This is a genomic window from Rubinisphaera italica (genome assembly GCF_007859715.1).
GTDB classification, from domain to species: Bacteria; Planctomycetota; Planctomycetia; order Planctomycetales; family Planctomycetaceae; genus Rubinisphaera; species Rubinisphaera italica.
The window spans coordinates 1,326,443-1,441,785 of record NZ_SJPG01000001.1 but is presented as its reverse complement, the minus strand read 5'-3'; the positions used below and the strand labels follow the sequence as shown (position 1 = coordinate 1,441,785).

The following is a 115,343-nucleotide window of genomic DNA, read 5'->3' as shown; positions in this document are numbered from 1 at the left end:
CGTTCGATTCGGGACCAGGAAATTCTTCGAGTAAGGAATCCAGTACTTCTTCTGAAAAATAATTGTCAATCACAATATGTGGAAAAGGCTTGTTATGCGTATATATCTCTTTATTTTTTGCCGCATAATTCTGAAAGTCTTGCCCCTGCTTTTGATAATATTGAATCATGTATTCACTCATAATTAATTTTATGTACTTCACTTGATAAACATAAATAGGAACTGATTTCAATCCTTAATCAGTGTATCTATTAATAGCATTCATTACCCATATTCAACAAACGACCCTGGTTTTCCAGTCTAACCTTGGCCGAATGATTCCAGCCCACTCACCTAAGAACTCTTTCCGCATGGAACCGGAATCAGTGACTTTGAATGAAATTGGGGGAGTTTCTGCAATGACATTTGAAATGTCCTGATAAATCCTGGCAATTGCATAATACTGATTTGCATTGAGCAAGTTAGCTGGAATGTTACAGGTCGCTTTATAGTCCCCTGTTTCCAATGGAATATTGAAGTACTTATCCTCTGCAATTGATGCGGAATGTCTATTTGCAGACGTAAGTACAATTTCTCCATTCATATTGCTTAAGACGATCCCACTAGACAAACGCATCCCCGAATGGTTCAGTCGATAGTTGATGCTGAATTGAACAGGGAAGTCGATTGAAATCTGATTGCTGCTCATTCCCGTATTTGAGATTCCAAATTTAGTAATTTGAACATCATCATTCCCTGGATAATTACCTCCTTTATCCCATATCAATTCATTAGACGATGCCTCTTCATTGACATTCAGGTAACACTTGATCGCGTTCTCGGTGGTATCACTTAGTACCATGTCCCCTTCTTCAATCAAAATTGCCTTATTGCATAATCGACTGATCGCTGCCATATTGTGGCTAACGAATAAAATAGTTCGTCCCCCATGGGCCACATCGCTCATTTTTCCCATACATTTTCTCTGGAATTCGATGTCACCAACAGCCAACACTTCGTCGATAATTAAAATTTCCGATTTCAAATGAGCAGCAACTGCAAAGCCGAGCCGAACTTGCATGCCGCTGGAGTAGCGTTTGACCGGCGTGTCCAGAAATTTTTCGACGCCGGAGAAATCGACGATTTCGTCGAAATGGCTTTTGATTTCCGAGCGGGTCATTCCAAGTACCGAACCACTCAGATAGATGTTTTCACGACCTGTTAATTCGGGATGGAAGCCTGTGCCAACTTCGAGCAGGGATGAGATTCGTCCTCGGACTCCAAATCGGCCTTCGGTTGGCTCGGTGATTCGCGAGAGGATCTTCAGCAGAGTGCTTTTGCCGGCTCCGTTTCGTCCAATAATGCCGACGACATCGCCTTCCTTGACTTCGAAATTGATGTCTCTTAAGGCCCAGAATTCATTCTCGGACGAAGCTGCATTTTGAGGAATTGGCTTAGATTTATTGATCATCTTTTGTGGCAAGCTAATTATAGATTTCCCCAATCCCGTTATTGCCTCCGAAAGGCGATTGTACGGTTGGTGAGTTCCGATTCGATATTTTTTTCCGAGCCCTTCGACTCGCAATGCCACGTTACTCATCTAATTTCTAATTAAGTAATTGAGTTTCAAATCTTGAACGTTCAGTTTTTTATACGCGATCGGCAAAAATTCGTTCCGTTTTTCCGAAATATATGACTCCTCCAACAAATATCCCCCCCATAAGCAAGAATGAAGCCAGCATCGGAAGGATGTCCGGAAATGGTGTTCCCAGTATCGCCCAGCGGGTCGCCATCAGCAGGTTAGCAAACGGATTCAAACAATAGATGAATTTTATCGCAGGAGACATTCTTTCGGCAACAGCTGGCAATTCATAAGTCACAGGACTGATCAAAAGTCCAATGCTAATTATGAATGGAACAACGTATTGTACGTCCCGATAGATTGCATTGATGGAAGAAAGCCAAAAAGAACATGCGAGCGTTGTCAAAAAGAGAGCCAGCAGAATTATTGGCATCGTAATGACCGCCAGGCTAGGGATGACACTGAACCAAAACATCAGACAGACCAGTACGCAGGAAGCAATTCCCATGTCGACCAGCGGTGGGAGTAGAGCTGACAGAGGAAGCAAAATTTTGGGGAAATAGACTTTTTGTACAAGCTGTGCATTGCTGGAGATCGATTGCGTGGCTGCGATCACGGATGCACCAAAGAACTGCCAGGGGATTAAGCCGGATAAGCTGGTTATCGCATAGGGCACTCCACTGCGTGTCGGTTTCCCATCCAATGAGGAAAATAACAAACCAAAGACAAGCATTGTGACAACAGGCTGGATAATTGCCCACAAGGCTCCAATTACGGTTTGCCGATACCGAACTTTTAAATCTCTGAGAGCAAATTGCCAGATGAGATTTCGATACCGCCAAATTTCTCGTGGATTAATACTTTGCCAGACTGAACGACGACCAAAGTAAGTCATCTCAGAGGGATCATCCAGAGTTGATGATCCATTCAATGGCAACTCCATTGAAATGGAGTCATGCTCTCTCTCTGCTGGTGATGACACAGGAATTTCGTCAGACATAGGGTTTCAGCAACTACTCTGAGATGAACGCACTAACATGTTAATTAAAGAAATCTGTGTCTGGATGCCTTATGATGTAACGTTCAGCCAAATGCGTAGACAACCTTCCTTCGTCAAATCGTACCAACTCCTCTTTCAGGTTTCCATGTCGCTTTATGCTGCCTGAGTGGATTTTGAATTTACCCAACCCGCTTCCATCCCTGCCTCAAAGCTACCTTCCCCTGGAAAACAGTTCTCCGGGATGGACGTGTTAAGCGATAAGGTTAAATCTCATATAAGAATCATTTGAATACTCATCTATGCGAACAAGCATTTGCAACAGACTTGAGATTATTGTCAGTCAAGGATTGATCGACGAACAATAAACTTACAAACAAGTTATCACGCCCCATTTTACTCCATCAACGTTGTCAGCCACTGCAGCGATTGCATTTGCCAGGCATCCCACATTGGTCCCTGATAGCCATTCAAACCGTGCCCCCCGGAAGGCAACTCCAAAAACTCAGTTGGCACATCATGCGATTGCAGAGCCTTGTAGAATGCCTGACTGTTGGATGAAGTGACGACTGTGTCGTCTAATGCATGAGCCAGAAAGGTAGGAGAAGACTGTTTAGTCACTTGTTTTTCATTGGAAAACAGATTGATCAATTCGTCAGTCGGGTTTTCTCCAAGTAAATTTCTCCTTGAACCACCGTGGGTCGATTGATCCATCGTGATCACGGGATAAACCAAAATTGCGAAATCGGGTCGAGATGTTTGACGTTCGATAGGATTTTTCGATTCCTGACGTCCGTGATCGAAGTGTGTTACAGCAGTCGATGCCAGGTGGCCACCCGCAGAAAAACCCATGATTCCGATCTTCTCCGGATTGATCTTCCACTGTTTCCCATTGGCTCGCGCCGTTTGAATGGCGCGCTGTGCATCCAGAAGTGGTACATAGGGACGCCCCTTGGGCAAGCGATACTCCAGGACAAGTCCAGTAATTCCATGTTGATTCAACCACTTGGCAATACCATGACCTTCAGGCCCGGTGACCAGCCCACCATAACCGCCACCGGGGCAGATAACGACTGCGATCCCATTGGGTTTCTCAGGACGATGCAACGTCAACCAGGCATCATCCTTCTCAAATGTGCCATCGCCATTTGGAGCATTCCCATTCCATAGTGAGATTCGCTCCGGTGAGAGCTGTGTCACTTCTGCAATACATTGAGTCGTTGAAAGCACTAATGCAAGAACGATTACGAAACGAATCATTGCTATCCCTGTCTCTAAGAATTCTCGAATTGTTCAATGGTTGAAGGCAAATTCGGTGGAATTCAGCAGCCCCCAAAAAATGTCTTCATAGATGTCAGAATCCTTATTGGAATCCTCAATAAGAGCCTGCAGAGAACTGATTTCTTCCGCAGTCGGTTGACGGCACAATGCCAGGACAAAGAGATCCTTGATGATGGTCTCTGGAGACTCTTTCGCCTCTAACAATTGCTTAATTCGTCCCCCGGCTCCCAGTCGTGCCCGGAGTGTATCGCCAACAGCCATGTGCAGCGATTGCGATAACGTCGGCTCCGATTTTGTTTCACAGGCACAAATTGTTGCTCGACTCGAACGACCAAACGTTTCAAAGAACTGATCACCATACTGCGGCCCACTGGTATCGCCAGCGACGCGTGGATAAACATCTATCGCTCGTGTTCCTGCCGGAAATCCACTGAAATTGCGAGGAACATTCGTCACGGTAACAACCGAATCCATTAACACATCAGCTCGCAAACGTCGCAACCGGGCATGAGAAAACTGACGTGTATCACCCCGATTGGAATTATTCGGTTCAGAACTCAATTGATAGACGCGCGAGTTGCAGATATCGCGTACCAGACTTCTAAGATTAAAACCGGAATCGACCAGATGATCGGACAAGGCACGGAGTAGAGGCTCGTTGGTTGGAGGATTACTGATACGAACATCATCGACGGGTTCCACCACACCCCTGCCAATCAGTTGAGCCCAGATTCGATTGGCCAGATTTCGGCTGAACATTTCATTGTCTGCCGAAGTGAGCCAGTCTGCCAGTTGTTGACGTGGATCTCCATTGTGTTCAACAGGTTCGGTTGCCCCGAGTGTGCGGGCAGGCATGGGACGCCCATCGACAAGATGTTGAGCGGGTGCAACTGAAGCATCGTAGTAAATTCTCTGCTCACGTGGCTCGACCCCAGGTTTACGTTTGATACCGGAAAAGAAACTGACAAAGCTGTAGTAATCGTCCATCGTCCAGCGATCGAATGGGTGGTTATGACATTCCGCACACTGAATCTGCACTCCAAGAAACACCTGGGAAAAATCAGCCGCGTAGGCTTTCGGTTGAAATCTTGGTCCGTGAACCAGCATCGTATACATGTTGGACGGCCCATTGATCAGATTGCTCCCGGAAGCCGACACCATTTCCGAAACAAATTCATTCAAAGGTCTATCATTCCGCAATTGTGTGCGAATCCATTCGTAAAACGCATCAGCCGCCTTAATGTGGGTGCCGACCGGAGCATAATTGCCCCCCATGACTCGCAATTTTTCTGCCCACAGAGTTGTCCAGAGGTCAGCGAAGGCATCGTCTGTCAGTAATGCTTCAATCTTCTGTTCCCGCTTATTAGCTGCTGTATCAGCCATAAATGATTCATACTCGGAAACTGTCGGCGCTCGACCAGCCAAATCTAGCGTGATCCGTCGGAGAAACGTTTCATCATCACACAGCTCCGATGGCACGATGCGAAGTTTCTGCAAACGATCGAAGACAAGCTGGTCGATATAATTGACGACAGGAGGATCAGGCCAGTTGAAATTCTCTGCAGAAGGCAAGACGATGATTTCGACGCCGACAGTAAAACGATTGAAACGCGCGAACACATGACTATCGCCTGAGCCCTTGGCAGTGATATGACCATCGGAATCAATATCGACCACGCTGGCATTATTGCTGTGATAACGTGCCAGATTCGTGACATCACGCCGGGAACCATCACTTGCCAAAGCAGTCACCTGAATGCTCTCCTGCATCCCCGGTCGATCGAATACAATGCTTTCCGTCGAGAGTTCAAGCCCGACGACTTCCGGAACAGGTCCAGCATCATCCTTTGCGCCTTCTTCAATCCATTTTATGAGAGTCGCATAATACGCGCTGTCATTATCAAATAGTTTTCCACCCGTGTGAGGAACACTGCCTGTTGCTTTTCGTAGCAATAAACTTTGTTCCGGGAGAGCAACATTGACGCGACGACCGATCATCTCTTCGCTGATTCGATAATAGTCTCCTTTGGGATCGTATCCAAAAAGCGAAAGATGAAATCCATCCTTACCGCGGGCAGCACCATGGCACGTTCCCGAGTTACAACCAGCCCGGAACAGAACGGGCATAACATCCCGTCGAAAGCTGACTTCTTCAGCATTCGACGTTGATGCTAAGGTTGTTAAACACAACACAAGACAAATGGCAATCAAGCGCTGAAGTCCACTTGCAGACAATAAATACTGATTCACGGTGTTACCTTTGCAGGGTCAATTCTCAAAATGCCTTTGCCGGTGCGTTGGACAATCTCCTGCTGCCCGATAGGGATTTTTACTTCGCAGATCAATCCTTCCGCCTGCCCCAAAAGTGCTTCCTCGGTCGCCATAAGCTGAAAAGTCGCTTCGGCAGAATCTTTGTTGATCACAGGAGTTGGTTGCATCACCGTTACTCCCTTGGGTAATCCCAGCAGTGTGATTTCAGCCTGCCCCTCGAATGGAGTGAGTTGTCGCACAGTCCACACAAAAGGCTTAATTTCACCTCGTCGGATACTCTCCGGCTGGGCAATCAATTCCAGGTAAGGCTGAGCCACTTCGAGCGAAACCATTTTGGAGGAGACGCGGATGTGTCCTGAGCCCAGGAAATCATCGATATCGTCTCGGACGGTACTGCCAATGATGTACAGCGGTAGTGACTCCAAAGGTGCACTCGACTGTGCGGCCAGTTGCAGCACACACTCATTTTGCCCGGCTGGCACGAGAATGGGTGGTGGCACAGAAATTAAACGGGGAAGATTCCCACAACGAATAGAAACCGTTCCGGTGAAATCGCCATGCCGGATAATCCGTACCGGAATCGCTAATTCACCACCACGAACAATCGGAACCGAAGGCTGGTCAACTTCAATCGTAAACGGAGCGGGCTCGGTCACTCCGATGATGTATTGATTCGTTCTGACTGTACGCCAGGCGTTTCCACCGGAATGATTAATGAATGGGACATTCTGCTGACACCGAGTTTCTACAACTTGCGAATTCTCAACTGGTCGAGCTTCCAGCGTAATGACAGCCCCCTCGACCTTGGCGGATTCGTCTGCTTCAAACTGAACAGGCCATTTGGTTGCCTTCGATGGAACGCGTGGAGAGATCAGACGAACACCTTTGGGGAGTCCCTGGGCAACCAGATAATAATCGCCCGGGATGGAATTCCATTGCCCGTTCGGCAAACTGAAATCGACAGTCCAGCGATTCCCACGAGGAACTGCTAAACCTGAAACGCGTGTCGACTCAGTCCAGTCAAATGTCGCACTCGCCAGTGATGTCTGCACGACTGTTCGGGGCGGTTCAATCTCGATTCGGTATACGCCGGTTGGACCACCCGCACCACTGGGGTCATGTATTTCCAGCAAGTATTGTCCATCCTGTTTTGCCTCCCAGATCAATGAGGGATCGATTGCCTCCTGCAATCCTCCACCACCACGAAAACTCGTGCCGAAGATGTCATGATCCTGCAACGGAGAATCATCCAGTTCCATTTCAACTTTACCAAGATTTCCGTTTTCATCGAGAGCAATAATTTTAATGGAGGCATCGATAGGCGATCCAATTGAGGCTGCGAAAACCCGTATATGCAACCGCTGCCCCTTTATTGCTGAAAAAGCATAGGAGTCGGCATCAGATGGTGTCTCAATGATTCCGTTGAGTGCGACAGGAAAGGACTCAACTTGAGTGACTTTTGAGTTGTTATCCTCCAGCAGATTCGGAAACGGACTGTTCCGGAATTTCATTGGTGATGGAAATTCGCCGCAATAATTTATTGTCTTAGAAGCACTATCCAAAGAATTCAGAGTGATAGAATCCTCGGAGTTGCCGAGTGGATCGCCTATCAATTGAATCGTCTGCACAGTTCCCGATTGACCACCCGGAGGAAATAGAGCTTTGGGACGTGGAAAATCTCCAATATGAACACAATACAAGGTATCTCGCGGTGCGAAGATCGACCGTTTCACTTCTACAAAGACAGGTCCATCCTGACTGAGCTTAACGCTTACAAACGGATCCTGAAGATGCAGAGAATTGTCATCATTGGCAGCCAGAACTCGACCGTTTGCATCGAGTATTCTCAGGGCTAAGTCAAATTCGGAATCCCCGTAATGTCTGTCGGAAAGGCGTGCCGAGTCGACTTCTGCGGAAACTCGTTGACCTGCTTTCCCTTCCACCCGATAGTAATCGAGGTCCGTCCTGCTGCCGTTGCCCAATTGACCTCGAACCGTAACATTACCTTCCACTTCGAGCGCAGTTTCCGGACTGTCATTACTGTAACCATTATTGTCTTCATTCTCGTCAATTACCGGAAATGGTGAGACATGAAAGGTGCCGATGCATGTCAATTCGGTTCCGGTAAGCAACCGAAACGGATATTCGCCGGGCTGGCAATCCGGTGCGATTTCAAATCGACAACGAACTTCCTCATTGATTGTTCCACCGTGAGCGAAACCCCTTCGAGGCACGCTTTCGGCTGGCTGAATGTCAATTGCCTTAATCCCAGGATGATAGAAGACAACCTGACGCGGATCGGCCAGAGAAATTCCCTGAATACTGACATCGACAGTTGTTCCACTCTGCCCAATCCGGGGACGTACCGCTTCAATATTTTTGACCATCCCGGCATCGAGAGATGAGCCAGAAATCAACAAGAGCAGAATAAATAATTTGATGGCGTTTCTGTTCAACTCAATAGCCCTTCCACAAGTTTACCATCCTTAATGATCTCAATTGGTCGAGTTCCAAAGGCGAGAAGCTCTTTGTTGGCGTCGATTCCCAACTGGTGATAGATCGTAAACAACAGATCTTCGAGTAGCAGGGCATCGCGCCCCGGTTCGGCACCTGTCGCATCACTGGAACCGTAAAACTGGCCGCGAGTAAATCCACCACCGGCAATCAGGTTCGAGTAACACCGTGCATGATGATCACGACCACCATCTCGATTCACTTTCGGTGTACGACCAAATTCTGAGGTCACCCAGAAGATCGTGGAATCAAGCATTCCACGCTGATCAAGATCCGACACCAACCCCGCAATGGCATGATCCAGTGCTGGCATCTGATCGAGTGTGTTTTTCTGCACATCGACATGGCAATCCCAAGAGCCATAGTTCACCGTAACGAACCGCACGCCAGATTCCACCAGACGTCTGGCAACAATCAAGCGTTCTGCCAGTCCCTTAGGATGATATCTATTGTCCGGCCCTTTCAGCCCTACAACATCTCGCCCATACAACTGGAACGTCGCTTCGGATTCCTCATCCAGTTTAAAGGCAGCCTGAGCTTGCGAGGAAGTCAATAATGTTTGTGCCTGTTTGTAGAAATCATCCATGGTTTCCAGAGTATTCGGATCGACCTGCTGTTCGCGTAGCCGTTGTTCGATAATTTCCCGTGCCGATAAACGTCGCTGAAAACGATCTGTCGTCACATTATTGGGAATCGAAAAATCGCGAACCTGATAGCCTCTTGCTCCCGGATCGGAACCGAGTTCAAAGGGGCCAAAAGCACTGCTGATAAACCCTGTTCCTCCCGAAAACGAATGCTTATTGGGAATCGCAACATAAGGCGGGAGTTCACCACGTTTTCCCAATTCGTGCGAGACAATCGATGCCATTTGTGGATAATCGATTACTGCGGTTTTGGGATAACCCGTGAAGAGGTGATAGGTCGCTAAACCATGATCCGGCACACGCCCCACCAGACTTCGCAGAATGGTGACTTTATCAGCAATTTTGGCTGTCTCAGGGAAGTTATCGCTCAGAACATCCCCTGTTTTCGTTTTCGTCACTCCGAACGAACCCCGAATCTCCACAGGAGCCTCCGGCTTGGGATCGAACGCTTCCTGCTGTTGAAATCCACCTGGCAAATGCAGTTGAATCACACTGAGTGCTTTGGCCTCTTTCTTCGTGCCCGAAGCCTGCGTAAATGCATCCGATCCGGCAGCTTCCAACCGAAGCATGTCACCCAGAGATAAGCCCATCGCCCCGAATACGCCTGCCTGCAGCGCATCTCTTCGAGACATTTTGCGAAAGCCGGTGCAACCTTTGCGAGTATTCTGCTGTTGTTTCATAGGTTTGTTTCCAAAGATCTATTCTGAATTCACGCCATACATCTGTACTGGTATATTATCAGTTATTCCAACCAATAAGAATGGTAATTTTGAATCGAAATGAACTCTCACTGTTCACAGTTTATTAAATAGTAGATTTCCCGCAGAATCGCCGATGATGACAGCCTTCCCCTGATTCGTGATAACATTACTTAAGGGAATTCCAGTCTCCATCTTAATCTTTTTGATCTCATTCCCGTCGACATCCCAAACTCTCACCGTTTGATCGCGACCTGATGTGACAAGTCGCCCCTCGGAGTCAAATCTTACAGCCAGCACCCCATTGGGAATTGTTCCGTAGGTTCCAGGAGGACGCTGAGGCGGATGAGCATTCACCTTATTGATCGCTGGAAAACCATCTACAGTATCCCACCAGATGAGCCGACCGTCTTCACCAGCTGAAGCCAGCAGACGACTGTCACCCCGCCAATCAAGAGCACGTACTGCATCTTTATGTTCCCCCAGATTTAACAGAATGCCTCCGCTGTTCGCATCCCACAAGTGAATCCCCCCTGCCCGATCAGCCGTCGCAAGTTTCTGACCATCAGGACTGAAAGCAATTGCGGTAATCCAGTCAGTATGTTTTGTCAGTTTATACTTCAACTCCCCATCGATTGTGGAATAAACCTTGACGACTCGCCCCGATCCCCCCAGAGCGACAAACCGTTGATCCGGACTCAAGTCGGCTGCCAGCACCGCATCAATTTCATCTCCTACTTCCGCCAGTCGTTTTCCCGAAGCAACATCAAACAGCACAACACGACCAGATTCTACGGGACGCCCACCAGCCACCATCAGAACGGCACCATTGCGACTGAAACGAATCACATGAGGCTCACCTTCAGGAAACTCCAACCGTCCCAGTTCCTGCTCCGTTTCACTCTGTAATAATCGGACCTGATTCTGATCCGCCACTGCCACGAGTGGTGCAAAAGGACTGACATCCATCGCCAGAACCGGAAAAGGCCGAGACAATTTCGGAATTTGAACCGCTGGTAAATCGGCTGGCATTGCAGGTTCTCCTGCAGGTTTTCCAGACACATTTGCATCTGGTTTGAAAGCCAGATCTCGCGTTTTCACCATCGACTTACTTGCAGAAGTTTCCAGTAATCCCCCATCGATCCACTTACGTATCAATTCGATCTTTGCCTTTTCAATTGGAGGGCTGTTCGGCGGCATACGAAGATCATCATCTGGCTCTGTAATTGCCTGAAACAGCACACTCTGACTGGAACGTCCCGCCTCTACAACTTTCCCGCTACTCCCTCCCCGCAACATGGCCCCATAACCTTGCAGATTCAAATCCCCTTCCTGCTTATCGTCTCCATGGCATTTCAGGCAATATTGCTTGAAAATTGGCTTAATATGCTCTTCATAATTCGGGGACTGGGCTGCTACATCTTGAGCAAATACGACCGTCGGCATCCCCAGTAGAAATAAATGACAAATAATTTGACTGATGCCTCGATACATTTCCCACTTCCTCCAGAACAATTTCGGTCCGTATGCAACATTTGAATTATCTTACTGACTTCTAATTAAACAGACGAGTATCTGGACCATACCGACTCCTGACTTGTCACAGTCAATCTACTCACTTATTCCTTTGTGATTTGACCTGAGAGATCGGAATTCAGACAATAGCATCTCAATCAATGTCTGGTTCTTGACATTCACGACATAACCACCTGCACTGTTCCGTGTCACCTTCCGATTTTTCTGACGAGATGACGACCATTACTCAACTCTGCATGTTACTTCCGTAGAGAGATGAATTCATCATGACCTCATTCCCAGCTTTCCTCATTTCATTTTTTAAGTGGCTGCGGTCATCATATTTTTTTGATCGAAATGCAAAAGTAATGTTATTGACTGCAATTGCATTCGGTCTTCAAATCTCCATTGCATTTACATCTGTTTCTGGAGAACGGAAACAGCCCAATATCATTCTCATCCTGGCAGACGATCTGGGTTATTCAGATCTCGGCTGTTATGGTGGAGAAATCAGCACACCGCATATCGACTCGCTCGCTGCTGGAGGAGTTCGGTTCACTCAGCTTTACAACTCGGCCCGTTGCTGTCCGAGTCGTGCATCATTGATGACTGGCCTGTATCCCTCGCAAGCTGGCATTGGAGATTTCACAACGAAGAAACCAAATCCGAAACGCGGTCCCGGATATCTCGGACGGTTCAACAACGAGTGTGCAACTCTTGCGGAAGTCTTGAAACCAGTCGGCTACGGTTGTTACTACGTTGGTAAGTGGCACATGCACCCAGAAACCGGGCCGATCAAGCGTGGTTTCGACGAATTCTATGGCTATACCAACGACCATTCTCACGATCAGTACGATGCCGACTATTACTTTCGCCTTCCCGATGACCGTAAGAAGGAAATCGATCCCCCTGCCAAAGACTTCTACGCAACCGATGTCTTTAACGAATACGCTCTGGAATTTATCCGCCAGGGCCAGGCCTCTCTCAAGCCCTGGTTTTTGTTCCTGGGACACTCCTCTCCTCACTTCCCGATTCAGGCTCCGGCGGAACGAGCAGATAAGTATGAAACGACTTACAGACGTGGCTGGGATGTCCTTCGCGAAGAACGCTATGCACGAATGCAGGAACTTGGACTCGTTAATGGTGACCACTGGCAATTGACTCCCCGTTCCATCGTTCCCGTCGATCGTGACGATATCGCCAATGGTTATCCCGGCGAACAAAACCCGGCCTGGGATGAACTCGATCAGGATCGTCAATACGATTTAGCACGACGCATGGCCGTCTTTGCCGCTATGGTCGAAGGGGTCGATCATGGTATCGGGCAAATTATCGATCATCTGAAAAGCACAAACGATTTTGAAAATACTTTGATACTCTTTCTGAGCGACAACGGAGCGTGCTACGAATGGGGACCATTCGGCTTTGATGGGAAATCCCGTCTCGGCACAACGACTTTACGAACGGGAGATCAGCTGAGAGAAATTGGTGGTCGAGGAACGCATCAATCCTATGGCAGCGCCTGGGCAAATCTGGGGAATACTCCGTTTCGACTCTACAAACACTTCACACATGAAGGGGGCATCAGCACTCCGATGATTGCCCATTGGCCAGCAGGAATCGAAAAGAATTCCAATTGGGTTCGGGAACCTGCCCATGTGATGGACATTATGCCAACTCTGATGGAAGTTGCCGGAGCGACTTATCCGGAAACATTGAATGACAACTCCATCACACCTGTCGAAGGGACGAGCCTGTTACCGGCAATGCGAGGAGAACATCTTCCAGAACGAGCAATCGGTTTTGACCATCAGGCCGCCCACGCCTATCGCAAAGGCGATTGGAAAGCGGTTTATGCAAAACGGATGCCGCATGAATTGAAGTGGGAACTCTACAATCTGGCCGACGACCGCTGTGAAATGAATGACCTGGCAGAAGTCTATCCTGAACGCCTTCAGGAAATGGTTGCTGAATGGGAAGATTGGGCACGGCATGTCGGCGTCATCTGGAAACCGTCTGCATCAACGAATTAATTTTTGATATCAGAAAAGCAGAGCATCATTTGTCCTAATATTCGATATATGATTTTGAGAGTCTTAGCTCCTCTGCTTGATAATAATCACGCGTTTCCTTATTTTCAGAGTACATTCCCGTCAGTTGGTTCTCAATTGCTCGTTGAGGCTCGACATTGCTTGAAAACTCCGCCATGGCTCAAGGGCTGACCGCGTCCGATCCGTTCCGGAAAATTGTGACTGGGATCCTGCTGTTTCTGACAGTTTGCGTGCTCGCAACCATCGGCTATGTTCTCAACGGTTGGTCACTCGACGATGCGACCTATATGACAATCATCACCATATTCGGTGTCGGCTACGGAGAGGTTCAACCGATCGAATCTCCCAGCTTACGAATTCTCACCATCGCTGTTATTGTCGCGGGGTATGGAGCTGTCATATACACGGTGGGCGGTTTTATGCAAATGTTGGTTGACGGGGAAATTAATAAAGCCATTGGAGCCAGACGGATGACCAGAGACATTGAAAAATTGAATCAGCACACCATCGTATGTGGCTTTGGACGCATGGGAACCATCCTCGCCAAAGAACTCGCTGCGGCTGGGCAGCAGTTTATCATCATCGATAATAACGAGCAGCGGCTGCAACTTGCCAAAGATCTTGGCTATCTGATTTTACAGGGAGATGCCTCCGACGAACATATGCTCAGCCAGGCGAAAATCAATCTTGCCTCCGTACTGGCAACCGTCCTCTCCGATGATGCCACCAATGTCTTCGTAACCATCACGGCTCGCGAAATGAATCCTCAAGTCATGATCATCGCCCGAGGGGAAAACCCACGGACGGAAAAGAAACTGCTCGGCTGCGGAGCGAATCAGGTTGTCTTGCCGACAGCCATTGGAGCTTCACGTGTTGCCCATTTGATTCTTCGTCCGACAGCCGAAAACCTGCTCGGAGATATCACCCAGCAGCGAAACATGAACGATGAAATCGGAGAAATCGGGCTGCAATTCGATGAGCTCAAAGTGACTGCTTCTTCGCCATTGAAAGGCAAGAAGCTGAGCGAGATTGAAGTCCGGGGAAACTTTGGCTTTCTGATTGTCGGAATACGTTCACTGACTGGCCAGTCGACTTTAAACCCTTCTTCAGACACCATCCTCAACGAAGGCGACGTCGTTGTCATCCTCGGCCATCGAGATGATATTCCCCAAGTCGCCAAACGATTCTCAAAACCGGTGGAAACAATGAAATACCGGGGGGCGTCGCATTGAAGTTTGGTTGAGTGTTTAATGTTGAGGGTAACCTGCATATCACCATACAGTTGAAATCAATCTTTAATTTCACAGAGATGCAGTTTTGAACATCCGTGCTAATCCATGTCCATCCGTGGTTCATTTCTTAAATTCATCCTACGGTCGCTATTCAATTCTTATCCCGGACTGCATCGTACTCCAGATTGACGCACTTCTCTCCCCAACGTTTGAGTACACAACGCAATCCTATTTCTGATTCCGTGTCCTGTCCCTGATCTCCCGTTTCTTCAATCCATTGCTGTAACGCTGCCCGATGTTGCTCCAACTGCTTCTGGAACTTCGGATCATTAGCCAGATTGTGAATTTCATGAGGATCGTTCTTCAGATCATAAAACTCCTCAGCCGGTTTTGAATCATCGAAGAATACCAACTGGGCTTCGTTCATCTTTCCCTCAGCCATCATTTCCCGGAATTTCTGAGAGACTTCCCAACTGTCCTTATAACTCGGCTGCATGTAAGGTCGATCGTTCAGATAGTTTCTCAGGTATTTGAATCGAGGAGACACAACCGCGCGAATTTTCTCGATCGTATAATCACATCGATCCCTCGCAGCGAACACATACTGCCTTTCCTGATGCCGCTTTCCAAGAAAGTTTTTGCCTTCCATCTTCTCTGGGATTGCAATTCCAGCTGCCGCCAAACTAGCCGCGGAGATATCGATTCCACTCACCAACTCATCCGTCACTTTACCAGCCTCAACACCAGGACCGGCAACAATGAGAGGCATGTGAATTCCGCCTTCGAACAGGAATTGTTTATGCCGATGCAGTTTCATTCCGTGATCGCTGAACAGGAAAATAAGCGTATTCTCATACAAACCATCCCGCTTGAGAGCAGCAATCACTTCGCCGACTTCTGCATCGGTTTTCAGTAAACAATCGTAATGATGAGCGATCTCTTCTCGAACGATGGGGACATCGGGATAATACGGCGGCACTGGAACAATAGCCGGGTCAATCACCTGAGGAGCCTTGTTCCCAAGTTTGCCACCACCGAGTTGAATCTGTCCAAAGAAAGGCCGATCCTCTGGTTTTCCCTTCCAGCAATTCCCGGCTACAAAATTATCCGTTCTCCACCCCCCGCGACTCCGTTCATAATCGTAAAACGCTTCCTTGCTCCATTCGAAGTTGTAATCGTCCTTACCACCATCATTGAAAGTCCAGTACCCCGCTTCACGGAACCGGATAGGAAGCGGAGTTGCATAATCCGGCAAGACGTTTTTGTCATACTCACCCATCGACTGCCCCCGGAACTCAGCCCGACAACTGCGATGATTGTGTGCCCCAATCGAGGTTTGCATATACCCCGTAATTATGGCCGAGCGAGTTGCCGAACAGACGCCAGCAGGTGTGTAGAAACGATTGTATCTCACTCCTGATTTTGCCAGGGCATCGATGTTCGGTGTCTCGATAATCTGATCGCCATAACAGCTGAACCAGCCACTGACATCTTCCAGATAAATCCAAAGAATATTCGGACGCTCTGCGGCTTGAACAAAACTAGTACTCAACATAACGATCAGAATGGCAATCATTTGAAGTCGCATCGTGGGTTCCTATTCGTTGTGAGTCAGTCTTTATGTGTAGTCAGGTTGAGAAGAAATTACTCGTTGGACAAAAGCCGATTGCCTATCATTCATAACGCCATTTCAATTCCCATGGATCTTTCGTCTGCTTCTGAAACGCCTGCAACTTCTCCTGCAAGTGTTTCAGTTTTTCCTGATGCTCTGGATCAAACGAAAGATTCTTCCCCTCGTAAGGATCTTCAGCGATATTGTACAACTCGAAGCGGGGGCGATTTTCATAATCGTAAATCGTCTTCTGGCCGAAGGTTTTCTCGTCTCGCTTCAAAGCACTTTGCCAGGTCGGAGATGCAAATAAATCCGAAGCATTCGGATAGGGCAACTGGTGAGCGATGTTGAAGATCAGTTTGTAATCCCCTTCAATCACAACCCGCATCGGATAGTACATCGTAATTTCATGAAACGTGTGCGACATGAAGGTGTTGTCCCAATTCTCAGGATGTTCCTGAGTCAGCACGGGCAGAAACGAACGTCCATGAAATTTGTAGGGAACCTCTTTCCCTTTTGGAGTCGGTGCCCCGACTTCCGTCGTTCTTAAAGGTGGATATTTCTTGGGTGTGACATCGCAGTATTCGAGAATCGAGGGTGTGATATCGGTCCAGTTGATCACGGCATCTGTCGTCAGACCTTTAGTTTTCTGATCAGGATCTCTCACAATAAATGGCAAGTTTGCACCGGGTTGATAGAGGTTCGTCTTTGCTCCCGGAAATGGAGGACCGTTGTCGCTGGTGAAAATAAACAGCGTATCATCGAGATGTCCCGTCTCTTCAAGAATTTCAAAGAGTTTTTGCACTCCCTGATCAACTCGATTACAGGCCTGATAATACTCGGCTAACTCCTCCTTAACTTCCTGCGTCTCCGGCAGCCAGGGGGGGACGATCATGTCGTCCGCTTTGAACTGATTTCGCTCAGTTTCCGGATACGGGTTGTCACGATTATTAAAATTCGCAAAGTTTCCGGGCCCTCCGCCACGATGGGGATCGGACGTGCAGAAATAGAGGAAGAAAGGACGATCATCCTCTTTTTTAATCCATTCTCCTGCATTATTGGCCATGGCAACTGGATTACGGGATCCTCCTTTTATCCCTTTGTTTTCATAGCTTTCGAAGTAATAAACATCTGAAGGAGCCAGATGATATTTGCCAATTGAACAGGTGCGATAACCAGCCGCATCGAGATGTTTCGTTAACGGGACTACCGACTGATAGGTCCCGAAATGATTATATCCGTGAGCATGGCCATAATGGCCTGTCGCATGATTGTAGAGCCCCGTCATAATCACCGAACGACTGGCAGAGCAACTAGCGGTTGTACAATAAGCATTCGTGAACTTCGTCCCTTCTGCTGCCAGTCGGTCCAACCCGGGCGACTTGGCGACTTCATCACCATAAGCACCGATTTGAAAACCATGATCATCGGCAATGAAGAGCACAACATTCTTTCTTGCAGCTTCAGTCAACGGTGGTGCAGTCCACATCGCGAATAAACACAACAGGAGCGTTACCTTATTTTTCATAGTTTTCATTTTCTGTCTGATGAAATGATTTCATTCTTATCGTTTGAGGTCGATGTTTTCCAGACAGGCTCGTGCCTGTCCTACTGGTGTAGTTTTCAATCAACGATCCGTTTGAGGATGATGGTTTTGATCTCTGGAAACTGTTTTCCCGGCTTGGAAAGACCTTTCAATTTCAGATCGAATGTTCCAGTCTGATCCACATTCAGCATGCCGACTTTCAATCGCTTCCAATCCTTAGCATAAACTTCTTTACGGGGAATGCGATCTGGAGAAGGGATGACTGGTGGATTATGAACTTGATTAACGGTCACGGAAGCTTTCTGAGCAGCCACTTCCGCCTGCAACTCGGATCCCACCGCCTCTTCATCGGCGATGTAATCAATTGAAACTTCATACTGACCAGAATTGACCACTTCAACCGGCCACCTGGCATAGGCGTCTGCACTCGTCCAGTTGGTCACATAGTCGTTCGCCCAGCCATTCGCCCCCTGATAACTGATCCCCTGCCCTTGAGCAGGTTCGAGATAAGAATAATGTGCGGAGAGAGAAGTTTCTGGTCGATCGGAATGTCCAACGACAGTTGGAATTGGATCGAATCCCTCCTGACTGACATCCGCCCACCATTGTTCGTACTGCATTGCAAGTTCTCTTATGACTTGCGGATATTTTTCAGCGACATTGTTGGTTTCGCCGGGATCGTCTTGCATATCGAATAACATCCAGCCAGATTTCCCTCCCATAACTGCTCGCCACTTCTGAGTTCGGGCAGCTCCTTTACCTTTCCAGACAGTAAACAAAGTCCGCTCAGGCCAGATCTTATCGACGGTCTCGGCTTGCTCATGAATCAATGGAACAAGACTTTTGCCATCGAGTGGTTTTGTCGGAATTGACTTGCTTCCAGTCAACTCGACCAGCGTCGGCAGGATGTCAATGTGAGCGGTGATCTCTTCAACCTTCAGGCCTGCAGGAATCACATTCGGATACCGAATAAATAATGGCACCCGTGTTCCTCCTTCATGATTCGAGCCTTTTCGGCCGCGCATACCAGCATTGTATCGATTGGTATTGGCTCCGTTATCGGTCATAAAAATGACGATGGTATTTTCACGCTGCTGTAAATCATCTACACATTCCAGCAGACGTCCCATATTGAAATCAATATTCTCAACCATTGCATAGGCACAGGCGGTTGCTGGCTCCAGCCCCTTGCCCTGATATTTTTTCCAAAACTTCTCAGGCACCTGCCAGGGAGTGTGCGGCGTATTGTAAGGGACATAACAGAACCAAGGCTGATTCGCTTCGTTTTGCTTCTTCATCCAGTCGATGGCGTAATCCGTCAGGGTATCGATGATGAACCCTTCCGACTGAAAGACTTCGCCGTTTCGCTCGAGTGGCGTGTCAAAATAATTGTTCCAGTGCCCTGCACAAAAGCCGATGAACTCATCGAAGCCCTGCCCGTTGGGATGATGCGGATAACTTTCCCCATTGTGCCATTTGCCAAAGGCTCCCGTAGAATAACCATTCGCCTTGAGGACCTCCGCGATGGTCACCTCATCCTCCCGCATCACTTCATGCCCGCGCGTCACCCCATGCACACCGGTTCGCGGATGATATCGCCCCGTCAGCAAGGCGGCTCTCGTCGGAGCACAGACCGGGGAGACATAATAGCGATCAAACCGCACCCCTTCCGAAGCCAGTTGATCATGCACAGGCGTGTGAATATCAGGATTGCCATGGGAAGTAACATCTCCATAGCCCTGATCATCAGTGATAATCAGCAAGACGTTGGGAGATTTCGCAAAGACTGCATTCCCGATGAACAGACTCCCTGCTATCAGAGTCAAACAGGCGCTCACGAATTTAAGTTTTTTGAGAATTGAAGGAGCATACTTCATTATTTTGAGTCTACCTTAATGGAAGCTGACGAGCGACTGTGATAGATATATGTCGATTTGTTACATTAATCTTCTCAGGCAAGAATTACTCGACTCACACGCCATTTTCAAGACTGTCAGGATTTTCATGCGAAGCGAGGCGCAGCGTTGGTTGTTAAATATGCTCTCAGCAATTGGCCCTCTGATTGCTTTGGGAGTTGTCGTTCTCCTGTTTGGTGTCGCTGATCAGTATCAGGAAAATGGCGGGAATTTTCTGACAGTCAGTAACTTCCAGAGCGTTTCCCGAAACACGGCGACAGTAGCCGTGGCTGCTTTGGGAATGACATTCATTATCATCTCCGGCGGAATTGATCTTTCTGCAGGAACCGGGATGGCTCTGTGTGCAACCGTGCTGGCGTTTGCCTTGAAAGCCGACTACTCAGCTGTTGTGAGTATTGGTCTCTGTCTGCTGACTGGATGCCTCTGCGGGTTGATCAATGGATTGCTGATCAGCTTTCTCAGAATGATTCCCTTCATTGTCACCCTGGGCACAATGTCAATTTATCTCGGCATCGCCAAGTTGATCGCAAAAGAAACAACAGTGCGACCAAATCGACTCGAACAGGTTCCCGAGTGGTTACGGCAATTCACAAGTACTCGCGATGACGCGCTGCTACTGGGTTTGCCGGTCGGTGTCTGGGTCGCTTTAGGACTGGCCATTCTTGTCGCTGGAGTCCTGAGATACACCGTATTCAGTCGCCACGTGTTTGCGATGGGCTCTAATGAAAGCACCGCTCGACTCTGTGGCGTGCACATCGCGCGCACCAAAATCCTGGTGTATGTGATTGGTGGACTGTTTGTCGGAATAGCCGGGTTATTCCTCTTTTCCCGGCTCACGGTCGGAAATCCGACCTCAGGAACAGGGATGGAATTGCAGATTATTGCAGCCGTTGTGATTGGTGGAGGCAGTTTGAACGGAGGCAGCGGAACCGTTCTTGGGACTCTGGCCGGCGCAGGCATCATGGCTGTGATTCAGAGCGGATGCACTCAATTGAGTATCAGTAACCCCATGCAGGAGATGATCTTAGGTGCGATTATTATCACGGCTGTCTTTATTGATCAGATCCGCCATCGACGTTCGGAATAGGGTTGAATTCTGGCAATTATTGAAAATCTGACGCTTTTTTCTCAATTTCTGAGTAATCCCAAAATAATCAGTCCGGGCTGCGCATTAACTGTGTACCCCGGAAGAAAAACAGGACTGACCGGTGAAGTTATGAAGGAAATTGAGGACGATTTACCAGCGGAAGAAATTCCGCCTCTGGTTGATCTTGCCTCATCACTTTATCAACTTCATGCGGCTGGGTTGCGGGCCTATTTGATTAAAAACCTGAGAGACTCCTCCCTCGCTGATGACATCCTGCAGCAAACGTTCAGTAAACTACAGGAACAGATCAAAAGGAAAGAGGCGGAAGATCAGGAGCTGACAATAAGTGCGGGTTGGCTGTATCGAGTTGCTTTTAACGAAGTGGCTCGAATCAAGCGAAATGAAACTCGCCAGAAAAACCATTACACCGGATTGGCAAGTTTCTTTTCGCAGCTTCGGGGAGAACAGAACGATCATTTGATTCAGGCAGAAGAAGCAGAGCGAGTTCGCAAAGCTTTTGAACGCCTCCCTGATTCGCTGAAAGTGATTGTGGAACTGCGAATTTTTGAAGAAATGAAGTTTGCAGAAATCGCCCAAGTGCTGCAAATTCCAATTGGAACGGTCCTCACACGCATGACCCGAGCCCTGAAAGTTTTGCGACAGGCATTGCAGCAATTTGAGTAAGGCAGATCGTTAATCGATCTTTTATAATTACAATTTCGTATTTGGCAGGTGGACTGAGATGTCCGATTTTGATTTGAAATCATTCCAGTATCTGGCGGATGAACTTTCGCCTGAAGAAGTGATTGCCTTTGAGCAGGAACTGCTGGATAATCCTGAATTGCAGATTGCTCTTTCCGAGTCGTCAAAAGTTCTGGCTGCACTGCAACCCGTTTCTTCGCATGAAATCGCTCCTGTCATCTCGGCTTCATCACCAGCCTCACATCAGCAAAACAAAAGAACGTCCAGAACCTTCCAGCTCCTTTTCATGGGAATCGTTCCTGCATTTCTTATCGGCTTATCACTCGGCTACTTCAGTTCAGAATGGAAGACATCGCCTGCAACGGAAGTGACGATGACGAATCCTCAGCCTGTGACCTTACCACAGAATCAAAATGCGATCATCGCTTCGGCTTGGTATGACCTGCAAACAGAAGCTGATGACGATGTCATCCACGCATCGGTCTCTGATGAAGAGTTGCTCGCCTATGAAGAATCCTTTCCTGCAAACGCAGATCAGGACGATTCACTTTCAATTCCAAACTGGATGATTGCAGCTGTACAAACTCGCAAAGAGGAACTGCTCCCCGCCTCGCCTTCAATCAAACTTGACGCAGAGGCCCTTTAATCATGCGGATCAAATCCCTCTTCAACATAACGATTGCGATTGTTGCCGTTGTCTCGTTGAGTAACCTGGGCGAGGCGATGAAACCGGAACGTAACAGTTCCAGTGTTTCCGTCTCTAAAAACACGAACTCAAATAACACTAACTCCAATAATGCCGATCAATGGGAAATTACCCCCGAGCGTGAAGCTGCGGCTTTAAAGTTTGCGGAACTTCATCACCCGGAGTTGGTTCAATTACTAGAGGCACTCCGCGAGATCGATCAAAAACAGTTTCGCAAAGCCATTGAAGAGATTTTTCGAGTCAGTGAAAAACTCGCCAGATCCAAAAGTCGCAATCCCGAACGTTACGACCTCGAACTCAAAGCCTGGAAATTGACCTCCCGGCTCAATCTGCTGGTCGCCTCTTTGCCTATGGCTTCGGATTACGATGCGGCCATGCAGAACATCAAAAAAGCTTATACGCGGAAACTGGAGATTCAGATCAAACTGCTGGAAATGGAAGAAGTCGCTGCCAGAAAACGACTCGAACGAATTCAGGAATCAATCGCCAGCAGCCAATCGGATCAAGAAGAAAATATCAACAAACAGCTACAGCGCATTCGCAAAATGTATCCGCCTGATAAAACTGAAAAGCAGGCAAAACAATAAGACTTTGATTCAATTATAAGTCGTCGACAACAATTTGAGACGGCTTCAACTCACACAGCACAGTTTTCATTGAGGGAGCTGAGATGAAATCCTACCTGGTTATCCTGATCGCAGGACTATCACTTCCGTTGACTCAACTGGCTGAACTTCGTGGCGAAGTCATCCCACCAATCAATGAGCGTTTCAGTCAGGAAACTGAAGAAACTCCAGACTTCCAGCGTCATCTTCTGCCAATGTTCAGCAAAATCGGCTGTAATGGTCGATCATGCCATGGATCGTTTCAGGGGCGTGGCGGGTTTCAACTCTCGCTTTTCGGCTACGATTTCAAAATGGATCATGACGGTTTGTCCGAGCGAATCGATACCGACGATCCCCTCGAAAGTTATGCTCTGCACAAAGCAACAAATGTGGAAGAGCACGAAGGTGGCGAGCGGATCAAAACAGGCAACTGGGAGTATCAGGTCTTTCTGAACTGGATCGAAGCGGGCGCAAAACCGGTTGAAAAACCTTATAAACTGGAACGCCTGGAAGTCACCCCCAATGAAATCGTATTTCAGTCTGCTCAGGATTCACAGTCGTTAAATGTCGTCGCAGTCTGGGAAAATGGTACCCGGGAAGATGTCACTCCACTATGCCGATTCCAATCCAACGACACTTCCATCGCGGAAGTGAGTGAAAACGGAGAAGTCACTGCCCAGACAGCTGGCGATTCCCACATCGTTGTCTTCTACGACAACGGCATCACCGCTGTTCCCGTCATTCAGCCTGTCAGTGATCGCACCGGCAAAAACTATCCTCAGGTCGCCACACCAACTCGAGTGGATGAACTGGTAGTCCAGAAATTACGCAAGCTGGGAATCGTTCCCTCTGAAAAGTCTCGCGACGAAGATTTCCTCCGCCGCGTCACACTCGATATCACAGGAACCTTGCCGACACCACAACAGGTTCAGGACTTTCTCGCTGATAATTCTTCCGACAAGCGTGCTCGTAAAATCGATGAACTGCTGGAAACTCCTGCTTATGCAGCCTGGTGGGCTACTCGCTTTAATGACATCACCGGAAACAACATTAATCAGCTCAACAATGTTTCTTACAATAACAATAAAGTTTCTGAGGAATGGTACGAGTGGGTTCGTCATCGCTTCGAACAGAATATGCCCTACGACAAAATTGTCGAAGGAATTGTGTTAGCTGAAAGCCAGAGGAGCGATGAAACTTACGAAGAATACTGCAAACGGATGACAGAGATTTATAATGATAAATCCTGTGAAAGCTTTGCGGATCAGGAATCACTCCCTTACTTCTGGGCTCGTCGAAACTTCCAGAAACCAGAAGACCGCTCTATCGGCTTCGCCTACACGTTCCTCGGAATTCGCATTCAATGTGCTCAATGCCACAAACATCCGTTTGATCAGTGGACACAGGAAGATTTCGTACAATTCCAGCCAATTTTCTCCCGCACCCGCTATTCCCCAAACGGCACCGATCGCGATGAATATCAGGCAATGCTCGACAAAATCGATGTCGATGGAAAATTGCGTGGCAACGAATTGCGTCGTGAACTGGCTAGAAAGCTCGGCAAGGGCGAAGTGGTTCCCTTCCCGGCTCTGGTCGATCAGGCTCCACGAGTCAATCGCAAAAAGAAGAACTCAAAAAACAGTAACACCATCGGTCAGACTGCCCGTGTGCTGGGTGGGGAACCGTTCGATCTAAATGAATTTCAAAATCCTCGTGAACCGCTCATGAAATGGTTACGGGGTGATGCGCAGGAATTGTTTGCAAAGTCATTCGTAAATCGAGTCTGGGCAAATTATTTCAATCGAGGCATCGTGGAACCGACCGATGATCTGAGTCTGGCCAATCCTCCAGCCAATGAAGCTCTCTTGAATCATCTTGCTCAGGGCTTCATCGATCACAAGTTTGATATCAAATGGCTGCATCGGGAAATCTGTAACAGCAATACGTATCAGTTGAGCTGGCAGCCGAATGAGACCAATATCCAGGATGACCGCAACTTCAGCCGAGCCGTGCCTCGCCGAATTCATGCAGAAGTTGCCATGGATGTGATTGCTCAAGCGACTTCAAGTTCTGATGAAAACGCGGTGTATTTGAGCGATCTGAAAGATCGTGCGATTGCCATTCCCGGCACTGCTCAGGGTCGTGGAGGCAATAACTATGCATTAACCATCTTCGGAAAATCCTCTCGCGATAACAATTGCGACTGCGATCGTTCTTCAGAGCCTACCTTGCTGCAAACACTTTATCTGAATAACGACAACGAATTCCTTTCGGAAATCGATTCACGAAAAGGCTGGCTGGCGGAACTCGCCAAAGAGTGGAAGGCTCCATTTAATGCAAAAACCGAGCAGGTTCCCCCCAAACCAAAAAATTACTCAGAAGTTGTCGAACGGTTTGAGGCTTATCTCCAAAAACTTAAAAAGCAGAAAGATGTCGAGAAAATCAAAACCGTTAAAGCCAAAATGAAAGCCTATAAAGCCAGGTACGGACAGGCCGAGGAAAACACCGAAGTTGTTGATGCAATACTCGACTCGAATATCGATTACACACCTGCCATCAATACAGCATATCTGAGAACACTCAGTCGCTATCCAACTCAAGTCGAATTGCAGCGTTCACTATCTGCAATCGAATCGGCTAATAATCCGGTGGATGGCATGCGGGATATCATGTGGGCCTTGCTGAACACTAAAGAGTTCATCATCAACCATTAAACGGAGACTGATCACAAAGCTGTAGGTCAGGCACTGCCTGACGAGATCAATCATTGACGTCATATTTAATTCAACACTTCCATTCAATTCATACTGGAGAAGTAATCATGGCCATGCACAAAACTTGCGACGGAGCCAAGCGACGCGATTTCCTGAAAGTGGGCGCACTGGGTTTTGCGGGATTGTCACTGAGTCAGTATCTCAACATCGCCCAAGCGGGTGCTGTGAAATCGACCGCCAAGGCGAAGTCGGCTATTTTCATCAACCTGCCCGGTGGCCCAAGTCATATGGACACCTTTGACCTGAAGCCCGATGCACCCGCTGAGTATCGAGGTGAGTTCAATCCTATTGACACCAACGTCCCCGGCATCCAGATTTGCGAACACCTGCCGGAACTTGCCAAAGTGATGGATAAGTTCGTCATTCTCAAAGGTGTGTCTCACACATTAGCCGCTCATCAACTCGGTTCCGAATATGTAAATACTGGAAACCGCCCCCTGCCATCTCTGGAATTCCCAGGTTATGGAGCGGTTATTTCCAAGGAACGGCCAACCATTCCAGAATTGCCACCTTTCGTTTCGATCCCGAACACGAATCAGCGTCCTGGATATCTCGGCGTTCAATACGCTCCGCTGCATACAGGCTCCACTCCACGAGTCGGTCAGCCTTATAGCGTAAGGGGACTGGACCTGCGAAATGGAATTACCGTTTCCGATATCGAACGTCGTAAAAATTTGCGAGGGGATCTTGATACCGCGTTCTCAAGTTTTGAACAGCAGAACGACCTTCTACGCGGGCTCGATCGCTTCTCTCAGCAAGCTTACGACATGGTCACATCGCCACAGGCGCGCAATGCGTTTGATGTCAGTAAGGAATCACCCGAATATTCGCAAATGTTCGGCGAGTCTCCCTTCGGACAAAGCTGCCTGCTGGCAACACGGTTGATTGATTCCGGAGTCCGCTTTGTCTCTGTCTCAACTGGTGGCTGGGATACTCACCGCGACGGCTGGAATAACTTGAAAACACGTCTACTACCACCTCTTGATCAGGGACTGGCTGCCTTGTTCAAAGGTCTGGAAATGAAAGGCTTGCTGGAAGAAACTGCCGTGCTGGTCACAGGAGAATTTGGACGCACCCCAAAAATTAATAACGAGCGAGTCGGACGCGATCACTATCCTCGCGCGATGTTCATGCTGATGGCTGGTGGTGGAATCTCCGGTGGTCGAGTCATTGGAGCCAGCGATGACAAAGCCCTCGGCCCCTTGAACGAAGCGATTACACCCGATGATGTCGCCGCTTCCTATTACCATGCTCTGGGTATTAATCACGAACAGGAATATCACACTTCAACCGGGCGCCCCGTGATGATTGTGCGTGATGGTCATGTCATCAACGAACTGTTTACTTAATCAATATTGCTGCGACTTGAAGCCACTGTCGGTCAAGCTGGCAGTGGCATTTTTTACGGCGACTACTTTCTAACGCTCACTATTCTAGTGAGGTTTATCTGTTGTTTTGAATGTGCTTGACTCTGGTCTACATGTTCATTGATATGAAAAGGGGTGAGGGGAATGCTGATTCGAATGATGAGTGCTGTGATGATGCTGAGCATGGTCTGCTGTATTGCTCAGGCTGAAAAGCCAGCCAATAAAGTTAAAAAGGGCAAAAAAGGAAATCAGGAGAGAGTTCCGCAAGCACTGGCTCTGCCTGATAGCATCGAGTTGACAGCCGACCAGGAAGCTCAAGTTAAAAAGATACGCGCCAAATTTTCCGACAAAGCCAAGGATCTTAAAAAGCAGACTCAGGAAGTGATTCCAGCCGAATTGCGGAAACAACAGGCTGCAGCTGTCAAAGCCGCAAAAGAAGCGGGCAAATCTCAGGAAGAAATTCGTCAAATCATGAAATCATCTCAGGATGAACTTTCAGCAGTTGATCGCGAAAAGCTGGCTGTGATCCGCAAACAGTCTCAAGCCTTAAAAACAGAATTCCTCAAGGAAGTCCGCGAAGTACTGACCGAAGAACAACAGTCCAAACTGCCAACTGCAAGAGAAGGCAAAGGAAAAGGAAAAAAGCCTAAAAAGTCTGATTCCTAAACCGTGAATTGATCATAGTCTTCAATGTCAAACGCCAGATTCTATTGGGATCTGGCGTTTTTTGTTGATTAAACCGGCATTACCAGCCTGATTCTCCTGTTGCTGGATTTCAGATTCTCAGATAGAATCCAGATCTGAATTCCAAGGGGGGAATTCCGGATAATATTAGAATTCGGTCATTTCAGCTGCAGAATTGTGCTGTAAGACCAAAGACATATTTAAGGAAGAATCAGATGCAGGGACGCATTGCTGGTTTTTTGATGACCATATTCATGGCATTGCCACTGGCAGCCATTCCGCTGATGTCTATCTTCGGCATCCCGCAATTTGGATCACTCGCGGCCACCATTGATGAAACTGGTTTTCTGGCTGAGGATCCGATCGCAGATACCTCCGCTCCTTCCTGGTCCGATTCCCCTGCTCCAGTATTTGGAGACTCTGCACAGGACTCCACACCAGTCAACCTTTCGAAGAACTCCACAAATACCCCTCCGGTTCAGACAACATCACTGGGAAATTCACAGGATTTTTCAACGCCGTCTGCTTTTGGGACTCAGGAAAATCCCTCCGGGACTCTAACCTGGGATCAGGGAATTGCCCGCCTGGCTCAGATGGGAATTACCGACTACCGCATTCAACCGGGAATTGTCCCCGGCACATCTCACTTTGCCTGCTACGCACGACCTGCGAGCAAAGCGACAGTGCTGCGATTCGAAGCCGAGGCAAACGATCCTCTACAAGCCTTATTGAAAACACTCAAGCAAGTCGAACCCTGGCATTCCGCCAGAAGTCAAAGCAGCAATACAGAAATTTTCTAGAGCATTCCCTGATCGACATGAGAAACTCCCCGTTCACGAGACAGACCGACTGGTCATCGATGACTCCTGCTGCGATCTGGCAGCAAGGTTCTCGAGAACGGGAACGCATTGCTCGACTTTACTCTCGTACCACTGAGACCACTGACTCAACCAGTGGACTTCGTACGCCACAGATAGCCCGACTGGAAGCCGTCTTATTTGTAGCGGACAGTCCACTTTCTGCTCGGAAACTCGTCGATGCCGCCAAACTGGTCGATGCGAATCAGTGTCATGATTTGGTCGAACAACTCAATGAATTGTACGATGCCGATCTGTCTCCGTTTCGCATCGAACAAATCTCCAGCGGCTATCAACTACTGACACGTCCTGAGTATTCTCAATGGCTCGATCGGATTCATCAACGCCATGTCGAAATGAAACTGACGCCACCGGCTCTGGAAACATTGACGATCATCGCTTACCGCCAACCAATCACCCGAGCTGATGTCGAAGCGATTCGAGGGGTTCAGTCTTCGGAAGTCATCAAGCAACTGATGGAACGGCAACTCATTCGCATCGGCGGCGAAGACGATTCGCTCGGCCGCCCGTTTCTCTACGAAACAACCAAAGCATTCCTGCAATACATGGGAATCCGCCGTGTCGATCAACTCCCCAACTTTGCCGAACTTCGCAAAGGGGGCGAGCTGGATCCTACTGTCACAGATCAAAAAGAAGACGAAGTCCCGGAAGATGAAAGTTCTTCCCAGGCCGCGTAATTACTCCGACAATGTCCCCTTGGACGATGGTACTCCCGTTTGTCGTGGATCGACGGTCGTGGCAATTCTCAATGCACGAGCAGTCGCTTTGAAAATCGCTTCAGAAATGTGATGGCTGTTTGATCCGTGATGCAGAACGACATGCAGATTCATCAGGCTGTTTGCCGCGAACGCCTGAAAGAATTCTGCGACGAGTTGCGTATCGAACTCACCAATCTTTTCGGTCGGAAATGCGAACCGATTTTCAAACCAGACCCGCCCACTCAAATCGAGTGCGACAGTCACAAGCGTTTCGTCCATCGGTAAGGTCATCGAACCATATCGGGTGATACCTTGCTTATCGCCAATGGCCTGATGAATCGCCTTGCCGAGACAAATCCCGATATCTTCGACTGTATGATGATGGTCGACATGCAAATCACCGACGGCTTTCACCGACAATTCGAACAGCCCATGTTTTGCGAACAGCGTCAACATGTGATCAAGAAAACCGACGCCGGTCTCAATCTCCACATTCCCAGTCCCATCGATGTCGAGTGTGAGTTCGATCTCAGTTTCGCCAGTTTTACGCTGAATAGTGGCCTTTCGAGCCATTCGACTGCTCCTGTCAATTTCATTTACACATGGATTGTTATTGGAAGTTTAGAATGTCCAGCCTTTGTGTTCGACTCTCCAGACTAAATCTCCCAAGGTTTTAGCCTAAGACGTCCTTGTTTTGACGGTTTTGAGGCAAAACTGTTCGCATTCCATCTTACAATCGAATAAAATATACTTGATCCGTCCCACTACAATCCCTCCAATTGATTGTGCTCCCCATGCCTGCTCAATTTATCACAATAATAACGATTCTGATTCTCACTTTTTGTAATGTGATTCAGGCGGCCCCTCTCGACTTCAATCGCGATATCCGGCCCATCCTTTCCGATAAATGCATTGGATGCCACGGCCCGGAAGAAAAATCTCGCGAAGCCTATTTGCGTTTTGATCAACTCGAAACCGCTCTGGAAGACCGCGGCGGCTATGCCGTCATTAAGCCGGGCGAACCGGAAAATAGTGAGATGATGGCCCGCATCCTCAGTGACGATGAAGATCTGCAGATGCCGCCCCATCATGCTCAAAAGGAACTGACTGAGCAGGATATCTCAAAGCTCAAACAATGGATTGAAGAAGGCGCCAACTGGGAGCCTCACTGGGCGTATGTTGCTCCGAAAGCTGTCTCCATTCCAAAAGTTTCGAATCCAGAATGGTGCGAGAATCTGATCGATTCGTTTGTGATGCAGGAACTGGATCAACAGAAGTTGACTCCTGCTGCTGATGCCGACTCGATCACCCTGCTCCGTCGTCTCTGTTTTGATTTGACAGGTTTGCCCCCAACAACAGAAATGGCAAAACAGTTTCTCAACGATTCTTCCGAATCTGCTCGCAGCAAGTTAATTGATCAACTACTCGCTTCACCTCATTTCGGCGAGCGAATGGCGATGTACTGGCTCGACCTGGTTCGCTATGCCGACACCGTCGGCTATCACGGCGATCAGGATCATAGCATTTCGCCTTATCGGGATTGGGTGATCAATGCTTTCAATCAGAATCTACCGTTCGATCAATTCACCCGTGAACAACTGGCTGGCGATCTGCTGGACAACCGGAATGTCGACAACCTAATTGCTTCAGGCTACAACCGCCTGCTACAAACGACTCACGAGGGAGGTCTGCAGCAGAAAGAGTATCTTGCTATCTATGCAGCTGACCGCGTTCGCAATGTTTCAGAAGTCTGGATGGGAGCAACCATGGGCTGTGCTCAATGCCATTCCCACAAATACGATCCGTACACAATCACGGATTTCTACTCCATGGCGGCATTCTTTGCCGATCTCGATGAAGCGAAACATTTCACAAATGGCGGAAATTCGCTACCCACCCGACGGGAGCCCGAATTGGCCGTATTATCTCCCAAGCAACGCGAAGAACGTCAAGAGATCGAACAGCACATTCAGGAACTCGGTAGGGAGATTTTGCCTGCATTGATTTCCGGTGACGAAAAAGTATCTCAACTACTCAAGCAATATTCATCAGCCGAGTCCCAACTGAAATCGATCGATAAATCAAAACGACTCACGATGATCTCCGCCTCGATCAAACCTCGTGAAATGCGAGTTCTTCCCCGTGGCAACTGGCAGGATGATTCTGGACCGATCGTCCAACCGGCTATTCCCGAGTTTCTAGGAACATTGAAAACTTCTGATCGATCATCACGTCTCGATCTGGCAAACTGGCTGGTCGATGCCGAGAATGGTTCCGGCCTGTTGACTGCTCGCGTGTTTGTGAATCGTCTCTGGAGCTTGATGTTTGGTCATGGACTGGCCGACCTGAATGATTTCGGCGGTCAGGGGAGCCCGCCGACGCATCCAAAACTACTTGATCAGTTGGCGATTGAATTCGTCGATTCTGGATGGGATATCAAGCATATGCTCAAACTGATGGCGAGCAGCCATACTTATCGTCAGGAGTCGTTAAGCAATTCTCAACTTGAGGAAATCGATCCTGAAAACAGACTCTACGCCCGTCAGTCCCGTTATCGTCTACCTGCCGAAATGATTCGCGATAATGCGTTAGCCGTGAGCGGACTGCTGGTCAGCGAATATGGCGGACCAAGTATCAAGCCCTATCAACCAGCAGGTTATTATCGACACTTGAATTTTCCGACTCGCAAATATACAGCCGACACGAATCAACAGCAGTGGAGACGCGGCGTCTACATGCACTGGCAGCGTCAGTTTCTTCATCCAATGCTCAAAGCCTTCGATGCCCCAAGCCGGGAAGAGTGCACTGCCGAGCGACCACGTTCCAATACTCCCATAGCAGCTTTAACATTATTAAACGACCCAACATTCCTCGAATCGGCTCGATGTCTGGCTGAGCGAATATTGCTTGAGGGGGGAGATGAGGAACAATTGCAATTGAACTACGCGTATCAATTAGCCTTGTCCCGTCAGCCCGATGTACTCGAACAGGAGATGTTACTCGGATTGCTGGATGATCAATTCCAATACTATCAGACAAATCCTCAAGATGCAGAGAAACTGCTGAATGTCGGATTGAAGAAAGCAAATGCGACTCTTCCTCAGAATCAACTGGCAGCCTGGACACAAGTCGCTCGTGTCCTCTTAAACCTGAGCGAAGTGACAACACGCAACTGACCAACAAAAGGATTTTGGCGAGCCGAGTCAGTAATGACTCGGGTGGGTCTGAGTCATTCTCGACGATCATTCGCTACTTCATTTTAATCATCATGAGAATACCCCTGCCATAACTGGCAGGGCTCGCCTGCATGATTTATTACTTTTTGTGAGAAACATTATGTCTTTTGATTATCAATTAGCCACTCACTTAAACCGTCGCACATTCCTTTCCCAAGCAGGGGTTGGCCTTGGAGCTGCTGCGTTTTCGAATTTATTGAACAATGAGACTCAAGCGAGTCCTGCTCATAAGCAATCTCAAAAGCCTCATTTTCCACCGCGAGTCAAGCGGGTCATCTTCCTGTGCATGGCTGGTGGACCATCGCATCTGGAAACTTTCGATTACAAACCAGAACTAGAGCGACTCAGCGGGCAGCCGATGCCAGCCTCCGTCACAGCCGGGCAGCCGATTGCCCAATTGCAGGGAAAAGAACTGATCGCTCAGGGGCCACTTACGAAGTTTCAGAAATATGGAGAAGGTGGCCTCGAAGTCAGCGATTATCTTCCCTGGCATGCGAAAATGGCCGATGACATTTGCGTTCTCAAATCGATGCATACCGAGCAGATCAATCACGACCCAGCTCACACTTTCATGAATACCGGCACCGTCATCTCGGGGCGGCCTTCGATGGGTTCTTGGATCACCTACGGCCTCGGCTCCGAAACTCAGGAGTTGCCCGGTTTTGTGGTGATGTCGAGTGTCGGCGGCCGAAATCCTCAGCCAATCGCTTCACGACAATGGGGAGCTGGCTTTCTCCCGAGTCGTTTTCAAGGAGTCGAATTCAACTCCAGTGGAGATCCTGTCTATTATGTAAAGCCCCCCGGCGGAATTTCCAACTCTCAACAAGGCCGAATCGTCGAGACGATTCGGCAACTCGATCAGCATCGTCAGAAAACAGTACAGAACCCGGAACTCGAAACCCGACTCTCTGCATATGAAATGGCCTTTCGGATGCAGACCTCCGTCCCTGATTTAGTCGATATGTCGAACGAGCCGAAGCATGTTCTCGATATGTACGGAGCCAAACCGGGCGATGGTTCTTTTGCCTCCAACTGCCTTTTAGCCCGTCGGCTTGCAGAGCGCGGAGTCCGGTTTATCCATTTGTATCATCGCGGTTGGGATCATCATGGCGGGCTCGATAAGTACATGAAGGTCTGCTGTGGCCTGACCGATCAGCCGACTTATGCCCTGATACAGGACCTCAAACAACGCGGTATGCTAGAGGAAACGCTGGTCATCTGGGGAGGCGAATTCGGCCGCACACCGATGTTCCAGGGCAAAGGAGGAGTCGGGCGCGATCATCACATCAAAGGCTTTTCGATGTGGATGGCTGGAGGTGGAATCAAAGGAGGAACTTCCCACGGCAACACCGATGAATTCGGCTACCACGCGGTCGAAAAACCAACCCACGTCCGCGACATGCACGCCACCATGCTCCACATGCTCGGCCTCGACCACCGCCAACTCTACTACCAACACCAAGGGCTTGATATGCGCCTGACCGGAGTTGAAGAACCGCATGTGATTGAGGATATACTGGGTTAAGTTTTTTTGAACCGCAGATAAACGCGGATGAACGCAGATGTTTTTCAAACACGTTAACCTCTGTTCATCCGCGGTTCAATTTTATTATGAGATTTATTAATGACAGTTTTATTTAAAGATGAAACCGAGAGTATCTTAAGCGCAGCTTTCGAAGTCAGTAATAAGCTTGGTCTTGGTTTACTTGAAAAGCCTTATGAAAATGCACTGGTTGTAGAATTGAGATTGAGAGGAATTCCCGTCATCCAACAGCGAAAATATGATGTGCTTTACAAAAACATTCTTGTTGGAGAGTATATTCCTGATTTGATCGTTTACGATTCCGTGATCGTTGAAACAAAGACGATTGATCGAATAGGTGACACAGAACTTGGACAAATGTTGAATTATTTAAAGCTTACAAGATTACAAGTTGGCCTAATTCTCAATTTCAAGTATTCAAAACTTTCATGGAAACGAGTTGCCAATACAAGAACCACAGATGGTCGGCATTAAACCCAATTTGATATTAGACCCATCTGCGTATATCTGCGTTCATCCGCGGTTCAAATTTTATTAATCAAATGCGGGTACTTTTCATGGCATGGGAAAAATTGAAACATGCTTTTGCGGTTGGTCCACGAAGCGATCAACCTTTATCTGAGGTCCAGGAACGGATAGTCGACCGGCTTTGTCAAAAAATCCGTGAGCGGAAAATGGTGCCGGCTGCGGCTGCGTTTCTGGAGTTGTCCCGGCCGTTGAATTACATCGGTGCTCAGGGAATGCACTTTCTCGAACCGTTTGCGACGGCTTTGTTTTCAGCCGAAGAGTATCGTGAGTTTGCACTGTTTCTTGAACGTCGGGATGCGATCGATATCCTGCAGGACAGGCTCAACCCCGATTTGAGTGGTAAAACTGAATCGGATTCACTAGGCTCTGACAAGACTTCAACCCAGCCCGCGGGTGAAGATTCGTCCCCATAAATTGACAACTCCGGTATGGAAACCGATGCCTGTGATTTCTCCTGACGAGATTAATGTCATCCTGGCGACCGACTGTGGCAGTACGACCACTAAGGCCATCATGATCGAGAAGATCGATGGGCATTATCGTCAAACCTACCGCGGTGAAGCTCCAACCACTGTTGAAGAACCCGCTGCCAATGTGACAATTGGTGTGGCGAATGCAATCGCCGAAATCGGCGAACTGGCTGGTCGCAAACTGCTCGACGAGAATAACGAAATCATCCGCCCTGCTCGGGGCAATGAAGGCTGCGATATTTACATCTCCACTTCGAGTGCCGGTGGAGGCTTGCAGATGCTGGTCTCAGGTGTTGTCCGCGAGATGACCGCTGCTTCGGCCAAACGAGCCGCGCTGGGAGCAGGTGCAATTGTGCTCGACATGATTGCCTCCAACGACAAACGCAAACCCTTTGAACAAATCCAGCGAATCCGCGAACTGCGTCCCGACATGATTCTGATGGCTGGCGGAACCGATGGCGGAACCGAAAAGCATGTCGTGCAGCTGGCTGAGTTAATCGCCCCGGCCAAACCGCAACCTCGCTTCGGCAGCGAATACCGAATGCCCGTCATCTTTGCAGGAAACAAAGAAGCCTGGCCGATGGTGCGGGAGACCTTTGACGATTCCGTCGAACTCTCTCAAGTCGAAAATGTTCGCCCGATTCTCGACCGTGAAAATCTGGGCCCTGCTCGGGATATGATTCACGATCTGTTTCTCGAACATGTGATGGCTCATGCTCCTGGCTACGACAAGCTGATCGCCTGGACCGATGCCCCCATCATGCCGACGCCGGGAGCGGTGGGAAATATCCTGAAAACGATTGCCGATACGGCGGGCATTAATGCGGTTGGTGTCGACATCGGCGGCGCGACGACCGATGTTTTCAGTGTGTTTCACGGCGAATTCAATCGAACCGTCAGTGCCAATCTGGGGATGAGCTATTCGATTTCGAATGTGTGCGCCGAAGCGACAATGCCTAATATTTTGCGGTGGGTGCATGTCGACATGGACGAACGAGAACTGCGAAATCGCGTAAAAAACAAGATGATTCGCCCGACAACGATTCCGCAATCCCTGGAAGCGTTGATCTTTGAGCAAGCCGTTTCACGCGAAGCATTGCGGCTGGCTTATTTGCAACACAAAGAGTTCGCGACAACTCTCAAAGGTGTTCAGCAACAACGAACCGTGGGCGATTTATTCACTCAGGATTCCGGTGGTAATTCGATTGTGGACAACATGCAACTCGATTTGCTGGTCGCATCTGGCGGCGTCCTCTCACATGCACCCCGCATGGAACAGACGGCTGCCATGCTGATTGATGCCTTCGAGCCGGAAGGATTCACTCGGCTGGCCAAAGACAGCATCTTCATGATGCCGCATCTGGGAGTGCTCGCTCAGGTTCATCCGCAAGCGGCTCTAGAAGTCTTTGAACGGGATTGTCTGATTTATCTGGGTACCTGCATCGCGACTGCTGGTAAACCGGTGCCGAATAAAGTGGCGTTCGAATACCGGATCACAGGAGACGTGACGGCTCAGGGAGAAATACTGGCGGGTGAACTCAAACGAATTCCGCTGGCTGCCGACCAGGAAGCTCGCGTCAGTATTACACCGCATCGCAAATTGGATGTCGGAAACGGCAAAGGACAGACTATCGAAAAAACCGTTCACGGCGGAACGGTTGGCATCATTCTGGACGGTCGGGGACGTCCTTTACTTGTTGGTAGTGAAACAGGTTACTCACGGCAGGATGTTTCTCAGTGGGTGGAAGCCTTGAATCTTTATGATAACGAACCATTAATTAGCTCAAAGTAATTGCACTGATGGCACACGCATACACACCAGGACTGAAAGTGACCGAATGCACGAACCTGCGGGTCCGTCGCATCCTGCCGATTTCCGGGTCCGTGCATGTCCAAAAAGGTCAGGACGTTCAAGCCGAAGATGTCGTTGCAGAAGCCCAGATTCCGGGTAACATTTTCCCGATCAATCTCGCGAATCTACTCGCGACCGCGCCAGCTGAGCTTCAGAATTGCATGAAAAAGGAGGTTGGCGATCGCGTAGAGATCGGCGATCTGCTCGCAGAATCCAAGGGGATTTTCGGCTTCTTCAAAACGCAATACAATTCCAAATCGGCGGGAGTCCTCGAAGCGGTTTCAAAGATTACCGGACAAGTCATTCTGCGTGGCGAACCGATTCCTGTGCAGGTGAAGGCTTACGTTACGGGCAAGGTTGTTGACATCATGCCCGAACATGGTGTCGTGATTGAATCGACGGTCGCATTCATTCAGGGAATTTTCGGAATTGGGAGTGAAGCTTACGGCCCAATTGCGGTCGCCTGTCAAACTCCTGACGAAATTCTCAGAGCAGAGCATATAAAGCCGGAAATGTCTGGATGCGTCATCATTGGTGGAGCCCGGATGACGAACGAGGCGATTGCCAAAGCGGTTGAGATCGGAGCCGCCGCGGTGATTTCTGGTGGGATCGATGACCAGGACCTCAAGAATATTCTGGGATACGATCTTGGCGTAGCCATTACCGGAACGGAAAAAATTGGACCATCACTTATCATTACAGAAGGCTTTGGCGATATCGCGATGGCGGAGCGTACGCATCGATTGCTTTGCTCTCATGCCGGTGACCAGGCTTCGGTGAATGGTGCCACGCAAATTCGAGCCGGTGTGATGCGTCCAGAAATTGTGATTCCCCTCGATCAAACTCATTCCAGTGAGACGATTGACGAGGGTGTTGTTGAAGGGATTCTCGAGCCCGGCGTTACGGTACGACTGATTCGCGATCCCTATTTTGGACGGATTGGACAGGTGGCGACATTACCTTCCGAGCCTCAGGTTCTGGGCTCTGGCTCGAAAGCGAGAGTCCTCACGGTCACCTGCGAAGATGGTGAAGAAATCCTCGTTCCACGAGCCAACGTCGAAATTATCGCAGACTGAATTGAAATCTCTATGCAGACATCATTCCTTAAAATTCTGAAAGCATTCGCCTGCAGTCTTTCGATTGTGCTGCTCTCGGCGATCGTAACTTCTGCACAAGAGACTGAGACTGATCAGCCATCGAATATCAAAGAGTTATTCATTAACGATCGTGACTGGGATAACGGAGATTCCTTAATCATCACAGTTCCCTTGACCGATTCCTACTATGAAAAACTTCAGGACCTGGAACAGGTCGAAGGCCATTTGTTGATCGGCATGTCGGAAGAGTATGGTGGGGCCTATCGACCAGTCAGTCAGTTTCCGCCCAACGATGGCACCTGGAATTTTGATGAAGAAACGAAAACTCTTACCGGTCGAGTCTCAGGATTAACGCGGCACTCTCATTACTTCTTTCGAGCTTCGTGGGAACCGGAAGTGGGCGAATTAATTTTACTGGCCGAATCGACAGAGCCGATGCAGACGAGACGACAATGGTTTATTGGTGAAAAATGGAATCTGGCGTTTGTCGGTTTCGTGATTTGCGGGTCTGTCATATTCTTTATCGAAATTGCCAAACGCGGACATCCATTAAAGGTGCGAAAAATTGCTGGCTTGAATGCCGTCGACGAAGCCGTTGGACGAGCGACGGAAATGGGACGCTCGGTTCTGTTTGTTCCCGGCATTCAGGATTTGAATGACATTCAGACCATTGCCGGTTTGAACATTCTTTCGCACGTCGCCAAAACCGCTGCTGAGTTTGATGCCGATGTCGAAGTTCCCACCTCACGCGCACTCGTCATGACGGCTGCCCGGGAAACACTGCAAGGTTCTTATCTCTCAGCTGGACGTCCAGACGCTTACAATCCTGACTTAGCCTATTACGTGACCGACGAACAATTTGGTTACGTAGCAGCCGTTTCCGGAACGATGGTCCGCGAACAACCAGCGGCTTGTTTTTATATGGGTGCGTTTTATGCAGAATCTCTAATTCTCGCAGAAACCGGTAATTCCATTGGTGCAATTCAGGTTGCGGGAACCGCGGAGCCTTCACAGCTACCGTTCTTCGTAGCCGCTTGTGATTACACGTTAATTGGCGAAGAACTGTTCGCCGCATCGGCTTATCTGTCCGGCGCTCCTGAAGAACTGGGAAGTTTGAAGGGACAGGATGTCGGGAAAATCATTGTGGCGATTGGGATCATTACGGGATGTATTGCTGCGACGATTAACGTACCATTTTTCTCAGTCCTGATCTTCGTTCTGATTGCCTGCGCCATTCCGTTGGCAATCTGGTGGATTCTCTCACGCGAGAATTCGCAACCGACCCTGCATACACCTGGCTAAAGAATTCGAATCCTCATGATCAAAATTAAATTAACAAACAGTTTATCAGGAGCCTGAACGAGTGAGACGTACGGTTCCATTATTGATAGCCGCGATTTGTGGCATCGTTCTGATTGTCACCGCCTTCATTCCCGCAACAGTTAGCTGGGGTGAGACGGCTGCGGTCTGGTTCGATATCCTCGCTGCGATTGCATTCATTCTTGGCGGAGGAAATCTGCTCAAAATTCATCTGCGACGTGTCAGCGATCAATCCGAAGGCTGGGCTTATTCGCTAATTACCGTCGTCACCTTTCTGCTGACGCTCGGTGTCGGATTATTCAAACTGGGCATCAGCCCTGGGAGTGATCAGGAGTTTTATGGTGAGACATTCGCGCATTTAACTGTCGAACAAATGCCGGAGGAACTGACCTTTGAATTGCCGGTCGATTTGTCTGCTGAATTATTAGACGAAGAAATACCGGCTTCCGTCCGCCAGCAATTTTCTGCGCAAACGGATAACGAAACGATCACCCAACTTCGTTTTCGTGGCTGGATGAACGGCGGGCAGAGACAGGACTTATTGAATCTGCATCAGAAACTCGACTGGCAATGTTCGATAGAACAACTGGCTGATCTCGCGGCGATTTCCGATCAACTGGCAGGAGAGGTCCGCTATCTGGCAGACCATCGCGCCCTTTCCGTTTCCGGCTCTCTCAATGAAGAGGAGGAAACGTATCTGCGAAGCATCTCCGATTCCCAAACCTGGCAACAGGCGACCGACCGGCTTGTCGAACGCAGTCGAGCAGTCACGAGTTATCCGATCTCGACTCCTCCCGCGAATTTTCAGATCCCAGAGAACTATCAGGATCGGATTACCCTCACGGATAATACAATGGATGTCATGGGACCGGTTGGCCCGGAAATGAAATCCGCCCTTGCCGATGTGTTTCCACGAACCCGACCATTCACTGAAGATCAGATCCAACAATACGTCGATGAACTAGCCGCTCTGCCGGGTGGTTTGACGGACGTGCAGAAGAACACAACGACTGGATTACTCAAAAGCGACTGGACTGCCGATCAGCTGATCGCCGTCCTCAACGATGCAGGCGTCCGGCAGGAACGCACAAAATCAGCCTGTGAATTATTAGCCGAAATGCAGGCTGGCGAAAAGAATCTGCAGTTGACCGTCCAACCGACAAAACCTGATGTCACTTTGAATGCTGCCCAGGAAGATTTCATCAAGCAATCAACTTCCAATCCTGCAACCAATTTGGCCGCAATGGGTGAAACACTCTCAACACTTGGAGACTGGTTGCCTGCGCAGGAAGCCGCTTTGCAGTCATTTCTTCAGAAAACTCCCACAATTCCCATGCGAAACCGAATGATCGCCTCCGCGTTGATCACCGGCGGAGAAACTCTTTCCGAAGAACAGTTTGAATTCCTACTGGCCGGGTATCGCGAGCAGCACAACTGGCAGGAGCAGATGTACGGACTGATGGTCAAATCCCATCGCGTTAAATATCCGTGGTCAGGAGAATACATCGCGGTCGGCTCACCGTTCTGGTGGTCGTACGAGTATGCGTTTAAACCGCTGACAGCAACGATGTTTTCGCTGCTGGCATTTTATGTAGCCTCGGCTGCCTTCCGAGCCTTCCGTGCCAAAAACTTCGAAGCGTTGCTTCTGCTCGGTACTGCATTCATCATTCTACTTGGACGAACCTTTGCTGGCGTCATGCTGACCAGTTGGCTTCCAGAATCCCTTTCTGCATTTCGTATTGAGAACATTACGATGTTTATTATGTCTGTTATCAATACAGCAGGAAATCGAGCGATCATGATTGGGATCTCACTTGGGATCGTTTCAACATCTCTAAAAATCCTGCTGGGAGTCGATCGCTCCTATCTGGGTTCAGGAGATGAATAAAAGGTGAGAGACGAGTGATTAGAGGTGAGAGTAAACACGAAACCCGTTCAAACAGCTGAGAAAGTTCCTTGAAACAATCCATCATTAACAAACTGGCCAATCTGGATCGTCGCTGGGTCTTCCTTTCGATGTTACTCGCGGTCGCGATTCCTATTCTGCTCGGTCTGGAATTTCCGGAAACCCCCACGCAGCAGGCAATCAATGTCTTTGATGAAGTCGAACGACTCAAAGAGGGAGACCGTGTTCTGCTGGCGCTCGATTACGATCCGAGTTCCGAAGGCGAGCTGAGCCCGATGGCAACATCTTTCGTGCTCCATTGTGCGAAAAAGAAAGTCAAAATGTACTTTCTGACACTCTACCCCGGTGGACCACCGATGATTCAACAGGCGATTCAACGAGTCATCCTGACGGACTTTCCAAACCTCGTATATGGAGAAGATTACGTCGACCTGGGCTTCAAACCTGGATATGAGGGAGTGATTAAAGTCATTATCACCAACCTGCGTGAACTTTATTCGACTGATGCACGTGGTACGAATATCGATCAAATCCCGATGTGTCAGGGAGTGGAAAGCATTCAGGATATGGATTTGCTCATCAATGTCTCGGCAGGTTATCCCGGCTGTAAAGAGTGGGTGCAATATGCCAAAACCCCCTTCCCCGACAAAATTAACCTCGTCGCCGGTGTTACCGGTGTGCAGGCTCCTTACCTATATCCCTATGTCCCGAAACAATTGATCGGATTGCTCGGCGCTATCAAGGGAGCGGCTGAATATGAGACGCTCGTGGTGGGCAAATATATCAAAGGCGAACCAAAAGCCGTATATCAGGAAGGCAGGCGGAGGATGGGACCTCAACTTGTGGCTCACCTGTTAATGATTTTCCTGATCCTCGCAGGGAATACCTTATATTTTCTGCAATCTTCTCGTACTAAATCCTGAGTGTTGGAAAGTCGTAGTGCAATGACAGAACGGACTGTCTGGACAATTCTGATTCTGGCGATGATCGCCATGGCGGTTTCGAGAACTTTTCTCGATCCTTCGCAAAGTGCGGGCCGTGAATATGTGAAACAGGTTGATGGCAAATGGGTCAAAGCCGACATGATCGACCGCAAAGCGGGAATCGCTCAAGTCAGCTACGACCGCACCGCAGGTTTATGGATCGCTGCTGTTTTTACGCTTTGTATTTTCTCGTTCATGTATCGAGATAATCCATTTTACAAGGTTGCGGAATCGACCGTCGTGGGTGTTTCAGCAGCTTATTACATGGTTGTTGGACTTTGGACGACACTTGTGCCCAATCTATTTGCCAAACTCATGCCGGGACTCATTCAACAATGGGCCATGCCTGGTTTGTCTCCCGAACTGGAAGCAACTGGCATTTATTATATCGTCCCGCTCATTCTGGGTATCATGCTCCTGATGCGACTTGTCCCAAGCATGAGTTGGATCTCACTCTGGCCTCTGGCATTCATTATTGGAACAACCGCCGGCCTGCGAATGATTGCGTATCTGGAAGCGGACTTCTTGAGTCAGATCGAAAACAGTTTCATTCCATTAATTGTCTTCACGGACAGCGGTATTGATTACTGGCAATCATTTCAGAATACCTTCATGATTGTCAGCATCCTCTCCTGTCTGGTCTACTTCTTCTTCTCGATCGAACATAAAGGAGCAGTCGCCGGGGTTTCGAAATTCGGAATCTGGATACTGATGATGACCTTCGGTGCGATGTTCGGCATGACCGTCATGGGCCGCATCGCTCTGCTGGCTATTCGGCTCGAATTCTTGTTCCGCGAGTGGATGAACATTCGACCTTATTAATAAACGGTTTTGGCAATCATAAGATTGATTGGATGCTTCATGTCACGATTATTGCTCCTCTTGAGTTGCCTGATCACGCTGTTTGCATTAACGGCTTGTTCGCAACAATCGCCCGCTCAGGAAATTACGATTGGTTTCTGGAATGTTCAGAACCTGCTCGATCAGCATGACGATCCTCTTCTTCCTTATGATGAAAAACATTCCCCAAGTTCAGTTCAGGAACGACTTGGCAAAGATGCAGAAGTCATTCGTAGCCTCGATGCAGATATCATTGGACTCGCAGAAGTCGAAAATGCTTCCATTCTGAAGCGACTGGTCACCGGTTATCTTTCCAAGAACGGATACGACTATTACGCCCTGCTCGAAGGAGACGACCCTCGTGGTATTGATTGTGCGATTATCAGCCGGTTTCCATTTCTGGTCCGCAGTGTCGATATTCCAGATCTTCCCCGCGATTTACTCGTCGCAAGATTTGCCTCGAAGGGAACTCCGTTTTACGTTGTCGTCTGTCACTGGAAGAGCCGTAGAGATGGCAGTCATGAAGATGTTCGTATGACTTGTGCAAAGGCCTCCGCCATTTGTGTGAAAGAGATTATCACAAAATACGAAGGTCGGGCGGTTCCTGTCGTCCTGGTCGGTGATTTTAACGATACGCCACAGAATCAGTCCCTGAAATATCTCGAACAACAGGGTCTGACAAATACAATGCTCAGCATTCCTGAAAATGCTCGCTGGACAATCGGATATTTCAACCGCGATGAAAACAATATGGACCTGGACTGTTTCGATCAGGTGCTCATCAATTCCTCTGCCAAACAGGGCGATATCCTCCGTTGGAAAAGTACGAAAGTGCACCGGCCGAAGTTCATGATTAATGACCGCCGGGCCTTCAACGGCGTGAAAATCCCACTCCCCATCGACGACTACAAAGAACGCATCGGCTACTCCGATCACTTCCCGGTTATCGCAACATTTGAACTTGTTCAGCCAGAGTAGTTTCAGGCCATGGGACCAGATTTATGTGATTTAAATTGATTTGTCCGCTGGATGATTCGTTTCAGTAACAATGTTGCCGCTAAAGGCAAAAATAGTGAGGCAAGTACGATGGATCCAAAATATTCATTCTGACCAAACCATTCTCCAATCGCCGCATAGACAATGCAGATAAGCAGATTGCTGATCGTCATCAAGCTGTAAAAGATACTTCGCTGCAGTTTCCCGCAACCTGCGATCAATACGGAAGCTTCTGCCAGAATTGGCAGTGGACGCGTCACGAGGATTACCAGGCCTCCCCAGCGACCGATAAATACATCCACAACATCTCTGTCGACTTGTGAGGTCAAGCGTTTTAGAACCCAAGGGCCGACACAACGGGAAAACTCATAACCTATCGCACAACCAACATTCAGCCCCAGTGTCGCCCAGAGAACTGTCGAAAGTAATCCAATCTGCGAACCGGCATAGGTTAATACACCACTCGAAGGAACGGGCAAAAAGATATCGACTGCGAGCAAAGCAAACAGAACGAGACCTGCATAGCCAGATTCAGTGGTCGCTTTCAGTCCTGCCAGCAAACTCGACTCAAAAGCATCTCCCAACAGTACAAATGGGAGGATGGGAATCAGAAGCATCACAATCACAAAGAAAATGATTTTCCTGAGACTGCGTCGTGCAGATTGATGATTAGAGTTTTCAGATTCTGTCACTTTGGAATGATCAATTAATCCTGCAACACGGTCCGTTGGTACTTCTGAAAGTCCACATATTCATATTGTGGATCCTGAAGCACGGCCTGCCAGTCACGAATGCGTTCCCGGTCAGTCTGGCTGAGATCCCATTGAATATTATGTTCGGCTGTTAATTTGGTACCGACTTCGTCATTCAACGACAGTTGAACTCGAACAGGAATCAAATTTCGCTGACGCAATTCTTCATTCACAACCAACCGAGGACCAGGGATGAGAGATTGACCATGCAGAACATAGTTGAGTTGAGCGGCCCAGTCGGCATACTGGCGAAAAGCTTCAGCCGTATCGACATTGGGAGCAACCACCGTTTCGATGCGATAAGCCATGACCGGCGATTCAAATCGAATCTTGCTGCCTTCCAATTCGGGAACGACCATAAAATCAGGGTCGAGTTGAAATTGGATTTTTGCGATTTCCCGATCCGCCTGGGTCGATTGCGACTTTGACAAATCTTCCAGATACTCCTGAGCCTTCGCACGAGCGACCTTCTGAAAATTACGCAATTCACTGAAATCGACAGTGCATCCGAGCTTATGCGGATCGCTGATTATCGTATATCGACGCTCAGTGGGATCGTAAATAACAAGTTCGCCGACCTGATCGATCCAGTCGTAAGCTTTTCCGGCATGCCAGATTGTTAAACTTCTGGCAATGACTTCGGGTTTAGTTTCAGGCGTAGCCTCAGACTGATGGAAAATCCGTGTGTAAATCCGGTAATCTTGAGCAAATAGAGGATGACTCCACGAACAGATCGCCAACAGCATCAGCAGGCAACAGAAATTATTTTTGTGCATGAGCCCGTCATTTCGCATAATGCAAATTGGGAAATATCCCGTATTTTTGCAGAAACATTCCAGTTCCGTTGAAGATTACCGTACTCTGCCATCGGCCTCAACATGAAGTTGCAATCGGTGTTCAAATAACCTTTTTACAAGTCTTAGGCTACAGACTTGCCGAACGCCCCTGACAGGTTCACAATAAAGCATCAATGCAGAATGATCTGACACCAAATGAGAGGAAAATCATGATTAGAATCTTACTAACTTTCGCGCTCGTCTTCGCAACATTTACAGCACCATCATTTGCGGCTGAGAAAAAAGCCGACGAAAAATGGATCTCCCTTTTCAATGGTAAAGATCTTTCCGACTGGACAATCAAAATCAAAGGCTATCCACTCGGCGAAAACTTTGGGAACACGTTTCGGGTTGAAGATGGACTGATGAAAGTTCGCTACGATCAGTATGACAAATTCGATCGCAAATTCGGGCATATTTTCTACAACAAACCGTTCTCGCATTATGTGCTGCGTGTTGAATACCGCTTTGTTGGTGATCAGGCACCGGAAGGCGAAGGCTGGGCACTCCGAAACAGTGGGGCGATGCTGCATGGAGAAGCTCCGGAAACAATGGGGGTTGATCAGGACTTTCCCGTTTCCATTGAGGTTCAATTTCTGGGTGGTAACGGCAAAGACAAACGAACAACAGCAAACCTCTGCACTCCAGGCACGAATGTTGTGATGGATGGCAAACTCTTTAAACCTCACTGCACCTCTTCAACATCACCGACGTTTCACGGAGATCAATGGGTGACCGTCGAAGTCGAAGTTCGAGGTAATGAAGTGATGAAGCACATCATCAATGGCGAAACCGTACTCGAATACACTCAGCCACAATTGGATGAACGGGATGCCCACCCGAAAGAACTTGCAGAAAAAGCGGGAGACATCATGCTTTCCGGTGGGACAATTTCTCTACAATCAGAAAGTCATCCCATCGATTTTCGAAAAGTTGAGCTGAAAGTCCTTGAAGAATAGAACTCTCACTGAAAATTCAGGTGACCTTGTATCCCATTTCGATCAGTGATTTTCGCACACGGTCGACATGGTCACCCTGAATTTCAATATTGCCCTCTTTGAGTGTTCCACCTGCTCCACAAAGTGATTTCAGCTTTGTGAGCAGGGATTGAACAACATCGTCTTCATTGGCGTGTCCTGAGACGACGGTCACCATTTTGCCTCGTTTACGTTTCTCTGTGAAGACTTTCAGTTTCTGAGAACCAGGCGGAGTGACAGCTTTTGCTTCTGGAGGACAGACGCATTCCGACTCCAGTTCCTCGCATTTCTCACAGCGTGGCGGACGATCAAATTCAGTTCCTGCAAAAAGTCCCATAACGATACTCAATTCATTCAGAATCTGAATTTTCCAGTTCGGTTTCTATCTTCTGAATTTCGTCCCGAATACTGGCAGCTTGCTCATATTCTTCACGCTCGACAGACCGGGTCAAATCTCTACGCAACTGAATCAACCGCAGTTGATTCCCACTGTCGAGTGGTGCCCGTTTCGGCGATTTGCCATGATGAACGGTATCGTTGTGGATATTTTCAAGCAGAGGCAGGAGCCTTTCCCGGAAAGTTTCATAATCGTGAGGGCAACCGAATCGCCCTTTTTCCCGAAACTCGCGGTAGGAAATCCCACAATTGGGACAAATGAGTTGTTCGTCCTCAGCGGCTCTTTCATCCAGGTCTGAGTCCGGCAGCAGCGATTCGACAAAGGCTTCTTCCGGGGATTTCGCCTGCGGCTTTTCCATGTAGTCGTGGAAATGCATTTCACAAAAATGCAGTTCCTTCACATCTCCATTTTTCAATACCGTAACATGATATACGGCTGGTTTGGAGCAGACGGAACATTGTTTCATAAGTCACTCAAATTCAATTCGTTCTTAATATTGCAGTAGAATTATATTGTCACGTATTGGCATTTTTCTTGTCAAGCAGTAACCGCAGATAACTTCTGCGTTCGACCTGCGGGCCTAATGACAACGATTTCGCCAACTCAAGAATTTGCTCGCGAACTTCGTCGACCTGAGATTCCTCGGCTTGTGACTCAATTTCCGCATAATCCCCCAGTTCGCGAACATGATCCAGAACAATTTCGAATTCTCGTTCCGCTTCATTTAAGATGAAGATATTTCTCGATTTGCAAACACGATGAACTGGCTGAAAACTCAATTGCTTCAGGACTTCTTCAAAGCCCGCAAGTGTTTCCGGGCCATCTGCCAGCTGAACTTCAATTTCCTGACGTGTCTTCGTCTCCTGATCGACGAGTGGTCCTTTGTAGGTCACCATATTCTTGGAACCGACACGGCGGATCCGGAACGCTTCATCTGTTTCTGAAAAATCTCGCAACGGATGCGCAAAGTACAAATCTTCCTGCTCGATTGTTTTTTTATAGCGTGCTCCCCGTTCGAGAATTATTTTCCGCAGTGCCTCGAAATTCTCGATAGGATATTTTACTTCGACTTCATAGTGCATCAGTAATCTGGCTCTCACTCTGCGATTCTCGTTGAATCTTTTTCAGGTATTCCCACGTATAAAGCCCTGTGGTATGACCATCACTCCAAAGGATTTTCACGGCATAATTCCCAATCAGTTCCATTTTTTCTGGCTGGATATCTTCTGGGGCATCGTCCACAAAATAGGTCCGCACGCCCGTCATTTCATTCACGCAAACCGCACAAGGGCACAAACCTCTGAGTACGCGAAATGGAATGGCAAAGGGCTTCTCTTGCTCCTGCCAGGTCATTTCGAGCACCTGAGTAGATATCTGGGCTTTGATAGATTCTGGAGGTAAAACAGACATGGAAGAGACTAAACTTTTGATTCGATTATTATTGATATGAAACAGGGGCGATTGAAATGGCCCACAAAATGAACGTTGGCGGTCTTGCTTAATCCTTACCGCGATGGATCACTTTATCCCAGTATTTCACAAAGTTGAATTTCGGACTGTTTTCAAAGTCGTGACACTTGTTACAGACTTGTTTTTCAGCGGTCACAAGATTCACCTTAATGCCCTCACGAGCAGCGATAATTTCAGGTGTACTTTGTCGAGTTTCAGTAAAAATGGCTTCCATTTCTGTATGATGACTGCCTGGGCCGTGACAATTTTCACAGCCTTGACCGGTTAGGTGAGGCGTATCTTCCATATTGACAAAGCCGCCTTCGAAACGAAAGACTTCCTGGGGATTCCAGCCAACAGCATGACAAGCCAAACATTCTGGATCATTAATGCGTGAAATCCATTCTGTTTCCGAATAGTTCTCTTCCCCCTTGATTAACGTCTCGGTCGCATGAGAGTGCTTCGTCGACTTCCACTTCGCATAGGCTTTGGTGTGGCAGGTCCCGCACTTTTCAGAGCCGACAAACGTGTACCCCGAAGGATGGGGCACCGCAGGCTCTGATTCAACGATGTTCTGCTCGCGAAGCAAATCCTGATAGAAGGCCATATGCTCTTCCATAGCTTGTGTTCTTTTGAACCGATCCTTATTGAGATCGACCAATTCAAAGCGGAATTTTTTTTCCTCGTCCGGGAAATACCCCAGCACTCCTGCATATTTCCCTTTGCGTCCTGCTTCCATGACAACGGTTTTACCAACAGTTTCCGTTAATCCATTTGGATCTTCCGGTCCACCGCCAGACAAACAGAGATCGAAATCAGGAATACTTTTTAAAATTAATTCCGTTTCCGATTTTGAAGCCTGTGATAATAAAAACAAAATGTCACATCCCTGCTCTTTTAAGGTTGCGACAATCGGCTTGAGACTGGCAACTGGGTCGTCGATGCGTAACAGGCCATTCGCAGAATTATCCCCTTCCGGGAAGATTTTCGAGGCGAACTTCGAACCAAGCACTCCCGTGACTCCAATTTTCACACCATTGAGTTCGATCACGCGAAAACGAGCAGGGCTGCCGATATCAGGTGTGTCATAGAAGATCACATTCGCGGAGACGTAAGGCAAATCGCCTGCATTCGACATCGTGGAAAAGAGATAGTCGACCTGCAATTTCAAATCAGCTGGCCCAAGGGTCAACGCCTCATAGCCCATGTCATCCAGAGCCGTGTGCATGACACCGAATTTGATTTGATCCTGTCTTCGACTCCGCTTGACGAAATCTCCCAGATCGAGCCCAGCAACTTCCCAGCCTTTATCTTCCCTGAGTTGACGGAACAAATCTGCTCGACGTGAAATGCCGCCCGATTGAGTTTCCGAGCAGCCACAAGGTTCCATATAGCCTTTCTGCTCACCAGTCAGCACCAGGGCAAATTGGGGAGCCTTCCAGCCTGCAACGATTTCTTTCGACTGACTGCCATTCGTGGAACGAACATCCTTCTCTCCCTCATTGCCATTGGAAGTTTGGGCAGGCGGAGAATCTTCCGACCCCATCATCCAACAGCCAGCAGCAATAACCGGTATGAGCAATAGAGGCAGACATTTGAATTTCTGCCGGGATGCCTGTTTTTCCAGCATCAGATCACATTCCTTTGTCGATTAATGAAGTCCTCGGATTCCCATGATCTCACCACATATAATGGCGGCAGATCATTCCATTCTTCTTATTGAAGAGGAATGGAATGGAAATGCTCTTCAGAATGCATCTTATGGTATTCCCGCAAACGAGGCAAATCGAGTTTTGGAATCACTTCGATCAGAAAACCTCAGATCAATGATTTAATAACTTAAGATATGAATTTTGAAGTTCATCTTCCCAATAAGGGGATTATTTGTTGTCACTTCAAGGCGAGCGGGATTGTCTCGATCAAAATTGAGTGGAGGAGAATCGGGCTTAACTGAGATTTTCATTTTGTATCGTTCACGATTTTCAGCTTTGAAATTTTCATCTTTTGTCATTTCAAACGTGAAGAAATCAGGTTCTGCTTTTACATCAAGCACTTCAACCGGCCCATTTTCGTTATCCCGCAGGAACATGGAAAGGTTAACCGTTTTTCCTTCTTCCTTTTCCATGCGTCCCATCACCAGCAACATTTCCGTCGCTTTCCATCCCGCAGGCCCAACGATCTGAATCGGACCGGAATAGAAACCATTGATGCTGAAGAAACCGCTCTGCTCTTCTCCTTTGGCCATCCCTTTCAGTGTGACCGAGGCTTCAAACTCGCCAATTGATGAGTTTGGTTGAACTTCGCCTTGAATCAAATACCCAGCTTTGACATCGTCTTCCTTAAGTTGCTCTGGCGTCATCGGAATAACTTTTACACTGACCAGAGGATTACTCGTTTCTGAATCCTTAAACACAAAATCATCGAGGACTCGCGAAGTAATTTTTCCACTGAAACTGGTCGGTTTATCACGATTCAATTCCCCCAGATTCCAGATCCCAGCCGGCGTGATCTCAAAAGTTTTATCGACGCGCCCGGCTACAGTCAGAGCAATTTCTTTTGCAGTGTTGTCGTTCGTTTTGATGTAGGCAGCCTGACTGAAATTGGGATCCTCGGCTTTCCCGATCCACTCCAGTGTGATCGTTGTCGATTCTCCCGGCGGCACATCCCGTTCTTCAAAATCCGCCATCGTACACTTACATGTCGAGCGATCCTTCACCAGTGTGAGCGTCCCTTCGCCATCATTGTGAATCACAAAATCATGCCTGAGAGTTTCGCCCACTTCCATATTGCCAAACTCATAGAGAGGTTCTTCGAGAACGACTTTGGGTTGTGGTCCGGTCAGATCAATCTGAATTTCTTTTTTCGGCTCGGCAACTTCAATTTTTTCTTCACAGCCACTCGAAACCAAAAACAGCAGTCCCATTATACAGACGATGACCGAAGAGCCCGTGTGAGATGTTTGTATCATTTTCAACCTGTTAAACATGCAAATTCTCGACCGCAACATAAGAAGTTAGAATGACCTGGATTTCCATTACCGGTACTACCCAAGTCTAATAGGTTCTTATCCCGCAACCAACCGATTTCAATAAGTCATCAATTCGGAACTTCTCCCGCACTATTATTTACGTCAATTTGCTCAAGATGTTGGAACCGATCCTGCCGTTTCCATAATTTCCTGCAGCAATTTCAATTGAATCTCATCAAGATATCTGTCCGTATGACCGAATTGATGATTGATCTGATCCAACCTCAACGCTTCTGCAGCAGCAATTTTCGCAGATTCAATTCGATTTGCCATCAAGAAATAATCTGCCAGCTGAACCTGTAACTCTGGTTTGGTGGGGTATCGGCTTACCGCTTGTTTTTGAGATTCGATTGCCGCATCAAGCGATTGTATCGAGCCAGCCCGCTGGTAGTATTCATATTGACAGGCCGCCAGTTCTGCAAAATACTGATATGTCGCAGGATCACGGGAAATCGCCTGTTCGAGCATCTGACAAGCCTCCTGTAATTTTTCAGGATCATCTGACTGCCGTGACTCTTGCCGTAACTGACTGGACAGTTGAAACCAGGGATTCGGATTCCAGCCATCAACGACGATCCACTCCTGAATCGTTCGCCTGTAAGACGAGGACGATTGAGTCTGTGGCAATTTCGACATCGCGACCGATTCCGCCAGACGAGGTCGGATGACACTGGGAATGCTCATCCCGAACATTGCTAAACCGGTTCCCAGCATCAAAAATCCAGACAACCGTGGGTTCACATGCAAAGTTGGACGAATTGGCCTCGTTGAAAAGGCAAAGATTAATATCAACTGCAGGATAATTGGCATTGAAAATCCGCCAGCTCCATGCAGATGAATCACCATCGAAAGAGCTGCCCAGACCAGGACGGTGTCCGGGATTTTCCAGTTCTTCACCAGCCAATTCATTAATAGTGCTGACAATATCATCGCCAGAATCCAGAAACCTGTTTCTTCAAAGTAACGAACCGTTTCCGGAGGAGCCAATAATCCCGAGATCGCGACCGACAAAAAGGCGACTATGATCACGCTTTGTGTAGAAGAGTTCAGTTCTAAAGATTGCAGCTGGTTTCCGGGAGCATTTTTTCTCAGCAGCGAAATAATTCCAAAAACAATTAGGCCGACCATTCCGAACAGTGAAATGAGTCCGCCATTGCTCCAGGCATCGAACCACAAATTATGAGGATCCAGAATTTCCTCGCTGGACTGGGGCAGTTTGAATTCCAGATAATGCTGTCTAAAATTCCCCGGTCCTGCACCAAAGACAAAATGTTTCTGAAGCATTTCCCAAGAGGATTTCCAATAATCGAGGCGGTAAGTTAACGACTTACTCGATTCCATCACCACTTTGAGATCGAGACTTCCTGTCCAGAAGGCGATCCCAACGATGATCAGTATCACAGCAATACCTGCGCCCAGGTATTTGACAAGCACGATTCCTGTGTATTTGACTCGTCCAATATGAAAAACAAGTAAGCCTGCCAGACAGATGAAACTTCCTACCCAGGCTGTCCTGCTTTTTGTCAGGATCAGGCAGTAAGCTAGAAAAACCCAGACCACAATCGAGATTACGAACTGTATTCGGTTGGAAGAATCGACTGCCCGATACATAACGACACCCATCGCCAGCACGAGTGCCAGTGCCAGAAACCCACCAAAGGTATTTGCCAAAGCAAAAAAGCCGAAGGGTTCTCGACTGTCTCTCAATCGCTGCACGAACATCTGCTGAGCGTGCGGTTCCCGTGGAACTCCCATTCGAGACAGTTCACGTTCGACCGCGGACTTCTTCTCAAGGGCGCGTTGCCTCGCGAATTCTGAATTGTTTGAAGATTCCAGATTCTGGACAGCTCTCTGATAATTTTCGATCAGAGGCAAGACTTCCGCTTCAGCTGATGCATAAAAGTAGAAATGTTGATAGATCCCCAGAAAACTCATCAACAAGGCCGTGCCGAGCACAATCACAACCGGCAACTTGATGGAGAACAAAGGAATCAGCCGTCGCATTAACAGAACGGTAATCGCAGTCGCCAGCCATGCCCAAACAAAAAACAACCCGGTTCGTAATTCCCCACCGGTAATCCACATCGAAAAAAATGAGAGCACAGGACCAGCACACAATAAGCTGAGAAAAAGATCAATACCGTCAAATACCAGAGGTTGATCTGAAAATTTATAAATTCCCCAACCAGCAATAGCCAGAATGCCAAACCAGCAACTGTGAATTAGCACCAGATCCCCCTGGCCAACTGACTCCGCGGGCAGAAACAATTGGCACCAGATCAGTGCATTGACCAAACACCAAAAGATCGGCAGCCCATAAGACTGGTTCGGGATTTGTGGAAACTTTTGATCATCGGAACCAGGAACGGCTTTTGACTTCTGCAAACCTTCCCGATGCGGTTTTGATGGTGTAGGTTTCATCTCATTTCTGATCCTGCAAATCGACCGGGCCCTCACTCTGTGAGGCTATCTGTAATTCAGTCCGATGCTCCTTCTGTCGAGCACGCGCTGCTCTACGACCTGCAGTCTCCAGAATTGAGATGATCATGAGGATGCAAACTGTCATTGCAATAACCATCCAGGCAGATCCCCAACCGGGGAGTCGATAGAGCAGTAATGCGGCTATTCCTGTCGTTAAAGTACACAAATAGATGGTTAATACGGCATTCTTCCTCGAGAGTCCCAAGTCGACCAAGCGATGTGAAAAATGATTTTTATCTGGTGCAATTGGACTGAGTCCACGTTTTATTCGAATCACCATGACTGAGATAAAATCGTAAAGTGGAACGGCTAGTACACATAATGGCGCCAACATGACATGCGTATCAGAGCTGGCTTCATCGTAAAACGTGCCTAATACGGTTAAGCATCCCAGCATCAACCCGAGAAATGTACTCCCGGCATCTCCCATGAAGATTTTCGCGGGTGTCCAGTTCCAGATGAGAAACCCGGCACAGGAACCCACAATGACGAGCAACATTCCCGCAACTAGCCAGCGGGGTTCTGAAGTTTGCGACAACATAATGATCGCAAACATGAGCGCAGCGATCAAACTGATGCCTGCCGTCAAGCCGTCCATATTATCGAGAAAATTCAACGAATTGATCAGTAAAACAAGCCAGAAGATTGTCACTATCCAGCCGACTGGAGTGTAGAAGACGAAAACAGTGGCATGCACATCAGCACAAATCACTGCAATCGCCACCATGAATTGAATCATCAGCCGAAACTTCCAGGAGACCGGATGGACATCGTCAACAAGACCAACAATGCTCAATACCAGTCCGGCTGTCAAAATTCCCCACATCTGCGGAGCGCGGTATAATGCACCCGGCAAATGCAGTTTCAAATCGCCGGGAATGAGTGATTGGGGTAAATATCCATGAGAGATAGCCCAGATCACCAGATGAGCGCATGCCAGAGGGATAATCACTCCGCAGACAATCCCGACACCACCTCCGAGGGGAGTCGGCGTAACATGCACTTTCCGCTCAGCGGGTTGATCGACCAGCCCCAGATTGGGAGCCCATTTGATCATCTGCCGGGTAACAATCAGCGAGACCAAAAAGGCTGGAATCACGCATCCCAAAGTGAACCACAATACTCCCAACAGAATCCCCAAGTCTAAATAATACGCAGTCGTAGAAAAACTGATTTCCTATCGGCTGAGCCGATAGTTTTTTGGCCGTGAGTTTCTTAACAATGAAGAGCCTGCTCGACGAAGCTTTTGATTACGATTTGGGATTCTTTTTGTTACCACGAGGCTTCCTGGGAGGAAGTTTCCCCAGCGAAGGAGGATTCTTCGAGACTGAACCCGTATCGTCGGGAACTTCGAGTTCTTCAGCCAGTCGATTCAACTCATATTCAAGTCGCTTCTGCACTTCAGCGTACTCAGGCTGACCGTAGACGCTTTGCATCTCATTGGGATCTTTTTCAAGATCGTACAATTCCCACTCATCGAGATTGTAAAAGTGAATCAGCTTGTAACGATCAGTACGCACCCCTCTATGTCGTCTCACCATGTGAGCCGTTTTCTGATTCTCCTCAAACTCATAATATTGATAATAATGAGCTTGCCGCCAGTCTTCGGGAGTCTCGCCTTCCATTATCGGTAGCAGACTCGCCCCCTGCATCTGTTTGGGTTGATCCAGCCCGGCAATATCGACAAATGTTTCCGCAAAATCGACATTGGAAACGAGTTCTTTGCTCACACTCCCCGGCTGGATATGTCCCGGCCAGCGAGCCAGGAGTGGTTGGCGATAAGATTCCTCATACATGAATCGCTTATCAAACCAGCCATGATCCCCCAGATAAAAACCTTGATCAGAGGAGTAAATCACAATTGTATTTTTCGCCAGTCCAGACTCATCCAGGTAGTCGAGAACACGACCGACATTGTCATCGACTGAGGCGATACAACGCAGATAATCTTTGATGTACCGCTGATACTTCCAGCGCACCAACTCTTTGCCCTGGAGATTTGCCATCTCAAACTTCTTATTTTTAGGCTCGTACGCTTCATTCCAGACCTTCAACTGTTCCTGATTCAGGTAAGGAGGAGGGACAAGTTTCAGATCGCGAGCAGTCATCGTTTTTTCGATGGACATATCCTGTGAATGAGCAGCGGTGCCACGACCGGAATAGTCATCGAACAGATTGTCTGGTTCAGGAATTTCAACATCGTCATACAAATGCAGATAATCGGGCCCGGGACACCATTCCCGATGTGGGGCCTTGTGTTGAAACATCAGCATGAAAGGTTGATTGGAATTCCGGCCCTCTTTCAGCCATTCCATGGCCAAATCGGTAATAATATCTGTCGTGTATCCCGTGTATTTCTTCCGCTCACGATTTCCATCGCCATGATTATCACGCAGCATAACTGGATTGTAATAGGGACCTTGTCCGACCAGGACTTCTGAATAATTGAAGCCCGTCGGATGCATATGCTCACCTAAATGCCACTTGCCAATAATTGCAGTCTGATAACCTGCCATCTGCAACATTTTGGGAAAAGTCAGTTGCGTACCGTCGAATTTATTGCCGTTGCGAAGAAATCCATTTTTATGGCTGTATTTACCCGTCAAAATGACTGCCCGGGAGGGTCCACAAATCGAATTGGTGCAAAAACAATTGTCAAACCTCATTCCCTCGTTGGCAATCCGATCCAAATTGGGAGTGGAGTTAATTTTAGAGCCATAACAACTCATTGCGTGAGAAGCATGATCATCCGTGAATATGAAGACGATATTGGGCTGATCAGTCTCAATACTAGCCTGAACTCCACCAAACACCGTCGTTAATGGACTGACTAAAAAAAGGGCACAAAGTGCAAAATTGACACGCATTAAGGACTCCTTTGTCATTCCGACAATTAAATATCCGGGATCCCCCGGCAGAAAATGAGAAGAACCAAACCTTTTGGAAATCAGCCCACATTGATGATGGCGGGAGGACTCTGGAATCTCAAGCGTTGTAGTGAAATTCGCTTGGAATTCACTGGTTCTTGTTCACTCACCGACACACTCTTCCAATCCTCAACAGACAATTTCTGATCGGCTGCCCGAGAAGATCTTAAACAATTTCTTGTTCATTCAACATTTTGGCGCACAAAGTGCTTGGGTTTGAGTTCGTTAACAGTCGTTCGAATTTTGCAGATTAAACATAATTCCAAATGGCTCCCCTCACTCAATTCACTGTCAAAACGCAACAAATTAAACAATTTAATCAATCATTATCCTAAGGAATCTCTAACATGATCTCGTCGATGGAACTCTCGCAGGCAAACAGCACTGTTGCGAATTCGTCCAATCGCGATGTTCAAGCGATGAATCGCAGCGAATTGATCAAATTGATCGAAGCAGCCCGCATTCCTTTTATTGACGAGTCCCATTTAGGAACTCAAGATACTGACACATTGCAACGTCTGGTTATTCTCTCGCGTCAATCCTGACTTAAGTCAGTAACAACGTCAGACATAACCTGTGTGGCAATACTATTCTCAAAACAATAATGCCTCAGCAACATACAAGTGTTGCTGAGGCATTTTTTATGCGGTTCATGACTCGATTATAACTTACGGCCAAATGACATCAGTGTAATATCATCATTCTGAGGACGTCCGGCAGCATGTCTTTTCACATCTGCCAGAACTTCTTTACCCAAGTCGGTCGCATTGGGAGTTGCCTGCTTCACAAAGTTTCGCAAATGCTCCATGCCGTAAAGTTCATTCTCATAATTCATCGCCTCACTGACACCATCCGTATAAATTGTCAAAATATCGCCTGGTTTGATGCTGTAGGAAACCACTTCATAAGGATAATCTTCGAGCACCCCAATTGGAATTCCAACGGAATCTTCAGAAAACTCGACAACTTGTTTATCAGCCTGCAGAATCATCGGCGACATGTGGCCGGCATTCACACAGGTCATCGTATTATCCTTGAGGTTCAAAACGATGAGGACAAAAGTGACAAACCGTCCTTCTACCGCTTTGGCACACATGTGATTGTTGATTTCACACACTGCTTCACGAGCATCTTTGACGAATGTCATCGTGCTGCGAACCACACTCGAAAGTCGAGACATCACCAGGGCAGCCGGCACACCTTTGCCCGCCACATCGCCAAATGCCAGGCAGAGGTTATCGTCATCGAGTTTAATAATATCGTAGTAATCGCCACCAACTTCCTGTGCTGATTCGTAGGAGGCAAAAATCTCATACTCAGGTATCACAGGGAAATCTTCGGGCAACAATGCGTGTTGGACACTTCTGGCGATTTGCATTTCGCTGTCCTGCTTCTGCTTCTCTGCAAAAGAGACCATCAGTTTCGCAGATTCGTAACTCAAAGCGGCCTGACCAGCAACTGCCAGCAACAAATCCAGATCTTCCTGTCGAAACTGACTGATCGGATTCTGAGTGTCGATATTGATAACTCCCAGGGGCTCGCCCGATAAACCGAGGAGCGGGACACACATCATCGAGCGGATCGTCAGACTGGAAATTGACTCACTGGCTTCGAAACGAGCATCTGTCGCCGCATCGGCTGAGAGAATCCCCTTACGTTCTTCCAGAACGGAATTGAGAATGGTTTTGCTCAATTTGACAGAATCGTCACCCGTGTTATGACGATGCTTGATCGCCCGGGGAACCATTTTCCCGGTTTCTTCATTCTTGATCAGGATACACCCCCGATCGGCATGAGGAAAAATACCGAAAAGAGTATCCAGAATTTTAGGGAGTAACTTCTCGATTTCCGTCGTGCCTGCCAAAGCTCGGCTGATTTCGATGATCGCTTTCAGCTTCACTTCTGGACGAACATCAAGCAAGCCGAAACCAGAGGCATTATCAACCACCCCCATGATGGTTCCAGATTCCGATTCCGTATCAACATCGACACCGAAATCACCATGATCATCATATGTCTCGGCTTCGGGTTCCGTTTTTGAGTGAGCCTCGTCTTCAAAGCGAAGCAAAATTGGCCCCAGCTTCAAACGATCTCCATGAGTGAGGACTTCCGTTTTTTCGATCCGCTTCCCGTTCAGAAACGTACCGTTACCACTTCCCATGTCCTCAAGTTGAAAAGCATTTCCCGAATAAGACACCTTGGCATGGCGACGGGAAACCATATTTGAGTCCAATTGCAGATCGCATTCTGGCAATCGGCCAATGACAACATCGTTTTCAGGCAGCAGATGTGGGACCGCCTGACCCCCCTGAAGAATTACCAGCTTAGGCATAACGACACTCTGTTTAATCTTTGAGGCTGTCTTACAGACGCTCTCAAACGGAAATGAATAGATAGGATGAAACCAATGATCACTGAAGTTTAACCAGTGAACACCGACTATCCAATTCATAGTTCAATAAATTTTGATCAAACGTCCGCTGAATTAAATCATTGTGCACAACTATTTGATAGTCATAAGCAAGCATTGTTATGAAGGAGTGCTGTGCCGATTCACTTCATTTTGGCAATAATTCAGGTGGCTCGCCCATCAATTCGTTCTGGGTGTGCCATTCTGTAATCAATGATTATTCGTTTAAAGTCTTTGCCAATGGTCCAAAATCGCATACTGTCAAGTAGTTTCCCTGCCGTACGCGGTTGATCTTAACCTTTGGCATTGACTCGCTGTTACAGGAAAATCAATGTCGTGATCAGAAAAATCGGTACGAGAACAGCAACACTGTAAAACATGTAGCCGAAGAAACTGGGCATGCGGATATTGTTCTTTTCGGCAATCGCTTTGACCATGAAGTTCGGACCATTGCCGATATAAGTCATCGCGCCCATGAAGACCGCTCCCAGACTGATCGCAACCAGGAAGATTTCGGAGACCCCCGCGACTGTATTGCCGATCGGTTCCATCGTTTTCGCTGTCTCGAAGAAGACGACATAAGTCGGAGCGTTGTCTAAAAAGCTCGACAGCGTTCCAGTTCCCCAGAAAAATTTCATCGGGGAATCAAATCCCAGTGTTTTTCCATACACATTTAAAATCTGCACGGGAGGCTGCATGCAGATAAAGATTCCTGAAAACAACGCAGCCACTTCGACAATAGCATCATAATTGAAGCTGTTTTTACGGCGAACCTCACTGGTCGTCGTCAATAATGAAGCGGCAGTAAAGAGCAGCATCAGCATTTCACGAAAATACATTGGGGCCTTGAAAGATGTTCCCGGAAATGGCTTGGAAGGATCAAGCGTGGCGACACAAATCACAACCCCAACCAGCCAGAGGAGGTTCAGCGATCCAAATACTTGCAATGCAGGTGCATCGGAAGATTCGATTACGAATGACTCTGCCGACTCTTTTCTCACAAACATTGTGTCCCAGAAGAAATAAACAACCAGGATAGTCAGATTGGCAAACAGCCACATCGGCCAGAGTTTAAGCGTCCAGAAGAAATCGACTCCTCGCAGGTATCCAAGAAACAAAGGGGGATCGCCGATCGGCAGCAGACATCCACCCGTATTGCATACTGCGAAAATAAAGAAAATGACTGTATGAGCAACGTATTGCCGGTTGGCATTGGCTGACAGTAATGGACGAATCAAGAGCATTGCGGCTCCGGTTGTTCCTACAAAGCTGGCCAGCAAGGCTCCCAGGCCAATCAATCCCGTATTGACATAAGGCTTGCCGACAATCCGCGCCTCAATCGCGATGCCACCGGTGATCACATACAAGCTGAAAAGCAAGGTGATAAACGGAATGTATTCTGCCATGAGCGCATTTTTCAACACGGTCACCGCTGCCGGTATTCCAGGATCAGAATGCCCATGTGAAATATGATCGTGAACGCCATGTCCATCGACAAAAGCGTAGTACAACAGAGTAATAACGCCTAAGCCGGCAGCGACAAGAAAACGGTTCGAGTTCTTTTCCCACCAATGTTCGGTTTTGTGAAACAGAGGCAGAACTGCAATACAGAGCAGCAAAGCCACGAAAGGAAGCACACTGTATGCGGCGGGAACATGGGCTAATCCAGCAGTATGCTCGGCATGCTCGGCCGAATCTGCAGAAGAGTGGTCGTCTTGCTCAGTATGGTCGTCATGATCGTGTGCCGTATCACTATGACCGTCTGGCTGATGCCCTTCCGAGGTTCCAACTTCCAGAGCATGCTCACCATGATGAGTTTCCTCAGTCGCGTGAGACTCAGGAACGGCATGCCCTGTTTGATCACCAACTGAAACTTCGTATCCAACCCAGAGACCTGTCGCCAGCACCATGGAAAGAACAACAAGAACGCCTTTTTTCTTCTGTATTTGCTGTGACTCAAGCGTATTATGCGATTGCTCCATCCTGAAACCTATTCTCTCCATTCAGCGAACGGTCTGGTGCCCTGTGAGGGCTTAGTGTTGGTGGTCAAGTAACTGTAACGCACTTCAATGCCACGTTGTCATACGATTTCTAATTGATCGAATTGGCATTCCGTATTCATTCACCTGGCTTGATTGTGGAACCTTACCAGGTGAATTTTTCCTTGTGTTCGTATGTAAGAACGTGTATCGGATTTAACAACGATCTTTAATTTGATGATTTCAAACTGACTCCATCAGTTTTTTTCTCAATTCTGCTCGGTACCTGTCTAATGGTTTGGAATCATCGGATATCTAAAAGTTCCGTCAAGTGATCGCCGCACCGAAAGCTCCAGAATGATTAAGAATTTGACGATATGCCTTCCGGCTATTAGTGCCTCAGCTGCAAAATCATGCAGCAAGATGCAACAAATCTAACTTTTGTCCTCACAAATTAGATTCAGTCAACTCGTTAACAGAGTGGAATTTACTATTGGGCAATTGCCATCGTCGACATGATTGACTTTCGATATTGCGAATAGAGTTCCCGACTGCGTTTCTCTGAGAATAAATTATTGGCCGTCATAGAATTCATCAAGCGATCTGGTGGTTCACATTGCCAGCAAAGCAGAAGATGTAGATTTTCTGGTGTCAAAAATCCCATTTCGAGAGCCATGTCGCCAATTCGTTTTCTTGGACTCGCCTTTTGAGCCATTGTGAGTTGATCAACCTGCTCGTAATCCATCATTTTGAAATCGACGGCTAGTTGGCCGAGCGATCGCTGATCTGCAGGAACTTGAAGCAGGATTCGCGAGACTGCCATGATGTCTAAAATTTCATTCGACACGAGCCAGCGACTGAATTTCAAATTATTGACGGCTTTAATCAGTTCTCGCTCCTGAGCATTAATCAAGCAACGATGATGCGCCTGATTCCGGCCTTTCTCTTTAGACTCATATAAGGCCTCGTCAGCCTGTTTGAGGATTTCTTCACCACAATCATTATCCTGCCGACCAGGCATCATAATCGTCGTTCCAAAACTGGCTGTCACAGGAACCCTCTCATTGAGATGCATAAAGTCTTCCTGCTCGATTGCATCGCGAATTCGTTCTGTCAGCTTCTCCACACCTTTTTCCGTAGGTCGATGTACGATTACGACGAATTCTTCACCCCCATAGCGGCAAAAAACATCAGCTGCTCTTAAACTGCGACGAAAGACTTCTGCAAACTGTCTCAGGACGTCATCGCCAAATTTATGCCCAAAGGTATCATTCAATAACTTGAATTTATCGATATCACAGAAGATCACACAAACGGGCAGACTGCGGGCCGATGCATCGCGAATTGTACTTTCAAAAGCTTCATCGAAATACGCACGATTATAAGCTCCAGTTAAAGTGTCGGTGGTCGCTTTCTGCTGCAGCACTTCATTCTGACTAACCAGCAATTGTTTTTCCCGTTCAAATTGCATTTTCTGTTCGCTGGCCAGGAGTGTTTCACTCCGGGCACGCATTGTCAGTTCCAGCAATTGTTGATTGGCTTGAGACATGATTTCACTGGGAGAATCGATGTCGCTCATGTCAACGTCAAAAAGATTTCCGGCAGCTTCCATTCGTTCGTGGATTTCCTCCAGAAACCGATCGACTTCCACCCCATCCATGCCAAAGAAATGGCTGGATATTTCTCGAATCCGCTGAATTGCCAATCCACTCGATGATGAATTGAAATAATCTCCAACAGCGTTGGAAAGTACTATCGCTGCCTCCATATCATGTTTGCCCGGAGTCAGCTCATCAAATAGGGTCTGCGTCGAAAAATGCTGGAGACGGATCCCCTGCACCATAGGAGCGGGCAAACCCCATTTTTCAATAAGTTTGCCAGAGACCAGAGAATGATCAAGTCCAAGAAATTCATGTTCAACTTTAAAGAGTTGTCGCTCCTGAGATTCGTATGTGACCAGAACCGGATAGTATTCTCTGGATATCGCCTTGAGCATCGCCAGCCTGCCAATGTCGACAAGTAAGCCAGCCATGAAATATTCACATTCCAAGCCAGGCTGACATCGCTTGCCGATAGCCTCGCCCGCTACGGCATTGATAATCGATTGTTTCCAGTAATCAAGATAAAAGTCCTGCATCGGCCCACTGGAAATCGATTCATCTGCCAGTGAAAAACTCAACGACAAAGAGGTAATGACCGTTGTCCCCAACAACGTTACGGCTCGTTCGATCGAGTTCACTTTGGTATTGAAACTAAAAAAGGAAGAGTTCGTCGCCTGCAGGATCCGAGCAGTAATTGCGGGATCGGTTTTGATCAGATCAACGATTTGTTTCAGTTCCGTTTCCGGACTTCGCGAAAGCTCCAGCAAACGCACTGCCACTGCTGGCAATGTTGGCAACTGTGGGGAATTCCATATCTTTTCTGCATCAAACATATTAATACCCAAGTCTCACTATAATATCGCATCACTGTGTCAGGCTATATTTCAAGCTGACATAACGGTGCTGCTGAGTCCTAATTTTGACTGATGGTCATTCTCAAGACATTCCAACAGTCTTGCAGGTCACCATCAGCAGTTTTTTGTCAATCAAATCAAATCACTTGACTACACAAGGCATCCCAACCATTTAGACAATTTGGTTTGAATGGTTTCTGGCGAACAGGGTTTCATGAGATAATCTGTGATTCCTGCTTTCATGGCCGTTACGAGGTGACATCGATCGGCTTCACTGGTTAACAGAATAATCGGCAGGTTCGGATGTTCATTTCGGATTTGAGTGATCAGTTCAATCGAACTGAGATTTGACCAGTTAATATCGATAAAAACGATATCGAAATCCTGCTCCTGAAATAGTCCCCAAGCTTCAGACTCCCGCTCGACAGCAACTATTTCGCGAATTCCCAATCCCCGAAAGCATCGCTGTTGAACCAGTCTCCAGGATTTTGAACGATCAACGAGCAAAACTCTCATGTCGGTACCTATTACTATCGGGCTGCCTGGAATTTCCTGTTTCCATTTTCAATGTCGAAAAAAGGAAACATTGCTTCATTAAGGCTAGGTTACTTTCTGAGAGAATGAGGCATATTCACGACAGTTCTTAATGAAAACACTGAAATTTCATAGACCAGTTCCTTTGATTAGTCCGCTTAAAGCAGTTACGAGGATTCCTCTTCAAGTAGCGACTTACAAAAAATCGTTTTCACGAATTTGAGTGAATTTCCTGAGTGCACTTTCCCATTTCATTCAATTCACAGTGGTCTCATTCATACTGGCCTCATTCCTTGAGAAATGGCATGTGACAGAATGTGTCATAGACAATTCCCGGGATTCGTGTTCGTCATCGACATGCCTTAGAAAATGTTAATCATGTCCATTGGATACATTCGATGACAATTGTGCCCCGCAGTGCATCGACAGAAATTCAAACAAGACGAACCTCTCAATCAATAGCAACACATACAAAAGCGAGTTTCTCTCTCGTTATATTTAATACCAGAGAGTCGAGCGGTGATGAGAATTGATCAACAAGCACAGACAGAAACTCAAGCTCCCAATTCACTGATAATCTTTACGGAAACGGAATTTCATGGTGAGGCAATACGTAGTTTACTGACCTCATGGCAAATCTTCGGTAACGTCATTCACGTACGACAACCAGCTGACTTGCACTCTCAACTCCGTCAAACATCCGAGCCGATTATCTTGCTCACCGCGAAAATTCACGGCTGGTTGACTCATGACTTTATTGTTCAGATTCGTGAGTGGGATGCATCAAGCCGAATAATCATATTGATTCAACACAATCTTAAATTCTCATTGAATTCTCTTCGAGAAGTAAAGCCTGACGGAATAATAAATCTGAATGATTCACTTGTTGAAATATTCAATGGATTTCGTGATGTTATCGATGGACAATCCTATTGCTCAAAATCAATTGACCAGAGAACGCTTCAGTTGAATCAGAAAAGTTCGAAGGAAAAAGATCGCAACGGATTGACACCCCGCCAGCGGGAAGTTCTCTGTAAATTAGCCGAAGGACACACGGTGAAAGAGATCGCAGAAATGATGAAATTATCTGCCAAGTCGGTCGACAGTCATAAATATCGCATCATGAAGAAACTCAATTTAAGCGACCGTGTTCGTCTTGCTCGCTTTGCAATACGGGAAGGTATGATTGACCCATAAAATCAATTTGGGTTCTACACAACAATCGCGTCAGGCCACTTCAAAAGCAACACGCCGCAATCGCAAGGGTGTTTCAGCAGAATTTCGAGTCTTCATTTCCTTACGAAATAGGGCGAGTGTGAGTTCAACGACTTCAGGTTGAGTTTGAAGTGGTTTTGAAGAATTTCGCAGACTGAAACCCTGACATTCAAATGCATTGGAGAAACTTGCCTGAATTAAGCGGCTTTGGAATGCGGTACGACCTTTTGATATTGGATCGCATTCCCTGTTTTTCCAATTGCCTCTGCGGCTCCACTCTCTCGCAGGCAATAAGCAATTTGCTGGGCGAAAGATCGTGTGACCTGTAATATGCCGGCAATCTCAGATGTGGAGAATTGCTCAGGAAGACGAGTTGGCAGCAGTGAATACAAGTCTGCTGGAACGCGAAGGATCCGCTGATCGATGACTTCGACCAACTTTCGATCTTCAACACGATACCCTTTTCGAGACCTGCGCTTTTTCGGAGGTCTTCGTGTTTCTTCGATATCTACCAAGAGCAATTCCAGCGTCAAACGTGGTTGAGGGAAAATGGTGACGAAGTGAACCATTTCTTCAAAAACATCCATCCAGTCTCCTATTGTGCGGGAAAGACTTCGACTGAGCGTTTGACTCCACTTGCGTTGAATGACATATCGATTTCGAACAACGGGTTTGACAATTGTCATGTCGTAATCGGCAGCCAGATCGCGGATTTTATCTCGAATTGCAGCCAGAGAACTGCATTGAACTTCGATCAGATGCTCCCCCTGGACGACATCGATGCGATACGCTCCGAGTTGTTGTTCCGAAGTGGAGCCAGGCAGGCAATATCGAGACTTGAGTTGCTGATGCAGGGTCGTTTCCATGGCTCCGCCATTTCCAGATAATTGATTCGATGAAATATTATTAACTCTGCTGGGAAGAGTTCGCTAGAACATTTTCCATTTTGTATTCTTGACAGTCCTGGCGAAGGCTCTTTCGCTCATAGATCTCGATCTGTCTTATCATCCCGTTCAGCTAGAGATTTCGTATTTCGGTGAGATTTTTCCAAGTCGTAATCTGAGATCTGCTGCTCAGTGGCATGTTCGATCCTCACGCGATGATCACTTGGTGTCCAGGTCAATTCCGAATCCAATCCTGTCCCAGGCAGTTCTTCAAATGGCATCCCATAGACATGAAGTGTATCGATAATGTCTGACATGGGATCCTGCTGGCACTCCATCGGTAAAAATGGAGAAATTACGTCCCAGTGTCGCTGAATCAATTCCACATTCTCCAGGGGAACATCGATAAGATTTTCAGCACGGTCTACGCGCGCAATCCAAGCAGCCTGATGAATCACCTCATACTTATCTTCTTCCGGCAATGTGGCAAAGATATCCTGCTGCTTTTGTAATTGGGCGAGTTTGATGCGCCCCTCCCGAATTATCATTTCCAATTTGTCTTTGTCCGTGTAGAAAGTTCGAGCTGCTGCCATGCAGACGGATTCTGCCAAACCAAGAAACTGACGAGTCGATAACTGATATTCATCCAGCAATTTCTGAAGTAGCTGATCATTTTCCAGTCTGGAGACAACGGAAGCTGAAAGCCAGTGCCGACCATTGGACTTCTGAAACTCTCGAACTAAGCCAGCAATAGTCAATTCCCGATCAAATTCCCATTCTGGTGCCTGGGTGAATAACAGTGGTAACGGTGGGAGTTGATGATCAGGAAGTCCATGGACAATTTTTAGAAACTGACTGACCTCCGAGGCTTTGAGCAGTTCATGGGGATGCTTTACCTCATTAAAGACTTTTTCTTCCTTGCTGCATCCCGTAAGAAGAGTCAGGCACATCATGAAAACAGTGGCAATCGATTTGCTGACCATGAAGGAAACTCAGTCATGAGAATGTGTCTGAAGAACAGCCTGAGGAATAGCTCGCCTGCCAAAATGAGCATGTGCGAATAGAAACCGAACGTTCTTTACTCGATTATCGCAATTTTAAGCCAGACTCTTCATCTGATTCCGCATTCTCGCTTCAATCGGACTTCTTTCTCAGACTCAAGTCCATCTATGAGGATTATTTGAGAAAGGAGGAAAAATCGAACGCATCGATATGGATGACGGTAACAATGGCAACGATACCCTGGCAAATAAAGAGGCAAAAGTAGAACGTTCGAGACCGATCGAATGAAGAGTTCGTGAGACATTGATCCAACAAACCACCTCCAGCTGAAAGAAATAATGGCGTGAGAAAAATCCAGAGTCGAGCCGCTTCGCCCATGTTTTTCCCACTGAGCCACAACAGACTCCAGACAATTGTCACAGCTAACGTCCATGCGGTTGCCGAAGTCCAGACTCGATGTTTCAAGCTCGTCAACAAAGTCCCCAGCACAAGAACTGTGACCACTGGCCCTAATGCAAATATCAATTCGAGTGGATTCACAAGCAGCCACCAAAGATATGTCCTGGTATTGTGATCGTAAAACGTCGCATGATTCTGCAAGTTCAATCGCCAGATCGTCCACAGATTCAACTTGAAGATCAATGCAGTGAACAAAGTCATCACAACAAACACGACCAGGGAGCCGATCGCAGGTTTCCAATGCAGTCCTCGAATCAATTTCGAAACGGAATGCTTGTCAAAGCGATTTTGATCATTTTGCATTGTTTCAAAGAGTGAATTGAGAATCACCCACACGGCAAGAATTACAGGCACGACGATTACTGCTAACGAAATTAAACAGCCGAACCAGAAAATCAAACCTGCTAACAAACTGAGTCCGATCGAATTCCTGCGGACCGACAAGATCCAGCAGGCAGTTACCCAGGCCGAGAAAAAGGGAAGCAGCAAATCTGATTTCGGAGCAAACACAGATAACGAAGGAATCAATGGCCACAAACCCGCAACGAGCCAGGCCGACCGGAAAGGAACAAATTGCCAGGTAATGAGGAACAAGGGGATAACAGTTAATGCCGCGACCAAACTAGTCACCCAGAGATTGAGTGACAAAACAGCTCGATGCGATTCCGTAAAAACTTGACCATTTTCCCGAGCAAGTTGCTCAACAACATCCAGCCCATCGTGAAGCGGTTGCGACTCCGTTTCGATCAATAATTTCGAGAGCGCAGGAGAAGCCGTGCATATCGTTTTTAACACTCGAAAATAGAGAATCAAACCAGGAGGGTGGGTCCCCTGATGCAGATAATCTCCCTGCCTCACAACATCTTCATAGCCTGCCAGAAATTCCGTGGAAGTCTCCTCGTTATTCATAGCAGCCGTGTAGTAACCCGACATACGCGGATAATATGTGACCCAACTCGCCCCCGCCGTGCCATATATTCCTGCCGGAACCGAACGCAATGTCGGTATCAATATCCACGATGCGATTACCAATAACAGCAATACCATTGCGATCCGCACACGTCCAGATTGATCAAACCAGCGACTTCCCATCCACAACAAGGTCAGATAACCAGTGCACAGGAGAATTGTAAACACCACTGCAAGCAACTCGGTATTTCCCGAAGGGATCCGAGGCCAAGCCCATTCTCCAGAGACACCCAAAGGCAAATGGGTTGAGCTCAGCACGATGACTTGAAGTAATGTGATTGCAATTGTGGCTGCGATTACAAGCAGGGACAAGAAAGACTGTTTGTGGACGACCTCAGGAACATCGACGGAAGTCTCGGTCGTCTCTTTACTCACAATTTATGAACCCGCAAGAAGTGACTTACCGCTGGTTGCAGCGACCTGTCGTGGTATAATTCGATTCCATCGGGACGGCACTAAACATCGAGTACGATACAAGTAATGTTATCTTTTGACCCACCTTTTTGTGCTGCCAGAATGATCGAATCCGCTATTTGTTGAGGATCATCATCCGATTTGAGCAATTCACGCAGTTCGTTATCATCCAGCCCATCGGTCACGCCATCGGTACAGAGAAAAAATCGATCGCCGGCTTGATATTGGATTTCATGGGTTGAAACCCCTTCTCCCCCCTCTTTTGATCCCAGGTATCTCACCAGAACATTTTTGTAACGATGTGAGCGGGCTTCATCGGGTGAAATTGTACCGGCATCCATCAGTGCCTGTACGAGAGAATGATCTTTAGTAATCTGTTCGAGCTTGTTCTTTCGTAATAGATACGCGCGACTGTCACCCACGTTGCCAATATAAAAGGTATCTCCCACCCAGACGAGCAAAACAATGGTGGTTCCCATGTTGTGCAATTCCGGGTCGACTCTTCCAAGAACCATGATTTCCGAATTGGCATTCCCGACTGCATCATCAATCGCGGTACGAATTCGATCAGGAGTATCGTCGATAAAATCAATTAACTCGTTCAGCTTTTTGGGGACTAGCTCAACCGCTAACTGACTCGCTTTTTCCCCGGCACTCTGTCCGCCCATCCCATCAGCCACGATGAAGAAACGATTCTCCTCATCGACGTGAAGATTGTCCTCGTTATTTTTCCGGTAATTGCCGGTAATGCTAAGTTGGCCGATGCGTATGTCTGGCATGATATTCGAGGTTAATTAGTGGCCTGTTGAGGCTTGTCTTATGAAGTATGAGATTTTGTACACACAGAGTATGCCAATTTTTCACCGTATTCGATTAACAATATGGTGTATTAACAGAGTGATGGATTAACAGAGTCAATTTCAGATTGAATTGTGAAGAGATTCCATGTTCTGTCAAGAATCATTCTGACTAAGTCTTACGCCGAACGCAACTTAGAGCATTACTAATTGCAATGTGCCGTCGCTGGAACGATTTTTACCTTAATACTCGGTGTTGCCCCGGCTGTACGCGATACGTTAATTTTGAAACTGCTCTAAAAGAGCGAGGCCATCATATCCCGCACGCCAAGGACAGTCGGACTAATGATCAACTCTCCTGCCGTAAACCCAGCTGCCGCCCCATAATAATGGCTTTGACTCCGCAACAACTCGTAAACATGAGCTTTGGTGGGAGGAAATTGAGTCTCGTAAGCCTCGACGGCTCGAATTTTCGTTTCCAGTGCATCCGAAATATCTGTGATGAAATGCCCGGCTTTTTGGGGTGCGGGCATTTGTCTTAATCCCAATGGATACCACAACTGACGGGAAACCGTATGAACCGGTAAACCATCGAATTCATCGTCCCATTTTGTGAGCCGGGAATAGAAAATGGCCGCATCGGTAATCTGCATCGCCTGCCAGTGGTCGGGTGAGGCCAGCGGAGTTTTATCTGCGATACCAATGACCACTTTGGGTCGATACCGCCGAAAGACCTTGGCCAGCGTGACTCGGGCTTCGTAATTGTCAAACAATTTACGATTCGGCAGATCCAGCGTTTCCCGCACATGCACCCCGAGTATTTCAGCCGCTTTTCGTGCCTCATCCAAACGAACTTCTGGACCAGGACTGAGTGGCGTTGGTTCCCCATCGGTCAAATCGATGATTCCCACTCGATATCCCTGCCGGGATAAAGTCGCCAGCGTGCCTCCACAGCCAATCTCAACATCATCCGGATGAGCTCCAACAGCAATCACATCCAAGGGTTCGGGAAGTTCCTGCATTGCTCATTTTTTCTGGTAAGTGTAGAAATATTAATCGGAGACAGACTTAACCATATCCACTCGGAGGCTCCTGATCAAATGGAGCTAGCCGTGTAAAACATCCAGGAACGGCCTCATTTGACTTTCAGATATACGATGCTGGCTGAATCGATAATTTGAGTTCCCCTTGCTGACAAGCGAGAGGAGGACATAATTCCAGTATGGCATTCTCATAGCTGCAATGAAGACTGGCTTTTGTTAAAGTTTCCATTGAGGAAAAGGAACCAGATAGAACCACAGTATGACTGTGGGAAAGAGTACAGAACTTGATGTCGAAAATTTCATCAGCAGATCGTCCAGACGAGAGCATTATTGAAGCCGCCCGTGGCCTTCTGGGATATTTAAATTTCTCCAATGGCAGCCGGGATTACGGTGCGTTCAACAATTGGAATCTACTGTTCGGACACTTCGGAGTCAGTGATCTGGCTCCTGTTCACGAATTTTTGCAGGAGCAATTGCAAGAGTTGCAGGTCGAAAACCCCGCTTTTCGGGAATCGACACAAGCAACAAATGTACTTGAAATCCTGTTTAGTCATATGCTTGATGCCTATTACAGCTATCATCACGATCTGCTGTTTCACTTTCCCAAAGAACGACTCATTGAACCGTTTTTTATTGCGACTCTTGCAGAAGCAGTCCTGGCTCAACAGTCCACTGCTCAGGATGTCGATAGTCTTGTTCAAAACGCCATCCTGCACGTGAACGATTTTATCGGTTATCGCCCCGTTGCCTTGCTGGAAAACGGGCGAATGGTTCAACCCTACCCGCACGAAAAATCAGCATTGATCCCCTTGTATTTTCAGGAAACTGGAACAGCTGTCGGGAAGTATCAGGACCTCATACAGAAGACACTTTCACTGCTCGAAAAAGTTCCAGAAACAGTGATTACAGCCACCCATTTTCTGAGACGGAACCTCGATGAACTCGCCGTCGATGTTCGCGCCTACGATTATAATCATCCTGTCTTTAAGCGGACGAACTATCTATTCGGAGAATGGGATCCCCATCGCATTGGGCTGGATGGCTACTATCACCGTTTTGTGGTTCGCAGCATCATTCTCGATTCCCTGATCGACTGGATTCAATACAGCTGTCAATTTGAAAAGATCCCTTACGAGGAAGCCCTGTTCGATGCTTCGGCAGCATTGGGAGGCACCATCCTGATGGCTTCCTCAATCAGTGGATCCGGGCCAGATACGTTCGACTCGACCGTCTCGCTCTCGTCACTTCTGCCGATCGTAGCTCGACAAAGGGATTTCTTTTACGAACATTTAATGTCTGAAGTGGATGGCCCGCGAGCCGAACGGCTTTACCAGCAGCAGCAGGTCACTCAACAACCATTCGGGCATGTCCGGCACGCACTGAATATGTTTCTCTCCAATTATGGAGCCCAGCAGGTTCGAAATCGCGAACTGGCGTTGATGTATGCCCGCATGGGTTATGCCGAAGAGAGCCGTCGTCAGTCTGAAATCATCCCTGCTGCCTCGATCCGCTTTGAAACGGAAATTCAATGGCGAATTCGGATTATTCAACAACACAATCATGCTGGCGAATTTGAACAATCATTACCAAGATTGACAGAAATTAAAGAACTCTACCGACGTGGAGTCGAATGCGGTGCCTTCATCGATCCCTGGAACATTCTCGGCTTTCAGGGGCAATTCAATCTTTTCTCCAATCGAGACGACTCCGTTCCAGATGTCAGAGTCGAAATTCTGATCGATGTTATGGAGCAGATTTTTTCGGTCCATGCCGAAACGCTGACCGAAGCGGCGATTGCAGGTCGGGAAGAAATCATCTCCCAACTGAGTGATTCGTTCAAAACCTTTGCAGAACATTGGGATGATTACGCCACCACAACCGTGGAAGATATCCCTAAGCTGTATGGCTTAAAAACTTACGAATCGGCTATGATTGTCGCTCGCACTTTGCTCGCCTGGCACAAAGCCGATCCTGAAGAAAACAGTCTGGCCTTCTGGCGGACACATGTCGAAATGTTCGATTCGCATCTGGCGTATCATAATATCGTCAGCGTACTGCTCGACAAACGGGATTTGAATTCCGCCTTTGGTTTACTGATGCAGTGGTTCAGTCAGATTGAAGAGTCGGATTCGGTTCAGTTTGATGAAACCTTCAGTGTGTCTCTGCTCGAGTGGGCAAACCTCTTAAGGCAATCTGAAGACGATGACTCTCAACTATTTGATCGTTATCGACGTTCACTGGAATTGCTCGAAGCCAATGCGGGCAGTCGGTGGGGAATGCCCCGAATGTCAATTGAAGCCAGTGCGGCTCCTCCGAGCAGTGAAGAGGACGACCAGGACTGGTGGGACGAACCCGCACTGGATGGTCCGTGGGGTCAGGAAGAGGAAGAAGATCCAGACAGCCCATTCGCAGCCGCCTACGAGGGAGTCACCTTTCGCGACTCGGCTGATGATGGTCAGGAAGGAAGTCTTTCAGATGGCTCTTCTCCCTATGAGAATAACGAATTTGAACGCTGGGGACGGTCCTACGAATCCCAACTCAAATTCCTGCAAAGTGTCGCCGAACTTCAGCAGCAGGCCATCATTGTTGCTGCAAGACTGTTAAGAAAATCGGATGCCGAAGAAGCAAACGAGTCTAAAGAAACGTCAGCAACTGTTCGTAAAACGATTGTCGCCTGGTCGAACACGCTCTTTGAATTTGAACGCGAGCTGGGGCAGTTTCTGCACGAAATTCATCTGAAGCAACTCGCTCCCCCATCTGGCAGCCACGATGCCAATATCGAATACGATATTCAGCTGCAGTCAAAACTGTACTTGATGCACAATGTCATCTGGACGTTAACCCGCCTGCGTTTTGTCCGACGCCTGGCCGATTCCCTGCTGTATGATGGTGTCAAAAAACCGAAACTCAAAGACGTCTGGCTGACAGAATTCCTGCATGCAATTCTGTCTCACAATATCACGTCTATTAAAGAATTGTTGCCGAAAGCATTGAAACGTCTTTCCCGTCGTAAGCTGCTATACATGCCGCTCGAAAATGGAGGAACACCTCGTTCCATTGCCGATGCTCAGGAGATGCACGCCCTGCTCCGCTTCCTTGTGACGGCTCTGCCAGCATTAGGAATGTACCGGGAAACCTGGCAGGTGATGGTGACTGCCTACGACATGGAACGATCTTCCCGTCCTCGCGGACCTGCGATCACTGAATTTGATCGATTGTTTCGACTGGCCCTCTCAAACACATTATCCAATATGCTCAAATCGTCTCAGAACTGGCGATCTGGCAAACTGGAAGACTCCGAACTGATTGATATTCTCACCGAAGTGGTCGATCACTACCGCGATATCTGGCTCCGGCACAGCGAGACCATGCGACTCTCGGCTGCAGAAGCGATGAATGTCGATTCCGTCTGGCAGGATACGATCGAATTCATCCACAAATACGGTTCCGATTTATTTCATGCCCGTAATTTGACGCTTGGTTATGTCCGGGCCATTGTGCAGACTGGCGTTGAAGAATTTCTACAATATCTGGATGAAAACGACGATCCGATTCACCCGAATCCATTGATTGAAGACTTGCGTGACAGCGTGATTGAACCCCGCGAAGCGGCTGCTCATCTGGAAATGATTTATGGAATTCTGATCGACAAGTTCGATCGCTTCCTCGAATACAACAGCACGACCACGCACTCCGACTATGGCGAAAGATTCGATTGTTTTCTCGACTTCGTCCGCCTTGAAGCCGAATATGATCGGGACGACTGGAATTACACGCCGTATCGCATTGCTCATGAAGCGTTGATCGAAATTGGCCGTTATCAAGCGGCCCAAAACTGGGAACATATTTTCGCGATCCGCAGTTCCGAACAAGCCGATGAGCATCTTTTAATTCTGCACGACCTCGAAGCTCAATACGGCGTCAAACTCCCGGCTCTGAAAGATCACATCGAAGAACGATTCGTCAAGCCGATTGCCATCAATCGTATGCTGGCACTGGTGCGGGAAATTATGGAAGAAAAAGACGAATCTGTTCGTCGCGAATACTTTGATGACTTGCGTGTGCAAATAGAACAGTATCAAGACGGTACTTCGGGAACAGGCCTTGAGGTACCTGAGTGGTTGCGAGTGCTCGATCAGGAACTCCGTAACTTTGAAGCTCCCGAACATTTGAGCAACGATCCCTACGGCGAGCAGATCATCATTCCGGTAACGATTAACCTGCGGGAAATGCGACGACAACTCAAAACCTGGAACGACGATTTCATGCCGAATCCACGAAAACAATCGAAACGTCCTCGGGATAAATCGTAAGCTTGTTCGTTAATTTTTTAGAATTTCACATCGGTACAAGCATGAAGCGCAAGTGAGTGTGACATAATGAGGCTTATTCAATAACACACTTGCTTGCGCTTCGTGCTTGTAAACTCTGATCCAAAACTTCATTGTACTCAGTCCCTTCATCGAACTTATAACGGAAATCCTGGAAAGACCTGCTATGTGGCCGTTTGGTAGTAAAGACTGGAATATTGTCGGCATCATGTTCGAAAAGCCAGATTCCTATTCCATCAATGCGAACCGGGCCAAAGGGAAACTGGCCGACTCGGTCAAAACCCGGGTCCGCATTCACGACCGCACAATTCTGTGGGTGATCTACAACCAGAAAGGCTCGATTATCGAGAGCGGACAGGGCAACGGCATCCATCATGTGCCGCAGGATACAGTGAAACAGCTACAGAAAATTCTGCACACGAATGTTTCCATCCGTGAAATTCTCAAAATGCTCGAATCCGGCCAGACACCCAAGGCGGCGAAAAAACTGATATGGAGCGGCTATCCCAAGAAGAAAACAGTCCAGGACAGCGATATTTAGCCGAGATGGTTTATCGCCCCGCAGGACTGGCTTCCAGCTACTGTTTTACTGCAACTTGGCTTCCATTTGTGCGAGCACCTGATTTTCGTGGTTCTGTAGCTGCAGCATTTTCTGATTGACCAGCGTTCTTTTGGCAGCGATATCTCGTGCGGTTTTACGGTAATCCTGATGTAATTCGCGAAATGTACTCGAATACGATTTCCCACTCGAAAGACGTGTTTTAAGTTTATCGAGAATCTGCCGTGCCTCTCCCTGTAAAAACTCCATATAATCGACTGCGGCATATTCGGCTGCGATTGCACATAAGCGAACGATTTCACGGTCATGCAAACGTTCACTCGACGTTAACGCAGGTAGCATCGTTGTGGAGTTGGTCTGTCGCTGAGGAGCCTCATCGACAAGCCTGCCAAAACTGCTGACTTCACGGGCTTGATTCGTGCGCTGCTGCATCGCCTGATGCAATGATTTCTGCACCCGCTTGTTGCCCGGCTCCAGGGCCAGTGCTTTTTGATAATAGTGGATCTCCTGACTCGTTTTTCCTTGATCCCGATAGATTTTCCCAAGCTGATAAAAGGCATCCCATTCCAAAGGATTTAGCCTGAGCACCTGCTTAATCGCAGTGATGGCCAGCTCAAAATCATCAAGTCGACGGTAAGCCAGTCCCAAATTGTAATAGCCTTCTACAGAACGGCGATCTCTTTGTAATCCACGCTGTAAAAAATCGATCGCTTTGTCAAACTCCCCCAGTCGATTAAAAATCGCTCCGATATTAATATAGGAGATCGATCGATGAGGGTTCTTTTCAATCGCTTGCTGAAACGAATCGACCGCATCGTGCATCAAACTCGAACGTAATTGAGAGGTGCCGAGCAGTTCCCAGACGACAGGATCACTCGAATCGATCTCTGTAGCCTGTGTGAACAGTTCGATCGCCTGCAGAAACTGACGCTTTCGGTAGGCTTCCACTCCGGCGATCTTCAATTGATCGTATTCCGCTTCAACTTCAGACATATTCAACTCCACACTGGTCCCAGAATTGTGAAATTCTGCCGCAGATGTGTGAAGAGATGCCGAGTTTTCCATCAAGAATTGATGTTCATTTGAATTCTGTTGAGGTTGATACCAACGTCAAGCCTGAGACATGCCCTGATGGAATGCCATTTTGCCTGTGCGGATTTCCATGAATTCGATATGCTGAAATCTGAATGTCAGCATGGTCACAGGGGAAATTAAGCGTGGGCGGTCTGTTTCGAATTTTGTATCAGATAAAAATTCTGGGACCGGTGCTGCGCCCGTTGTTTCGTATCCTGCTCGGCTTGATCGCTATTCCGGTATTCCGCTTTATTCTCCGCCACATCTTCCGGGTGCAGGAACTCGATGATGAGCTGGAAAAAGATCTCGAACAGTGGTTCAAAGGAACTCTTGTCTTGTTGGCCGCAACGAAGAACATGGAAATGACCATGTTCTCCTGGATCGACCATTTCGGCGGGCCAACCACGATTACAGATGGAGGCATGAATGATGCATGGATCTCCGGGTTACGAATAATGATGGTCATCGGTGTGATTGAAATGATGCCTGACCAGGAATTGTTCGCCATCATTCATCCGGGGCCCCCAAAATTCAAATACGATCGAAAAATTGGCTTTTGGCAATCCCTAAAAAAACAGTTTCGACCGATCGCTAAAGGTCTTGTCTGCCAGCACTTGAATCGTTCTTCCCCAGTGTTTGCGATCCTCTGTGCAATTTTTCTCGGTTCGGTCGGCTGGATCTGCTTTGGAATTGCCAGTGCTCAATATCTGATCATCGGCTTAGTCACCTCACGAGACCGAGCCCTCGATGCCCTCTCGGCTTTTGATCGTCAGGTCGCCATCCGCCGTCAGCAGATTAAGGAGGAATTCAGTCTGGACGAAGAAAAACCCAACAAACCAGATAAAACTTCCACTGCGATCGATTCCAGTCCTGCGAAACCGGAGGAAACGACGGCTGTCATTGCCAAAGAAAAGCTCGATTCTCCTTAATAATGTCCTTCTGCTCTCGAATCGAGCCGCTGAAATTGCAATTTTCCGAGAAGCCGTATAATGGACAGTCTTAAAGCCGAAGACGGAAAGCGGAAAGCCGATTATCACTTGTCCACATCGTGATTTTGGGATCCGGCTTTCCGCTTTCCTATATCCGCTTTCCTCAACTAGATCACGGAGTTCACGTGTCCATGGGACGGACTCACCATATTCAAGTTCTCAGCCCGGCTGTTGTCAATAAAATTGCCGCGGGCGAGGTGATTGAACGTCCTGCCAGTGTGATTAAAGAGTTGCTGGAAAACAGTCTCGATGCACTCAGTACCCGCATCGATGTCGATATTGAAGAAGGTGGAACAGAGTTAATCCGCATTGCCGATGATGGTGAAGGGATTCCTGCAGACGAACTGCCGCTCGCTGTGACCAGTCACGCGACCAGCAAATTGCGGCAGGCTGATGATCTGTTCTGCGTGCAGACAATGGGATTTCGCGGGGAGGCACTGGCATCGATTTCTGAAGTGAGTCACTTCAAAATCCGCAGCCGGACTGCGGAGGATCACGTCGGTTCGGAACTGGCAGTCACCTGTGGAGAACGGTCGGATATTCGTCCGATTGGCTGCGCTCCCGGCACGCAAATCGAAATCCGACAACTGTTCTGCAATACTCCCGTCCGTAGGAAGTTTTTGAAGCGAGCTTCGACAGAATTCGGATACATCTCCGAACAGTTCACCCGCATCGCCCTGGCCTGCCCGCGGATGCAACTTTCATTGACACACAACGGAAAGTCCGTCCATCGGCTGCCAGCCACAAACGAATTGACCGAACGCCTCACGTTATTCTATGGCTCACAAACCGTCGAACAATTAATTCCGATCGAGGCAGAGCATGGCGGCGTGCGTTTGTGGGGTTATGTCGGACATCCGAGCCTGAATAAATCGACCCGCAAATCGCAGTATCTGTTTTTAAACGGCCGGTATATTCAAGATCGTTCCCTGCAGCACGCTTTGAACGAGGCTTATCGGGGATTACTGATGACCGGGCGGCATCCCGTCGCCTTTCTGTTTCTGGAGATGCCGAGCGATCAGATTGATGTCAATGTGCATCCCACAAAATCTGAAGTTCGTTTTCGTGATCAACAATTTCTGTTCCGCTTACTGCTCTCCACTCTGCGCACAAAGTTTCTGCAGTCAGATCTGCAGAGTGAACTCAGTTTTCGCCAATCTTCCAAAAATGAAAACGAGCTGCAGGTTCGTCAGCAGAAAGTTGAGCAGGATCTTGTCTCGTGGGCTCGTTCCCAAATGGTGCAGCCGGCTCAACCGACTATCGCTCCGCAATCAGATACGCCCCCTTCGACCAGTCCTCTGATTCAGTCATTGGAATCAGATTCACAATCGTACGAATCAAAAAAGACCTCACAAAATCATTCGACAGCGGTCGCCGAGTTCCAAAAATTCCCCAATGAAAATGAGTTCTTTCAGATCTCCTCACCACACAAATCTTCGCCGCCAATAAATCATGAATTGAGTGATGAGACTGAGGTGGACTCGGAGACGAATGCTACGCAGCCTGTGGTGATGCCTGCCGCACAGCCCATCTCTTCATCCGGAATTCAGGCTTTACAGGTCGATGATTGTTACATTGTGCTGAATACTCCGCAGGGCTTGACGGTCATTGATCAGCATGCCCTGCATGAGCGGGTGCTTTACGAACGATTCCGCAAAAAAGTGCTGGACGGAAAGACCGAAACACAGCGATTGTTAATGCCGGTCACTCTGGAAATGGATGCCAAGAAAATGGCACTGTTGATGGAGCATCAGGATTTGCTGTTGCAGATGGGGTTTGAAATCGAAGAATTCGGCCGGGGGATGCTCGCGGTGAGCAGTCATCCCGTGTTTCTGGGGCACAATGTGATTTCGGAAGTAATGCTCGAATTTGCAGATAAGTTTGACGAGTCTGCTTCAGTCAGTCGACGCGATCTGCTCGATGAAACCCTGCATATGATGGCCTGCAAGGCAGCGATCAAAGCGGGCCAGAAACTGACCGCCGATGAAATTATTGCCCTGCTTGCACAGCGGGAATCGGCTGATGATGCTCATCATTGTCCCCATGGTCGACCGACAGCTCTGGTGTTGAGTCGAGAAGAACTCGATCGGCAATTCGGGCGACTGGGTGCTTGATCTTGAGTGTTAATTCTCGCGTTCAATCACAATCATTTGAGCACGTCGTTCCACAATAATGCCAGCCGACAGTTTCAAACGCCCCTCGGTTTGAGTGAGCATATTTTTAATCCGCTCCCAATCATCTGAGGTCATTTTCTGACGAGGCCAGTTATTCCGGGACCACAATTCCACAAAGAATTCCCGTTGCAGGAACTCAGGCAAATCACAAATCGGTTTAACCAGAACACGAACATGATCGGCCTGATTCGATAAAACGGCTTCCTTGAGAGCAGCTCGTACGAGATCGAGATGAAACGCATGAGCTTCTACAATTTGATTTCTCAGCCCAATCAGATGCTGTGAGAAGTTCGCATTGTATGTTTGCAGGAGAGGTATTAATTCCTGACGAATTCGATTGCGGGTGTAACTCTGATTGTCATTCGTAACATCGTGCCGGTATTCCTGACCAATTTCCTGGAGATAATCGAGAATTTCCTGACGGGAAAACTTCAAAAGTGGCCGACGGAGTACGATTCCAGATTCCATCACTCGATTTTCAGGAATCCCCTGCATTCCACGTAAACCAGTGCCGCGAATGAGGTGATGGAGAATAGTTTCCACCTGATCCTCGGCATGATGAGCGACGCAAATGCTCTGACAACTTGCCGAATGAGCCGTTTCAACGAGAAACTGATAGCGCATTTCCCGCAACGAGGCTTCATCGTTCTGGACAGGATCTGGCTGATCATCGGTATCCTTCACGGAATTCGTCCAGAATCTGAGTCTCAGCTTACTGCAAAGTTCTCCAACCCAGTCTTGGTCAGAGGCTGCATCAGGCCGAACCTGATGATTGAAATGAGCAACTTCGAGAGAAATTTTGGCTTTCGAAGCAATTGCAGCCATTGCCCGCAACATCGCCACGCTATCAGCCCCCCCCGAAATGGCCAGTAAGATATTCCCTAATCTAATATCCGATGCAGAAATCGAAGAAAGCAGTTTTTTTTCGAATTCAAGCATAGGAATGGGTTATGTGTTGAAGGTTGAGTGTTGAGAGTGAAATCATTCTGATCATCGTAACTAATAGTAACCGCCCCTTCACCCTTTACCCTTCAACCTTCAACCCACCCGTTAGTTGATAAACCGGTGACGTCTGTTAATATGCTTTGAGGAAATTCCGTCAGATCTGTTAAGGCGACTTGTGGTTGTCGAGATGGATCTTGACATGACAACAAACTTAGTGGAACTGAGAGGCGTTCGTCAGCCTGAACACTCGCTCACATTATTTATTTTAAGAATATCGGGCAGCGTTCAAGATCGCCACCGCTCCAATCCTCCTGTTTCTTAGGGAGTTGGGGCAAATTGTACCAGGACAAGACGACTGGGATGGCTGAAATCAAACTGCGGAAGAGAAATTTTCATGGTGTATCTCCTCTTCACAACTCTGGGACTGTGTCTGCTGCTGGAAATGTTTCGACATTTCCGGAGGCTCGACATATTGCCTCATCAACTGGCAGACTCCGTACTCTCTCCGAGAGTAAACGTACGAGTACGTCGGTTGGTCGGGCTGCGCCGTCCTCGCGAAACTGCGTGTCAATCAGTAGTATTCCGTATTATGAACCGACGAACGAGGGTTGTTTCCTTCAAACGCCCGCGCTCATTACCGGATGCTTCACGAATGGCACACTTGAGTTTCAGTTTGATCGCGACCCATCACAAAAAAATCGACAGTCACGTCGATCATAGAAGCGTCTATTCTGGCTGCATTTAGGTGAGCTGCACGTCTCCCGGTCGGAGTTATACCGATGGGAACAGAAGCATATATTTTGGGCGGAATCGCCCTGTTAGTCGGCTTAGCTGTCGGCTACATGTTGGAACGCGTACGGCTGGGAGCGAGTTATCGCACCAAAGACCAGATGCTCGAAGATGGCAAGCGTGAAGCCGAGGTGATTCGCAAAAATGGTGAAATTGCCGCGAAGGAAGAAGTCCTCAAGCGTCGCGAACAACTCGAAGCCGAGTTGAGTAAACAGCGAAACGAAATTCGCGATCTCGAACGCAAAATGGACAAACGCGAGTCTACACTCGAAGACCTGCAGGAAAATGTGACCAAACGGGAGCGGATGATTGAGTCGATGCAGAATCGACTGACCGAACGCCTTAAAACTGCAGAACGCCGCGAAACCGAGCTGACCCGCATCCTCAAACAGGAGCAGGAAGAGCTCTACAAAATCAGCGGCCTGAAAAAAGAACAAGCCGTCGAACGTCTGCTCGATCGCGTAAAAACCGAACTGCGAAACGAAACAGGTCAGTTGATCCTCAAGCACGAAGCAGAGATCAAAGAGACCTGTGACTCCAAAGCCCGGGAAATTATCGGCATGGCCGTGCAGCGGTATGCCTCTGCTCACACCTCAGAAATTACCGTTTCGAGCATCGATATCCCCAGCGATGAAATGAAGGGCCGTATCATCGGGCGGGAAGGTCGCAACATTCGCACCTTCGAGAAATTGACCGGTGTGGATGTGATCGTCGATGATACTCCGGGCGTGGTTATCATTTCGTCCTTTGACAGTGTCCGCCGCGAAATCGGAAAAATGGCCATGCAGAGGCTCATTCAGGACGGTCGTATTCATCCGACTCGGATTGAAGAGATTGTTTCGGAATGTCAAAAGGAAATTGATGAACGGATCATGCGTCTCGGCCAGGAAGCGGCTCAGGAAGCTGACGTTCCCGGTTTGCATGAGAAATTGATCCAACTGATGGGCCGTCTCAATTTCCGCGTCAGTTACTCACAAAACGTTTTGCGTCACTCGATCGAAGTCGCTCACCTGACTGGCATGATGGCCGAACAATTGGGTCTCGATGGCGATCTGGCTCGACGCTGTGGGTTTACCCACGACATCGGAAAAGCAGCAGACCATGAAATGGAAGGGGGCCACCCCGCCATCGGAGCCGATTTGCTCAAACGCTATTCTGAAGGCGAAGAAGTTGTCCACTCGGCTGCTGGCCATCACGACGATATTCGGCCTGACTATATTTACACTGTACTGGTCGCCGCAGCCGATGCGATTTCCGCTGCCCGTCCAGGAGCTCGACGGGAAACACTCGAGAAGTATGCGAAACGACTCGAAGAACTCGAAGGTCTGGTCTGCGGCTTCCCCGGTGTCGAACAGTGTTATGCTGTTCAAGCTGGCCGAGAAGTTCGCGTGATTGTCGATCCTCGGGATGTCAACGACCGCGAAGCGGCTGCACTGGCTCGTGAAATCGCCAAAGCCGTCGAGGAGAATTTGACGTATCCGGGTGAAGTGAAAGTCGCCGTCATGCGAGAAACCCGTTCTGTCGAATATGCACGGTAATAAAATTGATGAACTTTCAACACGTTTTCAGGGTCAGACCTGGAAACGTGTTGTTTTATAAAATTTGTTGGATTACGCTTCGCAAATTCAATCACAATTCACTCATCGTTATTGAACTTAACTCATGACGCCACTTCCGGACTTTGAAACGTTTCAACAACAGGCTCAGGGGCAAACTCTGGTCCCAGTCTATTGCCAAATGACGGGAGATTCCCTCTCTCCGGTCGAGGCTTATCGCAGGCTTCACAAGGAAGAGCATTCCTTTCTGTTTGAGAGCGTGGTCGGTGGCGAGCGGATTGGACGATACAGTTTTATTGGCTCCAATCCTTTTCTGACGATTCAAGCCAAAGGGAACGAAGTTACGATTGTTGAAAAGGGAAATTCGCGAAGCCTGACCTGCGACGATCCTCTTGATCTGCTTGGCGAATTGATGGCTCCCTACCGCATGGCTCCACACCCTCAGTTGCCACGTTTTTGTGGGGGAGCGGTCGGCTATGCCGGATACGATGTTGTCCGCTATACCGAGCATCTCCCCAATGCTCCCGAAGATGATCGGCATGTTCCCGATATGCTGTTCGGTTTGTACAACCGAATGGTCATTTTTGATCATATCAATAAAACGATTTTCGTGGTCGCGATCGCCAAAGTTGATGAGAAATCTCTCGAAGAGGCTTATAAACAAGCCAGCGACACGCTCCAGGATTTATGCCGTCAGCTGGAAACCAATCCCAACCCGATTCCTCCAGAACAACTTCGACTCGACGATGAACGAACTCTCGAGTGGACTTCGAATTTTGAACGACCGGAATTTGAGGCGGCTGTTGAAGCGAGCAAGGAATACATTCGAGCGGGTGATATCTTTCAGGTCGTTTTGAGCCAGCGATTACAACTCGAAACTTCTGCCAGCGAGCTGGCGATCTATCGAGCTTTGCGGGTGGTGAATCCCAGTCCGTTTATGTTCCTGGTAAAATCTCCCGAGGTGACATTAGTTGGCAGTTCTCCCGAAATCATGACGCGAGTTGAGCATGGCGAAGTGACCGTTCGACCGCTGGCAGGAACCAGACCTCGCGGCAAAACAGCCGAGGAAGATCAGGCTCTGGAAGAGGATTTGCTGGCTGATCCCAAAGAACGGGCAGAGCATGTGATGCTGGTCGATCTGGCAAGGAACGATGTCGGCCGCGTCGCCGAGTACAATTCGATTGAAGTCAAAGATGTGATGGTAGTCGAGCGTTACAGCCACGTTATGCACATCACATCCAATGTAACGGGGCAATTACGCAAAGAGTTGTCTGCTCTGGATGCCCTGAGAGCAGCATTGCCCGCAGGCACGGTTTCCGGAGCCCCCAAAGTGCGTGCGATGCAGATCATCGATGAACTCGAACGGCATCGTCGCGGCCCTTACGCGGGAGCGGTTGGGTATATCGATTTCACAGGCGACATGGATACCTGTATTGCCCTGCGGACACTTGTCAAACAGGAAAATCAGGTTTATGTGCAAGCCGGTGCTGGCATGGTGGCCGATAGTGTTCCTTCGATGGAATACGAAGAAACATTAAATAAGGCCCGTGGACTTCTCAAAGCGATCTCAATAGCGCATTATCAATTGTCTGCTCATGAATAAATGTCGACCTAATAAACTCGATTGTACAAGGTGAAGCACCAATGATCTGCCAATCGCTAAAACAGCCGTCCACTAATTTCTCTCTTAATATCTTGTCATTCCTCTGCGTGATGATCTCCTTTTCCACGGAATGTCTGTCACAGGAAACAGTCATCAAAATGGGTCCGTGGGAGTATCTTTATCGAGCATCTCCCAAAATAACCGTCTCACAAACTGACCTGGAAAAATATCCCCTCGAAGTAATGACCGATTTCGAGTTCTCGGGAGAACTCGAGAAGGATATCTTTCGCCTGAATCACGTCATTGTCGATGGAACCTGGGGGATTGCTCAAGGAGCTCTTCATCAGGCCTCCGGTCGCAGTGCGGCGCTCAAACTGGGAACGGCAAAGGATTTTGAGTTGGAAATGGGGATTAATGCAGAAGGCGAAGGAGGCTGGTATCTGCTTTACGGCTTCAAAGAAGGCCAAGGACATGGACTCTACAATGTGACTCTCAGAACCAGTGGCAGTCCCTGGTTCATTTCGCAATTCGCCCGCAGCAAAGGGATAGAAGCTTCGGATATCGAAATCGCACGATACGAATGCCGGGGAAATGAACCACTAACGGTCAGCGTTATCGATGGAAAATTAACCGCCCAAATCAATCGCCGGGTACTGATCGAAGATCAAGAACTTCCCAACTACGAAGAAGGCGATATTATTCTGGGAACCTACGACACCAAATATGGTCCCAAACCGTTAAAGATCTATGGCATCCGCCTGCGTCGACCTCGCGAGTAAACGATGAGTAATTTTGCGAAGTCCGAAATGGAAGTTCCCCCGACATTCATGTCTCTGCCTGTCCGTTCCATTTATGTGCACGTTCCCTTCTGTGAACACCGTTGCGGTTATTGCGATTTTTCGATCATCGCAAATCGAGCCGAGTTGATTCCGCGGTATCTTAAGGCCTTGCAGAAAGAACTGAAAACTTCTCCGTTTCTCCATTCTCATCTCTTGGAAGTTGATACTCTTTATATTGGTGGCGGCACTCCGACTCTTCTTTCAGCCTGCGAACTCGAAGAATTCTTCAGCATTCTTAGTGATTACTTTTCACTGGTCCCTGATGCTGAATACACAATTGAAGCGAATCCTGATGGCCTGACAGCAGACAAAATCCAGGTTCTAAAATCAGCGGGCGTCAATCGCGTCAGTCTTGGCGTGCAGGCATTCGATGACTCTCGATTGATTCAGTTGGAGCGAACACATTCAGTTCATCAAACAGAAATAGCCATTGAACTCATTCAACAGAACTTCAAAAACTATTCGCTCGATCTCATTTTTGCGATCCCCGGACAAACGCTGGAAGAATGGCAGCAGATGCTATTAAAAGCGATCTCGTTTCACCCGCCTCACATTTCCAGTTATGCGTTAACCTACGAAAAAGGAACTCGTTTCTGGAGTGACCGGAATAAAGGAAAATTCCAGTCAACTGACGACCAACTGGAAGTCGAGATGTATCTAAAAACAATCTCGGAATTGACCAATGCCGGCTACGACCATTATGAAATTTCCAATTTCGCGAAAGCAGGGTCACAATCTCGACACAACAATATTTACTGGTCTGGCAGACCTTACCTCGCATTTGGTCCCGGAGCCGCTTCTTTTGTGAATGGGCAGCGACACTCGAATCATCGGAGTTCCTTTACCTGGATGAATCGACTGGAACAGAATCAATCTCCCATTGTTTCGACTGATGATTTGACAGCCGAAGAGCGTGCCCGTGAACTTCTGGCCATCGGATTGCGTAGACGACAGGGAATTAATCTTGATGACCTCAAGAATGCAACGGGAATCGATATCGCAGCCTGCTGCGAAACTGAAATCAACGATCTGATTGAAAAAGGCTGGATCCAGAGACAATTCTCTCACCTCAGGATAACTTCTGCAGGTCTCCTGTTCGCCGATGAAATTGCCTCGATTCTGGTCTGAGTCTCCGATTACTCTGCTATTTGCATAAATCAGCCGCTTCCGTTTCAGCCATGTCTCGGTATAATACAAGCTTAACAGGCCTTTTTACACCGAAATATAGATATATGACCCAACTCCCAATTCTAGATCTCACCGAACAGACTTCCCCTGTCACCGAAATTGAAAGTGATGGATTCAAGGGACAATATGCGTTTGTCTCGCTTGGTTGCCCGAAAAATCTTGTGGACAGTGAGAAAATGCTGGGGACGCTGGCTGTGGATGGATACTCTCTGGTAGCCAATCCCGAGGGGAGCGATTTTGTCATCATCAACACCTGCGGATTCATCGAGAGTTCGCGGAAAGAGTCGTTTGATGTGATCGAAGAGATGCTCGAACTTAAGCGTCAGGGCAAGACGAAAGGCGTGATTGTCGCCGGCTGTCTACCCGAACGAATTGGTGGCGACCTGCGTGACCGGCTGCCGGAAATTGATCATGTGGTGGGTGTATTTGGACGGGATGAAATCAGCAAAGTGGCTGATCGTCTGGTGGGGCATCACAACGAACAGCGTGACCTGTTCCGCCCTGCTCCGATTCGTGCGATGGATGATCGAGCTCGCCTCCGAATTACGCCAGCTCATTTTGCTTATCTGAAAATTTCCGAAGGTTGCAATCGAACCTGCACCTTCTGCTCGATTCCCAAGATGCGTGGTAAGCACGTCACGAAACCGATTGAAGCGATTATCGAAGAAGCTCGAGAACTTGCCGCCGATGGGGTCAAAGAATTAATCCTGGTCGCTCAGGACACCACATACTATGGCATGGACCTTTACGGCGAAGTGCGACTCGTAGACTTGCTGAATGAACTGGAGCAGGTCGAGGGAATTCAATGGATTCGGCTGATGTATCTTTATCCTGTGAATTTCACAGATGCCCTGATCGATAAGATTGCGACATCGAGCAAGATTATTCCGTATCTGGATATGCCGCTCCAACACATTAACAGCAAAGTGCTCAAGAGGATGCAACGGCGTGTCGACCGAGATCGCACGATCGAACTGGTTGAAAAACTGCGAACACGAATTCCCAATCTCGTCCTACGCACCACATTTGTCGTCGGCTTCCCGGGCGAAACCGATGAGCAATTTGAAGAACTGCGAGAATTCGTCAAGAACACCCGCTTCCAGCGAATGGGCGTCTTCCCCTATTCGATCGAGCCGGGAACACCAGCAGTGAAACTGGATGGACATTTGCCGGAAGAGATCAAGCAACAGCGCGTTGAAACCTTGATGGCCGACCAGCAGCAGATCGCCTTCGACTTTGGCGAATCACTTGTCGGGTATGAACTCGATGTGCTGATCGATGAAGAAGTCGAGCCAGGCTTGTGGCAAGGACGTACTTATGCAGACACCCCGGAAATTGATGGAACGGTTTACGTTCAGGGCGAAGGACTGCAAATCGGAGAATTCGTGCCGGTCGAAATCATAGGGACTCAGGATTACGATCTGGTTGGTGTAGTCGCTTCCGATGAAGAAGACGACGAGGTTTAGTCATCAGCAATTCATCCCCCACTCCAGAAGTATCTCACCAACCGCAGAATTCAGAGAAGATCCTGAATTCTCCGAACATCATTTCGATGTCCCGGCTCATTCTGTCTTTTGTGCTGTTTGCCATCATTACACTCACTGACTGGTGGCTGACTGCAACCATCGTTTTTGTTGTCGCCGTGGCTACCGATGCCGTCGATGGTTATCTCGCTCGAAAATATAACCTCGTCACGATATTCGGACGGATTCTCGATCCGCTGGTCGATAAAGTCATCATTTGCGGATCCTTTATCTTTCTGCAAAGCGTAGCGGGCAGTGGGATCACTCCCTGGATGACGTTAGCAATCATTGTCCGCGAACTTTACATCACCAGCCTGCGCGGCTTCTTTGAACAACAGGGGATCGACTTTTCAGCTGCATGGATTGGCAAAATGAAGATGGTTCTGCAATCGATTGCGATTCCATTCTGCCTGGTCAGCCTGATGCCACAATTAGCAAGTGTTACGCTCTTTCTGATTATTCGAGACGTCATCCTCTGGCTGACGATTGCGATCACGATTTACAGTGGAATTGAATACACATTCCGCGGCGTGAAACTCTTCAAGCAAAAAATGAATTCTGTGTAAGCCCTTACAAGCACGAAGCGCAAGCGAGTGAGTGAGTTGAATGTCAAACACACTCGCTTGCGCTTCGTGCTTGTAATTCATCTCGTTCCTAAGGTCCTCCTTGGGATGAAGTGGACGTGCCCCCGCCGCCTGTCAAAACACTCCATCACTCAACGGCCGTTTCGTCGAAACTTCTGAAGCATCGATAAACATCCGACACCAGACTTCAAGAACCAGCATCGCCCAGAGATGTTTGCTGTGATCGCACAAACCAGTGGTATGTTCTTCGACAAGCCTCTGAATTTTCGCAGGTTCAAAATAACCACGGCTCATCGCCCGTTCGCTCAAAAGCACATCATGCAGTAGCGGTTTGAGTTCGTTACGGAACCAGTGATCGACAGGAACGCCGAATCCCATTTTTGAGCGTTGCAGAATCGGCTCGGGAATCAGATCGGCAAATGTATCCCGGAGAATCTGCTTGCCATAGCGACCCTTCAACTTGTAATTAAGTGGCATAGACGTCGCCAGATCAGCAACCTGATGATCCAGAAACGGGCTCCGGCATTCTAGTCCGTAAGCCATGCTGGCGATATCGACTTTGGTCAGGATATCGTTCGGCAAATAGGAAATCTGGTCAACTGCTGCCGTTCGGGAGACAAAATCGTTTTGGGCTGTTAACTCATATAAATCAGACATCCAGTCTTCTGACTGAAACCCGGTCAGCTTTTCACGGAATCCACTGGAGTAGATATCCTTTCTTCGAGCCGCATCGAAATAACTGATCCATGTCATATATCGCTGCTCAGGAGAAAGACCAGCTGTCGTCAGGAAGCGTTTCAGTCGTCGAGAGAAGCTCTTCTGCTTGAGCGAAGCAGGCATCTTTTGCCAAAGTGACGACTTTAGAATTGATCGCAAAGGCCCAGGCAAGCGATCGATCCGATCCCCTAATCCGGCTGCCCGATAGCGATCATATCCGATAAACAGTTCATCTCCGCCATCTCCCGTTAATGCAACTTTGACGGCTTCCCGTGTGAACTCACACAGGGCCATTGTTGGAATTGCCGAGCTGTCGGCATAAGGTTCTTCATAATGCCAGACAAGCTCCGGTAATGAATCGACCGCTGATGGAGAGACAATTTTTTCGTGATGATTTGTGCCAAGTGATTTCGCAGCCATCCGGGCAAAGGAGCGTTCATCGAAATGGGCGATATCAAAGCCGATTGAAAATGTCTCGACTGGCCGATCCAACTCCCGCTGCATCAAGCCCGTGATTAACGTGGAATCGATCCCGCCTGAAAGAAAAGCTCCAAGGGGCACGTCACTGCGAAGTCGCAACCGGACCGCTTCCGTGAGTGTCTCTTTGAGCTTTTCCTGTGTCTGAGCATAACTCAAATTGCGAGTATCGCGACGTGTTTGCTCATTGGCAGAATCGGAACCCCGAATGGAAGTTGGTGTCCAATATTGCTGGATATCAAGTCGATTTTCCTGCCAGACAGCCGTATGCCCGGGCAGTATTTTCTGAAAACCCTTGAGCATCGACCAGGGAGCAGGTACATATTGCCAAGTCAAGAACAGATCGAGTGCGACGGGATCGACTTCACGCGGGATCCCCGGTATTTGCAAAATCGCTTTCATCTCGCTGGCAAACAGCAGTCGATTTTCATCTTGCCGATAGATGAGTGGCTTTTGCCCAAAACGATCTCGTGCCAGCAATAACGATGAGTGGTTTCGATCCCAAATCGCAAAGGCGAACATGCCTCGAAGATGATGCACCATCTCTCGACCATAGTCTTCGTAGAGATGAACGAGCACTTCCGTATCGCTGTCGGTCCGAAATTGATGGCCTTTCGTTCTCAGTTCTTTCTGCAGTTCCCGGTAATTATAAATTTCACCGTTGAATACAACACAAACGGAATGATCTTCATTCCACATGGGCTGCTGACCGGTGGCTAGATCGATGATCGAAAGCCTGCGATGTCCCAGCCCGACTCCCAAATTGGAATTCTGTTCCCAGTGCAAGCCACGGGCATCGGGGCCACGATGTGAGAGCGTGTCGGTCATCTGTAACAGATGTTCTTCACTGATCGAACGGGACTCGTTCGACCAGATCGCTCCACAGATTCCGCACATTGTTTGCCTTTACATTCCGTATGTCTTACGCGGCCTATTATTGTAAGGTCAGGATTTCGTATAACTGCTTATGCTCTTCAATCATCTGCGAGACAGAGAAATTATCCTGCATGGACTTGCGGGCATCATCACCAAGATTTTTCGCTAGTTCGGGATCACTCTTGAATTGACGAATCGCTTTAGCGAAGGCAGCACTATCTCCGGCGGGAACAATGATGCCGTTCTCCTGATCGGTCACCAGTTCTCGGTTGGGAGGGATATCGGAAACGACAACCGGCAAGCCCCAGGCCATCGCCTCCATTAAACTGTTCGATTGCCCTTCAAAATCGCTGCCGAGCCAAAATGCATCGGCATTTCGGAACAATTCACCAGTTTCGTTTTGATGTCCCAGAAAGTGAGCCCAGCCTTTGATTTCATATTTTTCAATCAATTCAGACATTCGCTCCCGCTCAGGTCCATCTCCTACGAATACGGTATGCACGTTCTTTTCCGACAAACTGAACATGTGCGTTGCCCAGAGTAAACTATCGAGCCGCTTTTGTCGCGCGAGGCGACCAATGGATAAGACGATGTAGGCATCTTCCGGCAATCCGTGCTGCTTACGCCAGACTTTTCGAGCTTCGCTGGATTCATCAGTGGAGCTTTTATCTGGAATTTCGATCCCGTTATTGATGATTTTAATTAAAGATTCCGGTACTCCCTGCTGCTGATAGAACTCCGCAACGCTTGCCGAATTCACCACCATTGCGTCCGTCGAGCGAATGAGTCGTCGGTCCAGCTGAAGCTGCCAGCCCGCCTTCCAGGAATCGACACAGCGTTCCGAAACAACGCATTTCCAGTGAGATTTTCGATTATGAAGCAGGCGGACATGCGAATTCGCAGCAAATAACCAGCTATGCACAATATCTGGTTGAAATTCCCTGATGATTTTCTTCAGTCGAAAATGAGTCACGGGATCGATACGAAACCGCTTTTTGAGGATGTCAACTTGTATACCATCGTCTCTGAGATGCTTTTCGTAATAACCGCCGCGGTTAAGAGCGACCACGTGAATTTCAAAATTACTTCCAGACAACCCGGATGCCAGTAATTGAAGCTGTTTCTCCGCACCTGACTGATCAAGCGTGGGGATGACATACAGAATTCGCAGTGGGGAGGAAGATGAACTCAAAGCTGGCAAATCTTGTTGCAGAAACAGGTCTGTGAATTTGTTACGACTGTTTGGAATATATCGAAAAAACAAACTGCGGGGAAAGACCCCATTGTGCCGATTTTTCTAAAATCTGACATTGACGCAATTTCCAGACCTTATCAACATATTGACGATATAAACTCAACAGCACCATAGATATCAATAAATCTCGTGCTTCAGGGAAGAATCTGTTAGCAAAAAATAAAAAACGGCCGATTTCACTCAGCCGATTGAACTTTAAATTCCATGGAAGGAAAACTCGTGAAAATTCTAGGTTTCAAGTCAATCCTGCGGAAATCCGGACTGCTTTCGGCGTTTTCGGTATTAATTCTCGCTCCAACTGTTTACGCCCAAGGCGTTTCCGCTCAACCGGTCAGCCTGTCTCAGGAACAAACCACCACACTGGCAAGTGCTCAGGCGGCTTACGATTCCCGTCAGTACGATCAGGCGATGAATCTGGCTAATGAAGTTCTGAAATCTTCACCGAAACAAGACTCTGCTCTGTTCATCCGTGCTAGTTCACGTGTTGAAATGGGACTTCAAACCGGCAATGCCGCGATGGTTCGCGATGGTGTCGCCGATGCTCGCGCTGCGATAGAAGCGTCACAATCTCAGAAACCAGAATATTATATGCCTTACCTGTATGGCATGACGAATCTTTCGTTGCTCGAAGAACGTCCCGAGCATGCGGAAACTTCGATTAATGTTGCAACTCAGATTCTGGATAAACTTCAGATGCCACCAAACAATAGAGCCAGCATTCTCTATCAACGAGGTTTGGCTAAGTTGCAGTTGGACGAAACCATCGATCGTGGAGTCGCCGATTTCAAAGAAGCACTCAAAATTGAGCCTAAACACATGCCTTCGTTGACTGCGATGGCCGACGCCTATGCAATGTCTGGTAAGAATCAGGAAGCATTGGGGGCATTCAACCAGTTCATCGCCGCTTTCCCAGAACATCCTATTGGATACAACAACCGCGGAATGTTCTACAAGGAAATCGATCAGAAAGACCAGGCGATTGCTGACTTCCGCAAAACCATTGAAGTTGAGCCTAAGTTCTTTGTGGCTCATATCAACCTGGGTTACATGTTGATGGAATCAGATCGACCAGCTGAAGCTCAGAAAAGTTTTGACCAGGCAATTGCACTACAGCCAGAAAATCCTTCCATCTATGCGTTGCGCGCCAATGCAGAAATGCGTCAGGGAAATTCTCAGGGTGCGATTGCCGATTACAGCAAAGCAATTGAACTCTTCCCGAAAAACCCCATGGCTCATGCCGATCTCGGTTTTGCCTACTTCTTCCTCAAGCAATACGATGTCGCCTTCAAGCATTTTGATCAGGCAATTAACATCAACGGCAAACTGCGATTCCTCGATCCGTGGATCTACGCCTCACTTGTTCTTTCCGGTCAAGCTCAGGAAGCCAATAATCGATTCGCTGGAACCCTCGCTAAGCCGGAACAAGAACGGGACTGGATCGATCTGGTCACACTGTACCTGATGGGAAAAGTCGAAAGCGAAGCCTTGCTCGCCAAAGTCAATCCCGAAGACCCCGTGGCTGCCACCGCTCAGAAGTGTGAAGGACACTACTTCATCGGACTACGCTTGTCCAACCTGACTGGACGTGAAGCTGCCATTCCTCACTTCCAGCAAGCTCTTGGCACCGGAGCCAAGCATTTGTCTGCTTACCGAGCCACACAGTTCGAAATGCAACAGTTCTAAATTGAATTTGAGCCAAAACATGCAACGGCAGTCTGTATTCAGACTGTCGTTTTTTTATTGGTCCAGGGACTTGGGTTCTGGGTCCAGTCGCTTCAACCTTCAACCTTCAACCTTCAACCTTCAACCTTCAACCTTCAACCTTTCGTCTTTCGTCTTTCGTCTTCTAAACATGCTTTGATCGTGTCACTACATTTCCCGGATGGCGATCGATCAGTTTTTTCATTTGCAAAATCGTCAGAGTGGAAAGTACACGCGAAGGCTCAATGCCGGAGCGTTCGATGATTTCATCGACGAGGATTGGTGTGGTTTCAATGAGATTCAGAATCATCGATTGCTGATCACTCAGGTTGAGTTCGCGCGGAACCCGAATCGGCGGCGGATCCCTTGGCTTCTCATTGGAATCTAGTACTCGATCAACCTGAGTTGACTTCTGTTCGGGCTTTTGAACCTGGACTGGCTCCATCAAGGGTCCCAGTTCCTGGAGCACATCATCGACTCCCCGCACCAGTTGAACGCCATCGCGAATCAATTGATGACACCCGGCACTCTCCCGGCTATCGAGCGGTCCGGGAACAGCAAACACTTCCCGCCCCTGCTCCATCGCATGACGAGCGGTATGTAGAGTTCCGCTCGTCGTCGAGGCCTCGATGACAATCACTCCCAAACTCATTCCCGAGACGATACGATTCCGTTGAGGAAAAAGGCCTCGCGTTGGTTGACGAAGCAAGGGGGATTCCGAAATCACGGCTCCACTCTGTGCGATCTCCAATGCCAGATTGGAATGTTCGGGCGGATACATTTTTAGTAGACCGCTGGCACAGACAGCGATTGTTCTTCCTCCGGCCTGCAAAGCGGCTCGATGAGCGACGGCATCAATTCCGCGAGCCAATCCGCTGATAATTGTCACGCCGGCCCGAGCCAGTCCACTGGCGAATTGTTCCGCCATCCGTCGACCATACAGTGTGCAATTTCGCGAACCAACAATCGCGACCGCCAGCTGATCCGAAGCCAGAATTCTGCCTCGACAATAGAGCACCAAAGGAGGATCGCAGATCTGTTTCAATAATGGTGGGTAGCTGACATCTCGATTGGTAATGACAGAAATCTCTTCGCGGTCACAATCCTCTAATTCACGACGAGCCATATCTCGATGATTATTGGCATCCAGAGTCGAAAGCAATTTCTTCCCGACTCCGGGGACGGACATCAACTGCGAAGCCGGAGCTTTGAATATGTCGTAAGGATTGGGAAAGCGTTCCAGCAATGTCGTTTGCAATCGCGGGCCGACACCATTCACCAGATTCAAAGCGACACACGCCAGTCGATGATCCTCTGCAGTTTCCGACATTCTGGCTCCGCTGGCTTGATCGTTCGATTCTATAATCCATCCACCTGTAGGTTGGGTTAGCAAAGCGTAACCCAACAATAACTTGGATATCAATTTAAAACCCTGCTCCAAATGGAAACCGGATTTCCATTTCTGATAAGCAGACCACAGAATTGACCTGCAAGGCGTGTATAACACACACTTTTTTCATCATACTTCTCTGATCATTAGGAACCGCAGATGGACGCAGATAAACGCGGATGCAAAATATCTGCGTTTATCTGCGTCCATCTGCGGTTCAATTTCAAAACATGTTTAAAGTTATTAGTCATTCATATTGACGTACTGCTATTACCAATTTCTCCATTTTTCAAATGGAATGCGGTTTAGGAATTGAGTTCCGAGGTGTTGGGTTACGCGTTCCGCTAACCCAACCTACTCCCAATCTTATCGGAGAATCTGGGGGCTCCGCTGCGATTCGCCCCCAGCCACTCAATTAATATTATTGTATACTTCTATCAGGAATTGACTTGCAACCGTCGCAAATCTTTGGGTAATGGAAATGTCACACTTTCCTGACGAATGGTTCGCTCATCAATTTCTGCACCAAGAGTCTCTTCCAGATAATTCAGACATTCCTGCACAACAACTTCAGGAGCGCTGGCACCGGCGGTAATGAGTACCGTTTTAATTTCCTCGGATTCAAACCACTCCGGCTTAATTTCATGAGCTCCATCGATCAGATAGGAAGGTCGCCCCATGCCCTCGGCGATTTCCTGCAGACGTTTACTGTTTGAACTATTCTGACTCCCAAGCACGAGTACCAGATCCGCTTCATCTGTCAATTTCGAGACGGCTTCCTGACGATTCGTTGTCGCATAACAGATATCTTCTTTAGGAGGAGATTCGATCTGCGGAAATTTTTCCTTCAGAGCGGCAATGACGACACTGGCCTCCTGCACTGAAAGAGTTGTTTGTGTCAAATAAGCAATTTTGGCATCGTCTGCAAAACTCAGACGTGCGACATCTTCAGCCGTTTCGACCAGTGTAATGCTCTCGGGAGCTTCGCCCATCGTTCCGATCACTTCATCATGACCTTCATGCCCAATCAGAATAATGTTGTAACCATTTTTAGAATATTTGATCGCTTCGAGATGAACTTTCGTTACCAGAGGGCAGGTCGCATCAATCGTCTGCAGATTGCGTTTGCGAGCCAGTTGTCGAATTTCTGGAGAAACGCCATGCGCACTGAAGAGCAAAATGGAATTTTCAGGCACTTCTTCAATACGATCAACGAATGTGACCCCTTCTTTCGTGAATCGATCAACAACATGCTTATTGTGTACAATCTCGTGAAACACGTACACATTGGCGCCAAACATGCGAACAGTCTCTTCGAGACACAGAATCGCCATATTCACGCCTGCACAAAAACCACGGGGATTGGCCAGGATGACTTTCATTCTCTATTATCCATCAGAATACGTTTTTTATTTCCCGAGAGTTGTCACGTCGAAATTTGATGACGACGCGACCTGTTCAAGGTATCATACTCGTGCGAGGCGATTTAGAAAACCACCTTTCAAAGAAGAACGGTCTTCTTCCCTTCTCTTAGGGGAGCGGTCTTTTTACTTTCTCCTTAGGGAGAATGGCCAAAGGCGAGATGATGGGGTACTTCGACGTTATTATCAATGACAACGTCGTTCTCCCTCTCCCAGAGGGAGAACGACAGTTTTATTAGCGTTATTTAACGACTGCATGAGATTAATAAGGACAATTGACCATGGGATTTTTTGATAAACTCCGAGCCGAACTGATCGATATCATCGAGTGGATCGATGACTCTCGGCATACAATCGTCTGGCGATTTCCTCGCTACAACAATCAGATTAAGCACGGAGCTCAGTTGATTGTCCGCCCCGGACAGATGGCCGTCTTCGTCCATCGTGGTGAACTGGCCGATGTCTTTGAACCGGGACATTATAAATTAACAACAGACAACCTGCCGATTCTCTCGACGCTTCAAGGTTGGAAATATGGATTCGACAGTCCGTTCAAATCGGAAGTCTATTTCGTCAGCACTCGTCAAATTACCGATTTAAAATGGGGGACACCAAATCCCATCATGATGCGGGATGCCGACTTCGGGCCGATCCGTCTGCGTGCTTTTGGAACTTATGTGTTAAAGGCGACTGAACCTCGCGCCCTGCTTAAAGAACTCGTCGGGACTGATGGAGATTTTCAAACCGATGAAGTAACAGAACTGATGCGGTCAATGATTTCGACTTCTCTGGCCGACATCCTTGGGGAATCGAACATTGCCGCCCTCGATCTGGCTGGCAAGTACCGAGACCTTTCCGAGCAGTTGCGTGCTCATGTGGCCGAGAGAATCGATGATGAATATGGCCTCGATATTCCCCAATTGTTTATTGTGAATATCTCTCTGCCTGAAGAAGTCGAAAAGGCAATCGACACTCGGTCCAGCATGGGTGTGATTGGCGATATGGGACGCTATCAACAATTCCAGATGGGCAAAGCGATGCTCGCTGCAGCCGACAATCCTTCCGGCGGAGGAGCGGCTGAAGGAATGGGATTGGGAATGGGCTTTGCGATGGCGAATCAAATGGTCAACGCCCCAGGTTTCCAAGGGCAAGCTGGCGGTATGTCTGCTCCACCGCCTCCACCTGGTGGAGGTGTCTGGCATGTTTCCAGCAATGGTTCCAGCGAAGGCCCCTATACAGCACAACAAATCATGCAGGGACTGGCTGCTGGTCAGGTTCCCGCCAATGCCTATGCCTGGACTCAGGGAATGCCTGCCTGGTCTCCGATTAATGAGATCCCACAATTCTCAGCACCAACCCCTCCGCCTCCACCACCTGCCAACTGAAATGAGATAGAAATGGGTACTTGCCTTGAGTATCCATTTCTTTTTCCGTTAGAGTCTATTCTTAGCTGCGCTCCCTCCCCAACCTCATCCGCACTTTGCTTTTCCAGAGGATGCCCGACATGCAACGATTGACGCTACTAGCGATCACGATCATATCCATTGGACTTTTCACAGATCGAAATCTCCAAGCCGGACCTCTTTCAACTGAGGATGCGAAACAATCCTTTGAATTGCGTAACGGCTATCAAATTTCACTCGTCGCCAGCGAACCCGAAGTCATCGATCCTGTTGCAATGGCTTTTGACGAAACCGGTCGACTCTGGGTTGTTGAAATGCGGGATTATCCCAACGGCCCTGCAGAAGGAGAGCCCGGGAAGAGCCGCATCAAAATATTGCGAGATACGGATGGCGATGGCTATTACGAAACCGCTGTCACCTTTGCGGACAATTTGCTATTTGCCACAGGAATACTACCCTGGAAAGGTGGTGTCATCGTAACGCTCTCCGGAAAAGTGGAGTACTTCAAAGACACGAATGGCGATGACAAATTTGATGAGCGAGAAACCTGGCTGGAAGGTTTTGCAGAGCAGAACCCTCAATTGCGAGCCAATCATCCGACATTGGGACCTGATGGTTTCATCTATGTCGCCAATGGACTCCGTGGCGGCTCAATCACGTCTGTCCGAGCAGACTGGCCTCAACTGACAGAGCCGATTGAATTACGAGGTAAAGATTTTCGTTTTGATCCACAGACTGGAAAGTGTGAATCGATCGCGGGAAATGGTCAGTTTGGAATGTCATTTGACCAATGGGGACATCGAATGATCTGCTCAAACCGTAACCCATGTATGCAGGTCATGCTTTCCTACGATCAACTCGAGCGACAACCGCGAGCAGTCATCAATAGTCTGGTGCATGATGTCTCTCCCTCCGGTGTCGATTCCAAACTCTCCGCTCTGACCGGCAACTGGACAACCTCCAATTTACATCAGGGACAATTCACAGCCGCCTGTGGAGTTCTCAGTTCTCAATCTCCTCAACTTAATATTCAAAACATAACAATAGGTCTTCCTTTCAAGAGAGACCCCGACCCCGGCTTAAATAATTTCTTCATTTACGCCTGCGATCCTACAGCCAATCTCATCCATCGCGATCAGATAAAGTATTCTGGTTCCACATTTGCTGCAGTAGAACCTCATCAGGAAAAAGAGTTCCTAGCTAGTAGTGATGAATGGTTTCGTCCCGTCAATCTAAAGATCGGCCCTGATGGATCATTGTATGTAGCCGACATGTATCGTGCGGTCATAGAGCACCCCCAGTTCATGCCGGACGAATTGAAAAAACGTCCCGATCTGACTTTGGGAAATGATCGCGGTCGCATCTGGAAAATTAAAGACGAAGACCCGGTATTTTTAGAAGATCCCGAGCTCTCCCAAGTCATTTTAGAGGATTCTAAGAATACAGCAGTAACACTATTGAAATGGTTGTCCTGCAATAGGGAATGGAAACGGGACACCGCTTTTCGAATCGTTATCCAGGAGCAGGATGAGTCGATCCTTGAATCCACAGAAAAATGGCTAACTGAGCAATCTTCAGGTAAAACATTCCTCGTAGCAATTCGACTGCAGAGTTATTTTCAGAAGTTGAAAGAAGAACATCTGCTTTCCGGATTAAAGCACAAGGACCCACGTGTCGTTGCACAGACATTGAGAATGATTAAAGAGATTCCGACCAACAGTGAGAATTTGTTTTCAAATGTTCTTGAGTGCCTGAAAAACGAACACGGCCCAGTTCGCTTTGAAGCACTGCTGGCCCTGCAGAATTTTTCGGAGGACTCTCCCGAAACAATGAATTCCGTTGTGGATTCGGTTGTGAATCATAATTCCGATTCCTGGTCAATACTGGCCACTCTTCTTCTATTCGATTCAGAACAACTGGATGAACTTTTGAATTCGGTTCTTGAATCTAAAATCTCAATCACTCAAAAATCGGAATTGACTCAGCAGATTGCGGAATTAATCGGCCGCATTAACGATGCTGAGCAAGTCGAGGACGTGCTTTCCACACTGTTTCAGCAAACTCCTCCACGTTCATCATCAGAAATCAAACCTGTGCTTTCAGGACTAGGAGCCGGACTGAAATCTCGAGGAGTGAAATTGTCCAATGCCATCGCAATGTTTATGAACAAGCCGGAACACATGCTGGCAAAGCAGCAAATCGCCTCATTGACAGAGGAATTGAAGTTGCCTTTCGGCAAGAATGAAAATCAAGTCGTTCAACCCCGTAAATACCCTCTCCAGGAAAAAGTGCAAGTCATCTCTTTGATGGAATATTTACCAGGCGGTTCTATCAGAGTGCTACTCGATGAGTTAATCGTTGAACCGACCTTACCCGTCGATTTGAGAATTGCGGCTCTGAATTCGCTAGCGGGAGGGGATCATGAAATCACACCCGAACAGACGCAAAATCTGGTGACTTTAATCCGCAGTGAAACCCCGGCTATGCGTCGAGAGTTGATTGAATTCTGCTTGAAATCAACACCACGGACATTAACTCTGCTGGAATCGATCGATCAGGGGAAACTCAAATTCCGCGAACTGGCCGGGGATCAGCAGACTCGAATTGCCCGTTCACGGGATCAGGCCGTTTCTGCTTTATATAACAAATTGAAATCGTCACAAAAAGAATCGAATCGCGATGCAGTCTTGGCGGCATATAAGGCGAATCTGGATCAGCAAAAACTGGATCGCCCGGCAGCAATTAGAGGTCGTGAACACTTCAAGCAGCATTGTGCGATCTGCCATCAAATCGGTGCAGATGGAGTCCGCGTAGGACCAGACATCAGCGACACGCGTACAAAACGCAGTGATGAATTGCTCACCTCGATTCTCGATCCGAACCGCGCCATCGACAATAACTATTTCAGCTATACCGCAGTAACAGCCGAAGGAAAAATTGCAACTGGCATCCTTGCCGAGGAAACACCTTATACGATTACACTCAAGCAGGCAAAAGGAACCACCATTTCATTGCAGCGGGAAGAAATTGATGAGTTCGCCTCGGATGGCGTGTCTTTTATGCCTCAGCAATTTGAAAAAAACATCTCTAAAGAGCAGATGGTCGAGCTGATTTCTTTCCTGAAAAACTGGAGATACCTCGAAGAGGATGTTCCGTTTGTAGAAGAGGGAAATTGAAGCCGATCAAGGAACTTTTCGAGTAATTATTTTGCTCAGTTCCAATGAAGAATTAAGATTTAAATCTGATACCGGCTCATACAGGCCACACCATTGCAATGGTGATATCCATCACATTAGTGTGCGTCGGGCCGGTTTTCAGTAATGCATTGCATGCATCCAGAAAATGGTAAGCGTCGTGTCTGGCAAGAAAATCTGAAGGCGGGAGATTCAATCGATCTGCTTCGTGAATAACGGTCAAATCAGCAAAGCCACCTGCGGCATCGGTTGGGCCATCTTCGCCATCGGTTCCACCGGCAATCAACACGAAACGGTTAACCAGTTCTGGATGCTTTTTCAATTCGTGAATCACAGCCAAGGCGACTTCCTGATTTCTTCCCCCCTTGCCAGGATTACTGACCCCTTTCAGGGAGACCGTTGTTTCTCCTCCGTAGAGCAGGCAAACCGGTTTTGAGATTTTCCCAGACTCTTCGAGAGCTTGCCGAATGATTTGCTGAGCAAATAACTGAGCCTCTCCTTCGTTGAAAGCTCCTGCATTGATAACATCGTATCCAAGATTTATTGCTCTTTGTTCAGAAGCATTCAAAGCAATCGCGTTGCTTCCCACAATCTTATTGATGACATGAACGGAGACTTGCTCATTGTGACTGGAGTTCTTTGTGTCAGAAAGATAGAGGCGAATCGACTCCGGGAATTCTGAGGCCAGATACTTTTGCAGAATCGAAAGGGCTTGACCGGGATTATGTTCAGAAGTGACTGTTGGGCCTGAAGCAATTGTTTCGAGAGGGTCGCCGATGACATCGGAAATGATCATCGTAATCATCGTCCCTGCGTTGCAGGCTTTGGACAATCCTCCCCCTTTAATTTTCGAGAGATGCCTGCGAACCAGATTCAGTTCTTCAATGGTGGCGCCGTGTCTGCTCAATTTCCGAGTGACAAACAACTTATCTTCCAGTGAAATCGCATCAACAGGGGCTGGCAATAAGGCGCTCCCGCCACCGGAAAGCAGAACCACGACGAGATCGTTGGCGTCTGCATTTGCAACAAGTTCTAATATTTTTTGTGTTCCTTCGACTCCTGCCAGTCTCGGTTCATTCACACCAGCCGGGCGGGCGGCATGAATGTGAATCGATGTGGAAGTATCATTTCGTTCCTCATCAACACAATCTTCCGGGACATTTACCCAACCCTGGACTCGCTCTCGCAGAAATTCGGATCCGAGCTGGTCTTCAAGACCATCGACCATCCCCTGACCCGCTTTTCCACCACCGACTACGATCAATTTCTGAAACTGATCTAAAGGGAATTTCTGTCCCATGAGAATGAGTTCATCGTTTTTCAGAACAACATTTTTGGCGACTAAATGTCGGGAATCAATTTCGGCGACTCCTGCACGCCAGATTTTGAGAGCATGCTCGCGGCGTTCCAGAATTTGGGTCAAATCAGGCATTTGAGATCGTTTGCTTTATGAATAGGTCTCTTAAGAATGTGGCGAGCGTTTCATTTGAGTGATCAATAAAACCGATACATCTGTTACAAAAAGACATCACAACGGACTCTGTTGATGCCATTTTCTGATCAGATCACAACACAATATGTCGTTCCTATCAATCGTACCAATGGATTTGCAGACAAATGCGCTTCCCACAAAGGTCGGGATTGCATTTTCTATGCCTGCGGACGACAGTATAGCCTTGAATCTGGCAATGTCGCGACTTCGGCACTGCTGCCACTCGTCGTTTCCCTGATGTTCATGAGGAATAGTGGATGTTGACTTCCATTTTGAAATGTGTACCTGCCCGCAGCCTGTGGCTGTGTGTCATCTGTGTTCTGACAACATCAACTCTGGCATCGGCTCAGGGACTGGTCTGGAATCTTCCAGACTCCGGCACGGGTGTTAAATACACAGGCGATTATCGACAGGTCACTTACCGTCCCCAAAGTACGCAGGGAGATTTATCTCTGGAATGGCGTCGCACGATGGAAATTCGCTGTCTTGCACGTGAGATGGCCGATTATCAGGGAGAGAATGCCGCGTGTGTCTGGCTGGAATATGAAGTTGTGACTGGCCAGCAGGTTGATGGAAATCTGGAGTCCGGACCAGGTGGAACCCGCATTTATAAAGTGCTTGTCCCGGAATCCGCCATCAATGGACTTGAGTTCTTTCAAGCTAAAGTTCCAAATGCTTTCGTGCCTGTTGTGAAGGGTTTCCAGAAAATTGGAGAAGGAGAAGTTGAGGAATTCAAGCACCCTGTGCTGCAGATATTCCCAGTTCTCTCACAGGTCTTCCTGAATGAAAAATTGACCGTGGCTGGCACAGAATCGGTTTCCGTCACGGCTGGACAATACGATGCCCAGAAACTTGAGTGCCAATCAGCTATCGAAGATCCGCAATCCCGTACCACCAACACCTCTCAGGTTTGGGTGGCAGATGACATTCCCTTTGGCACCGTGCAGTGGAAAGTTCGTATCGACCGCGAAGTCAAAACAGCCGCAGATACCCGCGACCAGTTTCGGAAGCATTCCGAGATTTCGATCGATATGCAAGCCGCTCAATTGATCGAGAATGTCACCTCGAAAATTAGCACGCCCTAGCCATCTGTTCCATGTGAAAACCTAAGATATAGGTTGATAACGGTTCTTAACTTTATTAATTCACAGGAATGAGAAAGATTGAAACGCCCAATCACCCAAATGGGTGGTCTGCATAATTGATATGGAAATCCGGTTTCTATTTGGAACAGGGTTTAGTAGTCCGTCGATCGTTAAAAGTCGTGTAAATTCAGCATCGAATAACGGGAAACTGTCTGCGGAATTGCAGTTTGAGGGCGAGATTTAAAGCTCGACAGAGTACAGGTGGACCGTTCCAGCTCAATATGTGAGTTGAAAAATTTCAATGGTAAGTCCATCTGATCGAACGCTTGTTCATACCGGCATTCTAACATTTTCGCGTCAATCGCTGACTTCATTGCCCTTTTGCTGCTGTAATCTGCTTTCGAATTGAATTTGGCGGGCTTACGACACAGCCCAAAAGGCTTACAGGTCGATGTTAAAGGAGTCTATACAATTGAATTATGCTTAAATTTTCAGCTATTTTCGGACGCAAATATGGTGGATTCAATTTTGAAATGCACGGGTTGATGGAAAAAGAGTGACATTCGTGAGATGGTTTGTTTTGACCAAACGACCATCAATCCTACTAAGAAGAAATCACGAATGTCACACACGCATCTTACTGCTGAGGAACGTGATTCCATAGCGCACATGCACGCCCTGGGACACTCTCGAATAGAAATTGCGCGCGAGTTATCCCGAGACCCCAGCACGATCTCCCGAGAACTGCGGCGGAATTCGGATGCGACCGGGAAGTATTTCGCCGGGAAAGCCGACCGCAAAGCGCGACGGCGTCGACAACTCTGCAAACTCCCCTGGAAACTCAACCACGCTCCGCTCAAAGAATTCCTGCTCGATAAGTTGTCTCTCAAGTGGTCGCCGGAACAGATTGCAGGTCAACTCTTGCGACTGCATCCTCGGGAGGCCAGAATGCGAATATCCATTGAGACGATTTACGCCTGGATCAAAGCAAACAAAAAGCAGGGCGGCAACATCTACAGGCAGCTGCGTCAATCGAGAAAGAAACGCCGCAAACGCTACGGCACAGGGATCTCCAGACGATGCGACCCGACCAAAAAGCCAATGGATCAGCGACCGGTTTCTGCACGCAATCGTTCGCGGATCGGGCACTGGGAATCGGATACCATCGAGGGTCAAAAGGGGACCGGCTACATTGTCACGCATGTCGAACGCAAGACCGGCTATCTTGTGGCGAGCTATCTGCCGGACAAGAAAGCATCGACGTTGAACGCGGCTTCGGTGTTTGCGTTTGAGGGGTTGCCATCGTCATTGATTCGAACTTTGACGACGGACAACGGGAGTGAGTTTTCGGGTCATCGAGAGTTGGAGCAAGCCCTGCATTGTGCGATCTATTTTGCTCCGGCTCGCCAGCCGTGGCAACGCGGCCAGAATGAGAACACCAACGGGCTTCTGCGGCAATACTTCCTGAAGGGGAGCGATTTCCGTAAACTGAAAGCCGAGGATATTCAAGCGGCTGTGATGGAGTTGAACAACCGGCCTCGCAAAAAGTACCAATTCAAATCACCACACGAACTGTTCGAACCCAAAACCCGTGCATTTCAAAATTGAATCCACCTATGATCTACACAAAGCCTCATATCAGATTGACTACTTCTTCTCCTTCAGTTCCTTACAATTCACAGCCTCAAACGCCGGCATACAGAGTGATGCTTTCAGAACTTTCTCCATTTCTGGGGGACGCACTGAGCCAATGTTTAACGGCTGATGGAATTGAAACAACCACTCATTCTGGTTCCCTCGATGCCGAAATCCAACTTGCCAGTTCTGGTTGTAGAATCATTGCGATTCTTGATCCCGTTCATGATCGTCACGCAACATTCGAACGTGCCAAACAACTCACGGAATTAGAAATTCCGTATGCATTTTTAACACAAGACATTAAACCAGCCTGGCTGAGTTGGGCGATTCAATTGGGAGCAACCGGCTGGATCACACTGGATGGAAATGTCGAGGAAATCGGCTCGATCATTTCTCAACTTTTAACAGGTCGCATTAAACAGTTCTGGAGTACGAAAGCCCGACTAATGCTCGATTTGTCCAATGGAAAACCTCAACTGACTGAGGATTACGTCGCCTCAAAGCTAACTGCACTTCAGCTGGAAGTCTTTTTGCATCTGGCCGAAGGGAAGACTGTCAAAAAAGTAGCCGAGGAGATGGGCCTTACGGTGAAAGCCGTTGACAGCCACAAATATCGAATTATGCAACGCCTGATGCTGCATGATCGCGTTTATTTATCGCGACTGGCAATTCGTGAAGGCTGGATCGACGCATAAAAAAACCGCCACCAGTATTTGGTGGCGGTTTTAAGATTCAATTGTCTATGCACGACGAAATCGGCTTAAACTTCCTTGGAATCGATCCAGCTCATCATGCTGCGAAGTTCACGACCGACTTTTTCGATTTCGTGAGTTCGTTCCTGACGGCGAACCGCTTTGAAGGCTGCCTGATTGGCTTTGTTTTCCAGAATCCATTCCTTGGCGAACTGACCGTTCTGAATTTCGGTCAAAACGCGTTTCATTTCCTTCTTGGTTTCTTCAGTCACAATGCGAGGCCCGCGAGTGTAATCGCCGAACTCGGCTGTGTTGGAAACGCTATAACGCATGTAGTTGAGTCCGCCCTGATAGAACAGGTCGACGATCAACTTCAACTCGTGCATACATTCGAAGTAGGCCATCTCAGGCTGATACCCCGCTTCAACGAGTGTTTCAAAACCAGCTTTAACCAGAGCAGAAACACCACCACACAGTACAACCTGCTCGCCGAACAGATCGGTTTCGGTTTCTTCAGCAAACGATGTTTCAATCACACCGCCGCGTGTTCCGCCGATTCCCTTGGCATAAGCCAGAGCCAGGCTGCGTGATTCTTCAGAAGCACCGTCACCCATGGCGATCAAAGAAGGGACTCCGCCACCTTTAACGTACTCGCTTCGTACCAGATGTCCCGGGCCTTTGGGAGCAACCAGAGCTGTATCGACACCTTCTGGGGGAGTGATTTGCCCGAAGTGGATGTTGAAGCCGTGTGAGCACATCAGCAGATTGCCCGGTTTGAGGCGATCTTTAATTTGAGCACGGAAGACATCGCCCTGAACTTCATCGGGCAGCAGAATGTTGATCAGATCGCCGGCATCGGTCGCTTCGTCGGCTGGCATTGGCTCGAAACCATGTTCTACAGCCAGATCGTAGTTCGGGCTGCCTTTACGCTGACCAATCACCACATTGCAACCGCTATCTCGCAGGTTTTGAGCTTGTGCATGTCCCTGGCTACCGTATCCGAGAATGGCGATGGTCTTATCTTTGAGTAAAGAGAGATCGGCATCGGCATCGTAATAAACTTTAATTGACATCGTTTCAGAGCTTTCACATTTCAATAGAGTACGACATTATTGTCGAAATGACTGATCAGAAAGAAAGTCCGCGATCAATCGAGGCTTTCCACATTTATGAAGAAATGTCTTCGGAAATGCAGGGATTCCCAAAAACGCTTCGTTTCCGACTATTTGACGGGAGCACTCATCGGTTGCAAATCATAGAGTACTGGCTTTTCGATATTTTCCCGCGTCAGAGCAATTCGCCCGGTGCGAACCAATTCGATGATCCCGAAAGGCCGCATTACATCGACAAAAGCCGCAATTTTCTGCTCGGGACCTGAGATTTCAATCATCACCTGATGCGGACGAACATCGACAATTTTCGCACGGAAAATATCGACCATCTCTTTGACCTGAGTCATCGAGGTCCCTTCGGTGCGAACTTTAATGAGCATCAAATCGCGTTCGACGAAATCTTTGTTCGAGAAATCAATCACCTGCACCACAGTGACAATTTTTTCAAGCTGTTTTCGGACCTGATCCAGGACACGATCGTCGCCACTGACGACGAATGTCATTCGTGAAAATTCGGGAATGTCTGTCTCGCCGACAGCAAGACTTTCGATATTGAAAGCACGGGAGGCCAACATTCCAGAAATATGTGCCAGCACACCAGGCTGATTCATAACCAGAGCCGATAAAACATGTTTCATAAAAAGTTCTCAACAACCATAACGGAACAACATTGACTGATCTGTCCTCAACAGAACCTGAGCCACCAAACGCATCGGGGCTGTCGTCAGTCTTGGACCACATAAGAAAAGCCACGTCCAGCAGGACACGCAAGTGGTCAATCAGGCTCAGTCTAACCAGCAGAACTTCGATTCTCAACTCGCCAATGACCTGACTTGACCGGAAATCTGCCAATTCGTTCTTAGTATTCCTGAGATATCAACTTAAAATGTCAAAAACTAAGAAATTCACAGAGCCGTGGCACATATCCAGAACACAAAATACACGAACCATTGCAGGCTTTGCTCGGCCATATTTATTTGATTTTTTCCCATTTTTCGAGGGCAAGATCCCGTTGTTCTGCATGATTGACGATGGGCTTTGGATAATCCTTCCCCAATTCCACCCCAGCCTGCTGCAAAACTTGCTCGGGAGCTTCAGCAGGCTTGTGAATCCATTTATTTGGCAAATCGGCCAGTTCCGGGCACCATTTTCGCAGATAATCCCCCTGTTTATCAAACTTTTCGGACTGCGTGGTCGGGTTGAACACTCTGAAATAGGGAGCAGCATCCGCTCCGCAGCCGGAAGCCCATTGCCAGCCGAAGGTGTTGCTGGCCAAATCGGCATCGACAAGCGTATCCATAAACCAGTCCGCTCCCTCTCGCCAATGGATCTGCAGATCTTTAGTCAGAAATGAAGCGACGATCATCCGAACACGATTGTGCATCCAACCGGTCAGCCATAGTTCCCGCATGCCCGCATCGACGATGGGATACCCAGTCTGACCTTTCTGCCACGCTTTCAGCCACTTTTTGCTGCTTTTCCAGCTAAAATCCTGAAATTTCTCCTGCAAGGGTTCGCTCACGGTGTGGGGAAAGTGATAAAGCACGTAATAGCTGAACTCCCGCCAGCCGATTTCACTGAGATAGATGTCCGCGTTTTTTACCGCGTCGCTTTTATTTTGATCCCTGAACTTCGCGATCACATCCTGCGTTTCCCAATAAACTTGGCGAGGTGTGATTTCCCCAAAATGCAAATGCGGAGACAACCGCGACGTTCCATAATGGCTCGGGAGATTTCGCTCTTCCTGATAATCCTCGACGAGTTCTGTCAGAAATTTATCGAGGTTTTTCAGCGCTCCCTCAGTCCCCGGAGACCACATTTCTTCCAGCCCCCCTGCCCAGTCGATCGTCGGATTCAACTTCAAATCCTTTAGAGCCAGACTTTGAGGGAACTTTTTGGGCACAGTCAGTTTCTTAGGTTTCGGCAATGGTTTGGCGAATTCGAGCTTTTTGAGACAGGCTATCCAGAAAGGCGTGAAAACCTGGTAGGGGTTATCGCTTTGTGTGTAAATATCAGTCGGATCGACGAGCAAACTGGCCGGGAATAACTCGCAGACAACGGCTTCATCCGACAATTCCGTAATAATCTGCTCATCTGTCGCCTGCTCATGAGGTTCATAAATGCGATTCCAGAAAACAGCAGAAGCTTCTGTCTGTTGAATCACATCCTTAAGAACAGTCAGTGCATCTCCCTGACGGAGTATCAGCTTTTGGTTGAATTCGGCTTTCAGGTGATCGCTTAAAACCTGCAAAGACCGATGCAACCACCAGCAGGTCGCCCCTCCAAGAAACCAATCCGTTTCCCGTTCAGGCAGAATGTACAGCAAAATGAGGGGTCGCCTCAGCTTACTGGCTTCCAGTAATGCAGGGTGATCAACCAGGCGCATATCCTGACGAAACCAGATAATAACGGGGAAATCTTTCTCTGAATCGCTCACTTAAACAGCCTTTGAAGCACTAATTTTTGATTCTCTGTTTTCTTCCTGTTATAGAGGCAAGACTCTCCAACACAAGAACGGATTCGCTCGTAACATTCGATAACTGCTCATAATTCGATATGATCACTCAACCACCTGGGTGGCGGGGGCGTCTCGAAGAGAAGCCCCCGAATCGGGGAACTATCGAGGGCTACCCAAAATGCTGAGCGCCCGCCACCCGGAATGTAAACTCATTCATAAAACACTGAAACAAAATACACATGTCTCTCGAACTCAAAAACGTCCGCAAAAATTATCGGGAACCGAACGGGCACGATTTGCCTGTGCTCGATATCCCTCACTTCAAACTTGAAACAGGCGAACAAGCCGCCTTGGTCGGTTCGAGTGGCGGCGGAAAGACGACTCTGCTCAATGTGATCTCCGGTATCACAAAACCGGATTCCGGTGAGGTTCTCATTGATGACATCGAAATCACTCGACTTCCGGAAGCGGGTCGGGATCGATTCCGTGCAGAGCGAATTGGCTTTGTCTTCCAGACATTCAATCTTCTGCCTGCCTTCACCGCTTTTGAAAATGTTTTGCTCGGCATGAGTTTCGCCCGCGGCAAAGCCGATCGTGCTCATGCGAAGCAATTGCTCGAAAGCGTTGGTTTGGGACATCGTCTGACACACAAACCGGCTCAACTTTCTGTCGGTGAACAACAACGGGTCGCCATTGCCCGCTCGCTGGCCAATCGTCCCAGTCTTTTGCTGGCCGACGAACCAACCGCCAGTGTCGATCCTGCCAATCAGGAAACGATCCTCAAATTGATTGGCGAGATTTGCAGAGAACACAATGTCTCATTGTTGCTGGTCACACATTCCCCGGAAATCGCGACTCAGTTTGATCGCACAATTCCCTTGCAGGAATTCAACAAGGTGCTGCAAAACGCTTGACTAAATCAAAACAAACAACAAGTCCCCTCTCCCTGAGGAGAGGGTTAGGGTGAGGGGATAAGATCCCGAATTGTCTCATGGACATCGAAGAAATCCCCTCATCCGGCCTTCGGCCACCTTCTCCCCAAGGAGAAGGAAAGAAAACTTTGAATTGAACTAATTAGCTTCCAATTAATACTGCATTCTCAACTATACTAATTTCGAATTGACTCGATATGAATCTGTTTACAATCGCTCTGAAAAGTATCCGTCAGCGATTACTGGCCTCGTCTTTGACAGCCTTAAGTGTTGCTCTGGGTGTCGCTTTGATGATTGCCGTTTTGATTGCCAACACTGTCGTTTCAAAGACGTTTGACCTGCAGGGGTTTGGCTATGATTTGATTGTCGGCCCCCAGGGGAGCGAACTTGATCTGGTTCTGAATACGGTTTACCGCATCGCTCCTCCCATCGAAAACCTGCCGTACCGTTACTACGAAGAGCTAAAAGAAAACAAGCACATCGGCATCGCCGTGCCGATTGCATTAGGCGACAGCACTGAACAGGGAAATTTTCCAATTCTCGGCACGACTGTTGAATATTTTGCCGTCGAATACGCACAGGGAAAGAAGTTTCGTACGAGTGGAGAGTGGCCGAATGGGAAATGGGAATCGGTGATTGGATCCAGCGTCGCCAGAGAGAACAACTGGAAAATTGGCGACGAATTTCAAATGGTGCATGCCGGTCAGGATGATCATGTCCACGATGAAAAATTCAAAATCGTCGGCATCCTCGAAGCGACTGCTACTCCGAATGACCGGACGGTTTTCGTCAACCTGAATGGTTTTTATGCGATTGCAGGCCACGAGAAACCGATTCAGGAAGCGATTGATCGGGAAATGGAATTCTTTGGGGAAACGGAAGCGGAAGTTCGAGCCTATCACGCTGCTGATTTGAAGGAGATGGAAGCTCACGCCGGTCACGATCATAGTGGTCACGACCACGCCCATCATCACGATCACGCCACGCCAGATTTGCAGAAGGAAGTGACGGCCATTCTCGTCCGGATGAAAGAAGATCCAAAGAATCCGACACTGGCTCAATCTCGTGCCATTGAGTTTTCTGCAGACCTGAAAGAGGGATTCAAAGCTCAGGCCGTCAATCCGATTCGCCCGATGCAGCGTTTGATGACTTACCTGGTTGGCAATGTCCGGCTGATTCTGATCAATCTGACCGCAATCATCATTGTGGTTTCGGGAGTCAGCATCTTTGTCAGCATCTATAATTCGATGTCGGAACGAAAACGGGAAATCGCCATCATGCGGGCACTCGGAGCAGACCGTATGGCAGTCTTTTCAATCATCCTCACCGAATCCATCATTCTTTGTCTGGCTGGAGGAATCATTGGAATTCTGCTCGGACATGGACTGATCATGTTCGCCAGCCCAATCCTCGAAGCCAGCACCGGACTCATCATCGATCCACTCGTTTTCGATCCGATGGAACTGACCATCATCCCCGTGATGATCGGTCTGGCCGCCTTAGTCGGATTCATTCCCGGACTGACAGCCTATCGAACGGACGTGGCGGAGAATCTTTCATCGTAAAAAGCCGTAGGTCAGGCTGTGCCTGACAAGATGAATGTGAGACGTCTATATTCGTCATGCACAGCCTGACCTACGATTACCGCACACTCGGATACATCTTCGCTAATCTCGTCGGGGAAACTCCGCAATGAGCAAGCGTGATGATGGTCCAGTTTCTGAGCGTTTGCCGGAAGAGCCCTTGTTTTTGCCAGCGGCGGGGGCTGACGATGATTTTTTGTCGCGAGACAGCAATTCGTCCCAGTTTTCTAAGTCGCTTTGAGAAGATCAAATCTTCCAGAAATGGCTCTTGGGGAAAGCCGCCGAGACTGTTGAAAATGTCTCGTTTCAAATACAGACCCTGATCACCATAAGACCAGCCGAGCCAGCGCACCCGTTGACGATTTCCCCATTCCATCGCTCGATATCTGTAAGAAGCAGCATCGATTTTCTGCGAGAAGCAACCTGCGATCACCCCCGGCTTAACAAGTTGGGACTTTGCATCGAGCAATGTCCCGGCCGTTAATTCACAGTCTGCATGCAGAAATAGTAGAATTTCTCCGCGGGCTTGCTCTGTTCCTGTGTTTTGCTGAATCGCACGTCCCCGAGAACTTTTCAGAACAAGATCTGCGTTTTTGGCTGCTTCGAAAGTTTCATCCTGACTCCCGCCATCGACAACGATGATTTCACAATTCAATTCTCCGAAATCTGGCAAGTTACGTAAAGAATCAATCAACCGCCCTATTCGCTCGGCTTCGTTGAGAGCCGGGATCACAATTGAAATGTCCATTGGTCATTTACTCACTTCCTCCTGTGGTAAAGGAGGTAACTTTGCGAAACTGCATCACTTATTCACGTCGCTCGGATTATTCCGTCGATACTGATTACAGGATAGCGCGCTGAAATTCCATATTGAACCGCCAAGACGCCAAGTTTGAGAAGAGAGTCAATCTTATATGAGAAAAAGAACCGCAGATAGACGCGGATAAACGTAGATTCATTCTATCCGTGATTATCCGTGTCCATCCGTGGTTCTTGAGAATTCTAAGTCCAATTCGTTATGCACTGCCTGACCTACATGTAAAAACTTCATGCAAGCCACTTCTTATCAAATTGATGTGAAAGATTTCTTCAACGGTCCTGTGGATCTGTTGTTGTATCTGGTACGCAAGCAGGAAGTCGATGTCCTGGAGGTTTCGCTGGCAGATATTACGAAGCAGTTTCTGGAATATCTGGAAGTTCTCGAAATTATTGATTTTGATATCGCAGCCGATTTTCTGGTCGCTGCTTCGGCTATGCTGGAGATGAAAAGTCGGCTGGCGTTGATTAAAGATGAAACCGTCGAGCAGGAAGAGGAAGTTGAAGCTGAGGAGACGAACCAGAATCTGGTGCAACATCTGTTGCAGTATCAGCAATTGCGGGAAGCTGCTGAAGCTTTGCAGGAGCAAGCGCTTGCCTGGCAGGATCGATATCCCCGCCTGGCTGATGAACGCCCTTCTTCGAAACGTTCCGTCGCTGATGATGTGATTAAAGATCTGGAAATCTGGGACCTGGTCGGGGCGTTTGCGCGAATCGTCAAGAAGAAAACGAAAGACGGAGAAGCAACCGTCCGCTTCGACGAGACGCCCATTCATGTCTATGTCGAACAGATCGGAAAACAGGTTCGCGAGACGGGTCGGGTTCGATTTCAGGATCTGTTTTCTAAAGAAGACGATCGCAGTAAATCGATCGGAATGTTTCTGGCGATTCTGGAACTCTTAAGGCACCACCATTATCGAGCCGAGCAGGAGCAGGATTTTGCGGACATCTGGATTCTGCCGCCGCTTGAAAATGTCGACCGGGACAACGAAGATGCTGATTGATGGAGGAAATCCATTCCATCAATTATCTGAATAAGCCTCTTGAATAGACAGGCCAATCGCCTGTCCTACGAAGAATTTTCATGTATGTCCGAGTCGAGTTCTGAAAAAACGATCGAAATCATCGGGGCTCGGGTTCATAACCTGCAGAATGTTTCCGTCACAATTCCGCTGCATCAATGGACCGCTCTGGCGGGCGTGAGTGGTTCCGGAAAAAGCAGTCTGGCTTTCGATACGCTGCATGCGGAAAGTCAGCGACGTTACTTTGAAACGCTCTCGACCTCTGCTCGAAATTTGCTCGATCAGCTGGAGCGTCCCGATGTCGATCGCATCGACAATCTGCCCGCGACCATTGCGATCGGCCTGCGAAATCAACCTCGGTTCGGCAATACGACACTTTCACAAACTGCAGAGCTCGATGAGTTGATCATACGACTGCTGATCGACTCAGGCGAATTGCAATGCCCTCAATGTCGGCTTGGTGTTCGTCCCCAATATTTGGCCGACGTCCTGCAACAGATTTCACAGTTTTCGGAAGGCATACGATTTCAGGTTTGTATTCCCGTGCGCGTACAGGCGAAAAAAGTCGATCAGCTCGAAGCTGCTATTCAGGAGGAAAAAACCTTCTGGGAGAATGAAGGGTTCCATCGCTTTCTGGACTTTTCCGGGACAACCTCGAAAAGCAAAAAAACGGCCAGTTTCCTGGTGATTGTGGATCGCCTCAAATCCGAGAAGACCGAGAATTCTCGAACCGCAGAGAGTGTGGAACAGGCTCTCAATATCGGACAGGGGCGTTGTCTAATTCTGGCAGAAGAAGTAGTTGCAGGA

The 115,343-nt window shown here is 48.1% G+C and carries 88 protein-coding genes (2 of these 88 running past the window's edge); 45 read left to right on the top strand and 43 right to left on the bottom strand.

All coding sequences use genetic code 11. The features are described from left to right. From Pan54_RS05525 to Pan54_RS05490, 8 genes are all read right to left on the bottom strand, one after another. Positions 1–169, bottom strand: partial view of a 2OG-Fe(II) oxygenase gene (locus tag Pan54_RS05525; RefSeq protein ID WP_165441598.1) — the beginning only. 590 nt of this gene lie to the left of the window's left edge; only the first 169 of its 759 coding nucleotides appear in the window; its start codon is at positions 167–169; the stop codon falls past the left edge of the window. Between the two features lie 105 nt (positions 170–274). Next, positions 275–1,450 carry an ABC transporter ATP-binding protein gene (locus tag Pan54_RS05520; protein WP_207310047.1) on the bottom strand — a complete coding sequence of 392 codons (1,176 nt, stop codon included), beginning with the start codon at positions 1,448–1,450 and terminating at the stop codon, positions 275–277. 178 nt (positions 1,451–1,628) lie between these two features. Next, positions 1,629–2,492: an ABC transporter permease gene (locus Pan54_RS05515; RefSeq protein ID WP_165441597.1), complete on the bottom strand. Its 864-nt coding sequence runs from the start codon at positions 2,490–2,492 to the stop codon at positions 1,629–1,631. A 462-nt stretch (positions 2,493–2,954) separates the two neighbouring features. Next, positions 2,955–3,818 carry an alpha/beta hydrolase gene (locus Pan54_RS05510; RefSeq protein WP_146502559.1) on the bottom strand — a complete coding sequence of 288 codons (864 nt, stop codon included), beginning with the start codon at positions 3,816–3,818 and terminating at the stop codon, positions 2,955–2,957. A 33-nt stretch (positions 3,819–3,851) separates the two neighbouring features. After that, positions 3,852–6,089 (bottom strand): DUF1549 domain-containing protein, encoded by a 2,238-nt coding sequence (locus Pan54_RS05505; RefSeq protein WP_207310046.1) that lies wholly within the window; start codon positions 6,087–6,089, stop codon positions 3,852–3,854. Continuing rightward, a complete protein-coding gene (locus tag Pan54_RS05500; RefSeq protein ID WP_207310045.1) occupies positions 6,086–8,566 on the bottom strand; it encodes a PPC domain-containing protein in 2,481 nt (826 codons plus the stop codon). Before Pan54_RS05500 ends, Pan54_RS05505 begins: the two co-directional genes overlap by 4 nt. Then, positions 8,563–9,948 (bottom strand): DUF1501 domain-containing protein, encoded by a 1,386-nt coding sequence (locus Pan54_RS05495; protein WP_146502558.1) that lies wholly within the window; start codon positions 9,946–9,948, stop codon positions 8,563–8,565. Before Pan54_RS05495 ends, Pan54_RS05500 begins: the two co-directional genes overlap by 4 nt. Before the next feature lie 114 nt (positions 9,949–10,062). After that, positions 10,063–11,460 carry a c-type cytochrome domain-containing protein gene (locus Pan54_RS05490; RefSeq protein ID WP_146502557.1) on the bottom strand — a complete coding sequence of 466 codons (1,398 nt, stop codon included), beginning with the start codon at positions 11,458–11,460 and terminating at the stop codon, positions 10,063–10,065. A gap of 389 nt (positions 11,461–11,849) precedes the next feature. Here Pan54_RS05490 and Pan54_RS05485 point away from each other — a divergent pair, with 389 nt between their 5' ends. Further along, on the top strand, positions 11,850–13,514 hold the full coding sequence (locus tag Pan54_RS05485; RefSeq protein ID WP_146502556.1) for an arylsulfatase: 1,665 nt from the start codon (positions 11,850–11,852) through the stop codon (positions 13,512–13,514). 173 nt (positions 13,515–13,687) lie between these two features. Continuing rightward, the gene (locus Pan54_RS05480) at positions 13,688–14,764 is read left to right on the top strand and encodes a potassium channel family protein (protein WP_146502555.1); all 1,077 of its coding nucleotides are present in this window, start codon (positions 13,688–13,690) and stop codon (positions 14,762–14,764) included. 151 nt (positions 14,765–14,915) lie between these two features. Here the strand turns inward: Pan54_RS05480 and Pan54_RS05475 are convergent, their stop codons facing one another. The 3 genes from Pan54_RS05475 to Pan54_RS05465 all read right to left on the bottom strand — a co-directional run bounded on the left by Pan54_RS05475 (position 14,916) and on the right by Pan54_RS05465 (position 19,748). After that, complete coding sequence (locus Pan54_RS05475) at positions 14,916–16,352, bottom strand: sulfatase family protein (protein WP_146502554.1); 1,437 nt, start codon at positions 16,350–16,352, stop codon at positions 14,916–14,918. Between the two features lie 85 nt (positions 16,353–16,437). After that, a complete protein-coding gene (locus Pan54_RS05470; protein WP_146502553.1) occupies positions 16,438–17,904 on the bottom strand; it encodes a sulfatase family protein in 1,467 nt (488 codons plus the stop codon). A gap of 95 nt (positions 17,905–17,999) precedes the next feature. Continuing rightward, positions 18,000–19,748 (bottom strand): arylsulfatase, encoded by a 1,749-nt coding sequence (locus Pan54_RS05465; RefSeq protein WP_165441596.1) that lies wholly within the window; start codon positions 19,746–19,748, stop codon positions 18,000–18,002. A gap of 178 nt (positions 19,749–19,926) precedes the next feature. Between Pan54_RS05465 and Pan54_RS05460 the strand changes: the two genes are divergently transcribed. The 9 genes from Pan54_RS05460 (at position 19,927) to scpB (ending at position 29,318) form a co-directional block, all read left to right on the top strand. Further along, entirely contained in the window at positions 19,927–20,925 is a 999-nt protein-coding gene (locus Pan54_RS05460; protein WP_146502551.1) for an ABC transporter permease, read from the top strand. A 129-nt stretch (positions 20,926–21,054) separates the two neighbouring features. Then, on the top strand, positions 21,055–21,609 hold the full coding sequence (locus Pan54_RS05455; RefSeq protein ID WP_146502550.1) for an RNA polymerase sigma factor: 555 nt from the start codon (positions 21,055–21,057) through the stop codon (positions 21,607–21,609). A 58-nt stretch (positions 21,610–21,667) separates the two neighbouring features. Then, positions 21,668–22,273, top strand: a complete 606-nt coding sequence (locus tag Pan54_RS05450) for a hypothetical protein (protein WP_146502549.1) — start codon at positions 21,668–21,670, stop codon at positions 22,271–22,273. A gap of 2 nt (positions 22,274–22,275) precedes the next feature. Further along, on the top strand, positions 22,276–22,920 hold the full coding sequence (locus Pan54_RS05445; protein WP_146502548.1) for a hypothetical protein: 645 nt from the start codon (positions 22,276–22,278) through the stop codon (positions 22,918–22,920). 83 nt (positions 22,921–23,003) lie between these two features. Next, a complete protein-coding gene (locus Pan54_RS05440; RefSeq protein ID WP_146502547.1) occupies positions 23,004–25,652 on the top strand; it encodes a DUF1549 and DUF1553 domain-containing protein in 2,649 nt (882 codons plus the stop codon). A gap of 107 nt (positions 25,653–25,759) precedes the next feature. Then, positions 25,760–27,061, top strand: a complete 1,302-nt coding sequence (locus tag Pan54_RS05435) for a DUF1501 domain-containing protein (RefSeq protein ID WP_146502546.1) — start codon at positions 25,760–25,762, stop codon at positions 27,059–27,061. A gap of 162 nt (positions 27,062–27,223) precedes the next feature. Further along, positions 27,224–27,745 (top strand): hypothetical protein, encoded by a 522-nt coding sequence (locus Pan54_RS05430; RefSeq protein WP_146502545.1) that lies wholly within the window; start codon positions 27,224–27,226, stop codon positions 27,743–27,745. 233 nt (positions 27,746–27,978) lie between these two features. After that, positions 27,979–28,563, top strand: a complete 585-nt coding sequence (locus Pan54_RS05425) for a hypothetical protein (protein WP_146502544.1) — start codon at positions 27,979–27,981, stop codon at positions 28,561–28,563. 17 nt (positions 28,564–28,580) lie between these two features. Then, complete coding sequence (scpB, locus tag Pan54_RS05420; protein WP_242631225.1) at positions 28,581–29,318, top strand: SMC-Scp complex subunit ScpB; 738 nt, start codon at positions 28,581–28,583, stop codon at positions 29,316–29,318. Here the strand turns inward: scpB and hisB are convergent, their stop codons facing one another. Further along, entirely contained in the window at positions 29,319–29,912 is a 594-nt protein-coding gene (hisB, locus tag Pan54_RS05415; RefSeq protein WP_146502543.1) for an imidazoleglycerol-phosphate dehydratase HisB, read from the bottom strand. Between the two features lie 221 nt (positions 29,913–30,133). Here hisB and Pan54_RS05410 point away from each other — a divergent pair, with 221 nt between their 5' ends. The 11 genes from Pan54_RS05410 (at position 30,134) to Pan54_RS05360 (ending at position 44,092) form a co-directional block, all read left to right on the top strand. Next, positions 30,134–32,515, top strand: a complete 2,382-nt coding sequence (locus Pan54_RS05410; RefSeq protein ID WP_146502542.1) for a PSD1 and planctomycete cytochrome C domain-containing protein — start codon at positions 30,134–30,136, stop codon at positions 32,513–32,515. A gap of 160 nt (positions 32,516–32,675) precedes the next feature. After that, entirely contained in the window at positions 32,676–34,100 is a 1,425-nt protein-coding gene (locus Pan54_RS05405; protein WP_146502541.1) for a DUF1501 domain-containing protein, read from the top strand. 99 nt (positions 34,101–34,199) lie between these two features. Next, a complete protein-coding gene (locus Pan54_RS05400) occupies positions 34,200–34,592 on the top strand; it encodes a GxxExxY protein (protein ID WP_146502540.1) in 393 nt (130 codons plus the stop codon). Between the two features lie 83 nt (positions 34,593–34,675). Further along, positions 34,676–35,059 (top strand): hypothetical protein, encoded by a 384-nt coding sequence (locus Pan54_RS05395; RefSeq protein ID WP_146502539.1) that lies wholly within the window; start codon positions 34,676–34,678, stop codon positions 35,057–35,059. A gap of 25 nt (positions 35,060–35,084) precedes the next feature. Beyond that, complete coding sequence (locus Pan54_RS05390; protein WP_146502538.1) at positions 35,085–36,908, top strand: glutamate mutase L; 1,824 nt, start codon at positions 35,085–35,087, stop codon at positions 36,906–36,908. Positions 36,909–36,916: 8 nt separating this feature from the next. Then, positions 36,917–38,044: a hypothetical protein gene (locus Pan54_RS05385; protein WP_146502537.1), complete on the top strand. Its 1,128-nt coding sequence runs from the start codon at positions 36,917–36,919 to the stop codon at positions 38,042–38,044. A gap of 12 nt (positions 38,045–38,056) precedes the next feature. Next, positions 38,057–39,367, top strand: coding sequence for a DUF6754 domain-containing protein (locus Pan54_RS26030; RefSeq protein ID WP_207310044.1), 1,311 nt, complete (start codon positions 38,057–38,059; stop codon positions 39,365–39,367). A gap of 61 nt (positions 39,368–39,428) precedes the next feature. Beyond that, the gene (locus tag Pan54_RS05375; protein ID WP_146502536.1) at positions 39,429–41,273 is read left to right on the top strand and encodes a hypothetical protein; all 1,845 of its coding nucleotides are present in this window, start codon (positions 39,429–39,431) and stop codon (positions 41,271–41,273) included. Between the two features lie 68 nt (positions 41,274–41,341). Next, positions 41,342–42,214 (top strand): hypothetical protein, encoded by an 873-nt coding sequence (locus Pan54_RS05370; protein WP_146502535.1) that lies wholly within the window; start codon positions 41,342–41,344, stop codon positions 42,212–42,214. A gap of 21 nt (positions 42,215–42,235) precedes the next feature. Further along, a complete protein-coding gene (locus Pan54_RS05365; RefSeq protein ID WP_146502534.1) occupies positions 42,236–43,096 on the top strand; it encodes a hypothetical protein in 861 nt (286 codons plus the stop codon). 39 nt (positions 43,097–43,135) lie between these two features. Next, entirely contained in the window at positions 43,136–44,092 is a 957-nt protein-coding gene (locus tag Pan54_RS05360) for an endonuclease/exonuclease/phosphatase family protein (protein WP_146502533.1), read from the top strand. A gap of 2 nt (positions 44,093–44,094) precedes the next feature. On the opposite strand, the gene Pan54_RS05355 is transcribed toward Pan54_RS05360, so the two are convergent. Both Pan54_RS05355 and Pan54_RS05350 read right to left on the bottom strand, forming a co-directional pair. Further along, complete coding sequence (locus tag Pan54_RS05355) at positions 44,095–44,802, bottom strand: DedA family protein (RefSeq protein WP_146502532.1); 708 nt, start codon at positions 44,800–44,802, stop codon at positions 44,095–44,097. A 14-nt stretch (positions 44,803–44,816) separates the two neighbouring features. Next, a complete protein-coding gene (locus Pan54_RS05350) occupies positions 44,817–45,638 on the bottom strand; it encodes a hypothetical protein (RefSeq protein ID WP_146502531.1) in 822 nt (273 codons plus the stop codon). 230 nt (positions 45,639–45,868) lie between these two features. Here Pan54_RS05350 and Pan54_RS05345 point away from each other — a divergent pair, with 230 nt between their 5' ends. After that, complete coding sequence (locus tag Pan54_RS05345) at positions 45,869–46,657, top strand: 3-keto-disaccharide hydrolase (protein WP_146502530.1); 789 nt, start codon at positions 45,869–45,871, stop codon at positions 46,655–46,657. Between the two features lie 16 nt (positions 46,658–46,673). Here the strand turns inward: Pan54_RS05345 and Pan54_RS05340 are convergent, their stop codons facing one another. The 9 genes from Pan54_RS05340 to Pan54_RS05300 all read right to left on the bottom strand — a co-directional run bounded on the left by Pan54_RS05340 (position 46,674) and on the right by Pan54_RS05300 (position 56,897). After that, positions 46,674–47,012, bottom strand: a complete 339-nt coding sequence (locus tag Pan54_RS05340) for a translation initiation factor (protein ID WP_146502529.1) — start codon at positions 47,010–47,012, stop codon at positions 46,674–46,676. Positions 47,013–47,025: 13 nt separating this feature from the next. Continuing rightward, positions 47,026–47,538, bottom strand: a complete 513-nt coding sequence (locus tag Pan54_RS05335) for a UvrB/UvrC motif-containing protein (protein WP_146502528.1) — start codon at positions 47,536–47,538, stop codon at positions 47,026–47,028. Between the two features lie 49 nt (positions 47,539–47,587). Beyond that, on the bottom strand, positions 47,588–48,172 hold the full coding sequence (cyaB, locus tag Pan54_RS05330; protein ID WP_146502527.1) for a class IV adenylate cyclase: 585 nt from the start codon (positions 48,170–48,172) through the stop codon (positions 47,588–47,590). Further along, positions 48,144–48,482: a DUF971 domain-containing protein gene (locus Pan54_RS05325; RefSeq protein WP_146502526.1), complete on the bottom strand. Its 339-nt coding sequence runs from the start codon at positions 48,480–48,482 to the stop codon at positions 48,144–48,146. The genes cyaB and Pan54_RS05325 overlap by 29 nt, the downstream gene beginning before the upstream one ends. 88 nt (positions 48,483–48,570) lie before the next feature. Next, positions 48,571–50,151, bottom strand: coding sequence for a multiheme c-type cytochrome (locus Pan54_RS05320; protein ID WP_146502525.1), 1,581 nt, complete (start codon positions 50,149–50,151; stop codon positions 48,571–48,573). 201 nt (positions 50,152–50,352) lie between these two features. After that, a complete protein-coding gene (locus Pan54_RS05315) occupies positions 50,353–51,489 on the bottom strand; it encodes a DUF1573 domain-containing protein (protein ID WP_165441595.1) in 1,137 nt (378 codons plus the stop codon). A 171-nt stretch (positions 51,490–51,660) separates the two neighbouring features. Next, positions 51,661–53,970 (bottom strand): O-antigen ligase family protein, encoded by a 2,310-nt coding sequence (locus Pan54_RS05310; protein ID WP_146502523.1) that lies wholly within the window; start codon positions 53,968–53,970, stop codon positions 51,661–51,663. 1 nt (position 53,971) lies between these two features. Next, the gene (locus Pan54_RS05305) at positions 53,972–55,129 is read right to left on the bottom strand and encodes an MraY family glycosyltransferase (protein WP_242631224.1); all 1,158 of its coding nucleotides are present in this window, start codon (positions 55,127–55,129) and stop codon (positions 53,972–53,974) included. A 151-nt stretch (positions 55,130–55,280) separates the two neighbouring features. After that, complete coding sequence (locus tag Pan54_RS05300; protein WP_146502522.1) at positions 55,281–56,897, bottom strand: sulfatase family protein; 1,617 nt, start codon at positions 56,895–56,897, stop codon at positions 55,281–55,283. Positions 56,898–57,304: 407 nt separating this feature from the next. On the opposite strand from Pan54_RS05300, the gene Pan54_RS05295 reads away from it, so the two are divergent. Next, positions 57,305–57,502 carry a hypothetical protein gene (locus Pan54_RS05295; RefSeq protein WP_146502521.1) on the top strand — a complete coding sequence of 66 codons (198 nt, stop codon included), beginning with the start codon at positions 57,305–57,307 and terminating at the stop codon, positions 57,500–57,502. Positions 57,503–57,618: 116 nt separating this feature from the next. Here the strand turns inward: Pan54_RS05295 and Pan54_RS05290 are convergent, their stop codons facing one another. From Pan54_RS05290 to Pan54_RS05275, 4 genes are all read right to left on the bottom strand, one after another. Next, positions 57,619–59,289: a SpoIIE family protein phosphatase gene (locus Pan54_RS05290; RefSeq protein WP_146502520.1), complete on the bottom strand. Its 1,671-nt coding sequence runs from the start codon at positions 59,287–59,289 to the stop codon at positions 57,619–57,621. A 395-nt stretch (positions 59,290–59,684) separates the two neighbouring features. Beyond that, entirely contained in the window at positions 59,685–61,349 is a 1,665-nt protein-coding gene (locus Pan54_RS05285) for a sodium:proton antiporter (protein ID WP_207310043.1), read from the bottom strand. A 487-nt stretch (positions 61,350–61,836) separates the two neighbouring features. Then, positions 61,837–63,744, bottom strand: a complete 1,908-nt coding sequence (locus Pan54_RS05280) for a sensor domain-containing diguanylate cyclase (RefSeq protein WP_165441594.1) — start codon at positions 63,742–63,744, stop codon at positions 61,837–61,839. Positions 63,745–63,951: 207 nt separating this feature from the next. Continuing rightward, complete coding sequence (locus tag Pan54_RS05275; protein ID WP_146502518.1) at positions 63,952–64,317, bottom strand: response regulator; 366 nt, start codon at positions 64,315–64,317, stop codon at positions 63,952–63,954. Between the two features lie 540 nt (positions 64,318–64,857). Between Pan54_RS05275 and Pan54_RS05270 the strand changes: the two genes are divergently transcribed. Then, the gene (locus Pan54_RS05270) at positions 64,858–65,532 is read left to right on the top strand and encodes a response regulator transcription factor (RefSeq protein WP_146502517.1); all 675 of its coding nucleotides are present in this window, start codon (positions 64,858–64,860) and stop codon (positions 65,530–65,532) included. 215 nt (positions 65,533–65,747) lie between these two features. Here Pan54_RS05270 and Pan54_RS05265 read toward each other — a convergent pair whose 3' ends face one another. From Pan54_RS05265 to Pan54_RS05245, 5 genes are all read right to left on the bottom strand, one after another. Beyond that, positions 65,748–66,416: a hypothetical protein gene (locus Pan54_RS05265; RefSeq protein WP_146502516.1), complete on the bottom strand. Its 669-nt coding sequence runs from the start codon at positions 66,414–66,416 to the stop codon at positions 65,748–65,750. Positions 66,417–66,532: 116 nt separating this feature from the next. After that, positions 66,533–67,417 (bottom strand): hypothetical protein, encoded by an 885-nt coding sequence (locus Pan54_RS05260; protein ID WP_146502515.1) that lies wholly within the window; start codon positions 67,415–67,417, stop codon positions 66,533–66,535. Positions 67,418–67,610: 193 nt separating this feature from the next. Beyond that, positions 67,611–69,239, bottom strand: a complete 1,629-nt coding sequence (locus Pan54_RS05255) for a hypothetical protein (protein ID WP_146502514.1) — start codon at positions 69,237–69,239, stop codon at positions 67,611–67,613. An 80-nt stretch (positions 69,240–69,319) separates the two neighbouring features. After that, entirely contained in the window at positions 69,320–70,057 is a 738-nt protein-coding gene (locus tag Pan54_RS05250) for a PP2C family protein-serine/threonine phosphatase (RefSeq protein WP_146502513.1), read from the bottom strand. Positions 70,058–70,371: 314 nt separating this feature from the next. Then, entirely contained in the window at positions 70,372–71,097 is a 726-nt protein-coding gene (locus tag Pan54_RS05245; RefSeq protein ID WP_146502512.1) for a PIG-L family deacetylase, read from the bottom strand. Between the two features lie 308 nt (positions 71,098–71,405). Between Pan54_RS05245 and Pan54_RS05240 the strand changes: the two genes are divergently transcribed. Together Pan54_RS05240 and Pan54_RS05235 are read left to right on the top strand one after the other, a co-directional pair. Beyond that, positions 71,406–75,431, top strand: a complete 4,026-nt coding sequence (locus Pan54_RS05240; protein WP_146502511.1) for a hypothetical protein — start codon at positions 71,406–71,408, stop codon at positions 75,429–75,431. A gap of 184 nt (positions 75,432–75,615) precedes the next feature. After that, a complete protein-coding gene (locus tag Pan54_RS05235; protein ID WP_146502510.1) occupies positions 75,616–75,990 on the top strand; it encodes a hypothetical protein in 375 nt (124 codons plus the stop codon). A gap of 45 nt (positions 75,991–76,035) precedes the next feature. Here Pan54_RS05235 and Pan54_RS05230 read toward each other — a convergent pair whose 3' ends face one another. Beyond that, complete coding sequence (locus Pan54_RS05230; protein WP_165441593.1) at positions 76,036–77,001, bottom strand: tetratricopeptide repeat protein; 966 nt, start codon at positions 76,999–77,001, stop codon at positions 76,036–76,038. 194 nt (positions 77,002–77,195) lie between these two features. Here Pan54_RS05230 and Pan54_RS05225 point away from each other — a divergent pair, with 194 nt between their 5' ends. Together Pan54_RS05225 and mutL are read left to right on the top strand one after the other, a co-directional pair. Then, entirely contained in the window at positions 77,196–78,011 is an 816-nt protein-coding gene (locus Pan54_RS05225) for a DNA topoisomerase I (protein WP_242631223.1), read from the top strand. Positions 78,012–78,202: 191 nt separating this feature from the next. Further along, positions 78,203–80,185 carry a DNA mismatch repair endonuclease MutL gene (mutL, locus tag Pan54_RS05220; RefSeq protein WP_146502508.1) on the top strand — a complete coding sequence of 661 codons (1,983 nt, stop codon included), beginning with the start codon at positions 78,203–78,205 and terminating at the stop codon, positions 80,183–80,185. A 9-nt stretch (positions 80,186–80,194) separates the two neighbouring features. On the opposite strand, the gene tilS is transcribed toward mutL, so the two are convergent. After that, entirely contained in the window at positions 80,195–81,184 is a 990-nt protein-coding gene (gene tilS / locus Pan54_RS05215; RefSeq protein ID WP_146502507.1) for a tRNA lysidine(34) synthetase TilS, read from the bottom strand. Between the two features lie 785 nt (positions 81,185–81,969). On the opposite strand from tilS, the gene rny reads away from it, so the two are divergent. The 6 genes from rny to pgsA all read left to right on the top strand — a co-directional run bounded on the left by rny (position 81,970) and on the right by pgsA (position 89,254). Beyond that, positions 81,970–83,517 carry a ribonuclease Y gene (rny, locus tag Pan54_RS05210; RefSeq protein WP_146502506.1) on the top strand — a complete coding sequence of 516 codons (1,548 nt, stop codon included), beginning with the start codon at positions 81,970–81,972 and terminating at the stop codon, positions 83,515–83,517. Positions 83,518–83,641: 124 nt separating this feature from the next. Next, positions 83,642–85,138, top strand: a complete 1,497-nt coding sequence (gene trpE / locus Pan54_RS05205; RefSeq protein WP_146502505.1) for an anthranilate synthase component I — start codon at positions 83,642–83,644, stop codon at positions 85,136–85,138. Positions 85,139–85,296: 158 nt separating this feature from the next. Further along, positions 85,297–85,917: a hypothetical protein gene (locus tag Pan54_RS05200; RefSeq protein ID WP_146502504.1), complete on the top strand. Its 621-nt coding sequence runs from the start codon at positions 85,297–85,299 to the stop codon at positions 85,915–85,917. 3 nt (positions 85,918–85,920) lie between these two features. Beyond that, positions 85,921–87,105: a radical SAM family heme chaperone HemW gene (gene hemW / locus Pan54_RS05195; protein WP_146502503.1), complete on the top strand. Its 1,185-nt coding sequence runs from the start codon at positions 85,921–85,923 to the stop codon at positions 87,103–87,105. A gap of 104 nt (positions 87,106–87,209) precedes the next feature. Beyond that, complete coding sequence (gene rimO, locus Pan54_RS05190) at positions 87,210–88,631, top strand: 30S ribosomal protein S12 methylthiotransferase RimO (protein WP_146502502.1); 1,422 nt, start codon at positions 87,210–87,212, stop codon at positions 88,629–88,631. A gap of 2 nt (positions 88,632–88,633) precedes the next feature. Then, complete coding sequence (gene pgsA, locus Pan54_RS05185; protein WP_261343194.1) at positions 88,634–89,254, top strand: CDP-diacylglycerol--glycerol-3-phosphate 3-phosphatidyltransferase; 621 nt, start codon at positions 88,634–88,636, stop codon at positions 89,252–89,254. 132 nt (positions 89,255–89,386) lie between these two features. On the opposite strand, the gene asnB is transcribed toward pgsA, so the two are convergent. After that, positions 89,387–91,363 (bottom strand): asparagine synthase (glutamine-hydrolyzing), encoded by a 1,977-nt coding sequence (asnB, locus tag Pan54_RS05180; RefSeq protein ID WP_146502500.1) that lies wholly within the window; start codon positions 91,361–91,363, stop codon positions 89,387–89,389. 37 nt (positions 91,364–91,400) lie between these two features. Next, positions 91,401–92,534 carry a glycosyltransferase gene (locus tag Pan54_RS05175; RefSeq protein WP_165441592.1) on the bottom strand — a complete coding sequence of 378 codons (1,134 nt, stop codon included), beginning with the start codon at positions 92,532–92,534 and terminating at the stop codon, positions 91,401–91,403. Positions 92,535–92,816: 282 nt separating this feature from the next. Here Pan54_RS05175 and Pan54_RS05170 point away from each other — a divergent pair, with 282 nt between their 5' ends. Next, a complete protein-coding gene (locus Pan54_RS05170) occupies positions 92,817–94,280 on the top strand; it encodes a tetratricopeptide repeat protein (protein ID WP_165441591.1) in 1,464 nt (487 codons plus the stop codon). Between the two features lie 163 nt (positions 94,281–94,443). Here the strand turns inward: Pan54_RS05170 and dprA are convergent, their stop codons facing one another. Together dprA and ispH are read right to left on the bottom strand one after the other, a co-directional pair. Next, positions 94,444–95,628: a DNA-processing protein DprA gene (dprA, locus tag Pan54_RS05165; protein WP_146502497.1), complete on the bottom strand. Its 1,185-nt coding sequence runs from the start codon at positions 95,626–95,628 to the stop codon at positions 94,444–94,446. 497 nt (positions 95,629–96,125) lie between these two features. After that, positions 96,126–97,070, bottom strand: a complete 945-nt coding sequence (gene ispH / locus Pan54_RS05160) for a 4-hydroxy-3-methylbut-2-enyl diphosphate reductase (RefSeq protein WP_146502496.1) — start codon at positions 97,068–97,070, stop codon at positions 96,126–96,128. Between the two features lie 320 nt (positions 97,071–97,390). On the opposite strand from ispH, the gene Pan54_RS05155 reads away from it, so the two are divergent. Both Pan54_RS05155 and Pan54_RS05150 read left to right on the top strand, forming a co-directional pair. Then, the gene (locus Pan54_RS05155) at positions 97,391–98,494 is read left to right on the top strand and encodes an SPFH domain-containing protein (RefSeq protein WP_146502495.1); all 1,104 of its coding nucleotides are present in this window, start codon (positions 97,391–97,393) and stop codon (positions 98,492–98,494) included. 119 nt (positions 98,495–98,613) lie between these two features. Beyond that, complete coding sequence (locus Pan54_RS05150) at positions 98,614–101,688, top strand: PVC-type heme-binding CxxCH protein (protein ID WP_165441590.1); 3,075 nt, start codon at positions 98,614–98,616, stop codon at positions 101,686–101,688. A 76-nt stretch (positions 101,689–101,764) separates the two neighbouring features. Here the strand turns inward: Pan54_RS05150 and Pan54_RS05145 are convergent, their stop codons facing one another. Beyond that, positions 101,765–103,138: a glycerate kinase type-2 family protein gene (locus Pan54_RS05145; protein WP_146502493.1), complete on the bottom strand. Its 1,374-nt coding sequence runs from the start codon at positions 103,136–103,138 to the stop codon at positions 101,765–101,767. Between the two features lie 317 nt (positions 103,139–103,455). Between Pan54_RS05145 and Pan54_RS05140 the strand changes: the two genes are divergently transcribed. The 3 genes from Pan54_RS05140 (at position 103,456) to Pan54_RS05130 (ending at position 106,616) form a co-directional block, all read left to right on the top strand. Then, positions 103,456–104,283: a DUF3108 domain-containing protein gene (locus Pan54_RS05140; RefSeq protein WP_146502492.1), complete on the top strand. Its 828-nt coding sequence runs from the start codon at positions 103,456–103,458 to the stop codon at positions 104,281–104,283. Positions 104,284–104,904: 621 nt separating this feature from the next. Continuing rightward, on the top strand, positions 104,905–105,891 hold the full coding sequence (locus tag Pan54_RS05135; protein WP_165441826.1) for an IS30 family transposase: 987 nt from the start codon (positions 104,905–104,907) through the stop codon (positions 105,889–105,891). 98 nt (positions 105,892–105,989) lie between these two features. Beyond that, positions 105,990–106,616 carry a response regulator transcription factor gene (locus Pan54_RS05130; protein WP_242631222.1) on the top strand — a complete coding sequence of 209 codons (627 nt, stop codon included), beginning with the start codon at positions 105,990–105,992 and terminating at the stop codon, positions 106,614–106,616. 65 nt (positions 106,617–106,681) lie between these two features. Here Pan54_RS05130 and ilvC read toward each other — a convergent pair whose 3' ends face one another. From ilvC to Pan54_RS05115, 3 genes are all read right to left on the bottom strand, one after another. Beyond that, complete coding sequence (ilvC, locus tag Pan54_RS05125) at positions 106,682–107,686, bottom strand: ketol-acid reductoisomerase (RefSeq protein WP_146502490.1); 1,005 nt, start codon at positions 107,684–107,686, stop codon at positions 106,682–106,684. A 149-nt stretch (positions 107,687–107,835) separates the two neighbouring features. Continuing rightward, positions 107,836–108,363, bottom strand: a complete 528-nt coding sequence (ilvN, locus tag Pan54_RS05120) for an acetolactate synthase small subunit (RefSeq protein WP_146502489.1) — start codon at positions 108,361–108,363, stop codon at positions 107,836–107,838. Positions 108,364–108,698: 335 nt separating this feature from the next. Continuing rightward, positions 108,699–110,162, bottom strand: a complete 1,464-nt coding sequence (locus tag Pan54_RS05115; protein ID WP_242631221.1) for a cryptochrome/photolyase family protein — start codon at positions 110,160–110,162, stop codon at positions 108,699–108,701. A gap of 260 nt (positions 110,163–110,422) precedes the next feature. On the opposite strand from Pan54_RS05115, the gene Pan54_RS05110 reads away from it, so the two are divergent. Both Pan54_RS05110 and Pan54_RS05105 read left to right on the top strand, forming a co-directional pair. Beyond that, complete coding sequence (locus Pan54_RS05110) at positions 110,423–111,097, top strand: ABC transporter ATP-binding protein (RefSeq protein ID WP_146502488.1); 675 nt, start codon at positions 110,423–110,425, stop codon at positions 111,095–111,097. 215 nt (positions 111,098–111,312) lie between these two features. After that, positions 111,313–112,680, top strand: a complete 1,368-nt coding sequence (locus Pan54_RS05105; protein ID WP_146502487.1) for an ABC transporter permease — start codon at positions 111,313–111,315, stop codon at positions 112,678–112,680. 76 nt (positions 112,681–112,756) lie between these two features. Here Pan54_RS05105 and Pan54_RS05100 read toward each other — a convergent pair whose 3' ends face one another. After that, positions 112,757–113,446, bottom strand: a complete 690-nt coding sequence (locus Pan54_RS05100) for a TIGR04283 family arsenosugar biosynthesis glycosyltransferase (RefSeq protein ID WP_146502486.1) — start codon at positions 113,444–113,446, stop codon at positions 112,757–112,759. A 301-nt stretch (positions 113,447–113,747) separates the two neighbouring features. On the opposite strand from Pan54_RS05100, the gene Pan54_RS05095 reads away from it, so the two are divergent. Beyond that, positions 113,748–114,518, top strand: a complete 771-nt coding sequence (locus tag Pan54_RS05095; RefSeq protein ID WP_146502485.1) for a segregation and condensation protein A — start codon at positions 113,748–113,750, stop codon at positions 114,516–114,518. A gap of 84 nt (positions 114,519–114,602) precedes the next feature. Further along, a protein-coding gene (locus Pan54_RS05090; protein WP_146502484.1) for an ATP-binding cassette domain-containing protein crosses the window boundary here: on the top strand, positions 114,603–115,343 show its 5' end (the start). The gene runs 1,845 nt beyond the window's last position; 741 of the gene's 2,586 nt are visible here — the first part of the coding sequence; the start codon lies at positions 114,603–114,605; its stop codon lies off the right edge, out of view.

Excerpts from the sequence above, each read along its gene's own strand:
- Pan54_RS05335 (WP_146502528.1), bottom strand. The coding sequence starts at position 47,538 with ATGAAACAATGTTCCGTCTGCTCCAAACCAGCCGTATATCATGTTACG.
- Pan54_RS05445 (WP_146502548.1), top strand. The coding sequence starts at position 22,276 with ATGCGGATCAAATCCCTCTTCAACATAACGATTGCGATTGTTGCCGTT.
- Pan54_RS05240 (WP_146502511.1), top strand. The coding sequence starts at position 71,406 with ATGTCGAAAATTTCATCAGCAGATCGTCCAGACGAGAGCATTATTGAA.
- Pan54_RS26030 (WP_207310044.1), top strand. The coding sequence starts at position 38,057 with ATGCAGACATCATTCCTTAAAATTCTGAAAGCATTCGCCTGCAGTCTT.
- Pan54_RS05225 (WP_242631223.1), top strand. The coding sequence starts at position 77,196 with ATGTCAGCATGGTCACAGGGGAAATTAAGCGTGGGCGGTCTGTTTCGA.
- ilvN (WP_146502489.1), bottom strand. The coding sequence starts at position 108,363 with ATGAAACATGTTTTATCGGCTCTGGTTATGAATCAGCCTGGTGTGCTG.
- Pan54_RS05340 (WP_146502529.1), bottom strand. The coding sequence starts at position 47,012 with ATGGGACTTTTTGCAGGAACTGAATTTGATCGTCCGCCACGCTGTGAG.
- Pan54_RS05145 (WP_146502493.1), bottom strand. The coding sequence starts at position 103,138 with ATGCCTGATTTGACCCAAATTCTGGAACGCCGCGAGCATGCTCTCAAA.
- rimO (WP_146502502.1), top strand. The coding sequence starts at position 87,210 with ATGACCCAACTCCCAATTCTAGATCTCACCGAACAGACTTCCCCTGTC.
- Pan54_RS05260 (WP_146502515.1), bottom strand. The coding sequence starts at position 67,417 with ATGGTCAGCAAATCGATTGCCACTGTTTTCATGATGTGCCTGACTCTT.
- Pan54_RS05345 (WP_146502530.1), top strand. The coding sequence starts at position 45,869 with ATGATTAGAATCTTACTAACTTTCGCGCTCGTCTTCGCAACATTTACA.
- Pan54_RS05230 (WP_165441593.1), bottom strand. The coding sequence starts at position 77,001 with ATGTCTGAAGTTGAAGCGGAATACGATCAATTGAAGATCGCCGGAGTG.
- Pan54_RS05425 (WP_146502544.1), top strand. The coding sequence starts at position 27,979 with ATGCAGGGACGCATTGCTGGTTTTTTGATGACCATATTCATGGCATTG.
- Pan54_RS05435 (WP_146502546.1), top strand. The coding sequence starts at position 25,760 with ATGGCCATGCACAAAACTTGCGACGGAGCCAAGCGACGCGATTTCCTG.
- asnB (WP_146502500.1), bottom strand. The coding sequence starts at position 91,363 with ATGTGCGGAATCTGTGGAGCGATCTGGTCGAACGAGTCCCGTTCGATC.
- Pan54_RS05470 (WP_146502553.1), bottom strand. The coding sequence starts at position 17,904 with ATGAAAAATAAGGTAACGCTCCTGTTGTGTTTATTCGCGATGTGGACT.
- Pan54_RS05200 (WP_146502504.1), top strand. The coding sequence starts at position 85,297 with ATGGGTCCGTGGGAGTATCTTTATCGAGCATCTCCCAAAATAACCGTC.
- Pan54_RS05395 (WP_146502539.1), top strand. The coding sequence starts at position 34,676 with ATGGCATGGGAAAAATTGAAACATGCTTTTGCGGTTGGTCCACGAAGC.
- Pan54_RS05510 (WP_146502559.1), bottom strand. The coding sequence starts at position 3,818 with ATGATTCGTTTCGTAATCGTTCTTGCATTAGTGCTTTCAACGACTCAA.
- Pan54_RS05140 (WP_146502492.1), top strand. The coding sequence starts at position 103,456 with ATGTTGACTTCCATTTTGAAATGTGTACCTGCCCGCAGCCTGTGGCTG.
- mutL (WP_146502508.1), top strand. The coding sequence starts at position 78,203 with ATGGGACGGACTCACCATATTCAAGTTCTCAGCCCGGCTGTTGTCAAT.
- Pan54_RS05150 (WP_165441590.1), top strand. The coding sequence starts at position 98,614 with ATGCAACGATTGACGCTACTAGCGATCACGATCATATCCATTGGACTT.
- rny (WP_146502506.1), top strand. The coding sequence starts at position 81,970 with ATGGGAACAGAAGCATATATTTTGGGCGGAATCGCCCTGTTAGTCGGC.
- Pan54_RS05095 (WP_146502485.1), top strand. The coding sequence starts at position 113,748 with ATGCAAGCCACTTCTTATCAAATTGATGTGAAAGATTTCTTCAACGGT.
- Pan54_RS05250 (WP_146502513.1), bottom strand. The coding sequence starts at position 70,057 with ATGCCAGACATACGCATCGGCCAACTTAGCATTACCGGCAATTACCGG.
- Pan54_RS05400 (WP_146502540.1), top strand. The coding sequence starts at position 34,200 with ATGACAGTTTTATTTAAAGATGAAACCGAGAGTATCTTAAGCGCAGCT.
- Pan54_RS05450 (WP_146502549.1), top strand. The coding sequence starts at position 21,668 with ATGTCCGATTTTGATTTGAAATCATTCCAGTATCTGGCGGATGAACTT.
- Pan54_RS05440 (WP_146502547.1), top strand. The coding sequence starts at position 23,004 with ATGAAATCCTACCTGGTTATCCTGATCGCAGGACTATCACTTCCGTTG.
- Pan54_RS05360 (WP_146502533.1), top strand. The coding sequence starts at position 43,136 with ATGTCACGATTATTGCTCCTCTTGAGTTGCCTGATCACGCTGTTTGCA.
- Pan54_RS05475 (WP_146502554.1), bottom strand. The coding sequence starts at position 16,352 with ATGCGACTTCAAATGATTGCCATTCTGATCGTTATGTTGAGTACTAGT.
- hisB (WP_146502543.1), bottom strand. The coding sequence starts at position 29,912 with ATGGCTCGAAAGGCCACTATTCAGCGTAAAACTGGCGAAACTGAGATC.
- Pan54_RS05430 (WP_146502545.1), top strand. The coding sequence starts at position 27,224 with ATGCTGATTCGAATGATGAGTGCTGTGATGATGCTGAGCATGGTCTGC.
- Pan54_RS05495 (WP_146502558.1), bottom strand. The coding sequence starts at position 9,948 with ATGAAACAACAGCAGAATACTCGCAAAGGTTGCACCGGCTTTCGCAAA.
- Pan54_RS05300 (WP_146502522.1), bottom strand. The coding sequence starts at position 56,897 with ATGCGTGTCAATTTTGCACTTTGTGCCCTTTTTTTAGTCAGTCCATTA.
- Pan54_RS05290 (WP_146502520.1), bottom strand. The coding sequence starts at position 59,289 with ATGCCTAAGCTGGTAATTCTTCAGGGGGGTCAGGCGGTCCCACATCTG.
- Pan54_RS05365 (WP_146502534.1), top strand. The coding sequence starts at position 42,236 with ATGACAGAACGGACTGTCTGGACAATTCTGATTCTGGCGATGATCGCC.
- Pan54_RS05275 (WP_146502518.1), bottom strand. The coding sequence starts at position 64,317 with ATGAGAGTTTTGCTCGTTGATCGTTCAAAATCCTGGAGACTGGTTCAA.
- Pan54_RS05390 (WP_146502538.1), top strand. The coding sequence starts at position 35,085 with ATGCCTGTGATTTCTCCTGACGAGATTAATGTCATCCTGGCGACCGAC.
- Pan54_RS05270 (WP_146502517.1), top strand. The coding sequence starts at position 64,858 with ATGAGAATTGATCAACAAGCACAGACAGAAACTCAAGCTCCCAATTCA.
- Pan54_RS05285 (WP_207310043.1), bottom strand. The coding sequence starts at position 61,349 with ATGGAGCAATCGCATAATACGCTTGAGTCACAGCAAATACAGAAGAAA.
- Pan54_RS05130 (WP_242631222.1), top strand. The coding sequence starts at position 105,990 with ATGCTTTCAGAACTTTCTCCATTTCTGGGGGACGCACTGAGCCAATGT.
- dprA (WP_146502497.1), bottom strand. The coding sequence starts at position 95,628 with ATGTCGGAAACTGCAGAGGATCATCGACTGGCGTGTGTCGCTTTGAAT.
- Pan54_RS05460 (WP_146502551.1), top strand. The coding sequence starts at position 19,927 with ATGCGAAGCGAGGCGCAGCGTTGGTTGTTAAATATGCTCTCAGCAATT.
- scpB (WP_242631225.1), top strand. The coding sequence starts at position 28,581 with ATGAGAAACTCCCCGTTCACGAGACAGACCGACTGGTCATCGATGACT.
- Pan54_RS05320 (WP_146502525.1), bottom strand. The coding sequence starts at position 50,151 with ATGCTGGAAAAACAGGCATCCCGGCAGAAATTCAAATGTCTGCCTCTA.
- Pan54_RS05135 (WP_165441826.1), top strand. The coding sequence starts at position 104,905 with ATGTCACACACGCATCTTACTGCTGAGGAACGTGATTCCATAGCGCAC.
- Pan54_RS05295 (WP_146502521.1), top strand. The coding sequence starts at position 57,305 with ATGATCTCGTCGATGGAACTCTCGCAGGCAAACAGCACTGTTGCGAAT.
- Pan54_RS05265 (WP_146502516.1), bottom strand. The coding sequence starts at position 66,416 with ATGGAAACGACCCTGCATCAGCAACTCAAGTCTCGATATTGCCTGCCT.
- Pan54_RS05235 (WP_146502510.1), top strand. The coding sequence starts at position 75,616 with ATGTGGCCGTTTGGTAGTAAAGACTGGAATATTGTCGGCATCATGTTC.
- Pan54_RS05110 (WP_146502488.1), top strand. The coding sequence starts at position 110,423 with ATGTCTCTCGAACTCAAAAACGTCCGCAAAAATTATCGGGAACCGAAC.
- trpE (WP_146502505.1), top strand. The coding sequence starts at position 83,642 with ATGACGCCACTTCCGGACTTTGAAACGTTTCAACAACAGGCTCAGGGG.
- tilS (WP_146502507.1), bottom strand. The coding sequence starts at position 81,184 with ATGCTTGAATTCGAAAAAAAACTGCTTTCTTCGATTTCTGCATCGGAT.
- Pan54_RS05520 (WP_207310047.1), bottom strand. The coding sequence starts at position 1,450 with ATGATCAATAAATCTAAGCCAATTCCTCAAAATGCAGCTTCGTCCGAG.
- Pan54_RS05485 (WP_146502556.1), top strand. The coding sequence starts at position 11,850 with ATGTTATTGACTGCAATTGCATTCGGTCTTCAAATCTCCATTGCATTT.
- Pan54_RS05105 (WP_146502487.1), top strand. The coding sequence starts at position 111,313 with ATGAATCTGTTTACAATCGCTCTGAAAAGTATCCGTCAGCGATTACTG.
- ispH (WP_146502496.1), bottom strand. The coding sequence starts at position 97,070 with ATGAAAGTCATCCTGGCCAATCCCCGTGGTTTTTGTGCAGGCGTGAAT.
- ilvC (WP_146502490.1), bottom strand. The coding sequence starts at position 107,686 with ATGTCAATTAAAGTTTATTACGATGCCGATGCCGATCTCTCTTTACTC.
- Pan54_RS05245 (WP_146502512.1), bottom strand. The coding sequence starts at position 71,097 with ATGCAGGAACTTCCCGAACCCTTGGATGTGATTGCTGTTGGAGCTCAT.
- Pan54_RS05455 (WP_146502550.1), top strand. The coding sequence starts at position 21,055 with ATGAAGGAAATTGAGGACGATTTACCAGCGGAAGAAATTCCGCCTCTG.
- Pan54_RS05315 (WP_165441595.1), bottom strand. The coding sequence starts at position 51,489 with ATGATACAAACATCTCACACGGGCTCTTCGGTCATCGTCTGTATAATG.
- Pan54_RS05100 (WP_146502486.1), bottom strand. The coding sequence starts at position 113,446 with ATGGACATTTCAATTGTGATCCCGGCTCTCAACGAAGCCGAGCGAATA.
- hemW (WP_146502503.1), top strand. The coding sequence starts at position 85,921 with ATGAGTAATTTTGCGAAGTCCGAAATGGAAGTTCCCCCGACATTCATG.
- Pan54_RS05350 (WP_146502531.1), bottom strand. The coding sequence starts at position 45,638 with ATGCACAAAAATAATTTCTGTTGCCTGCTGATGCTGTTGGCGATCTGT.
- Pan54_RS05405 (WP_146502541.1), top strand. The coding sequence starts at position 32,676 with ATGTCTTTTGATTATCAATTAGCCACTCACTTAAACCGTCGCACATTC.
- Pan54_RS05155 (WP_146502495.1), top strand. The coding sequence starts at position 97,391 with ATGGGATTTTTTGATAAACTCCGAGCCGAACTGATCGATATCATCGAG.
- Pan54_RS05410 (WP_146502542.1), top strand. The coding sequence starts at position 30,134 with ATGCCTGCTCAATTTATCACAATAATAACGATTCTGATTCTCACTTTT.
- Pan54_RS05325 (WP_146502526.1), bottom strand. The coding sequence starts at position 48,482 with ATGTCTGTTTTACCTCCAGAATCTATCAAAGCCCAGATATCTACTCAG.
- Pan54_RS05490 (WP_146502557.1), bottom strand. The coding sequence starts at position 11,460 with ATGTATCGAGGCATCAGTCAAATTATTTGTCATTTATTTCTACTGGGG.
- Pan54_RS05385 (WP_146502537.1), top strand. The coding sequence starts at position 36,917 with ATGGCACACGCATACACACCAGGACTGAAAGTGACCGAATGCACGAAC.
- Pan54_RS05310 (WP_146502523.1), bottom strand. The coding sequence starts at position 53,970 with ATGAAACCTACACCATCAAAACCGCATCGGGAAGGTTTGCAGAAGTCA.
- Pan54_RS05480 (WP_146502555.1), top strand. The coding sequence starts at position 13,688 with ATGGCTCAAGGGCTGACCGCGTCCGATCCGTTCCGGAAAATTGTGACT.